The sequence below is a fragment of the Paenibacillus tuaregi genome (assembly GCF_900086655.1).
Lineage (GTDB): Bacteria > Bacillota > Bacilli > Paenibacillales > Paenibacillaceae > Fontibacillus > Fontibacillus tuaregi.
The window spans coordinates 170,996-286,338 of the sequence record NZ_LT575476.1 but is presented as its reverse complement, the minus strand read 5'-3'; the positions used below and the strand labels follow the sequence as shown (position 1 = coordinate 286,338).

Below are 115,343 nucleotides of genomic sequence, written 5' to 3'. Positions count from 1 at the left end.
TAAAGGTATAAGCTGTGCTTGCCGCAAGACCGCTGATGGTTGCGGAAGTTCCTGTTACCGTCAAAGCAACGGAGGAACCTTGGTATACATCGTAACCTGTAACTCCCACGTTGTCGGTTGAAGCTGTCCAGGTCAAGGATACGCTGGAAGAGGTTGATCCGCTAACCGCCAGATTGGTTGGAGCCGTTGGCGCCTGGGTATCCCCGGTACCTGTGGAAGCGGTCTTAGCCGTAATTTGATTGCTTGCGGCAGACAGATTGCCTGCGGCATCCTTTGCCTTCACCGTGTACGTATACGTAGTGTTCGCACTAAGTCCTGTATTGGTATAAGTTAAAGTAGTTCCGTTCACACTGCCGACGAGCGTGCTTCCCTGATATACATTGTATCCGGTCACACCTACATTGTCCGAGGAAGCTGACCACGACAATGTAATGCTCGAGGTCGTTGCTCCTGTTGCCTGCAGATTGGATGGCGCCGTTGGCGCCTGAGTGTCCTGGTTACCGCCAGGAACAAGCTGCCACAGGGCAGGGACATTCGGCGGCTCCCATCCGATCAAGGATGTGTGCGGCTGAATATCCTTGTAGGTGCTTCCGCCGTAGGTGACGGTATCATTCAAGGCATACGACACATTAGGCGCCCAGGCTCCCCGGTCAGCAGCCGAAGCCATTGACGGAATCAGCCCAAGGAACATGGTTGCAACGACCATAAGCGACATCGACTTACGCGTTCGTCCCAGCAATCTTTTCTTCATAAAATCCCTCCTAGATTTGTGTGATGGGTCCTGCCACGATTCCGGTAAGTGGATCACCTCCCTCAAGGATTAACGGCTCTTCAAGCAAGCCAGATAAAGTGTAAAAAAAACCGAAGAAATGCAAGCATACCCTATAGCTGCCGTTGGCAGCGCTTACAAATCTGTCGGTTTTTTACAATATAGCATCGAATCTAGCAGATCTGTAGGGCTAAATTCTTATAATAAGGGCTAAAATTCTATTATTCTATCCCTTACAGTGATACGCTCCCATACGTAGAAAGATTAAAGAAAAAAACGGGTTGTCCCTCAGATCACTTTCGTGACCTTGGGACAGCCCATTCTAATTTTGCTAATCAGCTTTGTTTATTGTCTGCTCCGGTCCCCGTCCTCCAGCATATCGAGCAGCAGACCGGCGAGCGGAGCAGGGAACTGCGCGTTTTGCGCCGCCGTCAGGAAGAGGCCGACATCCTTCTGCGGAATTTTGCTTTGGGAAACGGTTGCTGACTTCTCGGCGATCATTTTGCCATAGCTTTGATAGATTGGAGCGGTAAACAGAGTGCTCGTAAGCATGTTGACCGCCGCTTTGGGATCGACCCCACCGCGCTCGGCCATTCCTAGTGCTTCCTCCAGCGAGCGTGCGGCGGAGACGATCAGGAAGTTACCGATCAACTTGACGAGCACGGCCGTACCGGCTTCTTCGCCGAAGTCAAAGATCCCTCTGGCTCCCATCGCCTCCAGCACTGGCCGTACTCGCTCCTTCGCTTCCTGCGGTCCCGCTACGGGAATCCACAACTGCTTGGCAATGGCCGCCTCAGGCCGCCCAAAGATGGGCGCCTCAACATATATAGAGCCGTGCCGCGCGTGCAAATCCGCTAGCTTCCTGCCCATATCCGGCGACACTGTACTCATCGACACATGAATGCCGCCCGGCCCCAATCTCTCCAGGAAACCCTCGCTCCTGACGACGTCTTCCAATGCTTCATCGTCCCATACCAAGGTGACGACGATGCCTCCGGCCGTCACGGTGTCAGCCGGACTATCCGCCTGCAACGCCCCCTGGGCAACGACCGGCTCCGCTTTGCCTGCGGTGCGATTGTATACGGTCAGCGCATAACCGGCTTGGAGCAGATTGGCTGCGATGGGTAACCCCAGCTGGCCGAGTCCGATAAAACCAATTTTTCCTCTCATGAATATAACCTCCTTCTGGTTTTAAAACATGACGTTTACGTCATGTTTTAAGCAAAAAAAATTAGTCACGATCATTGGCCTCGAGCCACTGCTCGAAGCGTTCGATATGAGACTGTAGTTCAGCGCGGAACTGCCCAAGCGCTTCGAGCTTCTCGTCTGTGTCAGCCATATGCCGGCGCAGCAGTCCGAGCACCTTCCGCTTCGGCTGTACTCCGCTTGGGTCCGTGAAGTAGAGCTCGATAACGTCCCGAATCTCTTCGAGGCTTAAACCCAGTTTTTTCAACTGATCGATCTTCCGCAGACGGGCGACCGTTTCTTCCGTATAGTAGTGATGACCGTTGCCCTCACGCTCGCCTGAAGGAAGCAGTCCGATGCTCTCGTAGTAGCGCACCGTGCGCTGGGTAACCCTTGCCCGCTCTGTCAACTCGCCGATGCGCATGCGGTCCATGATCAATCATTCCTTCCAAGATAAAACATAACGTTAACGTCACGTTTTCATGATATCACTTTGATTGAGCGATGTAAAGACACCTGAATTTCGCTCTACTTGTAAATCAGCCAGTCTATGCCTCCCAAGCAAACTCGCCCGACCCCCACCAAAAAACTTGCCGTTACATATGGTAAGGTTCACCGCGAATGATCTTGAACTATTCTGCTCAGTTAGCCTAATGGCGTAATTTTTCATTTAGATCTAACACTTTATTTTCTCAGTCTACAACTTAATTTTCTCGGCCTATTACTTTATTTTCTTCTAACACCTATACTTATGAGCAAATGCAGTCCTAACCCGTTAAGGCAAAATTCAGATGCTCTATAATAGCAAACAAGATCAGGCCAAGAAGGTCTGATCTTGTTGTGTTCTTTTAAGCTTCTATGACTTGAATGTACGGATTTTGCCATCATCATGAGCTCTTGAACAGACTACACGGAGTGAAACTCGAGTACCTGGCACCGTCCGTCCATCAATAGGCGAGGTTTAGCCCAACCGCCCATTGGCTCAGCTGTGAGCTAGAAGCCCAATCACCAGTGCAGCCAGCCCAACTATAGCGATCACCAGTTCCATCATGGCAAGCGATTTTTTGGCTAGACGGACCGCAGTCAAATTTACAGCGCTATGCAGCGGGATGAGTACGAACACAAGCCAAGGATTAGCGGCTGCAAGCAGCGTACAACCAATATGGAAGGCGCTTGCGGAGATCCTCTCCACGATCCCCCACACCGGACTGGCATTAACGGTTCCCTGGGCTTCAAGCATAGCCTTGGCCTGCAGCGCCTTCTCATCCGTCCGTTTCGCAAGCGAGGCGATCGCCACAACTTGAACCATCGTATACAGAACCTCAACGGCGGCCCAACCCTGACCTATCGATAGCGCCCATGAGAATCCTGATCCTGTAAGAAGAAGCAGGCCTAGACGGACACCTTCCTCCAGCGGGCCGGAGGAACCTACAACGATCTGCTGCGCCTTCTCCTTCGGCAGCCTCATTGCGACCGCACTTACCGGACCGCGCAGCATTAAAGCGATAATCCATCCTAGGGCGCCCAAACCGAAGGCTGCCCAGACCAACGGGGTTCCTGAATAATGGAACACCACCCAGAACAGAACCGGTACAAGCACATATACCGGAAGCAGCGGAAGGGTTTTTTTCACCTGCAATTCCAAAGTATCGTTCTGCGTATTAAGGTTGGTTGTCGTCATTAGTATCTTCCCCCGTCTTCTGTTGCTGATTTTCAGCTCGCCCCGGAATAATAATGGTGGACATCATTCTTCTGCGCCGGCCACGGCCCGGCACCCTGCCCGAATACCGTGCCATCTGCGCCCGGATATCCTGAAGCATCTGCACATACTCCTCATCAGTAAGGTAGAACTGCGTCTGCCGGAAGGATACCCCGTCCTGAATCAAGTTGTATTCCGGCTGCTGCAGATAGTCACCGAAGTCGGCGATCAAGCTTGCCGTGAACTTCATGAACATCTGCATATGCTCTTCAGACGCTGCCTGGGTCACATCCTCGGGCGTGCTGTCGGCCCCACCCTTAGCAAGCGAATATACCTTCTCGACCGTACCCCTGATCTGATTCTGCTCCACCACTTCAATCAGCTTGGCTTCCCGAAGCTTGTTCAAATGGCGGTACATCGTAGCCTGCGGCACATCGGACAGCATCTCGGTGAGCTGCTGCGTTGTCATCTGTTTCCCTGTAATCAATGTCTGGATAATCCGCATCCGGATAGGATGCATGATAAGATCCATTTTGGAATTTCCCACGCTAAACTGCTCCTTTATTATTATCATTATCAATAATGATAATAATAAACCACGGCATTGTCAATGCCGTTTCTTACAAGAATACATCTCTTACATTGTTTAAAATTCTTATCCCAGGACAGCGCGCTAACCCGCTTCACCCTCATCTTTGCCCGGGGTTACTGGTACGTTTAGAAACCTCTCTCCTTCAGCCGGTATTCCTTCGGGGATATGCCTAAATGAGCACGGAATACACGGTGAAAATAAGAATAGCTGGAGAAGCCGCAGGTCTCCGCAATATGCTCCAGCGTCATATCGCTGTATTTCATGCGTTCTGCGGCCGCGTTAAGCCGGATCTGCGTCGCATAACCGATCATGGTCATTCCGTAATAATCCTTGAACAGCCGGACTGACCGGGAGAGACTTAACCCCGCGTACCGGGCCGCTTCCTCCAGCTTGAAGGTCACCGTGGCATGCTCCTCGATGAACCTCTTCAACCGGAGTGCGGCAAATACCGTCCGGCTGGAGTGTGTGTTCTCGGCGATGGCGCGGTCAAAATACAAACACAACCCCCGCAGGAGATAATCCATAATCTCCACATTCTCCTCGAGCGGACCCCGCCGCTTCTCGATAATCAGATTCTGCCACAGCCGAAGCAGCTTCTCATCCACCCCAACCGCGCTCACCACAGGTCTTTCCTTACGCCCCCACCAGCTGTCAATCCAATCCCCTTCACAAAAAACATAATAATCCCCGCTGGACACCCTCCCATCTATCTCGGATTCCTTCACTTCCAGATCATATTCATCCCCCGGCTTCAGCAGGATTAAATCGCCTGCCTGAACGTGGTACTCCTGTCCCCGGCAGATCACTCTACAAGAGCCCTCCGTCTGAAGGCGGAACAAATAGTTGGTGAGCCCGCTGCGGCTGTTCTGGGTAAATGGCCTCGAATGATAGGAATAATCACATATCAGCAAGCTGGTTTCCATAAGATCCCTACCCCACTTCACGAAAATATAATCAAATAGTTCAGGTTCTGAGTAGATTGTGTATGTTCATTTTAGCTTATATTCATGTATTCTGGTATCAGATAAGGCACTTATTATATTCCATAAGGATGAGGTGTTGAAATTGAGTAAACCAGGTATTGGACTGCAGTTGTATACGCTTCGTGAAGAGACAGCCAAGGACTTTCGCGGCACACTTCGCAAGGTAGCGGAGCTTGGTTATGAAGGTGTTGAATTTGCAGGTTATGGGGATCTGTCCGCAGAAGAAATGAAAGCGCTCTTAGATGAGCTTGGACTCAAGGCCATCAGCAGCCATGTGCCGCTGCAGGCGATGAAGGACAATCTCCAGCAGGAAATTGACTACCTGAAGACCATTGGAGCCAAATACATGATCTGTCCTTATCTTGCCCCGGAAGACCGGCCAAAGGGTGAAGGCTGGCGGGAACTGTTCTCTTTTCTCCAGGAAGCCGGTACGGAGGTCCGCAAGCAAGGGCTGGTCTTCGGTTATCACAACCATGATTTCGAATTCCAGGACCATGTCGGCGAGCTAACGGCATTCGATGCGCTGTTCTCGGACACAACACCGGAGGCGGTTCAAGTAGAGCTTGACGTATGCTGGGTGCAATTCGCAGGCCAGGACCCGCTTGCCTATATCAAGAAATACGCCGGACGGCTGCCGCTGCTCCATCTGAAGGATTTCAGCAAGGATGAGCAGGGCCACATGGTCACTCTGGAGCTTGGAAAAGGCTCGGTGGATCTTCCCGCTGTGACTGAAGCTGCCATAGAGGCCGGGGTAGAGTGGTTAATCGTTGAGCAGGACTTCTGCCAGAATCCGCCCCTCACCAGTGTTGAGAACAGCCTGAACTGGCTTAAAGATCATCATTTGAAGGTATAGATATAGAGACATTAATTTATCATCTGAATGAAAAAGGAGACTTCTGTCCAATGAGTAAAATTAGAGTGGCTGTCATTGGCTGCGGCGCAATCGCCCAGCGCCGGCATATTCCTGAGTACGCTGCAAATGCGCAGGCGGAGCTGGTGGCTTATGCCGATCCCCGGATCGAGCGGGCCCGGGAAATGGCGGAGATTTACGGCGGCAAGGCTTATGCCAGCTACGAGGAGCTTCTTGCCAATGAGAAGATCGACGCGGTAAGCATTTGTACGCCGAACTACTTGCATGCGCCAATGGCGGTGGCTTTTGCGGAGGCTGGAGTGCACGTATTGGTTGAGAAGCCTATGGCTACGACTGAAGAGGAAGGCAAACAGATGATCGAGGCTGCCCGCAAGAACGGGGTGTATCTAATGGTCGGCCACAACCAGCGCCTTATGCCTCCGCATGTGAAAGCGAAGGAAATTCTCGATTCCGGCAGACTTGGGAAGGTATTGACCTTCCGCACTTCCTTCGGTCATCCCGGGCCGGAGGCCTGGAGTGTGGACGGCCGCGACAGCTGGTTCTTCGAGAAAGATCAGGCTATTCTTGGAGCGATGGGAGATCTCGGGGTGCACAAGTCCGATTTCATCCGTTATTTGCTGAATGACGAGGTAGCTGAGGTTGCCGCCTTCATCGGCACACTGCACAAGGAAGACACGGCTGTGGACGACAATGCCACCTGCTTGCTGCGTATGAAGAGCGGTGCCATTGGGACGTTAGTGGCCAGCTGGACCCAGTACCAGGGTGGAGACAACAGCACGGTTCTCTGGTGTGAGAACGGTGTGGTTAAGATCGGCACAGTGAGTGGAGACGAGGTCATTGTGGAGTTGACTAACGGCACGGTAGAGACCTACAAGGTCGGGGCGATGGCAACCAATGAGAAACAGGTGCCGAGTGGTGTGATCGATGCTTTTGTGGAGTCTATCCTCAATCAGACTCCGCCGAGCATCTCCGGGGAAGAAGGCCTTCGTTCGCTGCAGGTCATTCTGGCAGCGTTCGAATCCCAAGCTACCGGGCAGATTGTAAAGCTGCAGCCTTAATAACTTAATAGGGTAATCTGATTAAGCAAACACAAACCAAGCATAGAGGGGCCGTCTTATAGGGACGGCCCCTGATTTTGTTTAGGAGTTGGGTTTATGTTGGAAAGCTCCGGTATTTTTGTTATCTCATCTGTAAAAATACTAATTTACACGCGGTATTTGCGATTCATAATATCCTTAACTGTGTCCGTGATTCCCTGCTCAAAGGGGGTTGCCGGAATCGGCCCTACCAGACTCTCATACTTCTTACCGCTAAGAACAAGCGGCTTCTCGGTCAGATAGAGCATTTCTACAATTTCTTTGAACACGGGTATGAACAATCCGAGGATGGACAGTGAGACTCTGCCCAGAGCAATGACAGGCTTCTTCTGTCCGCTGGCCCGCTGGGCAATCTCCACAATTTTACGTCCTGAAATCACTCCACCCCCCGGAATGTGCCAGTTCTGGCCGTAGGCTTCCTCCCGTTCAGCGAGCTCTACTATCATTTTTGCCGCGTCAGGCAGATAGACATACTCCCTTGGAATACGCATATTTCCGATGAATGCCGCAGGCTTCCCGGCAGCAATCGCCTCCAGGGTGCTGCCTAAATAAGAAGCCTCGTTCGCGGTCGGCCCATAATAGTCCGGCAGCCTGACGATCATCCCTTTTACCTGGTTCCAACGCGGATCAAAGAACATCTTCTCGAATGCAAGCTTGGTTTTTCCTTTCCGGGTGTGGGGACGCTTGGGATGATTCTCATCAATAGGGTGATCCGTCGTCCTTCTTCCATAGGGATATATTCCGTCCACCGCAACCACTTTAATCTTGAGCTGGTTAGCTGCCCCCATAACTGCCTCCCCCAGAGGGAGAAGCTGTGTCGTCATTTGGTTATACGGAATGGATGCCGCATGAAAGATCACATCAGCCCCCTTGGCTGCACGAATGATGCTTGCGGAATCAAACACATTTCCCTCAGCCATAGAGAGAAGCGCCGGGTTTCCCAATTCCTCCGCCATGGCCCGAAGCTTAGGGAGTGACCTTCCGAAGATCACTGTCTCGACCCCCCGCTTAATTAGTTCCGCTGTAATCACTTTTCCTGTTCCTCCAGTAGCTCCTAGAACAACCGCCTTCTTTAACATAAAAAACCTCTCCTTTATCATTAGTTTGTATTTATTAATTGGTTTATTATTGATTGATCAATAATATGTTCAGCAAACACGTTCAACCGCACAGTCATCGCTGCTCCTTCTAAAGCGTAATGAAAAGCACATGATACTTTAAACATGAGTGAACTAGATAGACTGACAGACCAGATAGATAGGTAGATGGTTGCCTTGTAGTTGCTTTGTTGACTGCTTGATTGATTGGTTTGTTCGTTGCTTTGTTGGCTGCTTTGTTGATCGCTTGATTGGTTGCTTGTTGCTAGAAAGAGATTTATTATTGATTGATCAATCACAATTTGAAATAAGCCATACAGGCTTACTTATCCATAGCCATAAGCTCCGGTAAGGATAAGGACATGGAGATATTACACAGCATTCCCCTCGCCAGGAATAACAGGGTCCGCTCCTCAGGGCGATCCAGATCGGCCTGCTTAAAAGCGCTAAGAACCATCTCCCGCACATCTGAAAATCCTTTTCGCATAACCTGCACCACGACCTCTTCTTGAATGGTCTGTGCCTGCATTTGCAGCAATATTTCACTCTTGTTCGATTCCATGATCTGCGCGTATGCCTCAATCAGCTCCTTCTCCAGCTGCTCCCGGCTTGCTCTGCCAATCACACTACGGAAGGCATCAAGGACGCGGGTCCATGAGACCTCAAGCGCTTCGACCAGAAGAGCCTCCTTGGTCGCGAAGAATCGAAACACATAAGGCTGCGATATTTGGGCGCGCTGAGCCACCTGGGCTGTCGTTGCCCGATAATATCCCACCTCGGCAAATACTTCAATGGCTGCTGAAACGATATCGTTCTTACGGTTGGCTGAGGCGGCTGAATTTCTGGGCATAATCCCTCTCCTTTGCTTCATTGTACAGAATTTATTCTGTAATTGATCAATCACTAATCATAATTTACATCACTTCCACTTTTATTTCAACCCCTTATTTGAAATTAATACGCTTATAGAAGTTGAATTAAAGAAAAGTCAGAGCCTAGGCAAAAAGGTGAAATGATTCTAGAGAAGTGCAGCGTTCACCTTTGTGAACAGATCTCACCTGTATTGAACTTGTTAAATCAAAAAATCCGTGCACAACAGTAATCGGACGAGCCATTTCACGAGGATGCCTTCATCTATACAATCATGTGTTCAACTGATTTAAAACCACAAAAGCCCGGATTATACCGGGCTTCTCGCGGCCTACCATTGTCACATCTTCAATTTCTTGATGTTAATGATATACATATTTTTCAGTGGGTAGCTTCCCCCGGAATATTTCCGCGCGCCGGATTCGAAGTTCGTATACAGCTGGCTGCCGAAGAGGGCAATTCCTTCAGACATCGGCGGCATCGTCAGGGAGCTGGTCTTCTTGCCCCAGGCTCCCCGGGTATAGATCAGCAGCTGGCTGGAATTGTTGCGTCCACAGGATTGGCTGTAGATCGCCCGGTCCTTCGTGATAGCCATGCCCTGGATGCGATCAGGAGTCACCCATGAGAAGGAAGCCTTCGGCTTCGCATCCAGTTCATCCTTGCTGTTCAGTCTGTAAGCGTACACCCGTCCCTTAGGGCCGGCATCACACATTTTTTTGCCAATATCTTCACCGTCCATGTATTCCCCTACCCACAAAAATCCTTCGGCATAGGTCGCATAGGAGGCCTTGTGGCTTAAGGCATAACGTTTCATAACCACATTGCTGTAATCCTTCTTGCTGGACAATGTGCTTAGCGGAATCTTGTAGACACTTTTCCCCGAAGCGATCCACAGATTGCTCTTACTCACGGCAAGTCCCCCGGCGTGCCCCGTATGCTTCTTCGTGCTCGATTCATAGAGATACAGGGTTTTAATCCGCTTCTTGGTTGTTGTGCTTGTAATGGCGATAGATGTGGCCGTGCCTCCACTTCCACCCCAGTAATGTGACGTAATAACCCAATTCTTGCCGGGTACAACCGCAAGCCCTTGGGGCACCCACTCCTTATTCCCGGACAATCCCGGGATAACTGGCCCCTGCACAGATACCTTCTTGAAGGAACTGTATTTGTCAGCGGCGTCCACGGCACCAGGCTTCCAGCCTCCAAGCACCCCCAACATCAGGACCACACCTAACAAGCTGGCCACACTTTGTCTTATCCATTTCTTAGTTGTCAACAAGTCCTCTCCCCTTTCATTACTATATTTAAGCGGAAGAGGCGCCATTTAAACAGCACATAAGGAACTATGTGCAAGGAGCTGTGTGTAAGGAACTATAGAAACAAATGGCTTGGGACAGACTCATGTAACGGTACCCTTATCATGCAAGAAGCCCTTAGTTTAATCCAACTAAACTACATGGCTTAAAGCTGTATCATTTCGCTTGAACAGCTTCCAATCCGAGGGCCAGCGCCCCAGCCAGACCTGCCTTACTGCCCAATCCAGGCGGCACAATATAAGTATCGATCTGCTTGAGGATTGTGTCTGAGCTTACATAACCGTTCAGATTACGCTGGACTTCGCTTCGGATCATCTTGAACAGATGTGCCTGCTGCATAACGCCCCCGCCCAGAATGACCTTCTTCGGTGAGAGCATCAGAATGGTGCTTGTCACCGCTTGTGCGATATAGTAGGCCTCCATCTCCCAGGCAGGATGGCCTTCTGCCAGCTCATGGCCTTTGACCTTCCAGCGCGCTTCCAGTGCCGGTCCAGCCGCCATTCCCTCTAAGCAATCTCCATGAAATGGGCAATGTCCCGCAAAAGTATCCTTAGGGTGCCGTCTTACCAGGACATGTCCTCCTTCCGGATGGACCAGTCCATGCACCAGCCTGCCTTCAGCATATACGCCAACCCCTACGCCGGTGCCGATCGTATAGTAGACGCAGCTGTCAAGGCCCTTGGCGGCCCCCCACTTCGCCTCAGCTAAAGCTGCCGCATTCACATCCGTGTCCCAGCCATAGGGAACAGCAAACTCCCGCTTGAGTCTCCCGATAAAATCATAATTTGCCCAGCCCGGCTTCGGGGTTGTTGTAACATATCCATAAGTTGAGCTGGCCGGATCAATATCAATCGGCCCGAAGGAACCGACCCCTATCGCCTTCACCTGCTTGTCTTGAAAATAAGAGATCGCCTGCTCCAGAGTCTCCTCCGGGTGCCTGGTCGGGAAACTTACGCTATCTTCAATAATGCCTTCTTCACTGCCAACTCCGCATACAAATTTCGTGCCGCCGGCTTCAATTGCTCCTATACGCATCCTATCTGCCTCCTCTTTGAACTCTTCCCCTATTGTACTAGCTCCCGCTCCTTCTGTACAAAGAACGAATAGAAACAGACTGCCCTATCAGGCAGTCTATCCCCTTCCTTACTCTGCTGCTATTAGCTCCGGAAAGACAGCGTGCTGACCTCAAGTGTGTGAAGCTTTAGGCTGTCATCTGCGGCAAACAATCCGAGTCCCTGCGCCTCCGCGTCCGGGAAGACCAGATCCGTGATCACGGCCTGACCACCACCGGCGAATACCTCAACAGAGGAACGGTCCACATAAATCAAGATGTCCAGCCGGCCATTCACGGGATCAACCTTAGCGATATGGCGGCCTGCGAAGTCCTCATGAAATTTGGACTGGCCTGACCGGGTCCGATCCACATACAATCCACCCAGCTCGGGGTCATACCCGACGAGGGTCATCTGTTCAGCTGAAGAACGCACTTTGAAACCCCACTCTTCCTTGGCTTCAATCTCCGCTGAGATCACATAGCTTTCCAGTTGAAGCCCGGACAATGCAGCCTGCGCCTCGCGGACCGAAGCCTGATGAAGAGAAACGACCGGGCTCAGGAACTGCTTCAGTTCACGGATTGGCCGCTGAACAAGGGTAACCTTCCCCACTCTTGTCTCCAGTGCAAGTTCCCTGACCAGCGTCATCGCACCTCTCCAGTTCTCCAGCGGTGTAATGTTCGCATATCTCCAGTTGCTCATCCAGCCGATGAAGAGACGACGGCCATCCTCATGCGGAATATCGGACCAGCAGACTCCCGCATAATTATCCCTGCCTTGATCCAGCCACCGGATTTCAGCAGAGTCCTCGTCCGCAGTGAATGTTCTGCCATCGAATTCCCCCGTAAAGTACTGGGTGCGGGAGCCTTCGCGGATTCCATCCTCATTGCCGATGCTCACGAGCATAACCCACTTCGTCCGGGATGGTTCACCATCCACAGCCAGAGGGAACAAGTCCGGACATTCCCAGACCCCATCGTGATAACCGATGCCTTGACCGAATTCACTCACAAAGGTCCAGTCCTTCAAGTTCGGAGAGTTGTACAGGCATACCGTCTGTCCGCAGGCCAGGATCATCACCCATTGCTCAGATGGCTCATGCCAGAACACTTTAGGGTCTCGGAAATCCGGGTATTTCTCATCGGCCAGAACCGGATTCCCGGCATACTTGGTCCACGTTCTTCCCGAATCCGTGCTGTAGGCCAGACTCTGGCGCTGCCGAGCCTGATCCGTACCCGGTATCACATCATGATGGGTGAAGATAGCCACAAGTCCAGGCTTGCCACCGAACAGGCCGGAGGTATCCTTCCAGTCCACGACCGCGCTACCGGAGAAGATCATCCCGTGTTCATCCGGCGCAAGTGCGACAGGCTGCTCTTCCCAGGTGACCAAATCCCGGCTGATCGCATGTCCCCAGTGCATCGGGCCCCAGGTCGTTCCCTGGGGGTAATGCTGGTAGAACAAATGGTATTCTCCTTCGAAATAGACCATGCCATTCGGGTCATTCATCCAGCCCTTCTGCGGAGAGAAGTGATAGGCCGGCCGGTAATTTTCTGTCGTACTTATGTTCATTTAATTGCACCTCTTGGGAAGTTTAGTTTATTTCTTGCTTCTGTCATACCCGGATTGCTTGATTTGCAGCCATTCCTTGAGGCCTAGACGATCCAGCTCCTTCAGGTATTCCGGCCACTCCTCTTCCACCTTGCCGTTCTGGTACCATTCCGTCCGCTTTCTCAGCACATAAGCAAACATGTCGGTCTCAATTGTCGTCAGACGGTCAAGCTCATCAAGGGAGTGGAACACTTTAGGCATGTTGTTCTCGGCCTGCATGTGGGGAACCATAACCTTCTTAAGAATATCAAGTCTCCATGCGGCGTCATCCGGCTTCGTAGTGACCTTGCCATAATACTCATCCAGGATGGCCAGCGGTCCGCCAATACTGGTCTTCTGCCGGACTTCCACAGGAGCCGAGCCTTTCAGCGGAAGATGCTTCAGCATGTTCTTGGATTTATCAAATTCAAAAATGTTCTGCTGTTTGGTATCGCCATAAGTTCCCCAGTTATCCTGGACCGATTGCAGCGGATCATAGAGCTGATCCACCCATTTGGCCGTAGCTTCAAGCTGCTTGTTAGCGCTCGTGATCACCATTTTGCCCCGGTCAAAGCCCATTCCATTCGTTCTGGCCACATTCACATGCCCATCTGGCCCTGCAAGAGGTGGCATCACATCATACTTGTCATTCATGCCCGTAATGTTGGACTTATCCCATGTGAAATAAAGACCATAACGGTTGTCCTTGCCTTTAGCCAAATAAGTATTCCAGTCCTGCTGGGACGATTCAATATCAATCAGGCCATTCTGATAGAGGTCATGGATGTATTTCACCGCTTCTTTGTAACCATTCTCCGCCGGGGTAAATACGACCTTGCCTTCATTCGTCACAACCGCATGGTCGCCATTCTCGCCGAGTCCGAAGGAGCCGTACAAGAAAGCCAAGTCTTCTCCGCCCGGCTTGTCGATGAACGACAGCGGGATCTCATCCGCCTTCCCGTTCCCATTCGGGTCCTTCGTCTTGAAGGCAATCAGGACCTGCTTCAGCTCCTCTGTGGTGGTTGGCATTTTCAGCCCCAGCTTCTTCAGCCACTCCACATTAATCCATGGAAGATCGTCCACCGCCTGGATCGCTTCCTTCCCTGTTCCAAGCTCCTCAATCCACGGGAAGGAATAAATATGTCCGTCTGGAGCTGTAATCAGCGATTTATATTCGGGCGCCTCCTGAAGCACCTTCTTCAGATTCGGCATATATTTCTCAATCAAATCTTCAAGCGGGATAATCACGCCGTCCTTGCCCAGCTTGAGAAGGTCATAATCCGTATATCCGGCATCAAACACCGCATCCGGCAGATCACCGCTGGCGATCGCCAAATTTCTTTTCTCTATAAATACATCATTCGTATAGTTCTTCCAGTTAATATGGACACCGGTCTTCTCTTCCAGACGCTTGTTAATCAGCTTCTCATTCGGGTCTGCCGGAGCGAGCGCCGAGCTCTGCGTCAGGAAATTCAGCGTGACCTTGCCATTATTCGCACCAGATGCCCCTCCTTCCCCTGTCGAAGTACCGCTGCCGCTGCAGCCGGACAAGAGCAGCAGAGATGCAAGAACGGATACGGATACGGTTTTTACATTTTTCATACTATGACCTCCATGTATATATAAGGTAAAAGACTCTTAAAGCCATAAACCTAGACCACCCATTATTTCAATGAACCTACCATGACCCCTTTCTCGAAATATTTCTGGAAGAATGGATACATCACCAGCAGCGGGAGGCTTGAGATTACAATAGACGAATACTTGATCATTTCAGAGAGACGCTTCAGCTCCGCCATGGCCAATTGGTCGCCAATCATGCCTGAAGCAGCCTGATTCTGAATCAAGATCGATCTAAGCACCAGCTGCAGCGGGTGCAGATTCGGGTTATCCAAATAAATCATGGCATCAAAGTAAGAATTCCATTGGGCTACGAAGGCATATAAAGCGATAACGAAAATAATCGGTTTGGACAGCGGAAGCACGATTTTGAAAAAAATCAGCATATCCGTAGCCCCATCCACGTTTGCCGCCTCCTTCAGCTCTTTAGGGACTCCCTGAAAGAAGGTTCTTGCCAGGATGATATCCCATACATTCACTGCCGCAGGGACCAGAATCGCCCATACGGTGTTCAGCATGCCCAGGTTCTTAACGAGCAGGTAAGTAGGAACAAGCCCTCCCCCGAAGAACATCGTAATTACGAACAGGGTCATGAAGAACTTCCGGCCAACCATCTCTTTCACGGACAGGGCGTAACCCGCACAGACAGAGACCGTTACAGTAATGAGCGCAAAGCATACCGAATAGAATACCGCGTTGCCAAACCCCCGGAGCATTGCCGGGTTGGTCAGGATCATTTTGTAGCCTTCCACACTCCAGTCAGACACATGAAAGGAGATTCCTTTATTCAGGAGCACGGTTGGATTCATAAAAGATGCAAGGACCACGTATACCAGGGGCACCACGATGATCAGCACAGCCAGACAAAGCAGAATATAATTAATGGCTATAATGACGCGGTCAAGCCGGGAGTGCTTGATAAGCATAAGACAGCTCCTTCCTTAATAAAGTCCCTCTCCTTCATTAAGTCTCTTGACAATGAAGTTGACGGTGACGAGCAGGATGACATTGATCACGGAGTTGAACAGGCCAACCGCCGCGGAATAAGCATAGTTGCCGGACTGCAAACCTATTTTGTATACATAGGTAGGCAGGATTTCAGATGTCGGCAGATTCAGAGAGGTCTGCATAAGATAGGCCTTCTCGAATCCGATGGACATGATGCCGCCTGCCGCAAGGATGAAGACGATAGCCATGATCGGCTTGATCGTCGGCAGGTCAATATGGCGGATACGCTGCAGAAGGTTGGCCCCATCCAGGCTGGCCGCGTTGTGCAGCTCCGGGTCCACGTTAGCCAGAGCGGCCACGTAGATAATGGAAGCCCAGCCCGCCCCCTGCCAGATGCCGGACAGAATATACACCCACCTGAAGTATTCAGGTTCTGTCATGAACATGACGGGTTTGCCGGTAATTGAAGTGATCAAATGATTGATCGGTCCGGTTGGAGACAGGAACACGAACAGCATCCCCACAATGACAACAACCGATATGAAATTCGGTGCATACAGGACAAGCTGCACGTTCTTCTTGACGGCTGATTTGCGCAGTTGATTAAGCATTAAAGCTAGAATTATAGGTACCGGAAATCCAAGAACAAGCCCGTACAAGCTGAGCTTCAGCGTATTCAGCAGGAGCTGTTCAAAGTTGGGAGCACTCAGGAACTTCTCGAAGTATTTGAACCCCACCCAGTCGCTTCCCATAATCCCCTTGATCGGGCTAAAATCCTTAAACGCGATAATGGCCCCATACATCGGGACATACTTGAAGATCAGTGTAAGAATTAATGCCGGAGCCAGCAGCACATACAAGAAGTAATTCTTCCTTATGAAATCCAGCTTGTGGTGAATCGCCCTCCCCTTCTTCCTCTCCGGTCTAACCGTTCTTTTCTCAACTTCTACTGTGTTTTGCAATCCCCCTGCCTCCCATCTTCATCTAGAAGTTTACATTTGCATAAAAAGAAAGGGTTTTCATTTCGTTCTGCTTTTACAATTTACCAAATAAAGCGGCAATTCGTCAATACATTTTGTAAAATATTATTTTAACATTTGACCAAGATATTTTGTTCATAAATCGTTTAGTGTTTAAATTTCTATAGTTAAATCTCTAAATTATTTAGAAATCACCTTGATTTATAATATATTCAGAACATTTTCCTGTACATAAGGGTAAATCAATCAACCCACAAAAGTAAACATTTGTAAACTAAGATCATACTTTTGCGAAAATGCTGTTATTGTCATTATAATTTGTGCATTTGTAACATTTTGATTGCTATTTGAACTGAACTATAATACATTTAGCTTAGACCTCGTTATTAGTAAAGGTGGAAATCATAACTATGGGAAAAGAAAAGGTAACCATTCAACATATTGCGGATTCGCTCGGGATCTCCCGCAACACCGCATCCAAAGCACTTAATGGCAGCGACAGCATCCCTGCCGAAACCCGAAATAAAGTAATCAGAAAGGCCATAGAGCTGAAGTATAAGCAGTTTGCTTATGTGGAGTCGGACAACCTTCTTCCGAAGAATCCTGGCAACATCGCTCTCTTCACCTGCAATCTGCCGAACAGCTCTCACTTCGGTTCCTTCCTGATCAGCGGGCTGGAGAAAAGAATAAGCTCGGAAGGATACAACTTGTCCATCCACATCATCCGGGAGACAGAGCTCAGCACCCAATCGCTGCCTAATAATTTCGAGACCTCCAAGGTAGACGGGATTATCTGTATTGAAATGTTCGACAAAGCTTACAGTGAGCTTGTGACCAGCCTGGGGCTTCCAACGATCTTCATCGACTGTTCTTCGGATGTCTTATACCCGGAGCTCAAAGCAGACCTGCTGCTTATGGAGAACGAGCACAGCACCTACTATATCACACGCAAACTGATCGACAGCGGTCTAACCCGGATAGGCTTCGCTGGCGATTACGACCACTGCAAGAGCTTTAATGAGAGATGGGCAGGCTATCAGAAAGCATTAACGGAATCCGGGCTGCAGCCCGAATTGTCTTCTTGTATTGTGGGGGAAGACCGGTTATTCTCGGACAGCTGGGTAGCCGGTCAGATTGAACACATGAATGCCATGCCGGACGCATTTATATGTGCGAATGATTTCATTGCGGTTCAAGTGATGAAGGCTCTAAAGAGTAGAGGCGTACAAATTCCCGATGAGGTTCGGATCTGCGGGTTCGATGACGCACCGGAGTCACGGATTGTGGAGCCGCATCTTTCCACGGTGCATATCTACAACAATGAAATGGGTGTCACGGCTGCCGAGATGCTGTTATCCCGGGTGAAGAATCCGGCCCAGCCTTACCAAATCATTCATGTGCGGACAGAGCCGATATTCCGCGAATCCACAGGCAGCCTGATTGCCCGATAGATTACGGTGCATATAAGCACAATCAACCTGCAAGCATAAATAAAAGACACCCTTAAGGTGCCTTTTATTTGCATATAACAAAGCGCTTTCCCCGCCGGTACATAATTGATTGGCGCCTGCTGGGTAGTTACAAGGTCAACGGGATCTCCTTCACACCCCTGACCACCATCCCCGGGCGCCATTCCAGCTCATCCGGGTCCGCATTCAGCTTCAGATCAGGATAGCGGCGCAGCAGGCTGCCGATCGCAATTTCACCCTCAAGCCGGGCCAGCGGCGCTCCGAGGCACAGATGCACCCCTTTGCCAAAGGCGAGATGCGGGCTTTTCTCCCGGGTAATATCGAATTCATCCGCATGCTCAAATTGCCGCGGATCATGGTTAGCTGAATTTAGCGCAATAATGACCAGCTCGCCCTTCTTAAAGCTCTTCCCGCCGAATTCGAAATCCTCACTCGCCCAGCGTGAGGTGCTGAATTCGACCGGGCCATTAAATCGCAGAGACTCCTCTATGGCAGTATGAATCAGCTCTGGCTGGTTAACCAGCAGCTTCAGCTGGTCCGGATGCTCAAGCAGGGACAGAATGCTGTTCCCGATTAAATTCACCGTGGTCTCATGCCCGGCAATAATCAGCAGTGTAACTACGCCGTACAGCTCCTGCTCCGTCAGCTTGTCACCCTCTTCCTCGGCAGCAATGAGCTGACTGATCAGATCCTCACCCGGCTCCTCCCGGAGACGGCCGAACATCTCCCTCAAATATAAGATAAATTCATCCATATGCCGCTGCATCTCACTTGCGTACTCACCGCTTGAGCCTTCTATCAAGGTGGTTGACCACACCCGGAACTTGTCGCGGTCTTGGGTGGGAATCCCCAGCATTTCACATATCACGATAATGGGTAGAGGAAAAGCGAATTCATCGATTAGATTCACATGGTCCTTACCCTTCCAAGCGTCCAGAAGCTCATCTGTAATCTCTTGAATGCGTCCACGCATTCCCTCAATCATAGCTTGAGTGAACGATTTCTGCACCAGCCCCCGCAATCTCTTATGATCCGGGGGATCAGAGAACAGCATATTGGTGGTAAAGACACTCTGATGCTGCCCGGGATTACCTGTTATTTTGCCATAATCCTTGACCAGCCTCGGGTCCTTAAATGCCAGAACCGCATCTTCATACCTTGTAATCATCCAGCCCGTTCTCCCATCCGGGAACGCACACCGGTACACAGGGTCCATATCCCTAAGCTTTGTGTACAGCGGATAAGGATTCTTCGTAAAAGATTTGCTAAATAGATTCGTAAATAGAGAACTGTCCACGGCATCATGTGAATTCAACGTTCATTCTCCTTTCGAAATCCTTGGATGGCCAGATCTGGGCATTTTCCAGCACCTGGTATTTCAAGTATAGCGGCCGGGAGTAAGCGGATGCAAAAAAACTGCCCAGATAAGGACTAGTCCTCTGTCGTGATCATAAATAATTGCTTTACTCGAACCTCCAGCACTCTATATTAGCGCTCTTCTCCTACAATTTGTAACTTTTCAGCAATCTATCCCGTCGTTATATACAAATACTGTAAATAGGAGTGTGTTAAAATGAGTTGGATAAAAAAATTCACTGCCATTCTTGCAGCCGCCACGCTAATCACAACCCTTTCCATACATCCTGCTGAAGCCAGGAGCGCTTCGTCCTCAATCCCCAGCACCCCCGTAGTTCTCAAAATGAATGATTACTATGTAGCCTACACATATCCAAAGGCCCCCTATATCGACAAGCAGAACCGGCTGATTGTGCCTCTAAGATCGGTCAGCGACCTGCTGGGAGCTGAGGTGTCCTACGATAACATAACCAAGACCGCCACAGTCAAGCAGGGACAGGATAAGGTTGACATCATCATTGGCAGCAAAAAAGCGCTCGTCAATGGACAGCCTGTCATGATGGATACCGTGGCTGTGCTTGATCAGGGCTCCGCGCTGGTACCGGCGCGCATTCTGCTGGATACCTTCGGCTACAAGGCCGCTTCGGTGAACCATGTCATCACCCTGAAGGATGAGCGGCTCCTGGGGAGCGAGAAATTCAAAATCACGCTCGATGACGACAGGGAAGGGATTAGAAGAACCTCCGATTCTAACGCGTTCAAGCCGCTTCATATTTCCTTTTCTTCCGCAGTGAAGAACAATGTCACGAACTTCAGCTACTCGGTATCGGCCAAAAATATAACCGGAAAATCCGTTTCCGCAGGCCATGAGGATCTGCACTCCATTCTGATGTTCAAAGGGGTTACCGTCACAAGCGACTCCGACAACGAAGTAAAGGGAAGAAGGACCCGGCCTGCTGTCAAGAAGGACGCGGTTATTACAAGCAAGCTGAACAACCTCGCGGGAATGGGGCAGGACCTTGTCCCTCTTGAATATATTCTAATCGCAGGAAGGACTTTGAACTAAGTGCAGCTTCTGTCCAAAGAGCGCACGCAAAGACAGGAATTCGTAGAGCCCTGATGTTAAGATCAGCTACAAAGGAGGTGATGCGGTGTGGGTTGGCTGAATCGGATGAACCGTGCCATTGATATGATGGAGAAGAGGATGGAAGCCCCTTTTGATATTGGGGAAATCGCCAGAGCCGCATACTGTTCAGCTTTTCATTTCCAACGCATGTTCCATATGCTGACCGGGATGACTGTTGCGGAGTATACACGAAAAAGAAGATTGACCTTGGCCGCGCAGGAGTTAGCGAGTTCCGGTTCCAGGGTGGTCGATATTGCGCTAAAGTTCGGTTATGAATCCCCGGAATCCTTCTCCAAAGCATTCCGGAAGCTTCATGGCATTTCCCCCTCTGAAGCGCGTAGTCCTGGAGCCAGTCTCAAGGCCTTCCCCCGCATCTCCTTCCACTTATCACTGAAGGGAGATCAGGGAATGGAATACCGAATTGTGGAAAAACCCGAATTTAGCATTATAGGAAAGGTGGCTCAAGTCACAATCAAAAACGGGGAGAATTATCAGATTATCCCGAAATTGTGGGACACCTGGAACGCCGACGGTACCTCTGACAAGCTGCTTGCATTAGGGAAGGACAAGGACCTGCTCGGAGTCTGCCTTGATATGGAGCACCAACAGGAACAGTTCAATTATATGATCGCTGTGGAAGCCGCTGACACTCCGGTAGACAATGAATTTACGATAAGAACAATCCCCGCCTCTACCTGGGCAGTGTTCACTTCAGTTGGTTCGCTGCCTAATGCCATTCAAGACGTGCTCGGGCAGATCTTTCAGGACTGGTTCCCATCCACTGGTTATGAACACAGTGGCGGGCCCGAAATTGAAGTCTATCCTATCGGCGATATCAGATCAGATAGCTACCGTTGTGAGGTATGGATTCCTATTATCAAGAAATAACTGGAAGGCCGGTCCCGGGAGGGGCCGGCCTTTGCTTATCCATTTCCTGGCTGCGCTCCTCATCAATCTTGAGCTTTAGAGGCCGTATATTAACTCTCCCTGCGGCAGATGTTAATTCAATATGACATGATACACCTGATTAACGGGTTAGAGGCCTAAATATTCAAAAAGATGCCATTTACCTATTCTTCAGCCAAGGTGAAAAATCGCCGGCATTATGCTACAATACTTGAATTGTAATAGCTTAGGGAGGGTATTTGAATCACCATGCTCATAATAGGTATCGCCGGCGGCACCGGTTCAGGAAAATCCACGGTTGCCCGCTCTGTCATAGACCGCCTCGGATCAGGCAAAGTCACTTTTATATCTCAGGATAATTACTATAAGGACCATTCGTATCTGAGCATGCCTGAACGCGAAGCGATCAATTATGATCATCCGTTCGCCTTCGATAACGAGCTGCTTATCGAACATCTTGTTCTTCTCAAGAATGGGCAGTCGGCTAACGCCCCCGTTTACGATTTCACGGTTCACGCCCGCTCCATCACCGAAACGGTTGAGCTCAAGCCCAACAACATCGTCATTCTGGAGGGCCTGCATGTTCTCTCTGATGAGAAGCTGCGCGACCAGCTCGACATTAAGGTCTTTGTTGATACCGACCCCGATGTTCGCATCCTGCGGCGAGTTCTTCGGGATATTGAAGAACGGGGCAGAACGATTCAATCCATCCACCAGCAGTATCTGGCTACCGTGAAGCCGATGCACGAAGCATTCATCGAACCTTCCAAGAAATACGCCGATCTGATTATCCCCGAAGGCGGACAGAACGAAGTCGGCATTCAGCTTCTGTCAGTCTTAACCGAGAAATACCTCACCGGAGATCGGACCTGGGGGGACGCTTAGGGCTGGTTGGACAAGCTTGACGCAGTCCGTATAGCTTCAAGTCAGAAGGGACGTCCACACGGGTGTCCTTTTTTGGAACTATTTTTATTATGGTGAAGATCTAGCCTGGGCAGGGGGAGCTCACGATGAACATAGAGCCGGATGATTCAAAACAGGTTGTCCTGCAGGTTGGGGCAGCGTTAAAAAAGCTTCGGAAGGAAAGGCAGCTGAGTCTTGAAGATTTATCAGAGCTATCGGGTGTGAGCAGGCTTACACTCGGAAATATAGAACGCGGAGAGACCAATCCAACCATCGGCATGTTGTGGAAGATTTCGAGAAGTCTCTCGATCCCGCTGATGGCACTCTTCTCAAACGAAAACGGGGTGAATCTCTCCCGTGCTGGAAAGGGGCTTAGAATTCCCGGTGAGGGCGCCAAGTGGGTGATTGAACCGATATTTCAAAATGGAAATCATGAGATGGAGATGTACCGGTTCTATCTTCAGCCGAACAGCTCATATTATCCAGAGACCCATCACCATAATACTACGGAGTTTGTAACCGTAATGTCCGGTTCTATATCCATTCAAGTGAATAACGAGTCATACACCTTAAACCAATATGATTCTATCAGCTTTCCCGCAGACGGCACCCATTCCTATATCAATCACACCCATGAGGTTGTTGTTCTTCATATTATCCTGAAATACGGGCACTAACACCCCGTCCTAATCTCATGATTTACATACCTCCTCTATCCACCATATGGATAGGGGTTATTTACATTTACAGATAAATCCATAGACAAGCCCCGATTTATATAGTATATTTTTCTTTATGTTAATTTATGTATATCATAATATACATCATAATATTATGCACTAATCCTATTAAAGTGCGGGCAGGATGGAGGGAACAGCCTTGGAATCAACCGATCAAATAATTAACAATCCGGAAGCACCGTTAACTCAAGGCCTTCGTAAATCAGTTGGTTGGATCATGATTGTAGGGATCATTTTTGTAGCAACTAATTTAAGGGCTCCTTTAACCTCGGTCGGCCCGTTAGCAGGCCTTATAAGGGACAGCCTGCATATCTCCAATACATTAGCAGGTCTAATTACCACGCTGCCCCTGCTCGCTTTTGCGCTTTTCTCGCCTTTTGTGCCGGGATTGGGACGAAGATGGGGAATGGAACGGATGATTTTAATTTCCGTCACCTTCCTTACTCTGGGCATTATGATCCGCTGGCTGCCGGGTGCCCCCGCTTTATATGCCGGTACGGCTGTGCTCGGCTTGGCTATTTCTGTCTGCAATGTCCTGCTGCCCGCTTTTATCAAACGGGAATTCCCCACAAAAATTGGCTTATTGACGGGTGTGTATTCCATTTCCATGAACCTGTTTGGAGCCATTGCTTCAGGCATCAGTGTGCCGGTCGCCGTGGGATTAGGTCTAGGATGGCCAACCTCATTAGGCATTTGGGGTGTTCTAAGCTTGGCATCTATAATGGTCTGGTTGCCTCAATTGAAGCGCCGGGGCATCCCATCAGGAGCCGCTCCCCTTCAAGCGGATAACCAGGATGTAAGCCTGTGGCGCTCCCCGCTTGCCTGGCAGGTAACCTTGTTTATGGGCCTGCAGTCCACAGTGTTCTATGTGCTGATTGCATGGCTTCCCGAGATTTTGAAGCTGCAGGGAGTAGGCTCTGATCAATCGGGATGGCTGCTCTCTATCATGCAGTTGTCACTGCTTCCGTTCACCTTCGTTGTTCCCGTCCTCGCGGGCCGTATGTCCAGTCAGCGTCCACTGGTGATCATAATGTCGATCCTACTCCTGATGGGTACCCTAGGATTAGTCTATGGAAGTTCAAATCTTATTGTCTTGTGGATCATCTTACTGGGTATCGGCGGAGGATTTGCATTCAGTCTAGCCATGATGTTCTTTGGTCTGCGTACCCGGAGTGCGCATCAAGCCGCGGAACTATCCGGTATGGCCCAATCCTTCGGCTACCTGCTCGCCGCTGCGGGTCCAACCCTCTTCGGTTATTTACACGATGCAACCCAGAGCTGGACGATTCCGCTTCTCATCCTGGTGGGCGCATCGGTACTGCTCTTGATCGTGGGTCTGGGTGCGTCCAGAGACCGGTATATAGACTCTGCCAAGTAACCCTCTTCCGAATCCGTCACAATTAGATCTGCAGCCAGGAGGAGCTCTATATGATATGCTTCACAACCCGCTGTTCAAAAAGAGCCGCATTCCATAGCTGAATGCGGCTCTTCCTTTATGCTTGTCCTTCTTCTTCGGCTGTTTGCTCTACCTTGGTCTCCTTGACCTTGAACTGGTCCGCGTACGACTTCAGGCTGTCTGATAGACCAGCCAGCCGGCTTGAAACGGCGGACAACTCCTCTGCCGCCTTCTTCTGCTCTTCGGCGCTGGCTGCTACCTCTTCCGTCATCGCGGATGTCTCCTCCGTAGCCGAAGCAATGAAGCTGAGGTGCTGTTCAACCTCCTGGCGAATCGCATGCATGTCGGCTGTCCGGTTCGCCAAACGCTGAGCCAGCTCTTGAACCTCCGCCGAGATACGGCTGACCTGGCCGAACACTTCCAGACATCCTGCAATTTGCTGCTCCTGCTCCTGAACAGAGGCCAGATTCTCATCAAAGTGTTCACTCATCCGGTTCGTCTCATTCACGAAGGACTCCAGAATGGTATCGATCTCCTGGATGGATTCTTCAGATTGACGGGCCAGCTGACCCATTTCCCCGGCCACCACGGCAAAGCCCTTTCCGGCTTCTCCCGCCCTGGCTGCTTCAATCGAGGCATTTAAGGACAGGATCTGGGTCTGCTTTAAAATATTATGGATCTGCCCGCTAATAGACGAAGCCAGCTGGGACTGATCTGTCAGCGACTTGGACATCAGACGCAGCTCGCCGACACGGCCGGCATTCTCCCGGCCTTTTTCAAGCAAAAGCTCGTGCTCCCTTGTCACCTGAGTCTGTACTTCAGATAGCCTTTCTGAAGTATGGGCAAATTGATGGACGTATGTTCCAACCTCATCCATGATTTGTCCTAGGCTTTCCGAGCGCTTCACAGATAGTTCTGTTTCTTCTGCCTGATTCATCGACCCAATGGCAATCTCTTCGATAGCCCGTGACAGCTCCTCCGTCTGGCGCTGATTGCCAAGAGCGGTCTGAGCGATATTGGACGAGGATTCCTGCAGAGTTCCCGCCCCTTGCTGAATGCCAAGAACAATTCTGGTCAGCTGGGACACCATCCGGTTAATCAGTACACTGACATCCCCGAGTTGATCCCTTGTGTATCGTCTGGACACCACGTTCAGATTGCCATTAGCCACCTGGTCCAGGCTCAGCTTAATATCACGGACCTGTCTGAGAATTCCGTACAGCAGGGCTAGCATGACCACTACGGATACCGCCAACACGACTCCAAAGACAGGGATAACCGTCCGGTAAGAGCTGGCCAGCGTATCCGAGGTCACTTTACTTACCGCTTTAGCAGAAATATCAATGCCGAGATAACCGACAATCGTTCCGCTCGAGTCCTTGATTGGAGAGAAAGATGACAGTAACTCTCCCCATGTTGGATCATTCACCAACCCTGTGGTAACGACTTCACCCTTAAGAAGTCCGTCCTCCACCTTTTTATCCGAAAACACCATATCATCGCCATAAGCGCTGTATTCTTTATCATCCCAGCCTGCTCCGTCCACCGTATACATCCAGCCTTTGGAGGTCCGGTTGAACATGTACACATACAAGGCGCCGGATTGCAGACGCACCGTGTTAATCTCATTTCGCAGGCGCTTATAGTCGCTGCTTTGTTCTGAAGGACTTGCGTACAGTCTCTCGATGACATCGGATTGCTTGCCAAGATGGCCTGCCGTATTCACGACCAACTGCTGATTATTATGCTGCATCGTGGACAAAGAGGCGTTCTCACTTGATGTCTTGGTTGTCCATACGACCAGCCCCCCAATGACCAGCAGAGGAATCAGCATAATGGCATACAGCTTCAGCCTGAGATCGACTTTAAGTTCTCTTGTAGTTTTCAACATCCATCCCCCCTTTTGAAGTACTTAATATTTATCGAAATTAAAGGGAATGAAATGAAGAGCTTTCAGCGGTTTTACTGAAAGTTTCATAATTTGGAAAAAAGGAGAGAGTTGTTGAAGGGGATATGGTCTAACTAGAGATATTTACCCCCGAATATGACTCATGGAGGAAGTATGAATGACATAAGTTGAGATATAAGATTCGTAACCCGAGAACAAAGATATGAGAGGGATGATGTGTGTTGTTAAAAGGTTCAAAGTCACTCATGATGTTAGCTCTAGTGATGGTTTTGATTCTGAGCGCTTGCAGCGGAACGAAGGACACCCCAGCAGCCGCGGATAAGCCTGGAGAAACGAAAGCGGAACCGCCGAAGGATGAGCCGGTTACACTCCGTGTGTTCTCCACCTTTGGGGGAACGGATGCGGGACGAGCGGCTTTCCAGAAAGTCCTTGATCATTTTACAGCCAAACATCCTAACGTGACGATCGATAACGATGTCATGTCTGCGAACGATAATGGATTCCGCACCAAAGTGAACACGGATATGAACAGCGGCAATGAGCCTGATCTGTTGTTTTATTTTGTAGGGGCGGATGCTGAAGGGTTCGTGAAAGCCGGTAAGGTCATCCCGATGAACGAGCTGCTGGATGCCGATGCTGAATGGAAGAACGGCTTTAAGCCGGATGCGCTGAAGCTGGTCCAGCAAAAAGACGGCAATATTTATGCCATTCCATTAACCGGGTTCTATGAAGGGCTGTTCGTGAACAAAGCCATTTTCGAAAAGCACCAGCTCGAGCTTCCAACCGATTGGGCTAGGCTCAAAACCGCCGTTAAAACGCTGGCCTCCAAGGGAATTACCCCTATATCCGCGCCGTTTGACCAGTCCCATTATCTTATTGAGAACTCCATTCTCAGCGCTGCAGGACCAGAAGGGCACCACAAGGGACTTCTTAACGGCATAGATCCAAATTGGGGGAAAGGACTGGCCGGTCTAAAAGAGCTTTATGACTTGGGAGCGTTTCCAAAGGATGCGGCAACGATTGACCTGAATATGGCTATGAACTACTATTCCGAAGGCCTTAGCGCTATGATCATCGAAGGCTCTTGGGCGATTAACAGCATGTCTGAACAAGTCCGCAATACAACAACCGTTCTCCCATTCCCGGCCATTTCCGGTGGTGTCGGAAGCGGCAAAGACATTATTGGCGGTTTCAGTACAGGGTTCTATATGGCGAAAAAAACCTATGAGGATACGAAGAAGAAGGACGCGGCCGTTGCGCTGCTCAAGCATCTCACTTCCCCGGAGAGCATCAAGATCATTGCTGAATCCAACGGCGGTACACCGGCAGCCAATGTCGAGGTGACCGGCCTTCCTCAGGTGGCACTGGATGGATTCAAAATGGCAGCGGATGCCCCAACGATTAACGCACCGATTGATACACAGGTCAGCCAGGAGACCTTCACCACCATCCGTGAGAACATTCAGCCGGTATTAAAGGGCTCAAAGACACCAGAGCAGGCATTGGAAGAAGCGAAGAAGGTCGAAGAGAACAATAAGAAATAAGCCTGCTTCACGCCGCTCATAAGGTCCTTACGGGCGGCGTGATCATCTTCAATCCGCAAGTAAAATAAAGATCAAAGGTGATTGAATGAAGGGTGATAAGAAGTATATCTTTTTATTTTTGCTGCCGGCGGCGATCATGATGACCACGTTCGTGTACTACCCTTTCTTTAAAAGCTTTTACCTCAGCTTCTTCCGTACGACAGGCTTCTTTGACAAGAAATATGTGGGGTTAGATAACTACGAGCGGCTGTTCAGCGATGGCTTGCTTGGAGCCGCAACCCTGCACACCCTTGAAATTATGCTGTACGTGATTATTTTTCAGGTTGGCCTGGCCCTGGTTCTGGCTGTTATGGTCGACAGCATCAGATGGGGTAAAACCTTTTTCCGTACCGTATTCTTCTTCCCGATCGTGATCTCGGGCGCGGCGATTTCGCTCCTGTTTGTGTTAATTTATAACTTTCAATTTGGCCTGCTGAACGGAGCTCTCGAAAGTCTTGGATTCGACAAGGTGTTATGGCTCAGCGAGAACAGCGCCCTTAAATCGGTCGCAATCCCGACCGTCTGGCATTATGTGGGGTTCTACTTTATTTTGTTCCTGACCGCCATGTCGAAAATCCCTTCTGATTTCTATGAAGCGGCCAAGCTGGAGGGGATAACCGGGATTAAGAAGACTCTGTATCTTACGATTCCGCTGATTCTCAGCGATATTAAAGTCGTCTTAACCCTGGCCATAACCGGCACGCTAAAGGTGTTCGACTTTGTCTGGATTCTAACAAGAGGCCAGAATCAAACCGAGGTGCTTGGAACTTACATGTACAAGAAGGCATTGATTGATTTGAACTTCGGCTATGGCTCGACGATTGCCGTGTATATCGTTGCATTCGGTGTCATCTTGTCCATTGTGACTAACCGCCTGCTGAAGAAGGAAGAAATCACTTATTAAGCTGTTATAGGGGTGTAAGGGATGCAGCAAATCCAATCGGTTATACCTAGAAGACGGGCGACCCGCAGCACACGCTTCAATGGGGGGACTATCTTTACTTATATTTGTTTGTTCTTATGGTCGCTCACAACCATCTATCCATTATTTTGGCTCGTAAACAATTCATTTAAGCTATCGAGAGATGTGATGAACAACTCCTTTACTATCGCAATTTCTCCGGTTCTCACGAACTATACAACGGCTTTTGACCGGATTAATATCGGGAAAAGTTATGTGAATAGCTTGATCATGTCGGTCAGCACGGTACTGCTTGTCTTGATCATGGGAGGGCTTGCCGCCTATGTGATCGCCAGATTCCGCTTCCGCGGCAGATCTGTGCTCTACTCCATCCTGGTCGCCACGCTCCTGATCCCCTCCTTCTCCACAGTCGTTCCTGTATACGAGCTTCTCATCAAATGGGGCATTGTGAACACGTACTGGGGGCTTATCCTGCCGCATACCGCGTCAAATCTCACTTTTGCAATACTGGTCATTTCCGGTTATATGGCAACGATACCGAAGGATCTGGAGGATGCTGCATTTATGGATGGGTGCAATCGCCTGAACATGTTCTCGCGTGTATTCCTGCCAATCTCCAGGCCCGTATTTGCCTCTGCAAGTATTTTCGTATTCCTGTGGGCATATAATGACCTGTTCTCGGCGCTGATCTTTGTCAACAAGGATAGCGTGCGTCCTATTGTAGCTCTCCTTAGCGAAATTAGCTCACAGTATGGAACCGACTTTGGCCTTATGGCCAGCGCGGTATCGATCACCATTATTCCGATCCTTGTCGTCTATCTGTTCATTCAGCGGTATATTGAGAAAGGGCTAACCGAGGGTGCCATTAAGGGATAATGACACTCAGCAAGGTTCGTGGCTGACAGATTAGCTGTAATAAGTGCAGCTGATTGTGAAGAACACTGGCAATTAACTCGGCTGTAACGTTTACAAAGCTGGCTAATTTCATAAAAAGCCCCCTGGGAGGGGGCTTCTGAACACTCTATTATAAAGCTCTCTAAATTTTTAGCTTTCTCATATTAATCAAATACACATTCTTAAGCGGATAGGGACCACCCGCATATTTATGAGCCGCTGACTCGAAGCTCGTATACAGCCAGCTTCCTGAGAAAGCAATGCCCTCAGCCATCGGCGGCAGCTTCGCTGTGCCGATCAGCTTGGAAGGGGCAGCCTTCGAATACACGAGCAGCTTGCTCGGAACATCCCTGCCGCACGATTGGCTGTACACAATCTGGCTGCCGTTTACAGCGACGCCCTGAATCCGGTCGGGTGTAGACCGGCTGTAAGCAGGCACGGGCTTGGAGGACAGGTCATCGGAAGCATTCAGCTTATAACCGAAGATTCGCCCTTTTGGGCCGGAAGCACAGGTTGTTCTCCCGTTGTCCTTACCGTCCATATACTCTCCCACCCAGAGTACTCCACCCTCATAAGTGGCATAGGATGCCTTATGCTTCACTTCATATCCAGTCATGAACACCCAGCTGAAGTCCCTGCGGTCCATAAGAACACTTAAGGGAAGCTTATAGATTGTATAACCCGACACAATCCATAAATGCTCACGGCTCACCGCAACGCCCCCCACATTCCCGGTATGCGGCCGCAGAAACGACTCATACAGATAAAGGGTTTTGACCCGTTTATGTGTTTTCGTGTTCGTGATAACAATGCCTGAAGGCTGGTTAACCGTCTCCTTGCCTAAGTAGTGGGAGGTGATCATCCAATCCTTACCCGGAACAAGTGCCAGTCCCTGCGGCACCCATTCCCTGCCCTGCCCGATTCCCGGGACCAGCGGCCCCTTCACTGAGGCGGCCTGGAAATTGCTGATCTTGTCTGCCCCCTCTGCCTTGCCCATACTCACTTCTATGAACATACCGCAAGCCACCATGATAACCAGCCATCCCGCAAGCATCCGCTTCATACAACTCTTCACTGTCAAGCTCCTCTCCCTTTTCACGGATATATCCAGCCCACGGAACCGTTAACAAGACAATAACCAGACCCTTTCCCAACCAAACAGGTAGTTTTAGGAAGCAAATAAGGAGGGGCGATAATCGTGCGGCAAAAGAAAAAGACACCCGCCATGAAGACAGGTGTCTGATGAACTGGCATATCAAGAGTTTCTTACTCTATACATACCTTATTTGAGAATATCACCTTAGTGTTGGCCTAAGCCTGCCATTCGGGGCCACACCCCGTACTCCGCTCCATGTCGCGATGCACCTTGGCCGCTTACCTTCCGAGAATGATCAGCGCCAGAGTGGCCGCCCCCAGAAATAAGCACAATGGAGAGAACAGCACGGTATCCCACCGGGCAAATACACTTTCCTTATGAGCTTTAAAAAATCCTACCCACCGGAAATCCCCCACCGCCCGGGCGATAAACACTAAACCCACGAGCCATCCTCCTATCCGAAGCAGCACCGGCGGGTAAAGTACCGGCCGCACGGCACCAAGCTCCAGCACAAGCCAGGCCGCAATCGCCAGCAGCAGTGCTACCAGTAATGTGGCGGATTTCGAGGGACGAAACAGCGGCTTCCCACCCTGACTTGGAACTGCAGCAGTCATTCCATGGGCGCCTCCAAGCACCCAATAAACATGTATCGCGCTTAATAGAAACAGAATCAGACCGGTAATCCAACTCAGAACAGCTGCCATTGGCTTTCAGTCCCCTTTCACTCTAGGGTATTCATGGATAACGAACAGATCACTATCTCTGTGACCTAATATAGGAACCCGCTTCTCCCGTCAGCACTTAACCCTAATTGCCTACGGTGTAACATTCGCTAGTACTTCTCAGCTCACCTGCTGAACAGAAGGAAATGGCTCACCGATTTATTAATTACTCTGTAGTCCATTTATGCCCAGCTCATCTTCCCAGCTTCTCTTGCAGCTGTCCGAACAGTTCCTTCGTTCTGAGCGGGTCTTTCTCATTGTAGAATACATACGTATCCTTAAGTTTAATCCGAATATATGGAGGGTTCTCCCGGTAAACATACAGCCTTGCCTTGCCTATTCCCTTCAGATGGAAATATCCCCTTGCATGCTGTTCGGTAGCTTCCCCATTAGTTCTCGACCCGGTTGGCATATGTTCAACCAAATCCAGTTGCTCAACCTCCGAGAGATTGAAGTCGAAGGAATACAGAGGATAACTGATTTCAACCTCCCGGTCCGGCTTAATGCTTAACACCGGCGGATTCAACTCGGAGAGGATCATCATGAGAGACACACCAAGGACTACGACCGCCAGTAAACCAGCAGATCCCCATACGATGAGCTTGCCGGCTACAGTTGCTGTATTCACGGTGTCTCCTATCCCTACACGCTTGGTTACAAATACGCTCTTGTCATAAGGGTTATGATAGATGATTCCGTTAGCCCAGTATTCGTCGTCATCCGTTCGGATGACCTTACCGTCCTGAGATAGGACCTCTTCCTCCTGCTTTTGAATTCTACGGTAAACATAAACAAGCAGGCCAACAGGAACCAGGGTGGCCAGCACAATCAGCGTAATCCAGAAGCCCTCCATAGCTTCATTCGTATTGGCAAGCAGCAAGTAGATAAGCAGAAAATGTATATTCTCGGCGACAGCCAGAAGTATCCATAGATAGGACAAGGCTCTGCGTCTGGCCTGATTCAGAGCCAGATTCACCTCGCTGTTCTCACTATATACCTTGGCCTTCGTCCGACGGGAAAGGACCGAAATAAGCAGAAAAAGCCCGGTTATAACGATACCGCCGGATAATACACTCACAAGCTGAGTGTCCTTGCAAAGACCCACAAGCAGCAGGGCCGCCCCCATGGCAAAAGGGATGATGTACAGCCACAATGGCGCGGAGCGCTGATTCTTCAACCGGGTGGTGCGCAGATCGCCCAGTATAACCTTCTTCTCACCGACAAACCATTCATGTTTCCGTTTCAGAGCCAGGGTCTCCCGGAACGCACGGCGAAATGGAGCGCCCATAAGAAAGAAGAACAGGGAGAACCAAATAAAGAAATATAGGACCTGATAAAAAACCAGATTGAACATGAACACAAACGGTACAAGACCTGCAATCATCCAGATGCTGTTCCTGGCATACCGCTTGCCAAAGCTTGCCCGTACCGCTTCAATCTCGGGGCATTCCAAAGCATGAGGCGGCAGCGTAACAGCGAACAGCATGCCGTTCTTGTACTTGGCCTGCGGTTTATACGTCGCGGAGAAGGTGAGGAAGCTAATCAGCGCGCTCGATAGCAAGATTACAGTCAGCATTGAATATTCCTCCTATCCAGTACTTTAGGCTTGCCGATAAGTCATTCTCGAGAAAATTTGATCACACAAAGCTTGGAACCGGGATGGCTCAATCCCTTGGATTGCCGCCTGCGCAATAATTAATTGCAGCTGCTGCTCCAGCTCTGTAGAAGGCTCCGGGTCACTCCTTAGCGAAGCATTCACTTTGGCCCCGTGCCGGCGGTCAATCACAATATAACCTTCCTGCTTGAGCATCGAATACGCTTTGTTTACCGTCATCGTATTGATCCCCAGTTCATTCGCGAGCTGACGGACAGTCGGAAGCTTCTCATGCGGGGCCAATTCGCCTGTGGCAATACCGATGACAATCTGGTTGCGCAGCTGCTCGTACAAAGGCGTATCTCCATCCAGCTGCAATGAAATTACCATGTATTTATTCACCCCTATGTATTACCAGTTATTCCATTAAGTATTATGTATTATAATACAAATAATACTTAAAGTCGACTCCTCATACCAGCACACAGAGACATGAAAAGGATACCCTGGTGGGTATCCTTTTCATGTCTCTGTGCATTGAGTGAAGAGTAAGAGTGCTTACCGGCCCAGAATCCGCTGACACATGGTCATCACTATAAATTCATCAGATACACTTGGTTGAGCACTAATACCGTCTATTGAATCTCAACCATATTCACAAAAGGCAGCTGCTGGATCAGCGGAAGCAGCTGACCCGCATCAAAGGCCGCGGGCAGCCTTGCCGTGATTTCCATCATAATTTCGGACGTTCCGCTGAGCTTCTCTGTATGAAAATTCAGCAGGCTGATTCCCTTTTCCTCGAAAAGACCCCGGAGTTGCTCGATACCCTCCGGTTCATTCTGAATGCGGATACAGAGCTGCTCTGTCCGGGGCACGCCCAGCCAGCTCACCCGGCTGCTGTGAAGCAGCTTCTGCGCAATCAGGATCAGCAGCGTGACCCCGATGCCGACGATATACATCCGGGAGCCAATGGCCATGCCGATACCGGCTGTTGCCCATATCCCTGCTGCGGTAGTCAGCCCCTTCACGGTCTGCCGCTGAAGGAAGATCATACCCGCTCCGAGGAACCCGACGCCGCTGACAACCTGGGCCGCGATCCGGGAAGGATCAAGCGCTATGCCATCCTGCCCAAGCAGGTCCTGAAACCCGTACTTGGATACAATCATCATTAGCGAGGCCCCTATAGCCACCACAAAATGCGTGCGGATTCCGGCCTCCTTCATCCGGCTCTTGCGTTCGTACCCGATTAGCATTCCGCATAATCCGGCCAGCACAATCTGAATTAAAAAATCAAACTCCAAAGTGACTCACCTCCTGCCTCTAAGTTAGTTATTACCCAAAAGGGGAAGAGAAGAGGCTTGGAACAAGACAATCTATATAGACTTACACCATGTAGCGGTGGACACATACTATTGAGCATAACGAAGCAGCCTTACCCCAACTTAGCTTGGAATAAGGCTGCTGTCTAACTTTCACTTCATTCCGGCTGCAAAAATCAGAGTTCTCTGCTGCTTCGATACCGCAACCATAACAAATAGATAAACAACGCCACTAGTAGATTCGATGGCACTATCAATGGCTGCATAAGATTGCCAATAGGAAGCGAGAGTCTAGCAGGGCTTGCAAGATTCACTTGGTTGCAGTCTTGGCATTTCTCCGGATGGACTCCTCCGGGGACATGCCTACAATGCTGATCTCAGTCGGCACTTCATATTTCATCTGCTGCACGCATCCGGCATAAACACCTTTAAGAGTTATTTCATGTATGTTTTGACCAGCTCATAACACCGCTTCTTGGTCATTTCTGCTTGAGTTGCTGTGAATATAACCGGCTCTAACGTGCCGCCTTCAAATTCCTTACCCGCTTTCTCTGCTTCTTCATCTCTTTGTTTGATCCATCTGCGCTGCTCCGTCTTCAACTTGGCCATATCTTTCTTAGACAGCTGCTGTTTTAAAGCTCCATAAACCTCATTCAGCGCTTGATCCCAACGTTTGAACATTTCAGAGGAGGCTTCTCTCATCGAAGCTGTAGATCCCTCGTCAAACATTTTCTCCAGATCGGCCATACCCTTCTCTACCGCGTCCAGCTTCTTAAGATATTTCTGCTTGGTCTTGATAACGGATTTAGGCTTAGAGACAGCGGACACGACTTCGTGCCGGATGTCCCTACCCGGTTGATTTACCGCTTCAACAAGAATGGACCCGGTGTGGTCCGCATCGCCGGTTTGATTCGATGGATTCGTTTGGTCAGCATAGTTTGTTGAGTTTGTTGAGTTTGTTGAGCTCGTTGGGTTTGCTTGGTTTGTTGAGTTAGATGAGTTGATCTGACTCCCTTGGCTTGCCCCCTCTGTTGAGCCGCTTCCGCAGCCGGACAGCACGGTAAGGGTCAGCAAGGCAAGAATTAATGTTTTTTTCACATTCATCACCTGTGGTCTAAGTATTTTTCAGCTTTGTTCCTGATGGTTAGACGCGGTTTTCTCATGTAAAGTTTCACTTCTTTACCAATTATGTGAATTTTAAAAGACTGCAAGCGCCTGCCCAGATCAGGGCAAAAACTTACAGTCTAGAAGGACTTAGGATAGCGCGTTAATATGGATCTGCATGAAGATCAGCATCAGGCTTCGTCCGAACCCATCTGGTAAAAGCAACCTTTAGACCCGCGCTTGTAGGCGCGCAGAGGAATGGCCCGGCCTGCCAATCCACCTCGGCCAGGCGGCACACCCGAACCGTCTGCCATGGATGCTGCTCTGTCCGGGCTCTAATAATGACCGCATCCCGCATCCGCGAGGCCCGGATTGTAACTGTCTGTCCCGCCCAATCCGGCACCGGTGCCAGCGACCAATCCGAGAAGCCATCCGTAACAACGGCGCCTACATGCGGAACACCATCATTGATTTCAACGCCCGCCTTGATCCATTGTCCTGAGTGACTCCACAGCATCAGCCCGGCCTGATCATACAAATGATCAAATCCCTCCAGCTGAAAGCTCACTTCCACGGCATCCTCACCGTTCCACGGCCCCAGAAGCGAATGGCCATTATCATGCACAAAATCATACATCGTCTTCTGCCAATAATCGCTTCCTTCCGAGGCCTCAACCACTAAACTCCCATCCTTCTCAATATAGGAACGGGGTGTGTCCGACCATACGCCTTGTGACCAAGGTATCTGCTGAAACATGTCTTTTGCCTCCTTAATTATTAAAATGGTGTCTATCCTCATAGACCATCGGATTAGCTCCAGTTCCGTAACAGCTGATGGCCTTTTTCTATATTGCCACACTCGAATCTGTCAGTTCAAAATACCATTCCAGAAAGGAGTTAAAGCTTCTCCATTGTGGAATCAATTTACCGGCACAAAAATCCTCCATCTGCTGCCCCAATCCTAAAGCTACTACCTCGTCTGTATTCTTATTATAAAAAAAGCCGAACTCCCCTTCAAAATTATCCAGCGGAATATATTCCTCAGGCAGGTTTAAAACGTTATGAGTTCTCTCCATGCCAAGCCTATAATCCGAAGAATTGATCATAAACCAACCAATCTGATAGATTTCACGCCGTCTGCTAAAGAATGTCGGCCCATCCTCTGCATGCAAATAAAATGCGGCAAAATCTGAATGCAAATCGATGCCTAACTTGGTTAATGCGTGTTGATACTCTTCTTCGATGTCTTCAAACCACCAATTTTTGCTTTTGCAATAATTGACCACTTTTTCCGATAACATCTCAACTGCTCCCCGCTATAAAATAAACTATCCGAATGATTCCCCCTCAGTATATCACATCGCCTTTCCATATCATTCCATAAGGGTTATTATTCTATATTCTAGCATGCTGTTTCTATATATTGATTTCTGATTCAGATTGAAATACGATAACATTATAATGTTATAATGTATTTCTATCAATCTTAGATACAGGAGGACGTGATATGAAGCTTCGTTTCACAGGTGATACCGCCGAACTCTTGTCCGGTATACAGTCACTCTCGCATGATCTTGGCATAAGTCTGCAAGAGGACGGCCTGCCGGTTCGGGTTCAGCTGTCGGCGGGAGATCTGGAGGTTGGACGTGATCAAGATCAGGCCTACATTCGCTACGGACAGAAACACCAGTTCTTCCGCGGACTTGGCCTGCTGATTCAGCACAGCCAGGAGAGCAGCGTATTCCACATCCATGAGAAGCAGCAGTTCGATCAAGTTGGCCCGATGCTTGACCTGTCCCGAAATGCGGTGCTTACCGTGGACGGCTTCAAGTCCATGCTGAACAAGATGGCATTGATGGGCTTGAATACCGTCATGCTGTATATGGAAGATACTTATGAAATCGGGAACGAACCGTATTTCGGGTACATGCGGGGACAGTATACTGAGGCGGAGTTAAGAGAAATTGACGATTATGCCGACCAATTCGGGATAGAAGCCTTTCCAAGCATCCAGACGCTGGCCCACCTTGAAGAGTTCCTGAAATGGGAGCCCATCAAGCATTACCGGGACACCAAGGGCGCCCTGTTGGTTGGAAGTGAGGCGACGAATCTTCTGATCGACAACATGATCGAAGCTGCAAGCGCCCCGTTCCGCAGCCGCAAAATCCATATCGGCATGGATGAAGCCGAAGAGCTGGGCCGGGGCAAGTATCTGGATCTGAACGGATACGAGAGCCGGTTCGACATCATGGTCTCCCACCTGGGCCAGGTGCTGGCCGCCGTCCGCCGGCGCGGCTTGAAACCAATGATGTGGAGCGACATGTTCCTCAAGCTCGCTTCCGGTAACGGAGACGAATACTATGACAAGGACATCTCTATCCCGGAAGACATGGCCCACCGCATCCCGAAGGACGTGGATATGGTGTATTGGGATTACACCCATATGGAGCCGGAGGATTACGAGAAGGTCATCGCCAATCACCGGCCCCTGGGCTGCAACCTGGTATTCGCCGGGGCTGTGTGGATCTTCAATACTTTTGGCGTGAACTATGGCCTGTCCCTGAATGCCTCGGATGTGGCCCTGCAGGTGTGCAAGCAGGAAGGCATCCGCGAGGTCTACGCGACCATGTGGGGCGATGACGGTAATGAAGGAAATCCATTTGCGGCCCTGCTGGGACTGCAGCTGTATGCAGAGCATGCTTACTCCGAGCAGAAGCCAACCCAGGATCAGCTCGCCGAGCGGGTAAAGTTCTGTACCGGCATTGACATGGAAACCTTCCTGCAGCTTAAGGATCTGGATGAGGTTCCGGGTTCAGAGCCGAACAACAGCAAGCAGAGCAACCCTTCGAAGTTCCTCCTGTACCAGGATGTGCTTCTGGGACTGTTCGACAAACAAATTGAAGGGCTGGAGCTGAACAGCCACTATGCCGATCTGGAGCAGCGCATCCACAGCCGGCGTAATCCCGAAGCGGCGCTGGACTACTTATTTGAGATGCCGGAGAAGCTGGCAGCCGTACTCAAGCAGAAGAGCGAGTTCGGCATTGCACTTAAGCGGGCATATGATGCGAAGGATGCCGGGACACTTCGGGCCATGGCGGTGAACGGACTGCCTGCCATAGCCGAAACGGTGCGCGAGCTCCGGGCGGCACACCGCACACAGTGGCTGCGGATGTTCAAGCCTTTTGGCTGGGAAGTCATCGATATCCGCTACGGAGGGGTGCTTACCCGCCTGGATACCGCAGCTGTCCGAATCACGGACTATGTGGAAGGGCGCATCCCGCGCATTGAGGAGCTGGAGCAGGAACGACTGGTCTACAGCACGGCCAACCGCTTCAACCACAAAGGTGTGGGCTGGTGCAGCTACTATTACCGCATGGCCTCGCCGAACGTCTTCTACCATGTGCTGAATCCGTTCTGATTCTGAAGCAGCAGGAGTGCCGCTCGAGGACACATGAATTCAAAGAGCTGCCAGATGAACTGGCAGCTCTTTGAAATTGACATGTAACAAAAAGATGCACCCCCATGAATTTCCCCGATTACCTCATAGGCACCAGAGATTATTGTAAGGGTGCATCTTTGCGTCAAGAACCACAGTACCTTCTTGACCCCGGGCTAATCCACTTTAAATTTATCTAACAGATCTTGAAGCTCTTGCATCATCTTGCCCAGTGACTGTGCTGAGCTTGCCACCTCTTCCATGGACGCAAGCTGCTGCTCACTTGCAGCGGCAACATTCTGCGAACCATCCGAAGCTTCACCGGCGAGATGAGCCAGATCCTCAACGGTCGCGCTGATCTGCTGGGAGCTAGCCGACATTTGCTCGGCAACTGCCGAGACTTCCTGAATTTGAAGCACATTTTGCTGTATTTCCGTGAAAATGCCTGTAAAGGCGTGGCCTGCCTGCTCAACCCGGGCTGTACCTGATTTCACAGTCTGTACTCCGCTCTGAACGGACGCGGCGGCGTCAGCTGTTTCGCTTTGTATTTTCCCAATGATATCACGAACCTGCTCTGCGGATTGTCTGGACTGCTCAGCCAAGCTTCGAATCTCAGCAGCAACAACCGCGAACCCCCGGCCATGCTCTCCAGCACGGGCGGCTTCAATACTCGCGTTCAAGGACAGCAGATTCGTCTGGTTGCTGATGTCCGTAATAACTTTGATAATGTTCCCGATCTCCTCGGAGCGCCGGGACAACTTCTCCATAATGGCTGCCGTACCCGAAAACATATGATCCACCTGGTTCATTTCCTGAACGGCAAGCTGGATCGTATCATTACCCTTCTGGGCTCTCTCAGATGTATTTAAGGTCGTATCATGCAGAGAGGAAGAAGATTCCGCTATCCGCTGAATGCCGGCTGCCAGCTCCTCAAGTGCTCTTGCGTTCTCTTCCGTACTTCTCTGCTGGGCCGCTGCTCCCGCGGCTACCTGTTGAATTGTTAACGCAATCTCCTCGGATGTCCGGCTCGTCTGATCAGCACTGGAGGCCAGCTCCTCTGATATGGAAGCCACATGCAGCGCATGATCTCTAACTTCTTTAACCATGCCACTAAGCGTTGTACTGGTTTCGTTCATACTCGCCGTCATTCTTCCGAACTCGTCCTCTGATTTCACCTCAAGCCGGTGCGTAAAATCGCCTTGGGCCAATTGTTCCGCCATTTGGTTGACCCGCTTGGTCTGTGCCGCCAGATAGTTGGTGAACAACACAATGACGATAACAACCAATGCAATTCCCAAAAGACTTACGACCAGGACTTTAATGATCAAGGAATTGACCTTGGAGCTCATTTCTTTGTCAGGCAGCACCATCGCTAGGACCCAGTCCGTCTGTGCCAATCGCGCATAGTACACATGATTGCTTCCGTCTGCTCCTTTGTATACGGTATTTCCCTTTCCTTGTTCCAGCATGGATTTGGCTAAGCCTGCCAGCTCGGGGTCCTTATTGTCTTGAAGCTTTTGCTTCATGATCAGCTGCGTATCCGGACCAGCCAGATATGTGCCATCTTTATTGATCATAAAAGCCCAGCCAGTTTCACCTAATTTAGTGTTTTTAATAATATTCTGAATTGTATTTAAGCTGATATCACCTGTCGTAACTCCAATAAATTCGGCCTGATCATTAAATGTTGGCACTGATGCCGTCACCATCGTAGACTTGGTCTTGTCATCGTAATAAGGCGCGGAATAGGTAATGTCTTTGCTTTTCTCAGCAAGCTTGTACCAGTCTTTGGATGGATAATCATAAGAAGGATCACTGTAATCATGAATGACCGAAATGGCATCCCCCATATGATAAGCATAAGACGAGAAATATTTCGTATCCGGGTTGTAGGCATATGGCTTAAGATAGATTCCCACTCCAAATGTGTCTTTGTTCACGGCAAGGGTATTTTTAAGCAGGTGGTCATAATCTTCTAAAGTGAGCTTCTGATATTGGCTTTGCAAGCTTTTGGCTACGACTTCAGTAAGACTGCCGTGAGCCACCAACCCCTTCTCAATACTCTGTTCCGTTGTATGCAGCTGCCCATTCAGTTCTTTCTCTGTCTCCTCGGTCAGCAGCGAGCGGGCGCTTACAAAGACAATACCTGAAATGACAGAATTAATGATTATCAGGAAAGGCAAAACCAACAGCAGCGTTTTTACCCTAATGCTTTTAAGTCTCATCTATCAAACTCCCTTCAATAGTATTAATTTATATATCGACATATATCGACAAATTATTTACTTAATTAAAGTGTTAAATTATAGTAAAACAGCCGGATAAGTATACTATAACTACAACTAAAATAAGAAGGATGGTGGTGAGCATGTTTAACAGAATTATAAGCCGGGGGGCTGACCCAGGGGATTTCAGAAGCATCCTGCTGCTTGGGGCACGGGCTCTTTCTGCTATCACCTTGGGGAGGATTCCATCGGTAGAACGCATCAAACGGCGGCTCCAGGAAGAGGTAAACCAGCAGGCGATGTTGAAGCAGCGGGCCTGAACTAGACACCACACGAACACCAAAGAAGCCCGAAATCCCAGGATAGACTTGGGGGGCTTAAGCTGTGAGAATACTATTCCTAAAGAATGTGATGGAAGAAAGGCTTGATCCGGGTAGCTGCATAAGTTAGCTATGGGCTGCTGGGCGTTGAGAAGGTAAAAACATGATCCAAAAAAAATAAACAGGCGTAAGGAGAACTTAACAGCTGCATGGCTGCTTCCTCCTTACGCCTAGTTTTTATCGTACAGATTTAACTTTTCCAGCTATGGAAACGGTAAGTTTGTAAACCACATAGGTTAGGACGGCATAGACAATACCATAAAGGGCCCACGCATCCAGATTGGCTTTAAGCGTGGTTAGGTCGCTGGCAATAAATAAAAGCGGAAGTAATAAAGCTATCCCTAAGCCTGCGTAAATCTTCCCGCCAATTCGGGCTAGCAACAGTCCAATTACGATGGCAATTAACGGGCATACGATAAAAGTTGGTATAAGCGGATTAAGGCCTGATAACCAGAGATAAATCACTTTTAGCACCTTCAATACACGTTATTGAGGGAAGGTCTTCCCTTTCCCACTATACCCTCTCCCGAGCCAACAGTCACCACAATGCTAGTTGTATCCAGCTGCCTTTAAACCTGCTTGAACTCTATCCAATCCACCTGGATGCCCGGTTTGGTAAGGATCAGCTTCAGCTCATACAGGCCTGCTTCCAACTCCACTTTAATGAGCTTCATCGTAACCCATTTGCCTTCGGTTCCATTGGTCTGAACCGTTGTTACCAGCTGTCCGTTCAGGGTGACATTGCATGCACTCTGGGCAAGCTCTGTATCCGGGGACATGACATGGGCAAAAATCCGGTATATCCCCGGCTGCTCCACCTTCATGTAAGCCGGCCCGTCTGCGGCAAGCTTAATCTGTGCGCTTTCGGTCAGCGATTGGGACTGCCCAGGCGTTAGATCGGAATTCGCCGCGATGGAAGGAATGTTCCCTTCCAGCACTTGATCGCGGGAGAACACCGGCGCATGCATCAGGAACTCACAGATGTTCATCGCGCTGCGCTGCAGCTCGCCACGTGTTAAAGTGCCATTCGCCAGGGACTCTATTGTGTTGTCGCCCCAGACATTGGTCTCGGCCCCATAGTTGCTGACAACCATATACAGATCGTTCTGGGCACGGACCATCCAGTTCGTGTACTTGCGGTCGGCTGGTCCGCCATGAACAACATCGTTCATAATGGCCCACCAGTCGGTCATAACAATGCCCTTGAAGCCCCACTCCCCACGAAGGATTGTGGTGTTCAAATCATAGTTGGAGGCAGCCCAATGCCCGTTGACCGGATTATATGAGGTCATGATGGAATTGGCCCCGCCCTGCTTCACCGCGATCTCATAACCCTTGAGATAGATCTCACGCAGAGCGCGTTCTGACACCACCGCGTCCACCTTGCTGCGGTACTTCTCCTGATTGTTGCAGGCAAAATGCTTCAGTGTCGCATTCGATCCACCCCGCATAATTCCGCGTGTGCACGCCGTGGCGAACACTCCAGTTACCAGCGGGTCCTCCGAGAAGTACTCAAAGTTGCGGCCGTTCAGCGGACTGCGGCGGATATTCATCCCCGGTCCCAGCAGTGTATCAATCTGGTTGCGGAGCAGCTCCTGGCCTTCCATCACATACAGCTCCTCAACCAGTTCAGCATTCCACGTTGCGGCCAGCAGTGTGCCAATCGCCACCTGAGTCGCCTGGTCCCCGCTGTCCATCCGGATACCGGACGGACCATCCGCCGTACAGCCCACCGGAATACCGTAGCTGAGCAGGCTGTCACTGACCCCGCCGAATGCAGACGCCGTCCCCGGAGTGACGAGCGGGCTGCTCATGCCTTCCCCTCTGACAATTGCCGCCAAATCCTCGTCGCTGAGTTGGGCGATGAAGGTCTCCATGCTGATCTTTTGCTCCAGTACATCTCTTAAGGTATGTCCTTGGTTCCCGGTTTGTTCCAGCGCCTTTGGAAGGTTCTTCTCAATCCGCTCGGCCATGGACACCTTCTGTGTTGGCACTTCCTCATAAGTCATCTCATAGGAACCATCCTGCTTACGGGCACCCGGCTTCATCCGTGTGTAGCTCTCCGTCGGAGCCAACGCCTCCTGCAGCTGCTCCACAACCTTAAGCTCATCCACCACGTATCCGCTCTTGCCGTCCACGCGAATTTGTACAGCATTCTTCACGCTATTCCCTACATAAATGTTGTACGTGCCGGCCTCCAGCACATAAGCAGATGGATGTCCAGTGACCCCACCATCATCATAAGAGGCCATGGAATCAACAGGGAAACTGAGGATAAGACGCTCGGAATTCCCTATCGCAACCGGTTTCGATTTTTCGAAAGAAATTAGAGCTCTGGCCGGTTGACCCAGCTTGCCCTGCGGGGCCTCATAGTAGACCTGAACCACTTCTTTGCCTGCAAATGTATCCCCCACATTGGTCACAGTCACACCAATTTCCAGGTGGGCTTCTCCATCCTTAGTGACCAGCTTGGCTTCTTCCGGCTCTATCTTAAACTCCGTATAGGACAGACCATAACCAAACTCAAAGTGGACTTTATCCGGACAGAACGTCTCAAAATACCGGTACCCCACATAAATATCTTCCTGATACAGGTTCTGCAGCTCATTCCCATAGTTCCGGGTTGACGGGTAATCGTCGATGGAGTAAGCAATCGTATCCGTCAGCTTACCGCTAGGATTCACATCGCCAGCAAGCACATCGGCAATCGCATTGCCACCTTCCATACCCCCATGCCAAGCGTAAATCACACCTGCAATCGGGTGGACGTAGGATTCATCCAGCAGCCAGCTCATGTCGATGATATTCGAGACATTCAGCACTACGGCTGTCTGTTCAAAATGTGCCGCCACCTGCCGAAGCATCGCCTTCTCGTCTTCCGTTAACTGGTAGCTTCCCGGCTCATCCGCGTTATCCTGGTCCTCACCCGCTGTGCGGCCGATCACCACAATCGCTTTGGACGATTTCTTTCTTGCTGCCGCAACCAGCTCATCCGTCAGAGGCATTTCCTTCTGATGCCATGGCTCAGCCGCCCAGCCGCCACCACCGTTGTCGAACGGGTTCTGCTCAATCCACTGCTCATACACAGCAGCCAGCTCTTCATTGACCTGAATGCCTGGTTTGCTGCGAAGCCCGTCCAGCAGATTCGTGGTATAAGGTACATTAACACTACCACCGGACCCTGTACCAGAGCGGTAATAATTCACCTGGACCCTGCCAAAAACTGAAACGCTTTCGTTCTTCCGGATCGGAAGAACCCGTCCATCATTTTTCAGAAGCACTGCGCCTTCGGCTGCAACCTTCCTGCTGAAATCCGCAAATCCTTCTAATGGAACTCCAATTTGATGTGAGCTCAAATAATCTCCTCCTTGCAGTTGTGTGACTATATTATAGCAAACCTGGTGTAGAAAAAGATGGTAAATTCGTGACAAGGTTCGTCCAACCTGTCTGATTTTGACCATCCAAAAGAGAAACCCGCTTCAAGAGCGGGTCATTTTAATTAATTCTCAATTACTCAACGGGAATGCGCGGGCTGATTTCTTTTCCATTCTTATCCTCAGCAACGATCCAATATGCCTCTTTCTTGAAATCCAAGGGTTTATACCGATGGTAGGAGCGCTCTCCGGTAAGTTTCGATTCATAGAATTTATCCTCCTCGACTTTTCCATTTTTTGATACCAGTCTGATCCAAAATGATCCGAGTGTCGCTTTGCTCACATCGTAATAAAGCGTTGTCGTGACCGGTGAACTCACGACTTTGTTTATTATGACTGTACCTCCTCCACCTTTGATAGGCATGGACTTATTCATGGTATAGATAACCGTATCCCTCTTGATCTGCCCCATGGAAACACTGACATCAAACACCCATGGCTTATCTATTAAATCTTTCATGTCTTTCGCTCGGAAATCATAAGAAACCTTAATTTGAAGCCGGTCATCCTTGGGGAAATCAGGCAAAGAGTTTAGAGGGATATCTCCCGATATCGTGTAGACTCCATTGCCCTTCTCTCCAAACCCCTGGTTAAAAAAGGGATGCAGGATCTCCTCTCCATTAACGAAAATATTGGGAGTCAGGTAAAGCACCTCGTTCATGTTCGCCTTCCCTGTAGGCTCCAATGTAGCACTGATCAACAGACGGTCTGTATCAACCAACACTTCATTCAAGGTCAACTTGCCATATTTGTTCTCGGCAGTCTCACCAACGGCTGTCTTATAATTCGATAAATCTGGCGGATTATCGATATTGATAATACTTTCAATTAGCCGGGAGATCAGCGGCATTTTGGCAAGGGCCGTGCCGCCTAACGGGATAATTAGACTTACTGCTAAGATAACAGCACTTACCAGTCCGGCCCACTTTATCATCGACCGCGGTTTACGTTTAGGGAGCTTACGGAGCACGCGTTTCTCCCATCTTTTCCGCTCTACGTCCGTTAGCCTCTCTTCCTCATATGTCGATACATCCATTCGCACTTCGTTTAAATCTTCATAAAGGGACATCTACTACACCTCCTTATTTGAAATGAACAGCTGTCTCAGCTTCTTACGTCCGCGAGAAAGCTTGTTGTGAATCCTGGTCTCTTTAACCTTCATCTCTTCGGCCATTTCGCGAGAGGGTACGCCTTCCAAATAGTACTTTACGAAAACTGCCCGTTCCACTGGGGATAAGTGATCCAATACCTCGTCAACATCTTGATACAGTGACATCGGTTCCGCCTTATATAAATCATCCGTTATTTCTGTATGGGTAAATTGCTGCTGGTTTCTGACCATTTTGCGTTGATAGTCGATGGCACGGTATTTGGCAATTGCCGCAATCCACTGCTTGAGCGTATTCTTCTCAGGGTCAAATGAGTTGATATTCTGCCAGGCTGCCAGCAGCACATCATCCAGGCATTCTTCGTACTCCTGCTGGTTGAAGTGGACATAACGCCTGATAATGGCTGAGAGCAACCCTCCATAGGATTGAATAATAGAAGCGATTGCTTTCTCATCGCGGTTTCTGATTTGCTGCAGAATGTCATCTTCGGAATTTGTATTCAAGAAAAGCCTCCTTCCCTACTTTGTTCCCGGTATCTATAAAGTAATACGAGTAAAAAGGCTAAAACCTATCAGCAACAAACCCTTATTCAAAAGGCTGTTTCAAAGAGCTGTCCTCGAAAGAAGCTTAGTTGAACCATCAAACTTATTAACCCTAATATTCCAACCTTTATTGTTGATCCTAGAATATGCTCTCATATGTGCAAAAGCACCGACCCGCGTGGATCGGTGCATTGCCCTGATATGATGCAAATCTCTCACTGCGGTAACTACGTTTCCGCAGCTTTGTTTTTCCCCAACTAAAGACACTTCTGCCTCATCCTAATCCCATGCTTATTGTAGATAAGCTTTGGCCATCGCAAGTAATTCATCCTTGGTAACTCCCTTAGTGGCCTCAATATAATAATTAATGTGGAAATCACTATTAGGAATATTGTAAATAAACCGAACTCCCTTACTGCCACTTTCGTATTCAGAATACAGCATTTCGACACCGTCTACCGTAATTGTCTTGGCTGTTGGCTCCTCAGCAAGATGTATTCTTAACATGTTGTTCGTTCTTATTGGCTGAACAAGTATAGTCTGTCCTTCCCCTTTATACCTGGCAATCATACTCCAATTCTCTTTGGATACATCAAGCATTTTCATAGCATATTGCTGCTTCGAGTTCCGGGCTTCCTGCTCCAATTGATCTGTTAACGCAGCTTCTTCTTGATCCGAAAGCTGATTAGGATAATAACTCAAAGAACTTCCAACAAAATCGTATTTATCCTGAAGCTTATCAAAAGTACGTGCGCCAGATCCCTTCAACTCATTACGAAGCGAAGCTGAATCTGAAAACTCAAGCCTTGAACCCCTGACCACATGCAGTTCTCCTTCGGAATTATCTCCTGCCATATAAATTGCCGCTGCTTGGCCCGGCTTCAACAAGTCTTGTCCTAAACGGTTTGCTTTCAAGCTGCGCACTTGCTTTCCCTTCGTATTATTGGGAATCGCCGATTTCTCAAATTTCTTCTCTTCATAGACAACATCACCTTTGCTGTTAGTCAGTGTGCTCAGATGGGCAGCCGCAAAGGCCGATGAAGCTACCAGCAGCGATCCTATAATTACAAGAGTACTTATTTTATATTTAGCAAAAAATTTACCACGGTTATTCATCTTGTCTTCCTCCAATTGATTCATCACAGATTTAGTCACATCTATCCCAGGAACGTTGATATGATTAAATATGGTTTTGAGATCTTGATTGTTGTCGTGATCCATTCGACAGCCCTCCTGTAGTTTGAGCATGATACTTTCTAAATTTAGCAGCCGTGCGTTCGAACTTTTTGCGAAGACTGGTGCTATTTTGCCGCATAATTTCACCAATCTCTTGATAGCTCTTATCTTCCACGCAGCGCAGGATCAGCAAGCTACGTTCCTCAGGTGTTAGCTTGGACATTACCCGCAGAACATGCTCGTTGTAATAGTTATCCTCTATGACTTGATCCACATGTTGGTTATGTTCATCCCTTCGATACAGGAATGGAAGATACTTAACAAGCCTTCGCTTGCGAATGATGTCAACGCAGTTGTTAGAGGCTATGGTATACAACCAGGCTTCAAAAGGCTTTTCAAGCTTATATTTACTTAAGTGCCTGAATGCCTTAATAAAGACTTCCTGTGTACTATCCTCAGCTTCTGCATAATGTCCTAGCATATGGTAACAGTACAGAAAGATCTGTCTCTGGTATCGATGCATGAGCTTTTCAAACTGAGAAGTATCCCCGTTGAGGATGTCCGTGATAATTTGGTGTAGGTCAATCTCATCCATTTCCCCACTCCTTTCCTGGATAGTTCCCTTTAAATGATAGACAAAATCAGAAGTATCAGGTTTCATTAGGCGCCCGTTGAACCCTTTATATCCTTTACTACGTACGAGCCTAGTCCTAATGTGACAGTTGGAGAAAATAAAACTTCATTAAAAAAGACTACCCCGGGAGGGTAGTCTTCCTAGTAAAGCTATAATAACCTAGATAGAGGTATACGAAGGTTATACATTAGTCGATCAGCTGCTCATTGGCCGGATGATCCTGCGCTGGAACAAAAGCGCGAACGACCTGTACTGTTGCGGTATAGCTCTTCCCATTGTAGGTGGCCGTAATCCGGGTAGTACCTGCCCGGTGTCCAATAATGTTGCCTTCCGCATCGAACTCCGCAATCTCTGGATTCTCACTCTTGAATTCACAATCTTGGGTTACATTATGAACCTTGCCTTCCGCGTCTTTGAAGTAGGCTGCGGTATCAATCATAGTACCTGCAGAGAGGGAATACTCGTCTGATTCCAGATAAAATTCCCCTGTCCCTATAACCGGGCCCCCAGCAGCGGTCACTGTCAGGGCAAGAATGGCTTCATGCCCCTCATAGGCAGCTGTGATGCTCGTAGCTCCGGCTTTAACTCCTGTAATTTTCCCTTCCGCATTCACGGTAGCAATAGAAGGGTCCTGACTGGAGTAAACTACACCATTTGTCAGCTCTGAGGTGCTTCCATCGGCATACTGGCCAATAACCTTTACGGCTGCTGTCTCTCCGGCTTTAACCTGCTCTTCACTTCTCTCAAAAGCTAATCCGGTTAAATTATTGTTCTTCTTAGCTTTGATCTTGATAAGCTGTGTTTTGGATTTCTCCGCATCTCCAAGTGTTCCCGTTATAACGAAGCCCCCGTCTGGGGTATAAGTCCCTTGACCCACACCGTTAAGATCAGACCCAAATATGAATTTACTTCCTGCCTCACCGTTCCCATCCACTAGCTGCACCTCATGTTTGAGCTGCCGTGCACTTCCGGCCCCCTCATAAGTTCCTCCGATCAAGGCATACCCCTGACCAGTAGAGACCACCTGATTCAAGGATTCGTTAGGCGCGAAATCGTAAGTTTTCCCCCAGATGACTTCACCCTTTAAATCGGTCTTGATAAGCCGGGTCTGATTCTGCGCCACATCGTTTAACCTCTCGGCAATAATATAACCATGATCTCCAGAAGCAATCACCGAGGTCGCTCTGCTCTGGTCTCCATTTTTGTAATACTTAGTCCAGACCTTTTCTCCCTGATCGTTGATCTTAAGCGCAACCGAATAATCTCCTGGCCCGGAGAAATAAGGATCGACATTAACGCTCCCTACCGCAACATACCCGCCATCCTCAGCAGGGATAATATCACTCAAGGACTGACTTTCATCAAAATGGTATGTCTTAAGCCAAGTCTTATGCCCTTGGGCATCGGTCTTCAAGATATAGGCATCAGCTCCTGAAGCCCCGGCCCATCCACTGGCATAGCCAGTCGCCAGAAAGCCTCCATCTGAAGCTTCGACAACGGCATTTCCATATTGATGCTGGCCGCCTTCGTAAGCTACTTTCCATTCCACCTTACCTTGTGGACTTAACTTAATTAGAAAAACACTGGACATCCGGGCTATGTCTGTTGACCCGATCACAATATAACCACCATCTCTGGTCTGAACAGCTTTGCTGGCGCTGTTGGTCTCACTGTCCCCGTAAACAGCCTTTTGTTCCCATTCGACCTGACCTAAGGCATTGGTTTTAACGATGTATGCCTTGCTAACCCATGTCGGATAATAGCCTGATTCATCTAACTCAGTGATTTCACCTGCTGTAATATACCCACCATCCGAAGTAGGGCTTACCGACTTCCCCATTGAATTATCCCCGAACTCTTGGGTCCATTCAATTACCGGCTGGACCTCTGAACCGGCAGCTGCTGCAGGATTTCCCAGACCTGCCCCTACACTGAATGCAATGACGGCACTCGCTAGCAGACTCGTAACCTTGCGTGGAATTGACCGTAACAAAGACATTACTCCTCTCAAGCGTATAGTTGGATATGAAATATAAAGATATTCATATACACCAATTATTAGATAATTTTGGAATAATATCTATCCAACTATGAACTTAACTTTTGGAAATAAGTCGTTCAGGAGTAGTAAGAAATTTCAAATTTTGGTATGCAACTTTTGTCGGAGGATTACCCCTATGAACCCGTATGTATTGAGAAAAAGTGGAGCTAAGTCCACAGAGTCTTCGTTACATGCTGCTTTCACGGCAAAAAAAGAGACCTGGGTTCAATCAGCATCCAGGTCTCTCTTTTAAGATATAAGGAGTTAGTCTTTAAGCAGAGTCACATCTCTTATGAATACAAGTCAAGCTATGGGCCGCATATACTGCTAGACGGCTGTAGAAAAGCCCATGAACACGATACTCTTTTTATCCCAAGCTTACCTGCGCTTATTAGCGAACGAATACCGGCCCCACATCAGGAGATAAATCAAACATAAAAAGATCAGATAGTCATTCTGGAAAAACGCTTGATGTGTCAAATTAATCAAAAGCAGGTGGTAACCGAGCGTAAATAAAAACATCACTAAAATAAAGGTATGCATATTTCCGTTTGTTAGGTCTGATCTTGTTTTTATTCTAGCGGCAATATACAACACTGCACCTAGCAGAACCGCATAAACTATATATTTATAGTTTGTGTCTGGAAAGTAGGTCTCAATCGTCATAAATGCGCCTATAACGACCAGTCCCAGCAATAAAAATATCCACTTTTTATTTCCCATGACAATCTTCTCCCTTCTCATATGAGATTATCAGACAAGAAGAATAGCCCGAAATTAAAAAGTTAACACGTGCTCTCCGATAAAAGTTTGCTCCAAACCGTTAATTTTCAAGTTGATACGGCATCCCGCCCGGAAATGCAGCAAATGTGCTCCCGCCTACTCACCCACCTGAGCTAGCAGCCGCTCCACCTCACCAGTGTAGAACCGGTTGCCGTTGCGCTTATCAAACTTCCCGGCAGCATCGAAGGCCAGTTCAGTGTAAATCTCCGATAATCGCGACACATCGTTTGCCGCCCCGGACTCTGTAATATAAGCGGGCAGCCGCACATTGAACTTCACCTGCTCGCGGGCCAGCCGCTTGAACAAGACAGCCGCTGCACCATCAAAGACCATGCGGAACATCGGGCTTTCATGGTTATGCGTCAGTGGGGCAAACGACTCATAAACCTCAAGTCCCCGGAAGGGATCTGCATGGGTCAGATATATCATTTGCAACCCTGCGGCTTTGATGAAGTCGCGGTTGCCTTTAATCAGCCGGAAGCTCTCGCGTTCCAGCTTGGCTGCCTCATCCTGCCGTCCGGTACGATACAGCGGCATCAGCAGCTTGGGATAGGTGACATGTGGCACCTCAGCACAGGACATTCGGCCGCTCATGATCTTTTTCGCCTCAACCCGCGCCCGCTCATCATCACCCAACATGAAAAAATATTCAACAAGGGCATCCTGCTCACAGGCCTGGCAGTTGCTCAGCGAATCACGGTCAACCGGCCTCCACTTGTCCATATATTCCCCGGCCTTCTCAAGCTCTCCCGTCAATAGCGCCATTCGGAAACGATAGTAATCATACGTTCTCTCGGAATGACCGGCCTTCTTGATACGGAGCTTGAAATCCTCAAGCAAACTATGAATCTGCCCTAGCTGAATGTCCGGGAATGAAGGAAGATCATCGAGAATCCATTTGTAGGACCATAACAGGTTATGCAGATCATACTCGAACAGCTCAGGGTGTTTATCGTATTGACCTAACTGCCAGGAGAAAGCGACCAAGGCCTTCATAGGAAAACCGTTAAAAGAAGCGGTATTCACCAGCATGCTTCGCGCTTCATACCCCTGTTCGATATCCCCCGCCGCATCGGCGACCCGGATCGCCTGCTCCAGCAGAGCGATCTTGGCCGGAGAATCGGGCAAATCCATCGCTTCGTCCAGCAAATCTTCAAATTCAAGCTCCATACTCATTTGGTATCTCCTCCATTATTCATAGACAATCCCAGATCTATAAACCGCAAAATGCCTTCATTCAGCACCTGCATTTCCTTCCGGTTCAGCGGATAATGTCCCATCATCAGCGCATTCACGTACAGCATTTCGATCGCTGCCCTAAGAATCTCGAGATGATTGGAGCCAAAGATCCTCGCAATGACCTCATTGTCCAGATTCAAATACAGTGTGGAATAGACCTGCTCCTGATGAGAGGCGCCCAGACTGTTCAGAATCGACGACAGCTCCGTCGTGCTTACTTCTTCAGCAGCAATCAAGTTCCGCAAATCGGAGGATTCCTTCGACAGGGTGAACAGAGAAGGAAGTGCGGCAGGCTTGAACCGCTGAAGCTGAACCCGGCAGCGGAATGGCTGCAGCGCAATATCTCCCTCCCGGATCAGCTCATAATACGCTCTTCGTTCGTCCGCTGTAAGATCGATAAAGGAGAAGGAGACCTCCTCCGGCAGCAGCCGCTCGATCTTTCTCCCAGGATATAGTCTCTGCAGGCCCTCCAGCAGCCCAGCGTCGTATACATACCCCCCGTTGATCACCGGAAGCGATTGCGCCGCGGCGACATGCATAATCTGTCTGTATTCGTCCAGCGTCAACGTAAAATACAGCTCTTCATTCTCGTCCAGCAGTTCCCCAAGATCCCTGCGGCCATAACTGCTCTCGAAAGGCAGCCACCGGTGGATCATCCTGAAGAACGTCTCATCCTCCACTGCCAGCGCCTTCATCGACAAGGCGTGCAGCTGAATGATGCCCTTGAGCCGTTCGGGGTCCTGGTCTGCCAGGTTCATCAGTTCACGGCGCAGTGATTCTCCAAGCTCAGTCCGGACCGTCTCCAGCTTCTCATTCTCGTAGAAATGCTCCCGCGAAGCGGTTGGCTGAAGCTCATCCGTCCAGAGGATACATTTGACGAAAAAGGCCCAATCCGGAAGAATGTTCTCCGCCGATTCGGAGACGAGCATATACTTCAGATATACGCGGTGTGAGCGTTTGGCGCTCAGATTGACGGAGTAGGGCAGAATATAGGCAATTCCAGAGGTCCGGCCGGAGGATGAAGATAAAGGAATAAAATCATGAACCTGCTCCCCCAGCAGCTGCTCGCCAAATTTCAGAACTTCCTCCCGTCTTCCCCGGACAAGGGACAAGTTGTTCATCCAATCCGGATGCGGAATATTGATCGTTCTGCTAACTCCCTCCGACTCGAGTACAACGGGGTAAGGAAGGAGGGCGCCATAATCACCAAACCATTCTTCGAGATTGGCTGGATCGAAGTATAGCTCGCATCCCGGCTTGCACCGCAGATAGACTTTTGTGCCGTATGACAGCTCGTTCTCCAATTTACGTATACTGTATGTACCATCCGGCTTCCCCCGCCACTCCAGTGAAGGTCCTCCCTTGGCCGACCGGGTTAGGAGCACAATCTCGTCACTAACCATGAAGCAGGAGAGCAAGCCTATGCCGAACCGGCCGATAAACGAAGTCTCCCCTAGCAGCTGCCCGTCTTTCCGCTTGGACGACTGCCCGATCATCGCCAGGAACTCATGGACATCCTCCTCGGTAAGGCCTATCCCGTTATCCTCCATGGCCAGCGTTGCACCGTTTCCTGTTCCGATGACTTCCGCCCTCACCTGCCCTTGATAAGAGGAATCCCTCTCCCGCATGGCGGTAATGGCGTCAACGGCGTTCTGCAGCAGCTCCCGCAGGAACACCTTGGGACTGCTGTATAAATGATTGGATAATATATTAATCATACCGCTGAGATCAACTTGAAAACGAAATTCTTCCTGTGTATGTGAATTCATTAAGCTTCCTCCTTTTCCCATATGTTTATATAAATTTTACCATACTTATACCCCGAAGGAGAAAGAGACGGGCTCTCAGCGATGAAGAGACAAGAAATAGCCCTGCCCGTTCCAGGCTCCATCCGCCCTCCTCACCTCGGACTTTCCAGGTTCCTAACAGTTGACACCTGCATAGCTGCGGCACATACAATAAACGTGTTACAATTAATTGGTACAACTATCCAAACGGTGTGTCCGTTAAGATCAAAATCACGGGGGCATCTATTATAATCGGGAGTCTAATAGACTCGAAACCTCGCCATAGTATGAGAGGACCTACATGTTATTTATTATTTTGATGACCGGTGCCATCGTGAATGCCGCATTATGTGCTGCCTCAGGCGCCATTCTACTTATGGGAATTGTGTTCTTCCTGATTGGGCTGCCTGAATTCAAGCAGACCGGAAGAAGCAGAACCTGGGATATCATCAGACAATCCCTCCCTATCTTGTTCACACTGCTAGCCATCATTACGTACATGATTATCACCTACTGGTGTGCGCACACCGGAGGAACCTTGGCATTCTCCCGCTCAGCCCCGGCCAATGTGCAGCTGGGTCAAGCCAAGAAGCTCCTCACATTGGGATTCCTGCACGGCGTTTACAGTCTAATCACATTCAAATGGGTGCTGTCCGGCATCATCGGGAAGCTGGGTCTCGATAGGCGGCATATATGGGGGATTGCAGCTGGCGCTATCCTCACTGCCGCAGGCGGCGCCGCCGCTTGGCTGATGCTGGTGCCATGAACAGATTTATGATTAAGGCCCGTGATGTAGACGGCAAGGCAGACATATGAATCAAGACAGAAGCAGCTATATTCTATCTAAAAAAAGAGAGGGAGCATCTATGTTGTATTTCAGCGCCTGCCTCGAGCCCGGAATGGGAACCTATTATTTCGAGGTTGATCCAGACGGAATCGCCTTTAGACAAATGGTCATGGAAGAGGATGGGAGCCAAGTCGTCTCCAACCGGAAACACGAGCAGTTTCATTTCATGTTGGCCGAACATCCCATCGATGTCACCGATCCCTACTACGAGCCGATCCCTAAGAGCCTTTTTGAAGAGCTGTGGGCCCGTTCCCTCGAAACCACCTTGAAGGAATGGAACGAAGTTAAGCTGGCCCTGTCCATTGGCATGGAGGTGGAGGGGGAGATCGAAGCTTTTTTTCCACAAGGCACGTTGGTAAGTCTGTTTCAAGATCAGGCTGTAGGCTTGGCGGACACCGCTGCCCTGGACCAAGTCACTCCCCGGGAACGGATGTATCCTGGATATAAGCTCACTGCAACCGTGAAGGGCTATGACGAACTGAATCAGTGGGTGCTCCTGGATCATGTAAGTAAACATAACAAATAAATCTATATTCGGAGGCTTACCAATGGACCAAACATGGCTCGATCAATTAACGGAATGGCATGAAGCAGATGAACATCAGCGGATCGTTGACACCGTTCTTGCCGTTCCTGAGGAAGAACGGAATTATGAAGCCATCAGCCGGTTGGCAAGGGCTTATAACAATCTGGGTCTCTATGAGGAAGCTCTTGAACAATTTGCAAAAATAGCTGAAGCCGGACAGCAGGACCCGCTGTGGCACTACCGGGTAGGCTATGCCCTTTATTATTTGGGCAGGTATGAAGAGGCAGCGAAAGCCTTTGCCACCTCGGACAAGCTCGAACCCGGCGATCCGGATACCCAATGGCTGCTGCAGTCCAGTCTGCGGAAAGCAGAGAAGCAGCGGAAGCATGAGCAGCGAATAGCCGCCAGACGGGCAGCTGCGCTCACGAATCAGGTCGCCGACGAAGACAAGGTTCCTTTCTCAGGCATGTCCCTGAGCGACTTCTGGGAAGACAGCGATTATGCCAGGAAGGAATATGTTAGCGATCCACCAACGGATGAGTTGATCGCCTCAATAGAAGAAGAACTAGGCTATAAACTCCCGGCATCCTATATCGCCTTGATGAAGCAGCAGAACGGCGGAGTTCCGAAGAACACCTGCTTCCCAACCGAAGAAGCGACCTCCTGGGCCGAGGATCATATCGCTATAACGAGCATCATGGGCATTGGCCGGGAGAAAAGCTACTCCCTCTGCGGGGACACCGGCAGCCGGTTTATGATTGAAGATTGGGGCTATCCCGATATTGGGGTCGTCATCTGCGATTGCCCATCGGCTGGCCATGATGTGGTCATGCTGGACTACCGGGCCTGTGGTCCAGACGGAGAACCCGAAGTGATCCATGTGGACCAGGAGAGCGACTATGAGATCACCTTCCTGGCCGACAACTTTGAGGCTTTTATCAGAGGCCTGGTCAACGAGGAAGAATTCGATACCTCCGAAGAAGATAAAGAAGCGGATCTTCACAGGGTAGCGCACGGTAAGTTCTCCCCCTTACTGGAGGAACTGTGCGCCCGGGTCACGGAAGTGGATCAGCTCCCGCAAAAGATCCGCCACATCTGTACCCAGATCGTCGAAGAGAAAGGCCACTTCTCTTTCCATGCCGATCCGCTGTCCTATCTAATGTATGATGTGCAGTTCTGGCTTTATACAAAGTCCTACCCGGATACCGGACGCCAGCAATACCTAGATGTGTATAAGGACATGATTGCCTTTGGCGGTGAATTCGGCCAAGGCGGCTATGCACCCGCGTGGATAACCGACTGGCTGGATCAGCGTAAAAGCGAAGGACGCATCGTACAGGATCATGGGCGGCTCCGCTTCACGGATCAGGCCGTGACCGAGTTGATCCAGCAGTTGGAGAAGGCCTGACTTCGTTCAGGCGCCCTTCGATATTCTTCGGAGGGAGCCGGATACAAAGGAAGCCCACGTGATACGCGGGCTTTAGATTGCCAGGAAATCCTATCTTTTGAGGTAGGGCTTCTTTTTTCTTTTGCCAAAGAGGTTTGAGCTCTTAAAACTAGGGGGATCCCTTGCTTTATCAAGCTATCTAGAATGGTATCACTATCTTCTTCATGATAACTAGATGACTTCCATACAAGTTAGTAATTAGTAATTAGTAATTATGTTTCCAATCGTAAAGGGCTAAAATAACCGATGCTATAAAAGTCAGAAAATAGAATAGGCCGATTAACAATAAAATTATTACGATTAAGGTGAATCCTATTTTTTTTATCATTCTTTTCAAGAAATCCCTCTCCTATTTTACAGGAACTGGTATAACTTACTTTTTTAGAATGATAATTCAATGGGAGGTAATTGTCTATGGAGTCTCTGCTACAGTATTCCGTTGTTTCAGCCTTATCGCTTTCGGCTTCCTATAACCTATCCCCAAATCGCAAGCAGCTGCTCCAGCCCCTCCCTGAGCGGCGGCTGGGCTGCCCGGACCGCTCCGGCCAGCTTCTTCGGGTTTCCAAAGATCCGGCAGAGCACCAGTTCTATCTCATGGTCCTTCTTGCCCTTCAGCGCTTGGATCAGCGCCTCCGCAAGCTCCGGACGGTCGATAGTGATGTTCTTGACGTGCCTTCCTTCCTCATTGCCGCCAAGTAAGATCGACACAATCACAGGCATATGCTCCGCTTTAACGCCATGTGCCTCAATAAACGCCTCTGCATAACCGTCTTGCACCATTTGATGCTCGGTATCGACCAAATCCATATAACGGCAGACCAACGGGAAATAAGATTCACTGTACAAGCCAAGGCCCATAACGGCATAAGTGCCTGGCATGACTGATTTCTCGCTCGGCTCCACGTCTTCATACCACGCAAACTCCTCCATAACGGCATCCGCATATTCGGCAAGCTTAGGGTACAGATCAGGATAGCTCAGTGCATTGGCAAAAAACTGGTGCATCTTGGACTTCGCCAGCTTTTTGACAGGCAAGAAATGCTTCTGGCTGCTCTTCAGCTTCAATTGATAGCCTTTGGGGAACCCCTGCTGCAGCAAGCCGATGATATAATTCAGCGCCTCATCGTAAGCCTGCTCCTCTTCGGACAGGATGCGTATTTCAATCATCTTCGTCACATCATTGTTCTTGCCTTCCATCCGCTCCCCGCGGTAAGTGCTGACGAATTTCCCGCTGCCCGTGTTCAGATAAGCCTGAGCTTGGTCAGAGCCCAATTGAATCGCAAGCTCCAGGTATTTCTGCCGGGTATCCGGGTCGGAGGAGCCGACCTGCAGAGCCACATACAGGAAGAAATCCAGTTCCCCTGGATCTACAGCAGCGAGATCCGTCCCCGCCTTAATCACCCACTCCTGTCCATAACTTCCGGTAGGTTCAAAATACTGCGGCAGGAAATGCTCCTGCGCCCAGTGTTTAAATGCCGAAGTATATTGCCGGACCCACTCATCCCTGCGTTTAGGGAATTTACGCAGCTTGTCCGCCAGCTGGCGGATCAACGGGTCAATCTCCTGCTCCTCCTGCTTCATCAGGTCCGGATTAACCAAAAGATTGGCGAAGAAGAACAAATCATGGTCACCCGGCAGGACGGGCAGTTCAGACCATATCTTCGACTTTATAAATTGGTCCAGTGCCTTTCGAAGCTCAGCCAGTTTGGACTCATTTACCAATTGGCGGTGAAGTGTGAGCACAGACTGTTCCCGTTCGAATTCAAACACGATGTTAAACCGGTAATCGAAAAATTGGGGGCCGTATTCCTCCGAATGGAACAACTCATCCATACGCCCGCATAGTGCCGGGAAGAACTCTTCCGTGAGCTGTTCATCGGTCAATTCGACAATGTAAGAACCCGCCTCGATCTGATAGGAGCTGTCGCTCCAGGAGAATGGTTCATAAATGTCAATGTGGATTTTCCCTTGCGCCCAATTGAACTTGCCTTTTCTCCAGGCTACCCGCAGATAATCCTTCATTCCGGCCTGAAGTCTGCTCCGGTTCTTGACTTCACCTCTTTGATGTTCCCTGGCGTAAATCGACTTGATTTCATCCCATACCTCATCTAGAAAAGCTTCCACAGCCTGACTCAACAGCAACCCCTCCTAATCAGAAATGTTCATTCGAAAATCACATCCAGTTTCACACGAAGTATTTCTTAAGCTGCTGCCCAAACTCACCGTTATAATTAAATTTTCGGGGGAAGCTAGCTTTGTTGATACACCGTTGCAGTCAGCATATCCTCAATACACAGGAACATATAGAAAATGCCCTCCCCATCGCCGAAGTCGGCCCAGTCAACCTGGGCAATGAAGCGCATATGCTTGGCGCAGCAGGGACATTTCGGGTACTCTGCATCCTGAACCCAGCCCGGGTGGCCCCCAATTTGGGAGTCGTGCTGGGATAGAGCCCACTCTGCAGCATAGTACGGCGAGCGCGGCGCTGGCGACAGAGCCAAAGTCCCCCTCACCTCACCGATCCCCTCGCTGCTGTCCGCTGCCAGGTCAAAGGCCGGCAAATAATCCGGCTTCTGGTTATACCGGCTCCATATCGGTGCGCCAAGGCTATCCAACTCCATATACACGGTGCCGAAGCACCCGCAGCGCACACAGGTCTGAACCCGCAGGCGATCCTGCGGAAGGCTGAGATACGCCAAGGACGGGTGGGAAGTATCTACGTCCATCAGGAGGGTCAGCTTCCCACCACACCATGGACAAGCAGAGGCACTAGGGGTCAGGAACTGATCCCCTGATCCTGATCCTGATCCTGCTCCCACTCCCTCAGCATTAGTGTCCTTCAGCTCTTTCGTGATTTCTATCGCATAGTTCAGGTTGTGAACCAAATCGCGCCGCTCTCCGTCCGGGGTAAGTTCCCAACCCCCGTATAGAGCGTAACTCTCAGGAGCAGCATACAGCTGCTTCGTCCACTCCGGCGGACTTCTCCGCCATTTCCGAAACGCCTCGACCACCCGCGGATCCCCGATCCAGCCTAGGATCAGCAGGATATCATTGCGGTTCTCTTCATCCCAATCCACTTGTCTAAGCAGGCGGTCCCGCATTCCCGAAGGTGCGTCCTTGTACAATATAACGGGATAATATATCCCATGTTCCATAAGGTCCGGCAGGACCCCAGCAATGTTATCATTCCGGTAGCAAACCAGCGATAACAATATATTCTCGGCGGTGTCCTTGCCTCCTTCAGTCAAATGCTTCACGGCATACTCCTGCATTTTCACCGCCTGTTCGGCCGTTAGATCCAGGTACAGCTGCTCCCTGCTCAGCGGATATGGAACATATTGAACCAGCGGGTCATACGACGCCTTGGCATGCATGATTTTTAAGATTTCCACCGGGTCGGTGAGGCCCTCATATAAGTTCACCGTTCTGCGATGCTGTTCAATATAAGCCTGTCTCTTCTGACGCTCCTGCTCCTGATGGCAGGGCATGCAGTAGCCGCCTGTTTTGGCGGCGGTGGCGGGCAGGATGGTTGACTTGCAGCCTGCCGTTTCGCAAGGAATCCGTTCTGTCATCGTCGTGCCACCTCCGTTATTTCTACTTCCTGCGATAAGGCTCCAGGCTGGCTCTGAACATGCCTCTCACCTGGGACAAGGATGCAGGCACCGCCCGCTCCACTTCGTCCATTGAAGCAAAAGCAAACTCTTGCAGCCTCCGGCTTATATTAGAGCGGATATAATCATCACCCGTCTTGTGCTGCAGCAGCAGCCGCTCATACACCTCAAGCAGTGCCGGTTCCGGCACATTCGATAAAGCCTGTATGGCGATACGCTTCACCCCGATATCCGGGTCTTCCAGAGCCTTGGTGAAATAGGGAAGCGCATCCTCTTTGCTTGTTGATTTTCCAGCCTGATAGATAGCCTGTAAGCGAAACTCTGCAAGGGGATGGTTGAACAATGGCAGCATAAGCTGAAGCAGATCCACTCCGGCATCATCCAATATATAAGTCATAAAGCGGAATGCTTCTATATTCGTTTCGAGCGGAAGCAAGAGAACGATCTCCTCAGCAAAACGCTGATCTCCCTGCGGCATGTACCATCTAATGAGCTGAAGGGCGAACAGACGGGCATCGTTGTCTTTTCCGTTCAGCTTCTGCCGAAGCAGCGGCTCGGCCTGATCGAACCTCATCTTGGCCAGAACCTGCAGCGCCCACTGGCTTACTTCGCCAGATTCTTCACGACACTGTTCTTTCAAAAATGCGGCCATCTCATCGGTAATCTCCGGCAGTTTGAGCATGCCCTGCAGCGCCTCGATCCTAACATGTTTATCCGCCGTGGATGAATACAGGCTCTCTAATTCTCGTTCGTCGCCTCCCCGGCGTAAGCCGAACCAGGAGCTGTCATAGCTGGCAATCGTCTCATCGAGCCACCGTTCATACCAATCCAGGAAGTTCTGTTCATAGGTAAAAAAGGACCGGTAGCTGTCCAGATCCAAATAAACCACCTTCCCCCGGTGTTCCCCCGTAACAACCAGCATCGTCTCGTAGGTGCAGCCCTGCTCACCGATATTTAGCAAGCCTTGGAACATGCGGGCTTCGTATTGATCGTATTCCTCGTCACTCAAGGAGTCGAGATTGGTCTCGTGAAGCTCTGAGTGGCCTCCAGCCCCGCTCGGTCCCACCTTGGGGTGCAGGTGAGAAGGTTGTGCAAGCCCGTCAAGCTCCATAGACTGCTTCTTGCCGAGCGGATGGATGCCATAATACGGCCCGGCCCCACCGTTTCCAATCCCGGTTAGAAAAGCCGCATAATCTTCAGGCAGAACAACCCCATGTGTCTGCTCGAACTGCTGCAGCTCAGCTGGCTGAAGCGGTTGCTTCATCTTGTAGCGGTGTGATCTTGCCCCGAATACTTGATAATCCGGGTCGGCCTCAGCCGCCAGCTCGAGCTTCCGGCGAATCCGGTTTAGCTGTTCCTCATACATACATTCTTTTCCCCCTGCTCGCGTTCCCGAATTTAGCGTCCAAATATTTTTATGTATATAAAATGAACTTATGAAAGTTACCCTTTTGGGCGCTGCGATGCCGAGTGTTCTTACGACCACTGTTGTCCCCGAAATCCTTGAAATAGATATCAAAGTAGGGTATTTCGGAGACAAAGGCGGACGCTCCGCTTCTTCAGAATCACTCGGGATCGAAGCTTTCGCCCCTCCATGCACACTTGCGAACCGATTAGAAGCGCACGCTTGAAAATCGGTTAGACAAGTGCACAGAAGGCGATTTACTATGAAGCATAATTTACAATCACTGCTTCCCGCGTATTCTCATCGTAAGCGATCCACAACTCATCGCCAGTCTCCACCCCGTATACCGGTTCAATCGTCTGGCTGATGTGGTAAGTCGTTCCGTTTCTTTCCACTGTGATCTCAGCTAGCGGCCGTTCGCCAATTGTTCCAGTGAATCGTACCGAAGTCACTTTTGCGGCCCCCTGCTTGCCTTTATGCAGACGGGCTTCCCTCGCATAGTCATCTCGTCTCATCACGACCGGAATGACCACACCGGCTTGCACAGGAAGACCTTTCGGCACGAAGAGGCTGTTGACCTTGCGGATTCGCTGCGGCCCTTCGGTCATCATGATCTCTAGAATCATAAGCTGCCGTCCTGCAATCGAGACCGGGTATTCCTCCACCCTGAGCACTTCTCCCTGCATCGAGATCTGCTCCGAGCCTGCCAGGCCGTCACCGTTCCCATAGCTGTGAATTCTCGCCGTCCCTTGAATCAGCGCAAGGTTGGCCCGCTCTCCTACACGGTATTCAAAACCGGGAGGCTGCACGACCGGTACCGTATAGTCCCGGCCGTTCGCCGTAAAATGAAGCTGGAGCACTTGACTGCGTTTCACCTTGCCGCAAGGTTCGATACGCCGCAGCTCAGCATTTCTGATCACTTCCAGCTTCTGTGGTTCCCGGATATCCTCCTGCGTAACGAATACAGCTCTGTTCTTGCTCTTGTTGTAGCTGATTATCACCGGGTCCCCAACCTTGATGTCACTTAAGAAGGAGATCACCTTCTTGATCTCAACCTCTTTCATCTGTCCGTCGTCCTCAAACTGGACGGTAAACCTTACCTGCGGCTGGTTGTTCACTTGGAGGCCGGTCTCCTCCATCCGGACGATCGTCCCCGGAATCTGTTGCCCTTCCGCGATTTTTCGGGCTCTTGCTCTCATCAACAGGCGCGGAATCATACCTAGCCCGACGAACATAAACAATGGGATGACCAGCCATACCACCCAGTTGATGATCAGTGCGCCGCCCTGCTTCACATAGTTCCAGAAGCTCCTCCAGGAAATTCGGTCTCCGCCTTCCCCAGCCATCCAAAGTCCGACCTGCTTGTTCGTCACGATCTTGATGTCATGGTTCTTCATTTGGTAAGAACCGGCCCCTTGATCTTCATTCACGAAGTAAAGGTTCTCCTTATCCAATTCTTTATGAAAAGTCATGTTATCATTCTTCAGAGCCTCATACGAAAACTTGCTCAGGAACCCGGTGACATCTGTAAATTTACCGGTTTTCTGATTGAACACATAACCAAGGACAGTGCCCTTCAATTCATCTTCCGCTGTCGATCCGGCAATCAGCACCTCCTGGTCGTTCAGCAGGAAAACCCGGGATTGGTACACCGGCTTAGGCGTAGGCACCGCGGCTCCCCATCTCTTCTCATTGGCGTTATAGAACCTGGCTTTTCCAGGGTAATCGCCATCCGTTCGAATCAGCTTGGCATTGTCAAAGCCAAAATGCTTGGCAAATTGGGCTGCGGCCCGATCCTCCGCATCAAAGGTGTTCTCATCCTTATTCTTTATCAGCACGGAAGGCTTGTTGTTCTTATCCAGAATTCCGCTGACAAAAGCAACTCTATCATCTTTCAGGCTCACCTCAAAAATCGGGAGCGCCTTATCGTTCGTAAAGCTGCCGTGTACATCCGTCACCCGGACAGGTCTCGCCGGGAGATGACCCGGGGAACTTAGAAGAAGCTTTCCAACCTCCCCCCCTTTCACTTGGGCCATGTACAGAGCCGAGCCGATGGTCTCACCGGTAATAATCAATCTTCCACGCCATGAATACACACCCGAGCTCATCGAAGACGGAATATGAAGCGTACCCTGGGCTAGCTCATCCACCTCACCCGACGGGCGGAAATAATTGAGCTGAAGCCCCAAGCTGTTGTCATAGGTTGGTACGATGACACCTCCCTGCTGATAAGATACAGCACCAAGCTCCCCGTAAAAACTGGAGCGTATTGTAGTCTCTTTTAACAATGTCCCGGTGCTTGCGTCGAACAGATGCGCCCTATAATAGGCTCCATCTTTCTGATCGGAAATCCCTACCACCTTTCTCCCCTCATCCAGGAAATAGATCCCTTTCATGGACGCCAGGTGGTCATTGATATTCGTCATGTAGCGGCTGTAATCATTCCATACAAACCAGCTAAGCAGGATAGCCGGAACAAAGAACACCAGGTTTATGAGTGATATCGCACGTGTTTTCATCTGTCTTCCCCCCTTCCATACCTGCAGAGCTTGCCTTCCCAGCTTTAGCTCAGATCATGCCGCCTGCACAGATCATCATAAATAGTCCCCAAAATAGAACTCCACTTGTTCCCTGCACAGTCCATCCTCGCCCCGCCAGGTGGCCATTGACCTAAAATCTGTCCCCCGCCCGCGCTCTTTGCGGTAATCGTCCTGAGATTGCAGAAGTCCGGCATATCCCCAAATTTCCATCACGAAATCCCGCTCATATTGGTTGGAGGCGAACACATCCTTCCATCGTTTCTCGAGCTGCCTAGCTGCGTCTTTATCGCCGCAGGCTTCTACGGCCTCAAGCATCCTCTTCAAGATCTCCGTGTCCTCCCGGCTTATCTCGAAATCCTCTTCCCTGGCGAGAAACTCAAGATCCATCAAGCAATAAATCAGCCAATTTAAACGCACGCCTCCCCATTTCACCCGTTCAAAATTAAGCACGTTTAAGTCTTCATCGATATATTGTTCTTTTGCCATCAGTTGTCTGGCGGTGCAATCACCGCAAATCGTATAACTCAGCCCAGCGACCGGCTGTTGTACATAACTATGTATGGGTAAATGATGCGTCAGCGCGTAGCTGGACAAGGCACTCCGCCAATAGACCTTACGTGTTGACAAGCTGTGCAGGAATGCGCGTACCACCTTGTCTTTTGTGATACTCCGCTCGTGCAGCTCGCTCAGCCTCTGAACGCATTCGTCATGCGATATCGTCACCGGGTCGAACATGACTCCCTTGCTTTTGGCATATTGGAAATCCTCGTCCGAGCAAATGAAGCTCCCCTCCCGCCAGCGGCCGGAGCTCCAATGGGTGTTCATCAATATTTTCTTAGCCTTGGGGTCCATCATCATCGTCATCTGCCTCCTGTTCATTTCTGATCCTTAATCTACTTAAAACCTGAGATCAACCCTAAATCCTCATATCTCGCAAAAATCGCATACCCTATGTACCAAATCATAATTAACTCTATGTATGGGAAATCTATACAACTAGAAAACTATCAAATTTGAATTTCTAAATCACTACAATATGTGACCCAACTTTGCTGCAAACCGCATACGAATTACATGATAACCCTCTCCTTATCTTTATGTTATATTCTTTCACCCACATGCCTTTCCGCTAAATGTGCTTAAGCTAACCCGTTAGGCTCGATCGGCTTGCTAAGCCAGTGCTCATCGGTCTGCACATGGTTCTTCCGGACAAACTTGGCAACCGAGCGTTTGAAATCCTCATAAGGAAATTCGGAGGCCAGCCGGACCACATACCCCTCTTGCTCACCACCACACTTGGACTGCTTCGTATAACATGCCTTAGCGGCTTCCTCGCTCCATATCCCGCGGTATAGAATAGGAACATGCGGAATCCCCAGCTTCTCCGCCCACGCCGTGGTCTCATCCCAGGAGAGGCAAATATTTCGGTCATCCCATACCGAGAAAAGCATGTAATAACCAGGCAGAGACGTGTAGTGTAGTGAATGCTTGGCGTACACATTTTCCCCACACAGCCGATACCCTTCCGGAATCATATACCGGATCCCTCCATGCAGCGTCTTCACATAATGACGGGAAGAGTGGTCCTTACTGTCGAGCGACCTCGCGTGAATGAAGTCTTGATACATCGTTGTATTTTCCCCGTCCATTTTCTCGGTAATGACAATCTCTTTCCCGGCAAAATGGTCCGTATCCCGAAGTATCCGGTCATCGTCCGTATAACTTCTGGACCAAGGAAGATGCATCGTCTTTGGATATTTAACTTTCATAACTTAAATCACCTCTATTTGGCGTACGTGTCCGCTTCCGCGAAGAAATACAGCTCTGCCAACAGTTGATCGCCGAGCAAATGATAGATCTTGGATGCTCCGGCGTCTCCTCCATGCAGGATCTCCATGTGGAAGCTCACCATGTTCACCACATGTAAAATAAAATCGTCGCCGTACCCCAGCCCCTTCAGCACGTGGCAGGCTATTCCGGCGGAAACATGCTCATGTCCGAAATATGAATAATATCCCCGATTTGGCTTCCAGACCTTGCAGAATGGCTTGCCGGCATCATGAAACAGGGCCGCCAGCTGCATCTCAAGCAGATGCTCTCCTTCATAAAGGGCATTGATATAATCTAATACGGCATGTGTATGCTCAGACAAGGTTTTGGAATGATATGGATTCTCCTGGTCGTAGCCCAGCATCACATTGAAATAGGGAGACCTCTTCAGATAACCAAATAGCTGATCATGACCCGGCCTCTGTGCAAGAAGCTGCTCAAGTTCAGCCCGCTCCATTCCGGTGTTCGCTGGCGTATGCACGATATGGAGACTGTCAAAGCCTTCAGCAAGCACCGGAAACTCGAAGTTCTTGGTGTACTTCTCCAGCACCTTGTCTTCAATCTTCCGTTTTCTTGCCTGTACCCGCTCTCTGGCAATTTCATAGGGAGTTATACAGGCATGGCACTCCACGGACACATCCCTAAACCGCTTCAGAAATTGAATCCGCCGGTCCCGCGCAACGTTCGTGGCGTCAAAGACCACGTTTCTTCCGGAAGCCAAGGCCCGCTCAATCTCAGCAAAAGCTTCCTCAAAGATCCGGTACGTGTTCTTCTGCCGGGTTTCACTTCCGAACAGCCTCTCCCGTATGGCATCCGTCGCAACGAGAACCGCTCGTTCACGTTTACAAATTTCCTTCGCATAATGGCTCTTGCCGCTGCCCGGGATACCGGCCAGCATATGAATGGCACTCATCTTCATCACCTCCTTTCAGGTTCTACAGATAATATAACGATATAATATGAACTTACGAAGGTTACACTTCTCAGGCGCTGCAATGCCAAGTGTTCTTATGACCCCTGTTACAGAATCACTCGCCCTCTCCGCTCGGATCAGTAAATTCTAAAGTTCAATTTATATAGAGAGCCCCGGCCTAAACAAAAATCGGCGGACTAATGGATTAAACACATTAAATCGCCGATTCTTTAGAGTATAAGGCTTAGTTTGCTTGATTTCGCCAAATTTACGTGTCTTTCCCAAGCTGTCTCCAGCTTAAGTGTACTATTTATTGTTTTGGGGGAGCTTGGAAGGCCGAAGACATCCTCCGCTACCAGCTTAGAGGCTCCTGATTCTGCCACAGCATCCAGCGGTCCGTTTCCAGAATGGCCGCCGTTCCAATGCTGTACTCGCTCTTCTGGCCGCACTTCAAATCCAGTAAATGCAGCATGCCCCCGTACGTGCCGACGGCAAGCACCTTTTCATCCACCGTTAATGTCATGCCCGAGATCGTACTGCCTACAAAATAACGCCAGATCTCCTGACCCTTCCTGTCAATGAACCTAAGATAACCGTAAGCGTCACCAAGAATATAACCTTCCTGCAGAGATACTCCCGCATAAACACGCATTTCCTCGTTGGTCAGCAGCCACTCTTCCGGGCTGCCCCACTCTCTCTTTTGTGCGGCCTCCGCCAAAGGCACTTTAAAGGTCGCCCCGTTGTAAAAGTGGCACGCATTGAACCACACCTCACGGCTGTCCTCCGAGAAACGGGCAAAGTGCGGATAGCTTGAGGCTGGCTCGTAAGCATATACCGCTCCGCTCTGCAGGTCCTTCAATTGATGTTCACTGCTCTGCGAGCCGTAGGCCAGCCATCGGCCATCGGGGGATATGTCACCGTGTGCCATATCCACGATCGTATCCTCGCTCTCGTACTCTCTCAAGTCGGCAAGCTCAGGATGGAGCAGTTCAACCTCTACCTCACCCTCACCGCCGCCTAGCAGATAAATCCCGTATCCGCATACGAGCATCACCCTTCTGCCCCCGTCAACAGGAATCACCTCATCCATGTGCCTTTCTGGATGCTCCCCATCGGCCAGAGATTCCAAATCCGGGAGAGCCGCTTTAAGCCTGCCCTGAACATCCTTCCAGCGAAAAACAGCGACCTGCTCCCCTTCCGTATCGCCAGTCATACCTTTCACCACACGAATGCCTTGTTCATTCACAAGTGCCACATACGCGCCGTCCCGCGAGCTGCCGGCATAATTCGCTCCGGTAATTTCGGTCAGGTCCCCCGCGTGAGCCCTGTAGAGCGTTCCCCCTGGACTCCCGGAACCGGCGTGCACCAGTAAGCTGCCATCCTGTAAGAATGCCAGCGGTTTCACTGGCTGCAGCTTATCGGGAAATTCGGAGGTAATCGGCCAAGAAGCCGGCGGAATTTCCTCACGCAGCTTCTTCGTTTCCCCACATCGGTTAGCTTCGCGAATCATCTGCAAGATGTCCCCCGCAATGCTTCTGCGCTGATCCTCCTCCGGCGGCTTCAAATTCTCCGGCCATCCTGTTTCATTGCCGACGCGCACGTATTCATTAATATCAGATGCGTATCTAATCCCTTCAGCCCGCCAGCGTTCTGCAATTCCCTTATTCAACCAATCCATATATATGATTCTCCTTATATATCGCCACATTCTACATATCTCTTCATGATACACTGGAAAAGCCAGGAAGAGAAAGGTACAAAATATGCAGAAAAAAGGGGAGTAATGGAAGGCTAGTGAGCTCTCTGGGAGAATATTTTCCCATTTACAGGTAAGTATAAAGTCCTATACGAAGTTAACGATCCCGGTGAATCATATATTTCAATAAATGCTTCAGAAAAGCAATATTGCGTGGTATTCCCCTCAGCGCTTCCATAGCAAGACAGTAGTGTTCCCACATCTCTTTGGTCGCGCCTTCCAGACCGAGGATGGATACAAACGTGGAGTTGTTGTTCTCGGCATACCTTCCTCGCCAATGAGGTTTTTCCAGTGGAGCGTATCCCCTGCAAATCAAACAAATATCTTCAATTTAGGTCTTATAAAAACTGTATGTATCCAATTGCTTTAATGTCATATATTTGAGGTTTGTATGGAATATCCAAATCCTTCACCACTTCACGAATGCTTATGTATTCTTGGTTGACCAGCCGAACCCACGTCACCTACATCCTTAAGTAATACTTCTAAAGGTTTTGATAGCTAGGAGTAACAACAGATTGCTCTATAACACTAGCGGTTCGTTTCAACTAACTGAAACAACTATTCAAATGACAAAAACATACATAAAATTTGATTGTGGTGATCGTTGACAAATATGTGAATTTTTTCTCAAACTATTGATTTATTAGTAAGAAAGTGGAAAAATAACAAAAGAAAGGAGGTGGAAAAAGATGGAACAAATGAATAATGTTACACCGCAAAGTGGTTGGACTTGTTCTATTAGTTGTGCTGGACCCTGTTTCGTTGCTTGTGCAGCTGGAGTAGAAACAGGGCCAGCAGCGTTGGCTATTGTCACTGGCTCTTTCTTATACAATAGCTATGCTAATTAATGATTAATAAGGAAATTTAAGAGATTTAATATACTTATATTTTGTAGGAGGCATATAGAATTAGGAAACGAATCTTTTTGAGTCGGCTTGATTCTATATGCCCTCTTTATAAAGTACCTTAAGGGGGGATTATTATGAGTGACAGAGGGTTCTTCTTTACTACAAACAAAGGAAACTCATACTATTATGATGACGATACAAGCAATGTGAAGTTCCAAGGAAACTATGAAAAAAGTAATTTCATCTTTGGAAATTCACAGCTACAGGAGGCTTCGATTAATAGGAAAGAATTAGAGGATTATCTGGATGACAATAGTGGAAGTCAATTAATTCTTTTAACAACACAAGCCTGTAATATTAGATGTACCTACTGCGTATATTCAGGAAACTACGAAAACCAAAGAAGCCATAAAAGAGAATTCATGAGTGTGGAGACCGCTAAGAAGGCGGTTGATAAATATTTAAAAAATTTTAAACAAAGAAAATTTAAAAATCCTTTCGATAATCCACTCATTGCATTTTATGGAGGAGAACCTTTTCTTAATTATGAATTAATCAAAGAGGTAGTGAGTTTCACAAAAGAAAAATATCATAATAAAGTCCAATTTTCTACTACAACTAATGCTATATTACTTAATGATGAAAAAATACATTTTTTAGCCAAACATTCTTTTGCTCTATCGATCAGTTTAAACGGAGACAGAGATGAACATGACAGAATGAGAGTATTTAAAGATGGTTCAGGTACCTATGATATTGTAATGAGGAACTTAAGTAGAATTAGAGAGTTGTATCCAGATTATTTTAAAGAATACTGTCAATTATTAATAACTATAGATACAGGTTCAAATTTAATGAAACTAAGAGACTTTCTAAAAGAAAATCAAAGTATATTACCAAAAATCGCAAGAATATCGCAAGTTGGTACATCTTTTACAAATTGGTATGATCAATATTCAGCAGAAGAAAAGGAGGAGTTCATCAACTCGTTTAATAAACTAAAATCAGTTTATATTGATCAAGTTAGATCTCCGGATGGCATAGAAGCAGATGCTTTTCTGAAAATATTATTCAGTGTACCCATGTTCTCCATATTGAATCGTTCTAGGAATATACCCTTTCAAAGTAGACGCCCTGCTTTTCTGCCATATACCGGAGCGTGTGTACCAGGAGAGAAAATAGCAGTAGATACAAGTGGCAATCTTCATGTGTGCGAAAGAGTGAACCAAACTAGGTCTATTGGGGATGTTGATCATTGGTTAAAGATATCTTCAATAATGAGAATGATTGAGGACTATCAAAGAAATATAACGAAGGATTGTCCTAATTGTCCAGTTCATAGTCTTTGTGATATATGCTATGCAGGGGTATTGGACGGAGACGGAGAATTTGACAAATCTTATATGGAACCAAATTGTCAAAAAATTAGAACACATATTCAAAAACAGTTTGCTGAGATTTGGAGCCTTATGGAAGAGGGTATCTTGGCGGAAGAATTAATTCCAAACTTTTAACTCTTAATAGAAGGGGACTAATATGAAATTTCTTATATTAAAGTCTAATTGTGCAATCGTAGTGGGGAATAACGGCTCTTTCATTTACGATATAGCCAATAAGGACTATTATTCTCTTGATGTTCATCATACTGAAATTCTCAATAAAGTAAAAAAGGGGATGTGCATTGAAGAAATAAAGAATGAGTTTGACGTGAATGTGGTAAATGATTTTTTTAATAAGCTAATAGAAAGCAATCTTGCGGAGTTGGCAGACTATTATTATGTTGAGGAAGTAACCCGAATTGGACATGCTAGACCTGTTAGTAATATGCAACTTAATACCTGTTATATTGAGTTACCTTCCTCATGTGAGGTAAATTGTAAAAGTTGTCGAAGCTTAAAGCTATTTAGTTGCCTAACTTGTAGTTGTCCAACTGTAACAAGCCCTGAGTTAGATATGGAGTTTTATAGAAGCCTTCTATCTGATGTATTGAAAATGTCAGTACAAACATTAATTTTTCATGGTGGAGACCCATTAACTTTTGGAGATTCCATATTAGAACTTCTTCAATACACGAGAGAAAATGCACATGAAAATGTGCGTATAATTTTAAAAACTAATGGTCGGTTACTTGATACCAAGATGATCCACCATTTTATAAAATTTAAAATCAATCCGTTGTTTGTTTTAAGATGCACCAATGAGAATAACCACCAAATCAGTATGTTAGAAACGTCACCCGAAACTTTTCAGGTGTTCTTTGAAAATAAGCTTGAATATTTTTGTAATGTTGTAATGGATTCTCCAACACAGCTGGAGTCAGTTATTCAAAAACTCAAGAATTATAACTTTAGTAACATATCGACAAGTCTTTTAATTGATGAGAAAAGTAATCTGCAAACTTATGCGAGGGTACAATTTTCAGATAAACTTTCTTATAACTTTATGCTTAATAAAAACTTACATCCTTGCTTGATGGGTGTAATCGCCATAACTGCAGATAGAAAGGTAATTCCGTGCCCTTCAATGATTAAGCATCCATTATTAGATTTGGGAAAGTCTCATATTCTAGATTTATTTCAATATCCAGAAATATTAAATGAATTTTGGCGTTTTTCACTTGAAAAAATTGAAAGGTGCAAGGCCTGTAAAATACGATTCTCTTGTGTCGATTGCAGAGCTGTAGAGGAGTTACTAAGCAATGATTTATATAAGAAGGAAATTTGCTATCTTGGACATTCGAACTGAAGCTGATAAAATTCTTCCTTTGATGACCAATATAATTATTGTTTTTTTTGGAGTTTGATAATAATGTTACTTAATTATATGAATTTTATTTTCAAATACTTATTTGGCTCTAAGTTAATGTTAGTCAGCATTTTACTATTATCAATTTTAACCAGTATTATTAATCTGTTTACACCTTATGTAACCAGTTTGCTTTTTGACTCTGGCATTCTAGGCTCCAACATTTACCTAATTGTTAGTATATCTTTTTCCCTACTGTTTCTGAGCATAATTAAGTTTTTTATTAAGTATTTTGGTCAAATCCTACATGCTCAATTGTCTGTAAAATTCACTACATCTATCAAAAAAGATATGTATTCTCATCTGCTTCGTTTGCCAATGAGATATTTTGATAATAACCACAAAGGTTATCTGCTCTCAAGGATTGATGAGGTCGATGCTTTGTCAGTATTATTCTCTTCCGCCATCTTTGACTTTTTTGCAGCTTTAATAACTGCAGTGGGTGCGTTTTATTATATTTTCAATAAGAGCTGGATATTACTGATGATTTCACTTGCTTTTTTGCCAGTATTTTATTTTTTAACTTCAGCATCACTCAAAGGGATTTATACAAAATCTAGAGAATTATATGAAGTGAATGCAACTACAAAAGGGAAGTTGCAAGAATCAATTGAAGGTATACAGGAACTAAAGCAGCTCAATAACGAAGAAAGAACATTTAAAGACTTGACAAATCAGGTGAATAAATTAGCACGAAAAATCACTGAGCAAAGTAAATTTGCTGCTATGGGAACGGAAGGAGTATCTTTACTACTAAACATATCTCAAATTATCATTACTCTAACCATAGGGATACTTATAGTACGCAGACAGTTGTCTATTGGGGATTACGTAGCTCTAACTCAATATGTAATGCTGCTCTATGCTCCCGTACAGTTAATTGCGGGATTTAGCTTGACAATTCAACCTGGATTAGTAGCACTCGACAGAGTAAGCTCTATTTTGAAAATGGACACTGAAGAGAAAGAGATAGGAATTAAAATTGAAGAGCTAACATCTATTCAGTTTAAAGAAGTATCGTTCAAATACGAAGGAGCAACAGATTACGTTCTGAAAGGGATTAGTTTTACATTAGATAAAAATGAAATTTTAGCAATTCAAGGAGCTAACGGTTCTGGTAAATCGACGATAATTAAGATATTGCTAGGATTGTACAGAGAATATGATGGAATAATAGAAATAAACGGAATCAACTTTAAGGATATTAATATAGAATCTCTCAGAAAATGCATAGGAATTGTTTCGCAAAATGTCATTTTGTTCTCTGGTACACTTTTGGAAAATATAAAAATGGCTAATCCAAATATTAGCGTAGAGCATCTTAATAATCTTTTGGATATTTTTCAGGATAAAATGTTTAAGGATATAGATCCTTACTCGATGGTTTTAAATGAGAAAGCCAACAATCTCTCTGGAGGGCAAAAACAAAAAATCGCTTTATTAAGGGCATTTGCTAAAGATCCGGATATATTGATTTTTGATGAAGCCACTTCAAATTTGGATACGGAATCTAAAGCATTTTTGGAAGAAGCTATAAAAAAAATCTTTAACAATAAAATGTGCATTATCATATCTCATGAGGAAAATAATAACTCCATTGCGGATAGAATAGTGGAAATTGTGGATGGAGTGCTAATTGAAAGGAAATACAGTACTTCTTTATCCACGGGAAGTAGCTGATGAAATGCTTCGCAGGTAACTATGCGAATGATGGTGAGCTTTTGGATCGTTACAAAATAATAGGTTTAAAAGCCTCTACATTTAAATTGATTACTTGATACAAACATTTAGAGACTAGAACCATTTAGACTAATAATATCAATGTTAAAAAAGTACTCCTTTAAAAACAAAAGAGATTTATAAGACGTCTCTAGGTTTATATTTTCATTCTAAGGAAAAAATATCTGAGTAAAGGATGTTTATAGTTCTTTCTGTTGGAACAACTTAAAAAATGAAAGACACTATATTAAAACTAACTGCATAGAATAAAAAGAAGCACTCAAATCCAAAAGTTCAGTTTGAATATGCTGTTGATTCAATTACTGCCTGCTTTCAATGCACAAATAAATACCAAAGTTTTAATCGCCTAAATTTTTCCTGCAATATAATTACTTAATGACTTAGACAATTGTTGGCAAAAAGTTACTTTTCATATTTCCAAATAACAATTAGTAGTGATAAAATAAGGAAAAAGGTGGGATGAGCTATGAACTCCAAGTTGATTTTTATAATTGCAGTTGTGCTCTATGCTATAAGTATTACATATTCACTGATGACGGGATCCTCAATATGGCAACTTGCATCCGTCTTTGTAGTTTTATGGTGCTCGTATGTAATTATTAAAAAAAAACAAAAAAATAAGAGGTAATGCAAAAGGTGGTACTATCCCCTTAAGGTAGACAGTAAGAAAAGTGCTCATGTTAAAATGGGCTCATTTCTGTTTACCGGAGGGGATTTTTCGTATGCCAAGCAAAGAAGGGGTAAACATTGAATCGATATGGTTAAGAAACGAAGAAAGCCCCATCGGCTAGAGATTCCACATCCGAGAGAACCGTCTTAATCCTGCCCTGCACTCCCGGAACCGGCGTGCACCAGCAAGCTGCCATCCTGTAAGAATGCCAGCGGTTTCACTGGCTGCAGCTTATCGGGAAATTCGGAGGTAATCGGCCAAGAAGCCGGCGGAATTTCCTCACGCAGCTTCTTCGTTTCCCCACATCGGTTAGCTTCGCGAATCATCTGCAAGATGTCCCCCGCTATGCTTCTACGCTGGTCCTCTTCCGGCGGCTTCAAATCCTCCGGCCATCCTGTTTCATTGCCGACACGCACGTATTCATTAATATCAGATGCGTATCTAATCCCTTCAGCCCGCCAGCGTTCTGCAATTCCCTTATTCAACCAATCCATATATATGATTCTCCTTATATATCGCCACATTCTACATATCTCTTCATGATACACTGGAAAAGCCAGGAAGAGAAAGGTACAAAATATGCAGAAAAAAGGGGAGTAATGGAAGGCTAGTGAGCTCTCTGGGAGAATATTTTCCCATTTACAGGTAAGCATAAAGTCCTATACGAAGTTAACGATCCCGGTGAATCATATATTTCAATAAATGCTTCAGAAAAGCAATATTGCGTGGTATTCCCCTCAGCGCTTCCATAGCAAGACAGTAGTGCTCCCACATCTCTTTGGTCGCGCCTTCCGGACCGAGGATGGATACAAACGTGGAGTTGTTGTTCTCGGCATCCTTGCCCACGGGCTTTCCCAGCAGGTTCGCATCCCCCTCCAAATCAAGCAAATCATCCTTAATCTGAAAAGCAATGCCCGCATGATAGGCGAATTTCTTCAGACCCGCAATTTCCTCCTCCTTAGCCTCAGCAAGAATAGCAGGCATGACCAGAGAAGCCTCAAATGCTATGCCGGTTTTGTAAAAACTTATCGTATTCAACTGCTCCAAGGTTAACGCTTTTCCTCTGGAATTCAGGTCCATCATCTGTCCCATACAAAGGTCTTCTGCCTTCTGCGCCGAATACTGCATCAAGGCAAGCACGGTCTTGGCATTGAACTGATCAAGCGATGTTTGTTCCTGAATCGCCTTCTGAATCAGAAACAGGCCGGTTAATTCGGCCGTGGCGGTATCATTCACGAGATGCAGGGTCGGACGCCCTCTACGAAATAACGCGTTATCCTGGGACGGCAGATCGTCGAAAATCAAAGATGCCGTATGCATATACTCCATGGATCTCAACAGCGGCACGATTGCCGATCCATCCAGTCCATATTCGTTCACACCCATCACCCAAATCAATACAGGCCGCAGACGTTTCCCATCCCCTTCAAGGCTGTAATTAGCCGCATCAATAAGCGGCCCTTTCATCGGTGGCATCCCGTCATGCTTCGGTATCGGCAAGGTGCGGTTAATCTGATTCTGGGCCATCTTGACCGTCTCCAGGAAGTCCTCTTGTTCCTTCCGGTCGTTTCTCAGAGTGGCAATCACCTGGTCCCTAAGCAGCTTGTCGAAGAAATCCACGTGATCTGCCCTTCGAACCATCATCTGGATAAGACGATGAAATTCCGAATTTCGAGGAGTAAGCAAGTTCATGATTTCATGATATTTCTCAGTACCCATCCTGTCTTTAAATCGTTTCAGACCATTGATGGCGCGGTTTAGGATAACCTCACGGGTCTTGGCATCGGAATGGTACACGTTATGAATCAGATGCGAGATGACCGCCCAGTATAATTCAAAGGGATTTATCAGATCCACCCGCTGATCGTGGTATTTTAAATAGTAGGTATAGGGGGTTACCGCACCGTCTCTCATGTCGTCAAGCATATCCGCAAAATCATCTGCCAGTTGGTTATAGATGCCATAATAGAAGGTCCGATCCTCAAAGCCCTCATCTACAGGGGCACTGATTACGGAACGGGCAAGCAATCGGGAAGATGAGGATTTCAAAATGATCGGTATATAAAGCTCTTCATTCGAGTAGTTAGCATTCGTCAGATCCTTCTTGCGGTCCAGCTCCTGGGAATGAAAAAACACATAGGATTGCTCAAAAAATTTCTGCCTGGTCTCCGGCTTCTGATAGTCCTTAATATACTCAAAAGCATCCCTGAGTTCTGCATGGATGTATTGCATCATATCCACGTTATTTCCGGCCCACCCCTTATCTACTTCCGGTACAGACCCGGTAAGCAGTGTGGTGCGGATAACAAGGGAATATTGTTCTTTCTCTTGAGCGGTTAAGACCTGCGAATCCAGAAGATCGTCAATGAAAGGATAGGTAAGACCATAGGAATAGCCCAGCCTGATAGCTTCATCCAGCTGCCTTGAGCGTTCCTCAGGCGGCACTTGATCCCCCATTTCTTCAATGACATGCAGGACAACCCCCAGAATAATCTTCAGCAGCTTGCGTTGAGCTTGCTCGGCATCTAGCTCCTTCGGTAGGTTTGAGGATACAGTCTTAAGCTTGCTAATCAACCAGATTACGGTGGTCTCTATGCCTTCCCTCTGTGCCCAGCGGTAAGCCCCCGCCAAACTCATGTACTCTGGCTGGCCCCCCTGGTTTGCCATGGTGGAATGAACCAGGTGGCGTTTGATGTTAGCGACTAAACGCTTGATCCTGATCCGGGTATCAGGAGAATCCAAAACCTGGCCCAAATCCCTCATATAAATATAGGACACACTTCGATCCAGGTAATCATCCAAGCCCCCTGTCTTCTCAAGCCAACCTAGATATCTGTGGTAATCCCGGGGATCCGGTTTATTCCTTAAACGCGAGGCAACCGCCCATAAACGGGGAGATACATGGTCTCTTTTCCACAACTGGATATCTCTCATCAGGGTAGGCACATAATTCTTTTCCATGACCTGTGTATAAAGGAATGCAAAGTACTGAGCCGCCTTCTGCTCAGCCAACTGATAACCCTATCGACATGATCGATAAATTCGACATTCATTCGGTGTATGACCTCATTTTCTATTAGATGTAATACCTATATGCTATATGGGAATGGAGGTTTCTCCATGGGCAGGAATGATCGAATTCAAGTTCAACTAGGCATAATCATATTAAGTCTTAGTACGGGAAAGATTCTTCTTAGTTACGAAATTTTTATTGCAGGATATGACTCCCTGTTCAATACGTGCTCTTTTTGGCTATTGACATACATAATGAAGTCTTATAATAATAAAGCTTGCACTGTATCACTTATATTGTGAATTTTATTACAAGGAGTCGCCGACTATGTGGTTTGTATTTGCTTTATTAACAGCTTTAGCTTGGGGAGGTGCGGATCTCTTTTATAAAAAAGGCAGTGACAGTCATGACCGGTATAGTCATATTAAAATCGTCATTGTGGTGGGCCTCGTTATGGGAATTCACGCCACGGCTTATATGCTCATTCAGGGATTAAGCTTTAATCCCATCGACATGCTGCGCTACCTGCCCGTCTCCGCACTATATATCCTGTCGATGACCCTCGGTTATATTGGACTAAGGTATATGGAGCTGTCCATTGCATCTCCCGTACAGAATTCCTCAGGAGCCGTTACGGCCATTCTGCTCTTTATCTTCTTCACTCATGATCTGAGCCTCATTGAGATATTGGGTATAGCAATAATTACCTGCGGCGTTGTTGGCATTGCAGTCTTGGAAAAGAGAGCTGAGCATGAGGCGCTTCAGAATCATTCGACACAAATCGATAGAAAGTATCAAATCGGCTTCATGGCTATTACCTTTCCGATTCTGTACTGCCTGATCGATGGGCTCGGCACCTTCGCCGACGGCATCTATCTGGATGAACTGAACCTGATCAGCCAGGACGCCGCCCTGCTCGCTTATGAATTCACTTTTTTCATCTGCGCCGTACTGGCATATACATACCTCAAGTTTGTGAAAAAACAGCCGTTCAACCTTTTCCGGGAACGTGTCAAAGGTTATGCGGCCATCCTGGAAACCACGGGGCAATTCTTCTATGTGTTCGCCATGTCCAGCAATGCCATTATTGCAGCCCCTCTCATTGCCTCATATAGCATTTTCTCCGTCATACTATCCCGGATATTTCTCAAGGAACGGCTGAATGCCAAGCAATACGCCGTTGTGATGATCGTGATTGTGGGAATCGCTTTGCTAGGCCTCGCGGATGAGCTCTAGCAAACAGAAAGCCCGGCCATAACGGCCGGGCTTTCATTGCGGGAGCAGATTTTGGGATTACAAATTAAAGGTTGTCATAAAACGGTTGATCAAGGCTGCGGCTTCTGCACGGGATACGGCGCCCTTCGGATCAAGCTTGCCGTTGCCCTTGCCGGAGATCAGCTCATTGCTTACAGACCACTTCATGGCATCAATTGCCCAAGTGGAAATTTTGCCCGAGTCTGCGAACGGGGACAGGGATTGGTTAGCATTCATATTTAACTTGTTAGCCTTGGCATAATTGAAGAGGATCTGTACAAGCTGTTCCCGGGTAATTGGCTGATCGGGAGCAAACTGGCTGCGATTAACCCCTTGGACGATGTTATTCTGACTTGCCCAAGCTACCGCATCACGGTAATAAGCATTTGCATTTACATCCTGGAAGTGATGGGATGCTGCCCCTGCTTCAGGCTTACCTGCTAAACGGTGCATCACGGTGGCCAGCATCCCCCGGGTCATGGTGGTGTCTGGACTGAATTTATTGGCTGCTGTACCCGTGAACAATTCATGCTCTACAACATAGTTAATTGCTGAAGCTGCCCAATGATTCGAAATATCACTAAAAGTAACAGCAGGTTTCTGAGGCTGCTCAGGCTTTCCAGGCTGCTCTGGAAGCTTCTCGAAGGTCACCACAACTTGGTCCGAAGATTTCAGGCCTGTCAATTGAGTGAGTGCCCCTTTCGACACCCCGTTGACCGTAACATCCTTGACCTGGTAGCCCTTGTCAGGTGTAATGGTTACACTTCCATTTGAACCCGCCGTAACGGTTCCCCCGCCGCCTGGGACGGACACATTCGGCTTGTTGGAGCTGCCGATGCCTGGCGCACTGTTGTCTGACGGGCTGCTGCCGCCTGATGGACTATTGCCTGACGAGCCACCGCTCGGCGGGTAGGCTTTTACAATAAAGGTGTACGGCTTATCCATACTTTTACCTCCACGGGATACCGTTGCAGTTAACGTGACACGCATATCTCCTGTGCCAGCAGATGGACGGGTAACTACCGCTTTATCGTTATCAAGGCGAATAACATCCGTGTTGCTGCTCTTCCATTCAATCTTGGTTCCGTGAAGCCCTTCCGAAGGAAGAAGAATGTCGGAAGTCACGGCACTTGTATCCCCAAGGGTTGAAGTTATATTGGCAATTGTATCGTTCATGGCCTGCTCGTCACTGAGCGCTGCAACATTCACAAAGATCGGGTTGGAATAAAACCACAAGCCTGTATAGTTACGGTCATTAATATTATTGAAGCGTTCCTCGTTCTGCTCTGGCGTTACACTGCCGCTATAATCGAAGGACTTATCCTGCACAGGCTCGCCGTTAACGGTGTAGCCAGGTACGTCTGTACCCAAATTCGTACCCCGCAACCGGTAGTAGCGGTTAGTGTCCGCTGGCACCTTATACGAAACCGTATAATACCCTTCCGCATCGGGCTGTCCCCAGTCTTCCTGGGTAAAGCGTTTAATGACTTTTGTCGTATCATTGGTGGTATTACCGGCGTATTGGCTCTCATTGAGCTTCCCGGTCACTTCTCCAGAGATCAGATCGACATGGTCAACCTTGATATTATTCGTAACTGAAGTATCATGCGGGCTAATTGGCGCATAGTTGTTGTGCTCCGGGCTCTTGAAGCGGATGCTGATGGTTGTAAGATCCCCTTCGGTCACTTGCAGATTCCCACCCATTTCGGCCTGTTGGCCATTACCAGCAGCTTTAAAATCAAGCGCATTGATAAGATCGCCATATACGGCATAGGATTTACCTGAACGCATTCCCGCTACAACATCTTTAAAAGTATTGCCCTCGACCCATGTATAATTTCGTGAATACTCACTAGGCCAGTAGCCGCTTGAATAATTGCGGTTGCTGCTCACTTTAAAGTGGAAATCGGAATTCGTGAAGTTCCAGAAACGGCGCCCTTCACCGAGCAGAGCGTCCCACATGCCTCCGACCTTAGCCACCATAACGTCTGCGCCGCCGTATACATCGGCCAGTTCCGATCTGTTCTTACTGGCGGACATCTGGTTGCCCGGCAGCCCTTCCATGCCAAACACAATGCCCGGAGCAAGATCATTCATTTTGCGAATGTCCTCAATAGTGACTACACCTGAGCTGTCCCCATTGTGTCGGGACGGATGGTTAAGCAGCACGTAGCTCTCTGGATAATTCGTTTTGAGCCAATTAATGGCTTCAAGAGTTTTATTTTTATCGGGCTTCAATGTATTCTTATCTGGTCTAGGCCCCCACAGAGCCTCCTCATCTGAATGGAACACTCCTGGGGTAGTATCGTAGCTGTACAACCACTCGAATTGATGAATAGCCTCAATAGGTACTTCATCACTCTTGGAATCAATAATGCCCACAGAACCATGATCCAGACCCATCATGTCCCATTCAAAACCGGAATAAATGAACTTACCCAGGTATTTTCCAGCAGCTTGGAGCGCTTTAAGCTTGTCCTGCTGATCCTTGATCGCTTCCCAGCGTGCCGTCTTCTTGTCGTTTCCGTCCGGATCGCGCGGCGAGTCACGCAGATGGTCAGCTAACATGAGAAAATCAAAAGGATTGCCGTAAGTCAGGGATGTAACGGTCTCGGCAGGCTTCTTATCGAGGTCCTCCCGAAAGGCTGCATCGAGTACATTTTCCAGCTTCATAAAAGATTCGGAGGCATCACTCGATTGTATGGTGTGCGTGTGATATTCACCGGACATCCATTTTCCCGTTGAGTTGGTGGAAGGTATGCTTTCTGCAGCAGACACCGTCGCGGCACTCTGTGTAAGAATCAAAAAGGTAAACGAGGTACAAATGAAAGACTTCAGCTTGCTGTTCATCTAGTTACATTCCCCTTTAGATACATTTTGATAGAGTAAAGTATATAGATGAACTGTAAATTCACATGTAAGAAACTTGTCGAATTTTGTAAATATAATCTTTCTTGTATAAGAGAGAGATGCCGCTTGAGAGTGTTTTTATGCCTTTAGTAGAGGACTAGAGGGCAGTACAAATAAAAAACGACCGATGGACGTTCGGTCGCAATACTCGGACATAGTTATATTATAAGAGAGCCCCTGTAAAAGTTACTGCCCCGACTACGTTTGCAGAACCACTCGTGACTAGACCCATTAATGAGTAGGTTACACTGCCAGTTCCCGGGGTCAAATCGACGTGATCAATACTTGTTGAGCCAAAAGTGCCATTTCCGGCCCGTCCGTCATTTATGCTAAATATAATCGTTGCACCTCTCAAAATTTGAAATTGTAGGGAAGAGTCGCCTATAGTGTTCTGCCAGCCTATGATTCCTGTCAGCCAGACACGCCCTCCTGCTGGAATACTTGTTATTGTTATAGTTTTCAAAGTGGTAGCCGTACCGTTTAAAGCGATGGCTGAGCTTCCCGTAGTATTTGGTGTATTTTCTGAGACCTGAAATTGTTGAACTAATCCGTTGGCCCCTGTCACTCCTGTCACCCCGGCCGTTCCTGTTGCCCCGGTCGCTCCCGGTGGGTCCAATGCTCCTGGTGGATCTGACGCTCCCGTCACTCCGTTGACTCCCCCAGGACCTGATCCTTTTACAACCTTCTTAATCTTTAACTTACTAATACACCTCTTTGCTGTATGAAGATATAACAAAGAATTGGTAACTGCTTTTTTAGCATGCCTTATTCTTTTTCTCTTTACATAACTCTTCGCTTCTTCCAGCTCTTTTATCGCCGCATTTACTTTATAAATGCATATCCTCCGTGATCGTGCCTTCTTCATCCGACCCGCTTCCCAGCCCGGCGATTTCCAATCGTTCTCATGCTGCATAAGTTATGAAATTTATAGTTAAGACTAACGGTCACTCGTTCTATCTCATGCCTTGCACGTTTAAACCTGCCATGCCTTATTAAACATTTTACCTTGCGAAGCTGCACAATCGCTTTGTTTAAGGTGCGCATACGGTCCAGATTATTCATGTATCCACAACCTCCCATCTGAAATAAGAAATACTGCATTCCAAGCTGGTCCGCCGATTCAATAAACCAAAATTACCTTTTTAAAAATTCCATTATTGCCCTCTTGAGACCAATGTACGAAAACAATACTCTAAGCGAACACGGCATATAACTACTTCTAAAGAAGTTACCTTTCAGCTGCTCTTAATTCAACTGATCAGGGACGGGGAATCATATTACCTACATCAAGCAAAAACCCGGCCATACACGGCCGGGTTTCATTATTAAAAATCGTCTGATATATTCATTCGCTAAGATTACCCCATAGCCTTGCGGACATCATAATCCGTTAAATCGATGTCCAACTCCATGCTGAGCGCCAATTTAGCCATCTGTCCTCCGATAAAAGGCCCCATGGTCAGTCCCGAAGCTCCGAGTCCGTTCACTGCGAGGAGTCCTTCCCAGCCTGGAACAGCACCGATAACTGGCAGAAAATCGGCCGTAAATGGGCGGAAGCCCACCCTTATCTCCTGAAATGTGCTCTCCGCCAGACCAGGTGCCAACGGAAGGCCTTTGCTTAAAATCTCGTGCATACCGCCAGGCGTGATCCTCGTGTCGTAGCCGTCAACATCGTTCTCATGCGTGGCCCCAATGACAATCTTCCGCTGCGCAAAAGCGAGCAAATATTGATCGGAAGGCGGCATCACCACGGGCCAACCGCCCGTATCCTGCCCCATATCTGCCAGCTCCAGGTGCATGATCTGTGCTTTTTGATACCGCACCTGAAAATCTACGCCTAACGGCTTCAGCAGCTGTCCCGCCCAAGCTCCCGCACAGACGATAACTTTATCGGCCGGGTAGCCGCTTCCCCCGCACAGGGCGCCTGTTACACGGCCCGCCTGATACTCAAGCTGGGCGTCCCCATGCCTAAGCTCCGCCCCGTTCCTTTGTGCCGCTCGAAGCAAGGCATTCCGCAGGGCCCGGCCATCGACACGGGCAGCGCCACTGACATGAACGGAAGCATACTCTTCCGCCAATAGTGGGAACAGCTCTCGTGTGCCCTGTTCATCCAGCAAGCGGATCTCTCCAATTTCAGGCGCGTCTTCCAACCGCTTGTGCGCCCGTTCCTCCATTTTGCCGAGCTTATCGGGATCTGTGTGGATGCTGAGAGCCCCCACTCTGGCATAGCCGGTATCGGTTTCCCCTTCCCGTTCAAGCTCCTCAATTAACCGTGGATAATAGCGTGCTCCAGCCTTCGCAAGCCGGTACCAAGCCTGATTGCGCCTCTGTGACAGCCAAGGGCAGATGATGCCAGCCGCTGCATCCGTAGCCTGACCTTCATCCTGCCGGTCGATCACAAGAACGTCCGCTCCAAGCTTAGTCAGATGATAGGCGGTGGAGGCGCCAGCAATTCCGGCGCCAATAACAATTACTTTCATGATAATTTCAATCCTTCCTTCCATCGCTCTTCCCATTCTCTCACCATTATAACGGTATAGACTGGGCTAATGAAAAAAGCGAACTGGCTTATATCCTCCGAAAACTGTACAATCTGAAAATGAAATCTTGAATAAAGCGAGGATCACGTCCATGAAAGCATTACGATCTATTGTCTTACTGCTGCTGAGTATACTGATTCTGGCTGGCTGCGGGTTGACTGCAGAGAAGACACAGCCCTCCCACAATCCCACCAGCTTTGAGGCGGTGGCAAGCTACATCCGCGAGCACCACCAGCTGCCGGACAATTTTATCACCAAAAAAGAGGCAAGGCGCCTGGGCTACCCACAGTCCGGTAATCTGAACGAAGTTGCGCCTGGAAAGAGCATCGGAGGGGATGTGTTTCAGAACCGGGAAGGGAAGCTGCCCCGAAAAAAAGGGCGGACCTGGTATGAGGCGGATATCAATTATACAAAAGGGCCGCGGGGCAAGGACCGGATCGTGTTCTCAAGCGATGGCTTAATCTACAAGACGGAAGACCATTACGAAACGTATCAGCAAATGAAATAATGCTGAGGAGAAGTGGAGGAGTTCCTATGCACAGCATTACTTTGGATGGCAGCCAACTACATACCCGCGAAGAGCTGCATGCGGCTTTGAGAGAAGAGCTAGAACTGCCCAGTCATTATGGTAATAATCTGGACGCTTTGTGGGATTGCTTAACCGGGTGGGTGAACATGCCCGTAACCATCCGGTGGGTGCATTTTGAGGAAAGCGAGAAGAAGCTGGGGGAGTACAGCCAGCTTGTGCTTCAGCTTTTTAAAGATGCTGAAGAGGAAATTCCAGGCTTTCAATTGTTAGTTGAATAACAAGAAGACAAGAACCGCTCTTTCCACATGGGAAAGGGCGGTTCTTCGATGATGTGTATTAGAATCCCACAATTAATTTAGTCAGCTTTAATAGTTGTCTGATCTGGTCTTCATTGTGTTGTTCGGAATGCAGCATATGTTATGTTCCGGAAATTGTCGCTGAATCAGAACCGTTGAGCATGTGTATCATCTGCCCTAAGCTGCTCCGCCGGTTTATCTGCCACGAACCTTGACGGGCTTCACTTTAACCGGTGCCGAATCCGGGCTTGCCCCTAATCTGTTCTCCGCAGTCACAACATAGTAGTAGTGCTTGCCGTTCTCCAGACCTTTGTCCGTAAAGCCCGGTGTCCGCAGGTTCCATGCTATGGTTGTGTATGGACCGGCACTCTTCGCGGCCCGCTTCACGGTGTAACTCTCCGCTCCGCTTGTCTCGCTCCACTTGAGTGTAACCTGCCCATTGCCTGCGACTGCCTTCAGGCCGGTCGGAGCCGCCGGAGCTGTTTTCACCCCAAGATCGTAGGTTTTGATGTTTGGCAGCTCATCCAACGTAACCACGTACTCATGGTTGTAGACCTTCTTCAGATGATCAAGTGAATTCGCATTTCCATCGAAGGCTCCCCACGTCGTGAACCAGCTCCAGTCAGCATGATACACGGGCAGCAGGTCCGGGTCCGGAATGGCCCCGTTCTCCGTCATGGCCACAAGCTTGCGGTCTCTTCCAAGCGATATCAGCTGATCGTATTTGCCCATCTGTGGACTGTAATCCCCCGCAAGAGGATAGGAATCGTAGCTGACTATGTCCACCACATCGTCTCCCGGGTACCAATCCGGCGACATGGAATTCCATACCCAGATCAGGTTGTTCAGGTGATGATAATTGGTTAACCGGTCGTAAAGGATACGGTATAACTCCTTGCAGGGCTCTGCTCCCTTGGCCCCCCACCAGAACCAGCCTCCCTCCGCTTCGTGGAGCGGACGGAAGAGTACAGGAACATTCGCATCCTGCAGCCGCTTCAGCTGAACGGCTATCGCATCGATATCCCTGAGAAGCAATGTGTAGTCCTCAGAGTCCGGGTGATCCAGCGCATACTGAATGTCGAAGGTTGTGGAGTCGGTGTAGAATCCCCTCCACCACTCTTTACCAGGCTGATTGATCAGATCCTTCGGCGCGTTCCAATGCCATACGAAGCTTACGATCCCCCCTTGGCGGTCCCAATCTATCGCCTTTTCAATCTCGGTGGTCGCAGCGCCTAGCTCTACCCGGGATGGCGAGTAATCCATCAGATCAAATCCAACCATGGCCGGCTTCTTCCCTAGGTTGCTCTGTATCCATGCTACATTGGAGTAATCCTGCTGTCCTGACAAGATCTTCGAACCGTAGCTGTCAACCAAATAGCTCATGAGCGACTTCACCGCCGAAGAAGCCCCAGGATTGACTAAGGCTTTGGATACTTGATGAGCGGCCGGAGCAGCAGCCGGCTCAATGGCAAAGTAGTCGATTTCATACATGCCCCATCCCTTATCGAGCCGGATTGTATTTGTTCCTTTGTTCAGCAGTGCCTTGGTCACTGCCATCTCGGTAAAGCCTGTAGTTTGCTCAAAATCAACACTCCCCGCCGCTGTGCCGTTAACGAACAGATACGCTTGCTTGTATCCGTACGGAGAATGATAGCGGATCGTGATTTGATACAAACCGGCACTCGGAACCGACACGGCTACCGCTAAAGAATCTCCGTCATTGTCGAAGCTGGTTACATATCCGGTGCCGGAGTATCCCTGCGTATCTTTAGCTGCAGCTGTACCGGTTAAAGTACCGCTCTCTGCCTCGAAAATCCGTGAGCTCTTCGCTGATGCGGACATCGGAACGATCGCTAACAATAATGAAATAATGATTAACAGGACGCTTGTTCTCTTCAAAATTTTATTCCTCCCCTTTCATGGTTGGTCTCCCTACGAAGTACCAGTCTTTGCTGCTCCCTAACTTTTAGGCATAGGTTCAAATCCTCTTGTTTCGTCACACCACCTCCTTTATTGATACCGCTTTCATTTTTTCGCTTTTAAATTGTCTCCGGCCAACTTACCGAAAGATCAACCCGAACTGGTAAACCGGATTTAGGTTGGTCTTTAAGATAAACCTGGCGGCCTGCTGCCAGCCGAAGGCCGGTAACAAGCCGCCGTTGAAAATCTGTTTCTAGTCTCTGCTTGCCATGTCGATGATCATAGCCAAATAAACCGGCGCTGTTCTTGTTATGAACTTATTTCTCAGTTAGTGGACCACAGCTTGATCCGGTTTTGAATATGCTTCGTGTAAGCCTCTTCCATATCTTTAACTCCGGCCTTATCCAGCTCTGCCATGTACGCATCCCATATCTTGTCAAAGTTCTCTGGCTTGGCCATAACCGCCTCTGGAATACGCTTCCAAGTAATATCCTTCATCTTAGCACCCAGAATAACGGCAGGGTCGTCGTTAGGCAGAGACATCGTGTAAGCCGCTCCATAAGCTCTCGGCTTGAATTCTTCCTCTTTAGGGAACAGATCCTTCCAATGCTCCGCCTTATAGGCCTTCAAGGTTTCCTTCTCCGCCTTGTTGTAGGTTGCAGTCAGCATTTCCGGATAGTTGCGGGTGAAATAGTTGCCAGTCGAGTCCTTGATGCCATCGCCATAATGGACCATCATGTTCCAGTACAAGCCCATACCGGACTCTTTGGTGAACGCCGCATTGTCGTTGTCCATCCGCTCCTGCACAGCGGGAATGATCTTCCGCTTGCCATTCTCTACGGTGTAGTGCTTTCCTTCAATTCCCCAGTTGTTCAGGATCTGCCCTTCTTCTGATGCCAGGAAGTCAAGGAACTTGATCGCGCGTACCGGGTCCTTACACTTGCTGGAGATCGAGATTCCATACCCTCCGTCGAAGCCGGCCGGCCAAAAGCTCGTATCCTTATACTCCTTGCTCATTGTGACCGGATAGTGACCGTAGGTCTGGTCGAATTTGCCGGCCGCTTTCAGCGCATTCTGCCCGTCGCCATAGTCCCATTCCGGGTCTGCCAGGCCCAGCACCCTGCCTGAGGCTATCTTTGCCTTAAACTGGTCCGTCTTTTGCACGAAGCTCTCCGGATCAAGCAGACCCTCCGCATTCATGTGGTTCAGCCAGCGGAAGTAATCCTTTTCTTCCGGACGACGGAAATGGTAGGTAGCCTGGTGTGTATTCTGATCAATGTAGTATTCCCCGTCGTTGGGGCCCCCGGTTGTCAGGAATGCCGAGTTCGTCACCTGATACATATGCCAATCGTCTGCATTCAGGGACAAACCGATATTCTTGTTCCCGTTCTCGTCTGTCGGATGCTTGGTGATATAATCTTTAATCACTTTTTCATAATCCTGTACCGTGCGAATCTCCGGATATCCCGCTTCCTTAACAACACGGTGCTGGAGCTCGAAGCCTTCGTCAGCCTTGATCTTCTTCTCATCAACGGCGGACCATGTTGGGATGGCATAGATGGCCGGATCATCCAGACTGTACTTGGCCCGCACAATCTTATCGCCCAGCATTTTCTTGATGTTTGGCGCATGCTTGTCGATAAGATCCGTCAGATCGATGATGGCGCCAGCATCAACCAGCTTGCCGACATCCGCCTTGGCGGCGATCAGATCCGGATAATTGCCTGTTGCAGCAATTAATGAAATTTTCTGTACCGGGTCTCCCACAGCGAACTCAGCATCCAGGGTTACGCCGGTTTTTTGAGTGATAACCTTGCCGACTTCGTCCTTCATATTATTCCAATTCGTACTGGGGTCTTCGGAGAAATAAGTGAGTGTGATGGGCTCTAAGCTGTCCCCGTTACCACTTGCTGTATTGCCCTCGCCCGAGGATGAGCTGTCATTTCCCCCGCAGCCTGCAAGAGCGCCCACTAAAGTCAGTGACACAAGCAGTGCTGTAAACATCCTTTTTCGTCTAGATTTCATGAACATGCGACCTCCCCATATGAAAATGATTTGTATAATACAGGCGGTATACGTGGATACACCTGTCTGCACCCGTTTAACTCTTGACCGCACCCAGCGTCATGCCTTTAACGAAATATTTCTGCAGGAAAGGATACACGATAAGAATAGGCACTGTAACAATAATCGTGATGGCCATCTTCACCGATTCCGGCGAGACCTGTGCCATCCGCTGGGCCATATTGGCGGCGTCCTGGGAATTGGTTGCGCTTGTCGTGGTGCTTTGCAGAATTTTCATCAGCTCATATTGCAGGGTCGTCAACGATTCATTGGACCCATTGAACAGATAAGTGTCGAACCAGGAGTTCCACTGTCCCACTGCCAAGAACAGCGCCACGGTGGCAAGTGCCGGTTTACACAGAGGCAGAATGACGCGCCAGTAGATCGTAAAGTCATTTGCGCCATCCAGCTTAGCCGACTCTTGCAGGGCATAAGGCAGGCCGTCGATAAAGGAACGGATCACGAAGACGTTGAACGCGCTTACGAGTCCCGGCAGAATGTAAACGGCAAATGTATTAATTAGATTCAAATCCTTCATTAGGATGAACCCCGGAATCAAGCCCCCGGACACATACATCGTCACGGCAAGAAAGACGGAGATAAATCTTCTCGCTTGAAAGTCACTCCGTGCTAGCGTATAAGCCAGCATCGAGCCGCTGACTAGGCCCAGCACGGTGCCGATGATGGTCCGCAGAACAGAAATCTTAAATCCGGTGATCAGCCCCCCGTAGTTGAAAATCAATTCGTAATTTTTGAAGGTAAATTCCCTCGGCCAAATGGTAATTCCCCCTCTAACGGTATCCACCGAATCGTTAAAGGAAATCGCCAGCACGTTTAGGAACGGATAGATGGTTAGAACGGTCACCACCGTCATGGAAAGATACACAAATATCCCCAGGATGCGGTCTTGTGGTGATTTTGCTTTAAGCTTGCTTGTTAATCTGCCGACAGATTTGGTGCTTCTGACAGCCTCCATATCATCCTTCCTCCCTACATGATGCTTTCTTTGGTAAAACGCTTAAAAATTCCGTTAGCCGCAAACAACAGGATTAGGCTGATCACTGAATTGAAGATATTGATTGCCGTCCCGAAGGAGTAGCGCCCCATCCCAAGACCATAGTTAAGCGCATACAAATCAAGCACCTCAGAGTAGTCGATGACCATGTGATTGCCCAGCAGGAATTGCTTCTCAAAGCCAGTCCCAAGCAGATGTCCGATAGACATAATCAAGAGAACAATGATGGTTGAACGAATCCCCGGCAGCGTGATATGCCACATCTGTCTGAGCCGGCTGGCACCATCCACCCGCGCAGCTTCGTACAGCTCAGGGCCAATACCGGAGATGGCAGCCAGATAGATAATGGCATTCCAGCCTGTCTCCTTCCAGATGTCGGCACCGGTTACAATTCCCCAGAACCAATTCCCCTGGGCCATGAACTGGATCGGCCTATCAATAATGTGCAAGCCCATCAGGATATCGTTCACGACACCGCCGTCCGTCGAGAGCATCTTGGTGACAATGCCTGCCGCAACTACCCATGATACAAAATGCGGCAAATAAGATACGGTCTGTACGAATCGCTTCATAACCTGAATCCGGACCTCATTGAGCAGCAGAGCAAAAACAACCGGTATAATAAAACCGGCGACCAGGCCCATGAGGCTCATGGCAAGTGTGTTCCTGAGTACCTGATAGAAATGCCCATCCTGGAACAAGGTGCGGAAATGATCCAAGCCGACCCATTTCTGATCAAAGAAATTAACGCCCGGTCTATATTTCTGGAAGGCCATTGTCCAGCCCCACAGAGGCAAGTACTGGAAGACAAAGACCCAGAGAACAAACGGAATGGACATGAAGTACAGGTATTTCTGATTTTTAAATACCTTCCAGGCATTCTTCTTTTTCTCTTTGTAAGCGCCTTCCCTTTCTAGTGTTGCCGCTTTCATAATTCCTTCCCTCCCTTGAATTCCATCATAGATCAGAGAGAAGGCTCCGCCCATATCACGGATTTCGGAGAAAATCATCTAGAAATTATGGATTTTTATAATCCGATGGGGAGCGGCCCTCGTACCTTTTGAATTTGCTGTGAAAATAGTTCACGTTCGTGTAGCCGACACGCTCGGCCACTTCGTATACCTTCATCCCCTGACCCAGCAGCTCCTTGGCCTTCTCAATGCGGACTCTGTCCAGATAAGTGTTGAAGTACTCCCCGGTCTTGTTCTTGAACAGCTGCCCCAGATAGGCTGTGCTGTAGTTGAGCAGCCCGGCTAATGTGTCGAGTCTCAGGTTCTCGGCGTAATGCCTATGGATGAAGCTGATCATCTTCTTCAGCTCCTGCTCCTTGCCTCCCGGCCCGGCGTCCTCTGCCAGTGCAAGCAGGAAACGGTGGGTCTCTTCCAGGAGATCGTCCAGAACCTCATATTGGAGAATCCCGTTCAAGAAACGGGACACGGTCTCGGCTCCCATCAACTTCTTGTGTGAGCCTTCGGTCAGCTTATGAATGACCGCGTTGGTTAGAAAAAAGAAGGATTCCTTGACAACCTTCTCATCCTGTCCTTGTCTTAGGAAGAATGCTGCCGCCTCGTCCAAGAGTGGGCGTATCCCCGAATGGTTTCCAACATCCAGACTGTAATACAGGCGGAAGATGATCTGCTCCGTTATCTCTTCGGTGTCGCCGTCACTAGACAGCCAGTCTGGCTCTGGCAGAGGATAAGGATACACCGGAGGGTTTGGCCCCAGCAGCCGGTCCTTCTCACCGAAAAACGCCTGTTGAATCGATTCCTGAGCTTTTAAATAGGAATGGCAAATTTCTTCAGGCGAAGACACCACTCCTCCGGTAGCAGCTGTAAACCGCAGCCCGTTCGCCGAGCTCCGGAGCTCCCGGTACAGCTTCTCCCGCCGCTGCCTCCCGCGCAGTGGCTCCTGGAGAAGAAGGATAGCGTAGGGGGGACGGAGGATTACGGCCCCCCTGTACTCTCCTTCGATGAGCGGTCTCCACACCTCTGAAAGCCGGTACAGCGCATCAGCACGGCCTGCTTCGGGAACCTGCGGGGTAACGGCAATGACCTCATAGCTGCTCCACAACAGACCAGCTTCTTCAGCCATGCTTACCAGCTTGGCCGGTTCTATGGCTTTCTCCTGGGGATCAAGCAGCTGATGCAGCAGCCAACCCGGGTTCACCGCCTCTACGAATGGCTGCGCCCGCTTCATCCGCTCCTCTTCAATACGCTCACGCACCCGCTTTAAGTTGGCTGCCATTTCTTCCGTATCCACAGGTTTCAGAATATATCCTGTCACTCCGTACTTAATGGCCATCTTGGCATACTCGAAGTCGGCATATCCGCTAAGAATAATAAAGTGCATCTGATGGCCGGAGGTTGTCAGATTCCGAATCAACTCCAGCCCATCCATTAGCGGCATACGGATATCGACAATAGCGAGGTCCGGAGTTTCCTCCTTAATGACTTCCAAGGCTTCTTGTCCGTTGGCTGCCGTGGCTGTAACGGTAAACCCCAGCTGCTCCCACGGAATCAGAGTCTGAAGACCTTGACGAAGCTTAGGCTCGTCGTCCACAATAACTACCTTAATCAATTGGGCTCACCTCCTGGAATAACAAACATAATGCAAGCTCCGAAGCCAGGTTCACTCTCGATAACCAAGGCGCTTGATTCCCCGTAAAGCAAGACTAGCCGGTCGTTGACGTTCTGCAGACCGATGCTCTTGTCCTCATGCTGCTTAACAGGTGAGGCAAGCTCCTTCCGTACCTGGGCAAGACGGCCAGCCGGGAACCCTGTCCCGTTGTCACATACCCGGACCCGGACACCTTCCCGGATCTCTCTTACTTCCACCACAATGACACCACCTTCCGCCCGGTTATCCAGGCCATGGATGATCGCATTCTCCACCAAGGGTTGGATAATCATCGGCGGCACAGACAGCTCCTCCAGCTTCGTATCCGCCTCCAAGTGGTACTTCAAGCGGTCTTCGTACCGGAACTTCTGAATATCAAGATAACACCGCACCCGCTCAAGCTCCTCGCGCAGCGAAATCCTGCCGTTGCCCGCCTCCAGACTGCTGCGCAGCAGCTTGCTGAGCAGCCATACCGCCTCAGCAATATCATCCTGTCTGCGGATATGGGCCTCCATCCGGATCGATTCCAGCGAGTTGAACAGGAAATGGGGATTAATTTGACTTACCAGCATCTTGAACTTCATCTCATTCTGTCTTTGCTCCACCAGACTCTTCTGACGGTTCGTCTCCTGGACCTCATCTACCAGCTGGTTTACGTTTCTGACCAGCGCGTTAAACTGCCTGGACAGCACGCCGATTTCATCTTTTCCATCGATATGAAGAAACGTATCCCAGGAGCCTGCCCCCACCTTGGTCATATGCCGGCTCAGGCGGAGGAGCCTCTTGGACAGCAGCGATGCTGAGGCATAGATCAGCAGAACTGCAAATACAAGGCTGGCCGTGATCACGACGATGCCGAGCCGGATGACCTGATTGGCATCACGGGTAATCTCGGATACGGAAAAAATAGAAATAATGCGCAGCCCATTCCAGCTGTTCTGCGGATTCAGCCTGGCGATAACGACCTTGGACGCTTTGCCGCCCAGCAGTGTATCGTAACTTCCCTCCTGCCCGTTAAGTATGTTTTCATCAGCATGGATCTCTGAAAGATTCTTTCCGAACATGCCTGGTTCATTGGAAGCCACAATCCGGTTCTTCGTATCCACGATTAAAGTAGGGAACGATTCCTGGTCCAGAATGGAGCTAAGCGGCTGCTTGCTCACATTGATAACCAGCACCCCTTTTCGTCCCAAGGAATCCAATGAAAATGAACGAATCAGACTAAGATAGTCGGTACCGCTGCGTTCATCCTTAATCAAATTCCAGCCTGCGAGCCCCTTCTGCTCTATGGCCTCCTTGTACCAGCTCATGTTAGTGATCGTTGGGTCAGGCTGAATAAACTCCCAGTTGTTAAGTGCTCCCGGATTAACCGCATAGACGCGGATGCCGGAAATTTCTTTGTATAACTGGAGATAGTCGCGAATATCCGTGTAATCCCGGTACGTCTTCACGACCTCGGCATAGCTGCTGTACTTTTGACTGGCCACCCGCTTCATGCGGTTGTCGTTGGTTAGTCGGTAGGAGATATCCAGCGGTACGTTGATCAATTCTTCCATACGCTTCTGGACACGCTCCACATTGGTGGAGATTTGCTTAAAAGCGTCCTTAATCACAATCTCACGAAGCTTCCCGATGAGAAGCAGGCCGCAGAGCAGTAGGGGAAGTACGGCTGCTGAAATAAACGTAAATGCAAGCTTCTTCTTCATCTTCATGTCATTCATGATGCGGATAAAAAGCATGGTTGACCCTCCCCTGCCAAGTTTGCCTACTACATGCAAAATGCCCCTTTTTGAATAAAAGGGGCATAACTTTATCGATTGTTCAGGCATTACCTGTTCCTGGACTATACGTCAGTCACCTTTCAGGATGTTACCGCCCGGAGTCTGAACCATCCGCTCTCATAGTCTTTCTGTTGGTAGGCAAGGGTCAGACCTAACTGCATAAGTCTGTCTCCTCCGTGGATTGACGTTTCTCCGTTATTTCCAGGTTGAACTTCGTATTCAAGTTCCGGATTAAGTCCGTCAAGACGCAAGCTCCGCAGAGGCGCGTTCGGTACAGCCATCACTTGGAAATAGTAGACGACAGCCTCCTTCTGGTCTTCCGACACAAACATCCAGGACGACTCGTTCCCTTGGAAAGGACTCTTAAGCCGGTACAAGTCCCCCTTCTGAACTAAACCGCGAATCTCCTTATAGGCTGAGACTTGGCGTTTGACGATCTCTTTCTCTTCATCGGTAAATTTCGTCAGATCCAGTTCATATCCGAAGTTCCCGGACATAGCGACATCTCCCCGGAACTCCAGAGGTGTCATCCGTCCAACCTGATGGTTCGGAACAGCCGATACATGTGCCCCGATGGCGCTAACCGGATACACCAGGCTAGTGCCGTATTGAATCTTCAGCCGTTCCACCCCGTCGGTGTTATCGCTGGTCCAGGTCTGAGGCATGTAATACAGCATACCCGGATCAAAACGTCCGCCGCCGCTGGAACAGCTCTCGAACAGAATATGCGGGAATGCGGAGGTGATGCGCTCCAGCAGCTCATACAGTCCAAGGACATAGCGGTGGGCCGTCTCGGATTGGCGTTCCGGTGGCAGAGCGGCAGAACCGATCTCCGTCAGAGCACGGTTCATGTCCCATTTAACGTATGAGACCGGCACCGTTGTGAAGATGGCGGAAAGCGAGTCGAAAATATAATCGCGCACCTCCTGGCGGGTGTAATCGAGCACCAGCTGCCATCTGGCTTCACTGCGTCTTCTTCCCGGAACATGCAGGCACCAGTCCGGATTCTTCCGGTACAGCTCGCTGTCCGGTGAGATCATCTCAGGCTCGAACCAGAGACCGAACTTCAGGCCCTGCTCGTTAACGCGCTGGGCGACATCCGCCAGTCCGTCCGGCAGCTTCCGGCGGTCTTCATACCAATCGCCGAGCGACGAATTGTCGGAGTCCCGCTTGCCGAACCAGCCGTCATCCAGGACAAACAGCTCAATGCCAAGCCTTGCTCCTTCTTCCGCGATCGAGACCAGCTTGTCGGCGTCGAAGTTGAAATAAGTTGCCTCCCAGTTGTTGACCAGGATCGGCCGTTCCTCGTCCCGGAATTTCCCGCGGCAGAGCCGGGTCCGGTACAAGCGGTGATATGTACGCGACATGCCTCCAAGGCCTTGGCCAGAGTATACCATGACAGCCTCAGGTGTCTGGAAGCTCTCGCCAGGACTAAGCAGCCAAGCGAAGTCAAACGAGTTCAAGCCGATGCTTACCCGGGTGGAGCCGAATGAGTCCACTTCCGCTTCAGCTTCAAAGCTTCCGCTGTACACAAGGCTAAAGCCGTATGCCTCGCCATGGCTTTCCGTGGTCTCTGGAGTGACCAGAGCGGCAAAAGGGTTGAACTGATGGCTGCTCATGCCTCTTTTACTATCGATCCGGGTCTCACCTTGATGAATCGGCTTGCGGATAATGTTAGCTTCTCTAGCCCAGGCTCCCGTCAGATACATCATCTCTAAATCACTCTTGCCGGAGAAATCGACACTGGCGCTGAGGGCACGGCGAAGCCGGAGATTGTTGTCCCCCGCATTACTCAAACGGGCTGAACGGGTGATCACGTTTCGATCTGCAAAAATCGTGTAGCTAAGAATGACCTTCAAGCCTGAATAGGCATCCTTTAATTCAAGCTCCAGTGTCTCCGCTTCGGCATCATCCTCGGTATATACAGCCGGAAGCCCTGATAACGATGGCTTTCCCTTCAAAATCCGGTATCCTTCGTACTTCAGCTCCGTGATCCGGGTTCCATCTTCCAGTTCTGCCTGGTACGCCGGGTTACGGAAGTCCCCACTCCCGTACTGCGGATACTCTTGGGGCAGCCGGTCAAGTCCGGCCTTTGCCGGGGTATGAATCAACAGATCATCCATCTGCTCCCGGTGCTTCAGCCTGCCTCCCCAGTAGACATGCAGTGGATACCCGTCTACGATCTGAATCATATAACTCATGCCAGGCGACTGCAGATGAAACAGCCCGGTTTGCTCCTGAACAAACACGCCCATGAATATACATCCTCTCTCTTTAGAAGTGATCCTCTACGGACATTACTCTCTTAAAAATCACATAGAAGACTGCTTCTCCATAATATGGTTTAAAGCTTGATTCGATATGACAACGTAATGGTTGAGTCTTCGAAAACACTATATTATATTTTAAATACTGAGTACATGGCATGGTGCTCACTAAATATGGCACAATGCTAGATACGAGATAGAAGGGTAAGGGGAGACTTGCCGTGATTGAATATTTGCCGCGCAGCAAGCATCATTCGGAACTATATCTGACCCAATTTGGTGTGGAGAATTGCATACCTGGGCATTTTTATGGTCCGGCCGTAAGGGAGCATTATTTGCTGCATTATATTTTAGACGGGGAAGGCGTCTTCGAGGTGGGTGGAAGGAGGTATCATCTGAAAAAGGGACAGGGGTTTCTCATCTGCCCGGACATCATTACTTATTATCAGGCTGATGCTCTAAATCCTTGGTCTTATTGCTGGGTTGGATTTCATGGGACATTGGCTGAATGGCTCCTCAAGCAGGCCGGTCTTACGCAGGCATCCCCGATCCTGCACTATGATCGGGATGACATGATCTATCAATACCTGGAGTCGATGATCGAGTCGAAAGCTTATGTTAAGGCTCAAGAGACCAGACTGACCGGGCTGCTGTACATGCTGCTATCGCTGCTTGTGGAGTATGGCCCGGCAGTTCCCCCAAGTGAGAAGGAGAGCCGGGCGGAGATTTACGTGGAGAAGGTGACGGATTTTATCGAAATGAACTATGCCCAGAAAATTACGATTGAGGATATTGCCCATTTTATTGGACTAAATCGAAGTTACTTGGGCTCGTTGTTCAAACAACAGATGAATGCAAGCATTCAGGAATATCTGGTCCGCTACAGAATCAACAAAGCGTGCGAAATGATGGAGAATGCCGGGCTGTCGATCGGCGATATCTCCCGCTCGGTTGGTTATAACGATCCTCTTCTTTTCTCCAAAGTGTTCAAGAAGGTCAAGGGTATCTCACCTAAGCATTACCGGGCGGAGGTCCGCTTCCAGCTCCAAGCGGCTGAACCGCAGGGACAGACCCGGGATTGAAGTGAATTAACTGTGGTTACTACACTTACGGGAAACCGTTATTTCACCCGATAGTAGCCTCTGCAAAATTCAGATTTATTCGGTTTTATGAAATTGCTTGGCCCTAAGCTACAATTATGCATGATCAAGATTGTCATATTGGAGAACCCAATCTACATAATAGAAGGAGCGGATTTGCTGTGTTTGTACTACACCATGTGAAATATAAGGACATCCTTGATATCGACCATCTGGATATCCCCTCCGGACAGATTACCTGTATTGTCGGAGAGAGCGGGAGCGGCAAAACGACCCTGTTAAAGCTGCTAAATCACCTGATCAGCTGTGATGAAGGTGAGATATGGGTGAATGATGTCCCCATTTCCGAATGCGATCCTATTGAGCTGCGCCGAAACGTCGTTATGCTGACGCAGAGTCCTACCATTTTCAAAGGGTCCGTACGGGATAATTTGCAGATTGGGCTTGAATTCTCGGGTAAGCCTGCTGCCTCGGAGCATGATTTGCTTGAAGCACTGGAAAAGGTCCACCTGCGAAAAGAGCTGGATAAGGATGCCGAGTCTCTATCCGGGGGAGAGAAGCAGCGGCTGGCCTTAGCCAGAGTGCTGCTGATGGAACCCTCCGCCCTGCTGCTCGATGAACCCTCCTCGGCACTAGATGAGGATACTGCACAGTTTGTTATGGAGAAGCTGGCCGAATATGTCCGTCCCCGGCAGAAGACCATGATTATGGTCACGCACTCGAAGGATTTGGTTGCGGCCTTTGCCGATCATGTCATTGAGGTCAGTAAGGGCCAAGTTATTGCACGAGAGGCGGTGTAGCGGATGACCGGGAATGGAAGTATAGATCTGTCCTTTTGGCAGCTAGCTGCGGCCTATATCTTCATTGTTCTGCTGCTTATCATTGTAAAAATCAGAGGCATCGACCGGGAGAAGGAAATCCTCGTGTCCTCGGTACGCATGACCCTTCAGCTCATTCTTGTCGGGTATATCCTGGCATATGTGTTCAAGCACTCTCATCCCTTATACACGATTGGGATCACGGCCATTATGCTGATCTTCTCGGTATATAACATTTATAAGCGTACCAAGGCGCCATTATCCGGAGAGATGAAAAAGATCATCGCGGTCTCCATGGTGACAGGTACTGTCGCCAGTCTCGGTTATTTTATCCTTGTCGTCTTGTGTGTATCTCCCTGGTATGATCCGATGTACGTGATCCCCATCGCGGGGATGATCATCGGCAATGCAATGACGGGAATTTCACTTGGCGTAAATCACTTGCTTGACGGGATGAGCTCCAAGAGACACCTTGTGGAGGGGGCTCTTATCCTCGGTGCCACGCCCAAAGTGGCCTCCAAGCCGATCGTCAATCAAGCCTTCGACGCCGCCATGCTGCCTACGATTAATTCCATGGTGGGCATGGGCATCGTCTTCTTACCCGGCATGATGACCGGGCAAATCCTTGGAGGCGCCTCCCCTGTTGTCGCGATCGAGTATCAAATCGCCATCATGCTGGGGATTGTGGGCAGTGTATCGCTGAGCGTAATCCTGTTCGTGCAACTGGGGTACCGGACGTTTTTTAATTCGAGAAGTCAGATGAAGGGGTAGTACCTCACTCTCTCCCATCAGCAAGGGGAAGACTACCGATCTAATCACATTTATTTGAATTTCAACGTCATTAGATATGCAACAAACAAAATACAACAACCTGTTATAAATGGAGCAAACATATGAGCATCAAATAGTAACCCGGCAAGAATGGGGCCGATGATATTGCCTAAACTCATGTAGGCATTATTCATCCCCGCCACATACCCTTGTTCGTTTCCGGCCAGCTTCGATAGTTGGGTATTAAGAGCTGGGCGGAGTATAGCTGTAGCAAAGAAAATACCGGAGGTGATCAGGAAGATACTCCAGAAATCCTTAACAAAAATAAGCACGATATAAGCACATGAGTTGATCAGAAGAGCGCCTTTGATCACCATTTTCTCACCAAACCTCTTAATTACTCTGGCCACCATCAATGCCTGCATGGCAACGCCAATAATAGCGCCTGTCGTCAGAATTATGGCAATACTTTGAGGTGAGAACTGAAACCTTTTCGTCACATACAAACCGAGAACCGACTCATAATTAGCTAGCCCAAAGGTCATCACCAGGACGAGAATAAAGAGGATGGCGTACTTGGATTTCAAGGATCTCGCATATTGCTTAACGAGTGACTCCTTCCGCGTAACCACTTCCCGTGCGGCTCTCATTTGCTCCTTCGACAGGCTTTCGGGCAGACATAACATTGAAAAGACGACTCCAACCACAGCCGCACCTGCCGCCACATAGAGTGGAACCCTCGTTCCATACCCTGCAAGAATCCCCCCAAGCCCAGGTCCAATCACAAATCCGAAGGACATGGCTGCGGCTAACAGGCTGTTCCCTTTGGCACGCTCCTCCGTTGTGGTGATATCAGCTACATAAGCCATCATTGGCGGCACAATCAAAGCTGCAGCCACTCCCTCCAGCAAACGGGATGTATACAGCATCCACAGCGCATCTCCGACAGCAAAGATAAATTTAGCAGCGGCAAAAACAATGACGCCCGTAACGATGAACACTTTTCTTCCATAACGGTCAGACTGCTGCCCGGTGATTGGGGATAATAGGAACTGTGTAACCCCATAGGCAGCTACTAACAGTCCCATCGACTGCCCGTTAGCTCCAAATTCCAGGATCAATTGTGGCAGAATGGGAGTAATCAAACCAACCCCGACCATAACAATGAATATATTGATCATGAGAATAGCGAGTATAATTTTTTTATTTGTTAATTTAAACATACTGATTCCTCCTTACTTTCTCGCAAAATAGCAGGAAACTTCAATGGTGTAAACGGCATTTTGTTCGCCATACAAAAAGCCCCCTTATCCATTTCTGGACAGGAGGCAGACAAGAACACAAACAAAAAGATACACGGCTCCCTTTAAAAAGGAGCCTGATCCTATTGTTGATATATAAAAGCCCGCACTAATCCTATCCAAAAAAATCGTAAGGTTACGATATTTCTTATATGGAACAGGATTAGTAGATCATTGGCTTAAGGTCACCCTTTCGGTTCTTATTCCTTACAACATATCATAAGGGGAAAGACTAAGTACCGGATAAAACTTTTATAGCGATTCTTTCTTGCTGGTATTCTTAATGTGATGAAGAGCCAATAAGTTGCTCGGCAATGCTTTTGGAAAGGGATAACGTATCAATTTCAGCAGGCATCGCATTGATATTAAGGGTTTGTACATAATCTCCGCCGCGAGTTCCACCTGCGAACGTTGCGAATCCTGGAAAGTTGCCGCCATGCCCCCAAATCGTAATACCATTCTTCAGCTTTGTTCCAAGGATCCCCAAGCCGTATTCACCTACTGGAATTTTCACCCCAGTTAACATCTGATCTAAAGTAGCTGGTTTTAATAGCTTGCCACTAAGTACAGCACGAAAGAATGTATTCAGATCATCCGCTGAGGAGATTATAGATCCCGCAGCAGATGCCCAAGAGGGATTCATTTCGGTTCTATCTATGAATTGTCCGTCGAGTATGAAGTATCCTCGAGCATGTTCACCTGGAATAAACGAGTAATCGTCGGGCACATAAGTGCTCGTTAGATTAAGGGGAGCTATGAAACGTTTCCTAATATGTTCCCCGTATGTTTCTCCAGTAGCCTTCTTAATAATCATCCCTGCCAGTACTGTATTCGTATTGGAATAAACCCATTTCTCTCCAGGCTTAGAGATTGCCTTCATGTTCAGCCCAGTACGAACTAATTCATCATCAGAAAAGGAATGTAACGGGTTTGGGAGTAACTTATCGAGAATATCCTTGTGTTCCGAATAGTCAGGAATGCCGCTTGTTTGGTTTAATAGTTGCCGAATCGTGATATGCTCCCCTTCATACTCAGTACCTTTAACAACATCAGGCAGCCATTTTTCTATCGTGTCATCCAGGCTCAGTTTTTGTTCATCAACAAGCTGAAGAATGACCACTGCAGTAAACGTCTTTGTTAGACTACCGATACGGAAAGTAAAGTTCGTCTTAACCGGATCAGTACCGTAAATGCTTGCTTCACCAGAAGCATATGACCATTTTGATCCTTTGTTTGAGGAAGCTACAATTACGCCCGGTATATTTTGATGGTTAGCAGCTTTATCGATAAGTCGCTTGGCTTTGGTCTGCGAATCTTGACTGTAAGTAGTAACGAGGGGATCCGTCTGCTTAGCAAAACCAGTTCCTGATAATGGCAGTAATAGAGTTGCGGCAATCATTGTCGATACAGTGAGCATAGAAATTTTGTTCATTTCGTTTCTCCTTTTGATTAAGTAATCGTCGTATTATTCATTCATTTGTGATGGAGTGACCTTTTTGATATAGAAAAAGATGTCAAATGTCTTGCCGAATGCAGCGTCTACAAACAAAGGTATTTGAGGTCCCAATGTTGTTACTCCGGCAAGTAGAGGACGGGTTTCATCTAACCAAGTTTTCACCGAACCGCTTGCTTTGCGCAAGTCTACAAAAAATTGATCATGTTTGACTTGTCCGACGGTATAGTTAATGCTTTTGGGGTCATCGACTTTAACCGTTCCATAAGGACCGAATTTGCCACTTTCATTAACAACGTTATATGAACCTGAATGGGTTGAAGTCCCGATGGATACGTATTTGTCACCGTAATGTTTAGCCAAATGTTGTCCTGACATCTCCGGATATACGAATGGAAGAATATTGGTTTTGGCTATATGTCCGTTATGACCCCATACCATGGTTTTCCCCCATTGTTCTTGTGTCCACTTCGCATTTTCATACATTGCAATATCATGTCTTAAGAAGAACTCCGGCGTTTGTTCAGCTGAAAACATATGAATAAATTGCTCGATAATACGGGCGCTATGCAGTGCCCATTCGTAAGCTTCTTTTTGCTTGCCGGCATTAGCTTTATTTTTTTCCAACAGCTCAATAATAGACCGGGCATTGGAAAGATGCTTTTCTTTCTCTTCTTTCGACAGTTTCTCAAAACTTTGCTCATCTTTTGTTGCGGGAATAAGCTCTTTCATTTTGTTATTTAATTGAGAAATCAAATTCGGATGATATTGCTCGATATAGTCCGAAATTTTGTTAAACACATGTTCATCTAATTTCTTTTGATCCATCCCGATTATACGTACTTTGTTGGGATGTTTGGGATCGGCATTGTAGTCACGAATCCATTCCAACATTTGCGTTATTTCTTTATTGTTAAACCAGGGGCTAAGAATTTTGCTTGGATGCCCTTTACCTGTAAGAACATATTGATCAAGCATCAATGCTTGCCCCCAGTTCTCTTCTAAGACAAGGTTTGTAAACCCCAATTCCGTAACCAAATACTGTACGATGCGGTGTTTCATCGTGAATATTTCATGCATGCCATGAGAAGCTTCGCCTAAACCAACAATAGGAGCAGATCCTATCATCTCTTTAAGTGGTTGTAAATCTTCCAAAGAAGCACCAGGCTCTGTTGTTGTTAATTTGCTTGCATTCTTCTCCAGCCACTGTAATGGAGTCTGTTTGTCCTTCACGGCAGTTTCAAGCTTAGATGCAGGCGTATTGCCCGCACTGGATGATGTTGATGGGTTTCCTACTGTGGAACAACCGGCCAAACTTATACATATTGTAGTAAGCGCCAACCTCGTTAATAATTTCTTGTTCATTTGTTTTCTTTCTCCTCCTCAGGGTTATTGTTTGACATTCAGTGCAAAGCGATTTGTCTCCCCGAGTATTGCAGTATAATTGTCATACTGCCAAGATGCCGTTATGTCACCATGCTGAATTACTGTCATATAACGGCTTATTGCCATTACTTTCTGGGGACGAACGACAGAAGCTTGTTCCTTGGATGAAAGCGCTACAAACGGCGGTAGAGGAGGCGGCGGGATCGGTCATTTTATCGGATAATGTCATACTGTCAAGATGATGTTGTGTCACCATGCTGCGTATTACTGCCATATGAACGGCTATACTGAGAGTTAATTAGAAAATAAGGGGCCACAACGAACCCGGCTGCCCCTAGAGTAAGCAGCACGATGATCCACCATCCTTCGTCTAAATAAAAAAACGGCCCTGACTTAACCAAGTCAGAGCCTGTTCCCCTTTATATACTCTCCTGCTTTAACGCATGGATAATGTTCTCCTTCTTCACTTTCGTGCTGGAATATAACATAGCCGAGCCAACCATGAGAAATACCGCGGCAATGGCAGTAAGGATGCTCATCCAAGGAAGGGCAAACTGGTAGCTGAATTTGTTCGCCCATGCCCTATAGATCATATACATGACGGCGATGCTGATAGGAAGCCCAAACAGCAGGGACTTCGCCCCATAGAAAATACTCTCGTAGTTCATCATTTTGGCAAAGCCCTTAGGCGTCATTCCAACCGATTTCAGCATGGCGAATTCCCGCTTTCGTAGGGAGATGCCCGTAGAAATTGTATTAAAAATATTCGCAATAGAAATCGCTGAGATTAACACGATAAATCCATAAGAAAAAACAGACAGTAAAAGAACTTTCTGTTCATCGTTTTTTCTCACTTGAAACACATTATAAACCTGCAGCCCCGCCTCTTTCATTTCTTCGATGTCCTGCTGTGTCTTCAAAGGCTCTGTGCTGTTCAGATAGAGATAGGTCTGTACGGGTTCCGCGCTTTTACCCTTTACCCACTGGTTCATAACTTGTTCCGAGACGATGAGATTTAACCCACCTACGCCTACTGGTTCCAATCCCATAGGAGCTTGATCGGTCAAAGCTGCAACGGTCACTTGGCCTGCACTCGTCTCTTCCCCTGTGTTCTCATCAGTTTCAACCAAGTCGAAGCTTTGGCCGACTTTTGCATGAATGGCCTTCGTTTGAACATACTTGCCTGTATTCATATCTTTATAATGAATCGTATCCAGCACGATGGCAGCGGGATGATTCGGGTCTATTAACTGCTTGTAATCAGCGCCGACCGCTTTGGCATAGGCTCGCAGATTCGCATCATTTAACGCATGGATCTTCATGTCGTAAGGATATTTCCCATTCTGAAGGTTACCCTGATCCTTCTTGACCGTCTCTTGCAATTCATCCGCAATGGAAGATTCCTCGACCAAAGCCTTCTTATAGAACTCGTGAATCTCGCTGTATTCGGTCACACCTTCAAAGGATGTAATCGACTGTAACAGCCGGTCGTCTATTCTTTTTCCATTTCCGTAGGCTACTTGAATATCGCAGTTGACACCTTCCCCCGAGAGATCCAGCGACTGCTTCAGACTGGATGTAAAGAAGGATACCGTCAGAAACAGGACGATGCTGATGACGAGCGAAAAGACCGTGGCATGATATCTCCGCTTGTTTCTTTTCAGATTCTTCAGACCGATCTCCCCTTCGATCCCGAAGAGCTTGCGAATGAGCTTTGATGTTCTTACCGCTTTGCCCGTAAGCTTTATATCATCGGTCTGGCGGATCGCATCCATGGCGGAGATCCTGGACGCTTTTACAGCGGGGAGATAGGTCGAAATGAAAATCGTCAGCATGGAAACCGCACAGGCAATCAAGACGGATATCGGTGTAATGATCATTGTCAGTTTTTCCGTAACCCCTAATGCCCCCTGGATCATGGAGTTAATGAATATAAAAGTAACCCCAGTCCCGGCAAGCCCGCATATTACCCCAATCGGAATGCTGATCAGGCCAATGACGACCCCTTCGAAGAACACCGAATTCCTCTTCTGCCTTCTCGTAGCCCCCACACTCGCAAGCATCCCTAAATGGCGGGAACGCTCCGAGACGGAGATCGCAAAAGCATTATAGATGAGCGATACTGAACCCACCATAATGACTACCATAATGATGGCCGATAGGGAGATCAGCGTGCTGTTCGTAGCCCCGCTTTTCGACACACCATAATAATGAAGCAAATCGTGATTAAACTCTACGGATTTGATGTTGTTCTGCTTAGCCAAGTTCTCCGCATGAGTGAACAAGGAACGGTTTACCTTACCCAGCTCAACTGCCGCATCGACCCGGTCGTTCGCCCCCATCATGTTCTCATCGGCATAACTAATAAGGGTGTAACCCGGGGCCCAAGCCGGTTCCCACACGGGACGTTTGATAAAGCCTACCACCGTGTACTGCCTTATCTTCTTATTCTGGAGGGTTTCGGTCAGTTTGTCGTCCGTCATACGCAGTGGTTGGGTCTGATTCAACGGTTGATTGCTGCCATCCTCAAATCGTTCCCCGACATTCAGGGTTAGACGATCCCCGATTTCATACTTTACTTTTGCGTTCGATGCAAGAGCTTCCGAGATAACAACTTCCTTGTCTGTCTGCGGAAGACGGCCCTTGCTTGGTACAACCCCAAATTGGGTGAAACCTTGGGTATTATACTCCTTGATGAACAAATACGGCCTGCTGCTGATTTGTCCCCCTTCAAAAGGGGCATAGCCAAGATCCCTAGAGACCGCAACCGTCCCGGTTGCCCCATCATTCTGGATCGCTGCAAGCTGCCCCTTGTTTACATCTCTATACAGAACGTGCCAGTCCCCGTTCTCGATCATGGTCTGCCTTTTCATCAAATCCAAAAAAGAAAACCCTAGCGTTGAAACGGCCGTCACCATGGCAACCGAAATGATAACACCTATGATCGTTACAAGCGTTCGCTTCTTATTCTGCTTCAAATGCCGAATCGTTAGCTTATTGACAATATTCATGGACGGATCACCTCGTCTTTGGCAATCCTTCCGTCTTCAATAGAGATGATCCTGTCGGCTTGCAAAGCGATCCGTTCGTCGTGTGTAATCACGATCAGCGTCTGTTGAAAGGTTTTGTTCAGCATTTTCAACAGGTCGATGATCTCTTTGCTATTCTTGCTGTCCAAATTCCCGGTTGGCTCGTCCGCCAGCATGATTGCAGGGCTGCCAATAACCGCTCTCCCGATTGAGACCCTTTGCTGCTGCCCGCCGGATAATTGATTAGGCAGATGCCTCAAACGGTGCTGCAAATTCAAAGTCTTCACCAGATTGTCCAGCAGCTGCTTATCTACCTTTTGTTTATCCAGCAAGAGCGGCAGCGTAATATTCTCTTCCACCGTCAGGACGGGAATCAAGTTATAGAATTGGTAGATCAGCCCGATCTGTCTGCGCCGGAAGATCGCCAGCTGTGTTTCGTCCGTGTCATACATGTCCGTATCCTCTACGAAGACTTTGCCGCCAGTCGGCCGGTCCACACCTCCCAGCATGTGGAGAAGCGTCGATTTCCCCGATCCGGACGGGCCAATAATCGCAACGAACTCGCCCTTTTGGACCGAAAAGGAAACACCGTCAAGCGCCTTCACCGCGGATTCGCCTGTGCCGTATATTTTAGACAGATGCTCAATTCTTAAAATCTCCATAGCCATACCTCCTAACAGTTCTGTGAGCATTACTTCTGATTCGACTTCACACAAAACTCACTTCGGAAGATCAGGCTCTCCCTAAATGCTTAATTCCAGATATATACCATCTCTCTAAAGCCAACATCCCATAGGGTTTCATTCCCCTCAATGGTGATCGTAAGCTCCTTGGCCTAGGAGAGGTAAATTGAGCTCATAGCTGGCTCTTGGCGCTGGCCTTCTGCAGATATAGAAAAGAACTCTTCTCCATCAACGGTAATCCTGATGCTGCCACGCAGTTCCTTTCCATCGGGAATTCCATAATTCAAGAAAAAATATACTTCCTCCTTATTGTCTAACGAATATGTATACGTTTTCTTGTTTTTACCTTCGGTGCTGTATACATTATATTTGGGTTTCACGTCTTGACCGCCAATCTTAAGACTGGACGGTTTAGTTGCTGTTGCTATACTTCCAGCACTATCCTTCAATTCGTTGATCGCCACAAAAGGGCCCATGTCTTTGGTGAACACTTGGTCAAGCACTCCGAAGACCCCCCACACCCCAAGCATCAAGACCATACCGGAAATGCCCGTTGCAGCGATATTTCTCCAGATATTTTGGGTACGAAAGCCAAGCTTGTACGCCCCGAATCCGATGGCTGCGCCTATTGAGTTCTGTATGACGTCGTTCATGTCGAAGCTGCCGAGGAAAGTTAGGGCCTGAATGGTCTCAATCACGAGAATGGACAAAATGAACAAGGCCATAAAGCGAACAAAGTTAGTCCGATATAATAGCGGAATCAATATGCCAAAAGGAATGAAGGCTGCGATGTTCCCGAGTCCCACCAAATCCATCACCGTAGGATGTAGAAGATCAGATAGGCTTGGCATCCTGAAGAAATCCTCCGGTAAAAAAATAAAGGTGTACTCCTTGATTAGACCTGCCTTACCTACTCTGCCGAAAGCGAAAAACAAAAAATAAAGAATAAAGAGGGTGTAGAATATCGTGATAGTGAAAATAGTTTTTCGTTGCTGCTTTGAATCCATCGTCTTACCTCCATCGTTCATCTGATGAATATCATTTTATATGTCTAAAATGACTCTCAGGTGACTATGAAGGTGACAGTTTAGTCACTTATGGTTGGTTAAATCACTTGTTTATACAGCTTAATCCGAAACTCCGTGCCCTGCTGGCTGTCGCTCGTTACATCGATCACACCGTTCTGGCTGGCAATAATGCTGTGGGCCATGGCAAGACCAATCCCAATGCTCCCCTCGCCAGCATTCTTCCCTCTATAGAAACGTTTGAAAATATACGGCAAGTCCTCCTTGGGAATGCCTTTTCCGTTATCGGTGATCACAATTTCTGTAAACAGTGCATTTTCTGAAAAAGAAATGTTGATACTCCCGCCTTGATCCGTGTGCTCCACGGCGTTTTTCAAAATATTGATGATAGCTTCTGCCGTCCAATTGAAGTCGCCCACAAAAGAGACATGGTCATCACCCTGAATCGAAACCGTCTGTTCCTTAATATCCATCGGAATAAGAACCGGCTCTAATGCCTTCTGGATAAGCCTTTTCACCGAAATTTGATCCTGTTTGAACTGGATGGTCTGTGCGTCGATTTTGGAGAGCTTTAGTAAAGAAGAGACGAGCCAATCAATCCGCTCCAACTGGATACGGATATTGTGGGTGAACTCTGATCTTTTGGCTGGCGGCAGATCAGGGCTGCTTAACAAATCCGCCATGACCGTCATCGAGGTAAGCGGTGTTTTGAGCTGATGAGAGATGTCGGAAATGGCATCGGTCAGTTTCATTTTATCCCGCTGTAGAAGCGACCGCTGCTCCGATAGCATGAGTGTCATTTTATAAATATCATTCTTCAGAATGCTAAGCTCGCCTTCCTGATTATCACGAACGTCCAGGGAATAGTTGCCGCTGCTAACCTGACGTAAATAGGCGGAGAGCTTCTCCAGCTCGCGATATCTCCAACCCGTGAATACCAGAATGCTGCCCCCAAACAGCATGGATACAACGAAGACAAATATCGCCGCGACGGACGAAAAGAAGGCAGCAGCTGCGGCCGCCGTTATACCGATCGAGCCCATGACGGCCAACAAAATTTGAATCTCCCGATTACGCAGCATCTAATCCCCCACCTTATATCCCAAACCCCGTACGGTCCTGATTATCGCCGGCTGCTGCGGATCATCCTCTAACTTCTCTCTCAGCCGTTTAATATACACGGTTAGTGTATTGTCGTTCACGAAATCACCGGCCACATCCCAAATCTGCTCCAGAAGCTGATTTCTTGATAGAACCTGTCCAATATGGTTGGCAAAAATCAGCAATAAGCGGTACTCTAACGCGGTCAACGATACTTCAGCCCCGTTCTTATACACTTTACCTTCCAGCGTATTAATGCGGACATTGTGCAAATCAATGAATGGTTTGGACTGTGACGGCTTATGGTATCTCCGCAGGACAGATTTGATCCGCGAGAGAAGCTCACGAATACGGAAAGGCTTCGTAATGTAATCGTCGGCCCCCATATCCAGCCCCATAACCACATTGACCTCATCATCGATTGCCGTTAAGAAAATGACCGGAATATCACTCCGCTCTTTGACCATTCTGCACAAATCATAACCGCTCCCATCCGGAAGCGATAAATCAAACAAACATAAAGCGAGTTGATCTAGTTCGTCATCCAGCACCTTTCTAGCAGAAGCAGCATCATAACAAAGGACGGTGGAAAATTGATCCTGCTGCAGCGAATATTCCAGACCAGACGCGATCGTTCGATCATCTTCGACTAATAAAATCTTCATCTCAGTCACCCTAACTGTTGTTTTAAGAATAATTAATATATAAATAAAATGAACTTATGAAGGTACCCTTATAGAGCGCTGCGATGCCAAGTGTTCTTTAAGGCCACTGTTGTCTCCGAAATGCTTGAACTAGATATCCAAGTAGAGGCATTTCGGGGACAAAGGTGGACGCTCCGCTTCTTCAGAATCACTCGGGATCGAAGCTGAGATTGTTAATTTTTTAAAGTTCATTTTATATAAATTGAATTACAAGTAAGACAGCCGTGTGAAATGTTCTTCCGATCGCTGTTGTTCCCAGACTTCTTGAATTGAATTTATAAGGTAGAAGTCCAGTCACAAAGGCGAACGCTTTGCTTCTCCATAATCATTTCACACTATTGCCTATTGGCAATTCTAAAATTCACCGTATCTAATCTGTATCTAATCTTGAACTTAAAAATCGAACGTCTTCCCTATACGGTAACGATCATATTAATCAACTGCTGCTCGATTCCCGTAATTTTATGATTTTTTCTGTAACAAATATATTTTTCAATTTCACAGTAGCTGAATCCGGTCTCTCTATACTTACCGATCCCTAACTTGCCCATATCGGCCTCCGGCAGCAGCGTTACCCCCATACCCAGCTGACACATCGTAATCATCGAATCCAAAGCGGCTATTTCCACATAATCAGACCTGGATATATTATGGTCTTCGAGTAACTGGTCGATGATCTTCTTGTAATAACAGTTCTGAGAGGAAATAATCAGATTCTCACACTCTAAAATTTCCTGAAGAGGTCTCTCCGCATGCTTGCCAACCAAGACCAATTTTTCGGTGCCATATTTCCTGTAATGGAGGGCTGCATGGTCCATTTTTCCAACCAGAAAACCAATGTCGATCACCCCGCTTGCAAGATCCTCCTCAATCTTGGTCGTACTTCCTGTTCGAATGGTCATCTTCAAATCCTTGTATTTCTGATACAAGTTCCGCATGGCCTGATCGAAATGGTTTGGATGTTTACTCCCCATGAGTCCAAGCTTCAGCACCGGACTTTCCTCACTCATCAACGTACGGGTCTCTTCCCACATGGAGATGATCTTCTTGAACTGGGCATAGAGCTTCTCCCCGTCCCCGTTCAACTCCATCCCTCTGGGTCTCCGGTAGAATAGCTCTTTATTGAATTCATGTTCGATTTTTTTAATTTTGGCGGTCATGTTCGATTGCAGCTGATGCAGCTCCTTCGCAGCCAAGGAGATACTCTGATGCTCGGCCACCGCGACAAAAGCTCTCATATTTTCAATATCCATGACCTCATTCTTCTCCCATCTTAAATATTGATATGTGTATCAAATTTAAACATTTTTAATGATATATATTACGTATTATACTGCTGTTGAGAAAATAAGGGGAGGGACTGTTATGAGTGAACAACGTCTAAAAGTAGGCATTATCGGAGGGTCCTTGCGCAACCGGTGGGCCAGTTCCACACATATTCCGGCTTTGCTTCAAAGCCGACATCACCAAATCACCGCCGTTGCCACAACCAAGTTGACCTCCGCCCAGGAAGCCGCTCAAGAAATTGGCGCTGTGGAGGCCTATGATGATTATTCCAAGATGCTGGAGTCCGATCAGGTCGATATGGTTATTGTCAGTGTAAAAGCTCCGTATCACAAACAGATCGTACTGGACACCATCCAGGCCCAGAAACATGTTTACTGCGAATGGCCGCTGGCTGCAAATCTTGAGGAAGTCCATTCGATTATGGAAGAACTCCGGCATTCGCCAATCCGGCATGTGATTGGTCTGCAGTCTCGGCAATCCGAAGAAGTGCAGCTTGTGAAGCAAATGATAGATAACCAAGAGTTCGGAAAGATTCTATCGGTCCATATGAAGGTGTCTACACAGGCTAAGGGCAACTGGGTGGATCAGGGCAGCAGTTATATTTTAGATAACAAGAATGGGGCAACCCTGCTCAGCATCAACGGAGGACATGCCTTGGACATTGTAACGTTCATCTTTGGACAGTTCACCGAAGTTCAAGCAAGCCATCATACCCATTATACCGAAGCCCGCATCATAGAGAGTGACGCCAAAATCGAGAAGAACACCGCGGATCAGTACCTGATCCAGGGCAAGCTTAATGCCAACATACCGATCGCCGTGCATCTGCAGGGAGGAGCCTACCCTCAATTTCTATTGGAAATTCAAGGAGAACACGGAGTCATTCGATTGGGCCAGAATCAATCCATCGGACACCCTCAGTATGGACGACTGCATGTATCGGTGGCTAAGTATGATTCCCCCCAATCCATCGCCACCAGCCAGCCTGATGACTTCATCGTGGTCAAGGAGGATCAGGAAAAGTCCCCTTTTACCAACGTGTTTCGGGCACATCAATCTTTTGCGAAGGATATCCTGACGGGTACAGCTGGTACGCCTGATTTTTATAGTGCTTCGGCGCTGCATCGGTTGATCGATACTATTGAGATTTCAGCGCGGACGGGGGAGAAGGTGAGGATGACTGGGGGGAGCGAACTTGGGATAAATGAAGCTTGAGGATATACAAGTAAGCCAGCTATTATGGCTGGCTTACTATCCCGAGTGCCCGACGACTTGTTTAAAAACAACAATTGGCACCCCATATTAACCAACCATCTTTAACCCAATAACAGCAAAGATAATTCCCAAGATAGAGCCGATACGAAGCCAGCTTTTTGATTCCTTAAAAAAGATCATTCCAACAATGGCAGCTCCCACTGACCCAATCCCCGTCCAAACCGCATAAGCTGTCGCCAGCGGGATGGTCTCCATAGCTCTGATTAGCAGCTGGAAGCTGAGGACGAACCCGCCTATAAGAATGATATTATTAGTCCAATTATAATCCTTTGCTACGCGTTTAATGCCGATTACCCCGACAATCTCCAACAGACCCGCCGCAATAAGCAACATCCAGTCCATCAAGCCTCACTTCCTTTTCCCGACAATTTCAATGCAATGATGCAGGCTAACAACAATAAAATGAAAGCAATCCTCTCTAGGCTAATCGCTCCGCCAGACAGCAAGACTTCCATCATCGTCGTGCCCAAAGTTCCGATTCCTGTAAATACGGCATATACCGTTCCAACCGGCAATGTTCTGGTTGCCCGAACAATTAACTCAAAGCTTGCCAACACGGCGCCAAGAACGATAAGGCCAGGAATGGCCTCATATTTGAACCCGCTTGCCCACACGATCTCCAGCAGTCCCCCCAAGAGCACATAAGCCCATGCTCTCGGCTCGCTTACCTGCTTATACGATTTAGCTGTCATTGCCGTCCCCCTCCTCTAAATGGCTTAAATAATAATCAACAATTTGCTCGATATGATCCATCACATCGGTATCCATTCCGTACACCTTCGCTTCCGTCCCTTCTTCAGGGCGGATCAATGACCAATACCTGTCAATGAGCTGCTCGTCTTGCTGGAACCATTCCATGGATATCTCCAGGATTTCCTCCGCAAGCTTCTGAGAAATGATAGAAGAAGGAGGCTCATGCATATTCTCCTTAACCTTTCGAATCAGCCTCGCCCATTCCATGCTTCGGGGATCGTTCAAGCTGAGGTTCGGCAAGTTTTTAATAATTTCAATTTCGTGCTCTGAAAAGTGCTGGGCAAGAAATGTCTCTCTAATTTCAGAGGGGGATTGGAGCGCCTTAATAAAAAGAAAGATATCCTCCGATTCGATCTCCCCCTTCATTTCCAAGGCATAGCTTGCGATTTGCAGCAGCTTCTCCAGCTCATCCAGGCGATTCTTTTCTTTCCTAACTGCCGCCAGCTCAAAATCCAGATAATCCTTCCAGCGGTGCCCCTGCTGCGAATCTTTCCCTGCGGACAACATTTCCTTGATGGTTGCTAGTGTAAAACCGAGCTCCTTCAATGCAGCTATATGCTGGAGCACTTTGATCTCCTCATTGGAATAGTACCGGTAGCCCGATTCAACTACCTTTGCAGGTTTCAATAAACCGATCTCGTCATAATATCTCAGTGTTCGAATAGAAATGTTGGTCTTCTTGGACAATGCACCAATGCTGTACATCATGGCCTCACCTCTCAACAACAGTATATAGTCTCCAGTTAACGTGAGAGTCAAGTCTTTTGAGGATGGATTTGCAGGGAGACGGAGGGCAAAAATCCACAGCCAGATGAGGCTGCGGATTATGTAATCGATACGTTGTTTCAACTATGGTAAAATCAGGGAGTCATAATCAACATAAGGAGAACCTATGAACAATCCGATCCATATACTCGTTGCCGAAGACGACAACGACATCAGCCAATTGCTGTGCAGTATCATTAAAAAAAGCGGGTATATTCCGCAGCCCGCCTTCTCAGGTACGGAAGCCCTGCT

At 48.4% G+C, this 115,343-nt stretch carries 92 protein-coding genes and 2 pseudogenes (2 of these 94 running past the window's edge); 28 read left to right on the top strand and 66 right to left on the bottom strand.

The genetic code is table 11. The features are described from left to right. From BN6628_RS01675 to BN6628_RS01650, 6 genes are all read right to left on the bottom strand, one after another. A protein-coding gene (locus BN6628_RS01675; protein ID WP_068613354.1) for a fibronectin type III domain-containing protein crosses the window boundary here: on the bottom strand, positions 1–751 show its start. The gene continues 986 nt to the left of window position 1, outside the view; only the first 751 of its 1,737 coding nucleotides appear in the window; it begins with the start codon at positions 749–751; its stop codon lies beyond the left edge, outside the window. A 363-nt stretch (positions 752–1,114) separates the two neighbouring features. Continuing rightward, positions 1,115–1,939 carry an NAD(P)-dependent oxidoreductase gene (locus BN6628_RS01670; RefSeq protein WP_082926745.1) on the bottom strand — a complete coding sequence of 275 codons (825 nt, stop codon included), beginning with the start codon at positions 1,937–1,939 and terminating at the stop codon, positions 1,115–1,117. Between the two features lie 61 nt (positions 1,940–2,000). Further along, positions 2,001–2,378, bottom strand: a complete 378-nt coding sequence (locus tag BN6628_RS01665) for a MerR family transcriptional regulator (protein WP_262363161.1) — start codon at positions 2,376–2,378, stop codon at positions 2,001–2,003. A gap of 558 nt (positions 2,379–2,936) precedes the next feature. Further along, entirely contained in the window at positions 2,937–3,635 is a 699-nt protein-coding gene (locus BN6628_RS01660; RefSeq protein ID WP_068613350.1) for a hypothetical protein, read from the bottom strand. Next, positions 3,616–4,200, bottom strand: coding sequence for a helix-turn-helix domain-containing protein (locus BN6628_RS01655; RefSeq protein ID WP_089153521.1), 585 nt, complete (start codon positions 4,198–4,200; stop codon positions 3,616–3,618). Before BN6628_RS01655 ends, BN6628_RS01660 begins: the two co-directional genes overlap by 20 nt. Positions 4,201–4,370: 170 nt before the next feature. Then, complete coding sequence (locus BN6628_RS01650; RefSeq protein ID WP_068613342.1) at positions 4,371–5,168, bottom strand: helix-turn-helix transcriptional regulator; 798 nt, start codon at positions 5,166–5,168, stop codon at positions 4,371–4,373. A 142-nt stretch (positions 5,169–5,310) separates the two neighbouring features. On the opposite strand from BN6628_RS01650, the gene BN6628_RS01645 reads away from it, so the two are divergent. Together BN6628_RS01645 and BN6628_RS01640 are read left to right on the top strand one after the other, a co-directional pair. Continuing rightward, entirely contained in the window at positions 5,311–6,081 is a 771-nt protein-coding gene (locus BN6628_RS01645; protein ID WP_068613339.1) for a sugar phosphate isomerase/epimerase family protein, read from the top strand. Positions 6,082–6,131: 50 nt separating this feature from the next. After that, entirely contained in the window at positions 6,132–7,157 is a 1,026-nt protein-coding gene (locus BN6628_RS01640; protein ID WP_068613336.1) for a Gfo/Idh/MocA family protein, read from the top strand. A gap of 146 nt (positions 7,158–7,303) precedes the next feature. Here BN6628_RS01640 and BN6628_RS01635 read toward each other — a convergent pair whose 3' ends face one another. From BN6628_RS01635 to BN6628_RS01600, 8 genes are all read right to left on the bottom strand, one after another. Then, positions 7,304–8,275, bottom strand: a complete 972-nt coding sequence (locus tag BN6628_RS01635; RefSeq protein ID WP_068613333.1) for an NAD-dependent epimerase/dehydratase family protein — start codon at positions 8,273–8,275, stop codon at positions 7,304–7,306. Positions 8,276–8,615: 340 nt separating this feature from the next. Then, positions 8,616–9,143, bottom strand: a complete 528-nt coding sequence (locus BN6628_RS01630) for a TetR/AcrR family transcriptional regulator (RefSeq protein WP_068613330.1) — start codon at positions 9,141–9,143, stop codon at positions 8,616–8,618. A gap of 360 nt (positions 9,144–9,503) precedes the next feature. Further along, positions 9,504–10,439 (bottom strand): hypothetical protein, encoded by a 936-nt coding sequence (locus BN6628_RS01625; RefSeq protein WP_235847550.1) that lies wholly within the window; start codon positions 10,437–10,439, stop codon positions 9,504–9,506. A 196-nt stretch (positions 10,440–10,635) separates the two neighbouring features. Further along, on the bottom strand, positions 10,636–11,514 hold the full coding sequence (locus BN6628_RS01620) for an ROK family protein (RefSeq protein WP_068613325.1): 879 nt from the start codon (positions 11,512–11,514) through the stop codon (positions 10,636–10,638). A 122-nt stretch (positions 11,515–11,636) separates the two neighbouring features. Further along, positions 11,637–13,103, bottom strand: a complete 1,467-nt coding sequence (locus tag BN6628_RS01615) for a glycoside hydrolase family 32 protein (RefSeq protein ID WP_068613321.1) — start codon at positions 13,101–13,103, stop codon at positions 11,637–11,639. A gap of 27 nt (positions 13,104–13,130) precedes the next feature. Then, positions 13,131–14,723, bottom strand: a complete 1,593-nt coding sequence (locus tag BN6628_RS01610) for an ABC transporter substrate-binding protein (protein WP_068613318.1) — start codon at positions 14,721–14,723, stop codon at positions 13,131–13,133. Positions 14,724–14,785: 62 nt separating this feature from the next. Further along, positions 14,786–15,667, bottom strand: coding sequence for a carbohydrate ABC transporter permease (locus tag BN6628_RS01605; RefSeq protein ID WP_068613317.1), 882 nt, complete (start codon positions 15,665–15,667; stop codon positions 14,786–14,788). Between the two features lie 15 nt (positions 15,668–15,682). After that, complete coding sequence (locus BN6628_RS01600) at positions 15,683–16,588, bottom strand: ABC transporter permease (protein WP_068621847.1); 906 nt, start codon at positions 16,586–16,588, stop codon at positions 15,683–15,685. Between the two features lie 491 nt (positions 16,589–17,079). Here BN6628_RS01600 and BN6628_RS01595 point away from each other — a divergent pair, with 491 nt between their 5' ends. Beyond that, positions 17,080–18,120: a LacI family DNA-binding transcriptional regulator gene (locus BN6628_RS01595; protein WP_068613310.1), complete on the top strand. Its 1,041-nt coding sequence runs from the start codon at positions 17,080–17,082 to the stop codon at positions 18,118–18,120. A 127-nt stretch (positions 18,121–18,247) separates the two neighbouring features. Here the strand turns inward: BN6628_RS01595 and BN6628_RS01590 are convergent, their stop codons facing one another. Next, positions 18,248–19,453: a cytochrome P450 family protein gene (locus BN6628_RS01590; RefSeq protein ID WP_068613307.1), complete on the bottom strand. Its 1,206-nt coding sequence runs from the start codon at positions 19,451–19,453 to the stop codon at positions 18,248–18,250. 258 nt (positions 19,454–19,711) lie between these two features. Here BN6628_RS01590 and BN6628_RS01585 point away from each other — a divergent pair, with 258 nt between their 5' ends. The 5 genes from BN6628_RS01585 to BN6628_RS01565 all read left to right on the top strand — a co-directional run bounded on the left by BN6628_RS01585 (position 19,712) and on the right by BN6628_RS01565 (position 24,547). Next, a complete protein-coding gene (locus tag BN6628_RS01585) occupies positions 19,712–20,560 on the top strand; it encodes a stalk domain-containing protein (RefSeq protein ID WP_068613304.1) in 849 nt (282 codons plus the stop codon). Between the two features lie 87 nt (positions 20,561–20,647). Further along, positions 20,648–21,508, top strand: coding sequence for an AraC family transcriptional regulator (locus BN6628_RS01580; protein WP_187386099.1), 861 nt, complete (start codon positions 20,648–20,650; stop codon positions 21,506–21,508). Between the two features lie 267 nt (positions 21,509–21,775). Further along, the gene (gene udk, locus BN6628_RS01575) at positions 21,776–22,411 is read left to right on the top strand and encodes a uridine kinase (RefSeq protein WP_068613301.1); all 636 of its coding nucleotides are present in this window, start codon (positions 21,776–21,778) and stop codon (positions 22,409–22,411) included. 125 nt (positions 22,412–22,536) lie between these two features. Continuing rightward, positions 22,537–23,106 carry a helix-turn-helix domain-containing protein gene (locus tag BN6628_RS01570; protein ID WP_068613298.1) on the top strand — a complete coding sequence of 190 codons (570 nt, stop codon included), beginning with the start codon at positions 22,537–22,539 and terminating at the stop codon, positions 23,104–23,106. 202 nt (positions 23,107–23,308) lie between these two features. Then, a complete protein-coding gene (locus BN6628_RS01565; RefSeq protein ID WP_068613296.1) occupies positions 23,309–24,547 on the top strand; it encodes a CynX/NimT family MFS transporter in 1,239 nt (412 codons plus the stop codon). A gap of 115 nt (positions 24,548–24,662) precedes the next feature. Here BN6628_RS01565 and BN6628_RS01560 read toward each other — a convergent pair whose 3' ends face one another. Then, complete coding sequence (locus BN6628_RS01560) at positions 24,663–26,456, bottom strand: methyl-accepting chemotaxis protein (RefSeq protein ID WP_235847549.1); 1,794 nt, start codon at positions 26,454–26,456, stop codon at positions 24,663–24,665. 239 nt (positions 26,457–26,695) lie between these two features. Between BN6628_RS01560 and BN6628_RS01555 the strand changes: the two genes are divergently transcribed. From BN6628_RS01555 to BN6628_RS01545, 3 genes are all read left to right on the top strand, one after another. After that, positions 26,696–28,018, top strand: a complete 1,323-nt coding sequence (locus tag BN6628_RS01555) for an ABC transporter substrate-binding protein (protein WP_068621841.1) — start codon at positions 26,696–26,698, stop codon at positions 28,016–28,018. An 85-nt stretch (positions 28,019–28,103) separates the two neighbouring features. Continuing rightward, a complete protein-coding gene (locus tag BN6628_RS01550; RefSeq protein ID WP_068613289.1) occupies positions 28,104–28,961 on the top strand; it encodes a carbohydrate ABC transporter permease in 858 nt (285 codons plus the stop codon). A 21-nt stretch (positions 28,962–28,982) separates the two neighbouring features. Beyond that, positions 28,983–29,855 carry a carbohydrate ABC transporter permease gene (locus tag BN6628_RS01545; protein WP_068613287.1) on the top strand — a complete coding sequence of 291 codons (873 nt, stop codon included), beginning with the start codon at positions 28,983–28,985 and terminating at the stop codon, positions 29,853–29,855. 160 nt (positions 29,856–30,015) lie between these two features. Here BN6628_RS01545 and BN6628_RS01540 read toward each other — a convergent pair whose 3' ends face one another. The 8 genes from BN6628_RS01540 to BN6628_RS01505 all read right to left on the bottom strand — a co-directional run bounded on the left by BN6628_RS01540 (position 30,016) and on the right by BN6628_RS01505 (position 37,009). Then, on the bottom strand, positions 30,016–30,948 hold the full coding sequence (locus BN6628_RS01540; protein WP_148449251.1) for a hypothetical protein: 933 nt from the start codon (positions 30,946–30,948) through the stop codon (positions 30,016–30,018). Positions 30,949–31,247: 299 nt separating this feature from the next. Next, positions 31,248–31,673 carry a DUF3995 domain-containing protein gene (locus BN6628_RS01535; protein ID WP_068613281.1) on the bottom strand — a complete coding sequence of 142 codons (426 nt, stop codon included), beginning with the start codon at positions 31,671–31,673 and terminating at the stop codon, positions 31,248–31,250. A gap of 211 nt (positions 31,674–31,884) precedes the next feature. Beyond that, entirely contained in the window at positions 31,885–33,267 is a 1,383-nt protein-coding gene (locus BN6628_RS01530) for a DUF5808 domain-containing protein (RefSeq protein ID WP_068613278.1), read from the bottom strand. A gap of 24 nt (positions 33,268–33,291) precedes the next feature. Further along, positions 33,292–33,675, bottom strand: a complete 384-nt coding sequence (locus tag BN6628_RS01525) for a GntR family transcriptional regulator (RefSeq protein ID WP_068613276.1) — start codon at positions 33,673–33,675, stop codon at positions 33,292–33,294. A gap of 245 nt (positions 33,676–33,920) precedes the next feature. Then, complete coding sequence (locus tag BN6628_RS01520) at positions 33,921–34,586, bottom strand: MgtC/SapB family protein (RefSeq protein WP_068613273.1); 666 nt, start codon at positions 34,584–34,586, stop codon at positions 33,921–33,923. A 453-nt stretch (positions 34,587–35,039) separates the two neighbouring features. Further along, on the bottom strand, positions 35,040–35,702 hold the full coding sequence (locus BN6628_RS01515) for a lysozyme inhibitor LprI family protein (protein ID WP_068613271.1): 663 nt from the start codon (positions 35,700–35,702) through the stop codon (positions 35,040–35,042). Positions 35,703–35,871: 169 nt separating this feature from the next. Next, entirely contained in the window at positions 35,872–36,465 is a 594-nt protein-coding gene (locus tag BN6628_RS01510) for a DUF1349 domain-containing protein (protein WP_068613270.1), read from the bottom strand. Positions 36,466–36,553: 88 nt separating this feature from the next. Further along, positions 36,554–37,009 carry a hypothetical protein gene (locus BN6628_RS01505; RefSeq protein ID WP_068613268.1) on the bottom strand — a complete coding sequence of 152 codons (456 nt, stop codon included), beginning with the start codon at positions 37,007–37,009 and terminating at the stop codon, positions 36,554–36,556. Between the two features lie 206 nt (positions 37,010–37,215). On the opposite strand from BN6628_RS01505, the gene BN6628_RS01500 reads away from it, so the two are divergent. Further along, positions 37,216–39,126 carry a beta-N-acetylhexosaminidase gene (locus tag BN6628_RS01500; RefSeq protein ID WP_068613266.1) on the top strand — a complete coding sequence of 637 codons (1,911 nt, stop codon included), beginning with the start codon at positions 37,216–37,218 and terminating at the stop codon, positions 39,124–39,126. A gap of 194 nt (positions 39,127–39,320) precedes the next feature. Here the strand turns inward: BN6628_RS01500 and BN6628_RS01495 are convergent, their stop codons facing one another. After that, positions 39,321–41,369, bottom strand: a complete 2,049-nt coding sequence (locus BN6628_RS01495) for a methyl-accepting chemotaxis protein (protein ID WP_068613264.1) — start codon at positions 41,367–41,369, stop codon at positions 39,321–39,323. A 143-nt stretch (positions 41,370–41,512) separates the two neighbouring features. Between BN6628_RS01495 and BN6628_RS25990 the strand changes: the two genes are divergently transcribed. After that, entirely contained in the window at positions 41,513–41,689 is a 177-nt protein-coding gene (locus BN6628_RS25990; RefSeq protein WP_157692448.1) for a hypothetical protein, read from the top strand. A 629-nt stretch (positions 41,690–42,318) separates the two neighbouring features. Here BN6628_RS25990 and BN6628_RS01485 read toward each other — a convergent pair. The 9 genes from BN6628_RS01485 to BN6628_RS01445 form a co-directional block, all read right to left on the bottom strand. Then, complete coding sequence (locus tag BN6628_RS01485; RefSeq protein WP_068613260.1) at positions 42,319–45,105, bottom strand: glycoside hydrolase family 3 C-terminal domain-containing protein; 2,787 nt, start codon at positions 45,103–45,105, stop codon at positions 42,319–42,321. A gap of 154 nt (positions 45,106–45,259) precedes the next feature. Beyond that, on the bottom strand, positions 45,260–46,252 hold the full coding sequence (locus tag BN6628_RS01480; RefSeq protein WP_068613258.1) for a DUF4179 domain-containing protein: 993 nt from the start codon (positions 46,250–46,252) through the stop codon (positions 45,260–45,262). Between the two features lie 3 nt (positions 46,253–46,255). Further along, positions 46,256–46,795 carry a sigma-70 family RNA polymerase sigma factor gene (locus BN6628_RS01475; protein ID WP_068613256.1) on the bottom strand — a complete coding sequence of 180 codons (540 nt, stop codon included), beginning with the start codon at positions 46,793–46,795 and terminating at the stop codon, positions 46,256–46,258. Positions 46,796–47,125: 330 nt separating this feature from the next. Further along, positions 47,126–48,055, bottom strand: a complete 930-nt coding sequence (locus tag BN6628_RS01470) for a hypothetical protein (protein WP_068613253.1) — start codon at positions 48,053–48,055, stop codon at positions 47,126–47,128. Further along, the gene (locus tag BN6628_RS01465; protein WP_068613249.1) at positions 48,015–48,605 is read right to left on the bottom strand and encodes an RNA polymerase sigma factor; all 591 of its coding nucleotides are present in this window, start codon (positions 48,603–48,605) and stop codon (positions 48,015–48,017) included. Before BN6628_RS01465 ends, BN6628_RS01470 begins: the two co-directional genes overlap by 41 nt. 226 nt (positions 48,606–48,831) lie before the next feature. Then, entirely contained in the window at positions 48,832–50,637 is a 1,806-nt protein-coding gene (locus BN6628_RS01460) for an Ig-like domain-containing protein (RefSeq protein WP_068613246.1), read from the bottom strand. A gap of 426 nt (positions 50,638–51,063) precedes the next feature. Beyond that, complete coding sequence (locus BN6628_RS01455; protein WP_068613243.1) at positions 51,064–51,408, bottom strand: hypothetical protein; 345 nt, start codon at positions 51,406–51,408, stop codon at positions 51,064–51,066. A 156-nt stretch (positions 51,409–51,564) separates the two neighbouring features. Continuing rightward, entirely contained in the window at positions 51,565–52,644 is a 1,080-nt protein-coding gene (locus BN6628_RS01450) for a hypothetical protein (protein WP_082926741.1), read from the bottom strand. Then, positions 52,641–54,476 (bottom strand): HSP90 family protein, encoded by a 1,836-nt coding sequence (locus tag BN6628_RS01445; RefSeq protein WP_068613240.1) that lies wholly within the window; start codon positions 54,474–54,476, stop codon positions 52,641–52,643. Before BN6628_RS01445 ends, BN6628_RS01450 begins: the two co-directional genes overlap by 4 nt. 319 nt (positions 54,477–54,795) lie before the next feature. Here BN6628_RS01445 and BN6628_RS01440 point away from each other — a divergent pair, with 319 nt between their 5' ends. The 3 genes from BN6628_RS01440 to BN6628_RS01430 all read left to right on the top strand — a co-directional run bounded on the left by BN6628_RS01440 (position 54,796) and on the right by BN6628_RS01430 (position 57,275). Continuing rightward, positions 54,796–55,260, top strand: a complete 465-nt coding sequence (locus BN6628_RS01440) for a hypothetical protein (RefSeq protein WP_068613238.1) — start codon at positions 54,796–54,798, stop codon at positions 55,258–55,260. Positions 55,261–55,360: 100 nt separating this feature from the next. After that, on the top strand, positions 55,361–55,867 hold the full coding sequence (locus BN6628_RS01435) for a hypothetical protein (protein ID WP_068613236.1): 507 nt from the start codon (positions 55,361–55,363) through the stop codon (positions 55,865–55,867). Positions 55,868–55,889: 22 nt separating this feature from the next. Beyond that, positions 55,890–57,275, top strand: coding sequence for an SMI1/KNR4 family protein (locus BN6628_RS01430; RefSeq protein WP_068613234.1), 1,386 nt, complete (start codon positions 55,890–55,892; stop codon positions 57,273–57,275). 513 nt (positions 57,276–57,788) lie between these two features. Here BN6628_RS01430 and BN6628_RS01425 read toward each other — a convergent pair. From BN6628_RS01425 to BN6628_RS01390, 8 genes are all read right to left on the bottom strand, one after another. Beyond that, on the bottom strand, positions 57,789–59,450 hold the full coding sequence (locus BN6628_RS01425; RefSeq protein WP_068613232.1) for a DUF6138 family protein: 1,662 nt from the start codon (positions 59,448–59,450) through the stop codon (positions 57,789–57,791). 113 nt (positions 59,451–59,563) lie between these two features. Further along, positions 59,564–60,886, bottom strand: coding sequence for a DUF1963 domain-containing protein (locus tag BN6628_RS01420; protein WP_068613230.1), 1,323 nt, complete (start codon positions 60,884–60,886; stop codon positions 59,564–59,566). Positions 60,887–60,908: 22 nt separating this feature from the next. Continuing rightward, a complete protein-coding gene (locus tag BN6628_RS01415; RefSeq protein ID WP_068613228.1) occupies positions 60,909–62,291 on the bottom strand; it encodes a HEAT repeat domain-containing protein in 1,383 nt (460 codons plus the stop codon). 299 nt (positions 62,292–62,590) lie between these two features. After that, the gene (locus BN6628_RS01410; RefSeq protein WP_068613225.1) at positions 62,591–64,849 is read right to left on the bottom strand and encodes a hypothetical protein; all 2,259 of its coding nucleotides are present in this window, start codon (positions 64,847–64,849) and stop codon (positions 62,591–62,593) included. A gap of 75 nt (positions 64,850–64,924) precedes the next feature. Then, a complete protein-coding gene (locus tag BN6628_RS01405) occupies positions 64,925–65,722 on the bottom strand; it encodes a hypothetical protein (RefSeq protein WP_068621832.1) in 798 nt (265 codons plus the stop codon). Between the two features lie 287 nt (positions 65,723–66,009). Next, entirely contained in the window at positions 66,010–66,639 is a 630-nt protein-coding gene (locus BN6628_RS01400) for an RNA ligase family protein (RefSeq protein ID WP_068613224.1), read from the bottom strand. 14 nt (positions 66,640–66,653) lie between these two features. After that, a complete protein-coding gene (locus BN6628_RS01395) occupies positions 66,654–67,613 on the bottom strand; it encodes an AAA family ATPase (protein WP_068613223.1) in 960 nt (319 codons plus the stop codon). Positions 67,614–67,965: 352 nt separating this feature from the next. Then, positions 67,966–69,291 (bottom strand): PQQ-binding-like beta-propeller repeat protein, encoded by a 1,326-nt coding sequence (locus BN6628_RS01390; RefSeq protein ID WP_068613221.1) that lies wholly within the window; start codon positions 69,289–69,291, stop codon positions 67,966–67,968. A gap of 770 nt (positions 69,292–70,061) precedes the next feature. On the opposite strand from BN6628_RS01390, the gene BN6628_RS25985 reads away from it, so the two are divergent. From BN6628_RS25985 to BN6628_RS01375, 4 genes are all read left to right on the top strand, one after another. Continuing rightward, positions 70,062–70,220 (top strand): hypothetical protein, encoded by a 159-nt coding sequence (locus BN6628_RS25985; protein WP_157692447.1) that lies wholly within the window; start codon positions 70,062–70,064, stop codon positions 70,218–70,220. A gap of 134 nt (positions 70,221–70,354) precedes the next feature. Then, positions 70,355–71,734 carry a radical SAM protein gene (locus BN6628_RS01385; RefSeq protein ID WP_082926740.1) on the top strand — a complete coding sequence of 460 codons (1,380 nt, stop codon included), beginning with the start codon at positions 70,355–70,357 and terminating at the stop codon, positions 71,732–71,734. 22 nt (positions 71,735–71,756) lie between these two features. Further along, complete coding sequence (locus tag BN6628_RS01380) at positions 71,757–72,965, top strand: 4Fe-4S cluster-binding domain-containing protein (RefSeq protein WP_068613219.1); 1,209 nt, start codon at positions 71,757–71,759, stop codon at positions 72,963–72,965. Positions 72,966–73,028: 63 nt separating this feature from the next. Then, entirely contained in the window at positions 73,029–74,705 is a 1,677-nt protein-coding gene (locus BN6628_RS01375) for an ABC transporter ATP-binding protein (protein ID WP_068613217.1), read from the top strand. 876 nt (positions 74,706–75,581) lie between these two features. Here BN6628_RS01375 and BN6628_RS01370 read toward each other — a convergent pair. Beyond that, positions 75,582–75,929: a hypothetical protein gene (locus BN6628_RS01370; RefSeq protein ID WP_068613214.1), complete on the bottom strand. Its 348-nt coding sequence runs from the start codon at positions 75,927–75,929 to the stop codon at positions 75,582–75,584. A 175-nt stretch (positions 75,930–76,104) separates the two neighbouring features. Then, positions 76,105–78,497: pseudogene (locus BN6628_RS01365) on the bottom strand (polyprenyl synthetase family protein). 278 nt (positions 78,498–78,775) lie between these two features. Here BN6628_RS01365 and BN6628_RS01355 point away from each other — a divergent pair. Continuing rightward, positions 78,776–79,684: an EamA family transporter gene (locus BN6628_RS01355; protein ID WP_068613209.1), complete on the top strand. Its 909-nt coding sequence runs from the start codon at positions 78,776–78,778 to the stop codon at positions 79,682–79,684. 57 nt (positions 79,685–79,741) lie between these two features. On the opposite strand, the gene BN6628_RS01350 is transcribed toward BN6628_RS01355, so the two are convergent. The 3 genes from BN6628_RS01350 to BN6628_RS01335 all read right to left on the bottom strand — a co-directional run bounded on the left by BN6628_RS01350 (position 79,742) and on the right by BN6628_RS01335 (position 85,095). Then, a complete protein-coding gene (locus BN6628_RS01350; RefSeq protein ID WP_068613208.1) occupies positions 79,742–82,552 on the bottom strand; it encodes an S-layer homology domain-containing protein in 2,811 nt (936 codons plus the stop codon). Positions 82,553–82,775: 223 nt separating this feature from the next. Continuing rightward, on the bottom strand, positions 82,776–83,477 hold the full coding sequence (locus BN6628_RS01345; protein ID WP_068613207.1) for a hypothetical protein: 702 nt from the start codon (positions 83,475–83,477) through the stop codon (positions 82,776–82,778). A gap of 493 nt (positions 83,478–83,970) precedes the next feature. Then, positions 83,971–85,095: an NAD(P)/FAD-dependent oxidoreductase gene (locus tag BN6628_RS01335; RefSeq protein ID WP_068621828.1), complete on the bottom strand. Its 1,125-nt coding sequence runs from the start codon at positions 85,093–85,095 to the stop codon at positions 83,971–83,973. Positions 85,096–85,243: 148 nt separating this feature from the next. On the opposite strand from BN6628_RS01335, the gene BN6628_RS01330 reads away from it, so the two are divergent. Then, positions 85,244–85,660, top strand: coding sequence for a ribonuclease domain-containing protein (locus BN6628_RS01330; RefSeq protein WP_068613200.1), 417 nt, complete (start codon positions 85,244–85,246; stop codon positions 85,658–85,660). Between the two features lie 26 nt (positions 85,661–85,686). Beyond that, complete coding sequence (locus BN6628_RS01325) at positions 85,687–85,959, top strand: barstar family protein (protein WP_068613197.1); 273 nt, start codon at positions 85,687–85,689, stop codon at positions 85,957–85,959. A 213-nt stretch (positions 85,960–86,172) separates the two neighbouring features. On the opposite strand, the gene BN6628_RS01320 is transcribed toward BN6628_RS01325, so the two are convergent. The 7 genes from BN6628_RS01320 to BN6628_RS01290 all read right to left on the bottom strand — a co-directional run bounded on the left by BN6628_RS01320 (position 86,173) and on the right by BN6628_RS01290 (position 97,628). Next, on the bottom strand, positions 86,173–87,876 hold the full coding sequence (locus BN6628_RS01320; RefSeq protein ID WP_068613191.1) for a glycosyl hydrolase: 1,704 nt from the start codon (positions 87,874–87,876) through the stop codon (positions 86,173–86,175). A gap of 345 nt (positions 87,877–88,221) precedes the next feature. After that, a complete protein-coding gene (locus tag BN6628_RS01315; RefSeq protein ID WP_068613181.1) occupies positions 88,222–89,922 on the bottom strand; it encodes an ABC transporter substrate-binding protein in 1,701 nt (566 codons plus the stop codon). Between the two features lie 76 nt (positions 89,923–89,998). Continuing rightward, entirely contained in the window at positions 89,999–90,937 is a 939-nt protein-coding gene (locus BN6628_RS01310; RefSeq protein ID WP_068613179.1) for a carbohydrate ABC transporter permease, read from the bottom strand. A 14-nt stretch (positions 90,938–90,951) separates the two neighbouring features. Beyond that, complete coding sequence (locus BN6628_RS01305; RefSeq protein WP_068613176.1) at positions 90,952–91,908, bottom strand: ABC transporter permease; 957 nt, start codon at positions 91,906–91,908, stop codon at positions 90,952–90,954. Positions 91,909–91,993: 85 nt separating this feature from the next. Continuing rightward, entirely contained in the window at positions 91,994–93,553 is a 1,560-nt protein-coding gene (locus BN6628_RS01300) for a response regulator transcription factor (RefSeq protein ID WP_068613173.1), read from the bottom strand. After that, on the bottom strand, positions 93,550–95,331 hold the full coding sequence (locus BN6628_RS01295) for a sensor histidine kinase (protein ID WP_068613170.1): 1,782 nt from the start codon (positions 95,329–95,331) through the stop codon (positions 93,550–93,552). Before BN6628_RS01295 ends, BN6628_RS01300 begins: the two co-directional genes overlap by 4 nt. A gap of 122 nt (positions 95,332–95,453) precedes the next feature. Further along, on the bottom strand, positions 95,454–97,628 hold the full coding sequence (locus BN6628_RS01290; RefSeq protein WP_068613167.1) for an alpha-galactosidase: 2,175 nt from the start codon (positions 97,626–97,628) through the stop codon (positions 95,454–95,456). 233 nt (positions 97,629–97,861) lie between these two features. Between BN6628_RS01290 and BN6628_RS01285 the strand changes: the two genes are divergently transcribed. From BN6628_RS01285 to BN6628_RS01275, 3 genes are all read left to right on the top strand, one after another. Next, positions 97,862–98,722, top strand: a complete 861-nt coding sequence (locus tag BN6628_RS01285) for an AraC family transcriptional regulator (RefSeq protein ID WP_068613164.1) — start codon at positions 97,862–97,864, stop codon at positions 98,720–98,722. Between the two features lie 179 nt (positions 98,723–98,901). Beyond that, positions 98,902–99,540 carry an ABC transporter ATP-binding protein gene (locus BN6628_RS01280; protein WP_068613162.1) on the top strand — a complete coding sequence of 213 codons (639 nt, stop codon included), beginning with the start codon at positions 98,902–98,904 and terminating at the stop codon, positions 99,538–99,540. Positions 99,541–99,543: 3 nt separating this feature from the next. Then, a complete protein-coding gene (locus tag BN6628_RS01275) occupies positions 99,544–100,329 on the top strand; it encodes an ABC transporter permease (RefSeq protein ID WP_068613160.1) in 786 nt (261 codons plus the stop codon). A 50-nt stretch (positions 100,330–100,379) separates the two neighbouring features. On the opposite strand, the gene BN6628_RS01270 is transcribed toward BN6628_RS01275, so the two are convergent. The 9 genes and pseudogenes from BN6628_RS01270 to BN6628_RS01230 form a co-directional block, all read right to left on the bottom strand. Then, positions 100,380–101,552 carry an MFS transporter gene (locus BN6628_RS01270; protein WP_068613157.1) on the bottom strand — a complete coding sequence of 391 codons (1,173 nt, stop codon included), beginning with the start codon at positions 101,550–101,552 and terminating at the stop codon, positions 100,380–100,382. 358 nt (positions 101,553–101,910) lie between these two features. Next, a complete protein-coding gene (locus BN6628_RS01265) occupies positions 101,911–103,062 on the bottom strand; it encodes a serine hydrolase domain-containing protein (RefSeq protein WP_068613148.1) in 1,152 nt (383 codons plus the stop codon). 33 nt (positions 103,063–103,095) lie between these two features. Continuing rightward, positions 103,096–104,448 (bottom strand): erythromycin esterase family protein, encoded by a 1,353-nt coding sequence (locus tag BN6628_RS01260; protein WP_068613145.1) that lies wholly within the window; start codon positions 104,446–104,448, stop codon positions 103,096–103,098. 440 nt (positions 104,449–104,888) lie between these two features. Beyond that, positions 104,889–107,480 (bottom strand): FtsX-like permease family protein, encoded by a 2,592-nt coding sequence (locus BN6628_RS01255; protein WP_068613141.1) that lies wholly within the window; start codon positions 107,478–107,480, stop codon positions 104,889–104,891. Continuing rightward, positions 107,477–108,160 carry an ABC transporter ATP-binding protein gene (locus BN6628_RS01250; RefSeq protein WP_068613138.1) on the bottom strand — a complete coding sequence of 228 codons (684 nt, stop codon included), beginning with the start codon at positions 108,158–108,160 and terminating at the stop codon, positions 107,477–107,479. The genes BN6628_RS01255 and BN6628_RS01250 overlap by 4 nt, the downstream gene beginning before the upstream one ends. A gap of 89 nt (positions 108,161–108,249) precedes the next feature. Next, positions 108,250–109,188, bottom strand: a pseudogene (locus tag BN6628_RS01245) (VanZ family protein). Between the two features lie 98 nt (positions 109,189–109,286). Then, positions 109,287–110,288, bottom strand: a complete 1,002-nt coding sequence (locus BN6628_RS01240) for a sensor histidine kinase (RefSeq protein ID WP_068613134.1) — start codon at positions 110,286–110,288, stop codon at positions 109,287–109,289. After that, complete coding sequence (locus tag BN6628_RS01235) at positions 110,289–110,972, bottom strand: response regulator transcription factor (protein WP_068613130.1); 684 nt, start codon at positions 110,970–110,972, stop codon at positions 110,289–110,291. A gap of 452 nt (positions 110,973–111,424) precedes the next feature. Continuing rightward, positions 111,425–112,264: a LysR family transcriptional regulator gene (locus BN6628_RS01230; protein WP_068613127.1), complete on the bottom strand. Its 840-nt coding sequence runs from the start codon at positions 112,262–112,264 to the stop codon at positions 111,425–111,427. A gap of 112 nt (positions 112,265–112,376) precedes the next feature. On the opposite strand from BN6628_RS01230, the gene BN6628_RS01225 reads away from it, so the two are divergent. After that, positions 112,377–113,513, top strand: a complete 1,137-nt coding sequence (locus tag BN6628_RS01225) for a Gfo/Idh/MocA family protein (RefSeq protein WP_068613126.1) — start codon at positions 112,377–112,379, stop codon at positions 113,511–113,513. An 87-nt stretch (positions 113,514–113,600) separates the two neighbouring features. Here BN6628_RS01225 and BN6628_RS01220 read toward each other — a convergent pair whose 3' ends face one another. Genes BN6628_RS01220 through BN6628_RS01210 form a run of 3 tightly spaced genes read right to left on the bottom strand, consistent with a single transcriptional unit; the run spans position 113,601 to position 115,034 of the window. Continuing rightward, positions 113,601–113,915, bottom strand: a complete 315-nt coding sequence (locus tag BN6628_RS01220) for a DMT family transporter (protein ID WP_068613125.1) — start codon at positions 113,913–113,915, stop codon at positions 113,601–113,603. Continuing rightward, on the bottom strand, positions 113,915–114,265 hold the full coding sequence (locus BN6628_RS01215; protein WP_068613124.1) for a DMT family transporter: 351 nt from the start codon (positions 114,263–114,265) through the stop codon (positions 113,915–113,917). Before BN6628_RS01215 ends, BN6628_RS01220 begins: the two co-directional genes overlap by 1 nt. Continuing rightward, complete coding sequence (locus tag BN6628_RS01210; protein WP_235847547.1) at positions 114,255–115,034, bottom strand: MerR family transcriptional regulator; 780 nt, start codon at positions 115,032–115,034, stop codon at positions 114,255–114,257. The genes BN6628_RS01215 and BN6628_RS01210 overlap by 11 nt, the downstream gene beginning before the upstream one ends. 184 nt (positions 115,035–115,218) lie before the next feature. Here BN6628_RS01210 and BN6628_RS01205 point away from each other — a divergent pair, with 184 nt between their 5' ends. Continuing rightward, positions 115,219–115,343: the 5' portion of a response regulator transcription factor gene (locus BN6628_RS01205; RefSeq protein WP_068613121.1), read on the top strand. 568 nt of this gene lie beyond the right edge of the window; only the first 125 of its 693 coding nucleotides appear in the window; its start codon is at positions 115,219–115,221; its stop codon lies off the right edge, out of view.

Excerpts from the sequence above, each read along its gene's own strand:
- BN6628_RS01400 (WP_068613224.1), bottom strand. The coding sequence starts at position 66,639 with ATGAAAGTTAAATATCCAAAGACGATGCATCTTCCTTGGTCCAGAAGT.
- BN6628_RS01605 (WP_068613317.1), bottom strand. The coding sequence starts at position 15,667 with ATGCTTATCAAGCACTCCCGGCTTGACCGCGTCATTATAGCCATTAAT.
- BN6628_RS01295 (WP_068613170.1), bottom strand. The coding sequence starts at position 95,331 with ATGCTTTTTATCCGCATCATGAATGACATGAAGATGAAGAAGAAGCTT.
- udk (WP_068613301.1), top strand. The coding sequence starts at position 21,776 with ATGCTCATAATAGGTATCGCCGGCGGCACCGGTTCAGGAAAATCCACG.
- BN6628_RS01375 (WP_068613217.1), top strand. The coding sequence starts at position 73,029 with ATGTTACTTAATTATATGAATTTTATTTTCAAATACTTATTTGGCTCT.
- BN6628_RS01315 (WP_068613181.1), bottom strand. The coding sequence starts at position 89,922 with ATGAAATCTAGACGAAAAAGGATGTTTACAGCACTGCTTGTGTCACTG.
- BN6628_RS01445 (WP_068613240.1), bottom strand. The coding sequence starts at position 54,476 with ATGAATTCACATACACAGGAAGAATTTCGTTTTCAAGTTGATCTCAGC.
- BN6628_RS01620 (WP_068613325.1), bottom strand. The coding sequence starts at position 11,514 with ATGCGTATAGGAGCAATTGAAGCCGGCGGCACGAAATTTGTATGCGGA.
- BN6628_RS01235 (WP_068613130.1), bottom strand. The coding sequence starts at position 110,972 with ATGAAGATTTTATTAGTCGAAGATGATCGAACGATCGCGTCTGGTCTG.
- BN6628_RS01330 (WP_068613200.1), top strand. The coding sequence starts at position 85,244 with ATGAAAGCATTACGATCTATTGTCTTACTGCTGCTGAGTATACTGATT.
- BN6628_RS01455 (WP_068613243.1), bottom strand. The coding sequence starts at position 51,408 with ATGGGAAATAAAAAGTGGATATTTTTATTGCTGGGACTGGTCGTTATA.
- BN6628_RS01240 (WP_068613134.1), bottom strand. The coding sequence starts at position 110,288 with ATGCTGCGTAATCGGGAGATTCAAATTTTGTTGGCCGTCATGGGCTCG.
- BN6628_RS01435 (WP_068613236.1), top strand. The coding sequence starts at position 55,361 with ATGTTGTATTTCAGCGCCTGCCTCGAGCCCGGAATGGGAACCTATTAT.
- BN6628_RS01370 (WP_068613214.1), bottom strand. The coding sequence starts at position 75,929 with ATGGATTGGTTGAATAAGGGAATTGCAGAACGCTGGCGGGCTGAAGGG.
- BN6628_RS01350 (WP_068613208.1), bottom strand. The coding sequence starts at position 82,552 with ATGAACAGCAAGCTGAAGTCTTTCATTTGTACCTCGTTTACCTTTTTG.
- BN6628_RS01510 (WP_068613270.1), bottom strand. The coding sequence starts at position 36,465 with ATGTTTCAGCAGATACCTTGGTCACAAGGCGTATGGTCGGACACACCC.
- BN6628_RS01640 (WP_068613336.1), top strand. The coding sequence starts at position 6,132 with ATGAGTAAAATTAGAGTGGCTGTCATTGGCTGCGGCGCAATCGCCCAG.
- BN6628_RS01630 (WP_068613330.1), bottom strand. The coding sequence starts at position 9,143 with ATGCCCAGAAATTCAGCCGCCTCAGCCAACCGTAAGAACGATATCGTT.
- BN6628_RS01615 (WP_068613321.1), bottom strand. The coding sequence starts at position 13,103 with ATGAACATAAGTACGACAGAAAATTACCGGCCGGCCTATCACTTCTCT.
- BN6628_RS01495 (WP_068613264.1), bottom strand. The coding sequence starts at position 41,369 with ATGAGACTTAAAAGCATTAGGGTAAAAACGCTGCTGTTGGTTTTGCCT.
- BN6628_RS01310 (WP_068613179.1), bottom strand. The coding sequence starts at position 90,937 with ATGGAGGCTGTCAGAAGCACCAAATCTGTCGGCAGATTAACAAGCAAG.
- BN6628_RS01480 (WP_068613258.1), bottom strand. The coding sequence starts at position 46,252 with ATGTCCCTTTATGAAGATTTAAACGAAGTGCGAATGGATGTATCGACA.
- BN6628_RS01585 (WP_068613304.1), top strand. The coding sequence starts at position 19,712 with ATGAGTTGGATAAAAAAATTCACTGCCATTCTTGCAGCCGCCACGCTA.
- BN6628_RS01410 (WP_068613225.1), bottom strand. The coding sequence starts at position 64,849 with ATGAAAACACGTGCGATATCACTCATAAACCTGGTGTTCTTTGTTCCG.
- BN6628_RS01535 (WP_068613281.1), bottom strand. The coding sequence starts at position 31,673 with ATGGCAGCTGTTCTGAGTTGGATTACCGGTCTGATTCTGTTTCTATTA.
- BN6628_RS01560 (WP_235847549.1), bottom strand. The coding sequence starts at position 26,456 with ATGTTGAAAACTACAAGAGAACTTAAAGTCGATCTCAGGCTGAAGCTG.
- BN6628_RS01530 (WP_068613278.1), bottom strand. The coding sequence starts at position 33,267 with ATGCTGACTGTAATCTTGCTATCGAGCGCGCTGATTAGCTTCCTCACC.
- BN6628_RS25985 (WP_157692447.1), top strand. The coding sequence starts at position 70,062 with ATGGAACAAATGAATAATGTTACACCGCAAAGTGGTTGGACTTGTTCT.
- BN6628_RS01670 (WP_082926745.1), bottom strand. The coding sequence starts at position 1,939 with ATGAGAGGAAAAATTGGTTTTATCGGACTCGGCCAGCTGGGGTTACCC.
- BN6628_RS01225 (WP_068613126.1), top strand. The coding sequence starts at position 112,377 with ATGAGTGAACAACGTCTAAAAGTAGGCATTATCGGAGGGTCCTTGCGC.
- BN6628_RS01650 (WP_068613342.1), bottom strand. The coding sequence starts at position 5,168 with ATGGAAACCAGCTTGCTGATATGTGATTATTCCTATCATTCGAGGCCA.
- BN6628_RS01420 (WP_068613230.1), bottom strand. The coding sequence starts at position 60,886 with ATGACAGAACGGATTCCTTGCGAAACGGCAGGCTGCAAGTCAACCATC.
- BN6628_RS01270 (WP_068613157.1), bottom strand. The coding sequence starts at position 101,552 with ATGTTTAAATTAACAAATAAAAAAATTATACTCGCTATTCTCATGATC.
- BN6628_RS01265 (WP_068613148.1), bottom strand. The coding sequence starts at position 103,062 with ATGAACAAAATTTCTATGCTCACTGTATCGACAATGATTGCCGCAACT.
- BN6628_RS01470 (WP_068613253.1), bottom strand. The coding sequence starts at position 48,055 with ATGGATCACGACAACAATCAAGATCTCAAAACCATATTTAATCATATC.
- BN6628_RS01255 (WP_068613141.1), bottom strand. The coding sequence starts at position 107,480 with ATGAATATTGTCAATAAGCTAACGATTCGGCATTTGAAGCAGAATAAG.
- BN6628_RS01465 (WP_068613249.1), bottom strand. The coding sequence starts at position 48,605 with ATGGATGAGATTGACCTACACCAAATTATCACGGACATCCTCAACGGG.
- BN6628_RS01525 (WP_068613276.1), bottom strand. The coding sequence starts at position 33,675 with ATGGTAATTTCATTGCAGCTGGATGGAGATACGCCTTTGTACGAGCAG.
- BN6628_RS01230 (WP_068613127.1), bottom strand. The coding sequence starts at position 112,264 with ATGGATATTGAAAATATGAGAGCTTTTGTCGCGGTGGCCGAGCATCAG.
- BN6628_RS01440 (WP_068613238.1), top strand. The coding sequence starts at position 54,796 with ATGTTATTTATTATTTTGATGACCGGTGCCATCGTGAATGCCGCATTA.
- BN6628_RS01290 (WP_068613167.1), bottom strand. The coding sequence starts at position 97,628 with ATGGGCGTGTTTGTTCAGGAGCAAACCGGGCTGTTTCATCTGCAGTCG.
- BN6628_RS01570 (WP_068613298.1), top strand. The coding sequence starts at position 22,537 with ATGAACATAGAGCCGGATGATTCAAAACAGGTTGTCCTGCAGGTTGGG.
- BN6628_RS01395 (WP_068613223.1), bottom strand. The coding sequence starts at position 67,613 with ATGAGTGCCATTCATATGCTGGCCGGTATCCCGGGCAGCGGCAAGAGC.
- BN6628_RS01385 (WP_082926740.1), top strand. The coding sequence starts at position 70,355 with ATGAGTGACAGAGGGTTCTTCTTTACTACAAACAAAGGAAACTCATAC.
- BN6628_RS01505 (WP_068613268.1), bottom strand. The coding sequence starts at position 37,009 with ATGTTATCGGAAAAAGTGGTCAATTATTGCAAAAGCAAAAATTGGTGG.
- BN6628_RS01415 (WP_068613228.1), bottom strand. The coding sequence starts at position 62,291 with ATGTATGAGGAACAGCTAAACCGGATTCGCCGGAAGCTCGAGCTGGCG.
- BN6628_RS01665 (WP_262363161.1), bottom strand. The coding sequence starts at position 2,378 with ATGCGCATCGGCGAGTTGACAGAGCGGGCAAGGGTTACCCAGCGCACG.
- BN6628_RS01450 (WP_082926741.1), bottom strand. The coding sequence starts at position 52,644 with ATGAGTATGGAGCTTGAATTTGAAGATTTGCTGGACGAAGCGATGGAT.
- BN6628_RS01545 (WP_068613287.1), top strand. The coding sequence starts at position 28,983 with ATGCAGCAAATCCAATCGGTTATACCTAGAAGACGGGCGACCCGCAGC.
- BN6628_RS01355 (WP_068613209.1), top strand. The coding sequence starts at position 78,776 with ATGTGGTTTGTATTTGCTTTATTAACAGCTTTAGCTTGGGGAGGTGCG.
- BN6628_RS01250 (WP_068613138.1), bottom strand. The coding sequence starts at position 108,160 with ATGGAGATTTTAAGAATTGAGCATCTGTCTAAAATATACGGCACAGGC.
- BN6628_RS01215 (WP_068613124.1), bottom strand. The coding sequence starts at position 114,265 with ATGACAGCTAAATCGTATAAGCAGGTAAGCGAGCCGAGAGCATGGGCT.
- BN6628_RS01635 (WP_068613333.1), bottom strand. The coding sequence starts at position 8,275 with ATGTTAAAGAAGGCGGTTGTTCTAGGAGCTACTGGAGGAACAGGAAAA.
- BN6628_RS01390 (WP_068613221.1), bottom strand. The coding sequence starts at position 69,291 with ATGGATTGGTTGAATAAGGGAATTGCAGAACGCTGGCGGGCTGAAGGG.
- BN6628_RS01595 (WP_068613310.1), top strand. The coding sequence starts at position 17,080 with ATGGGAAAAGAAAAGGTAACCATTCAACATATTGCGGATTCGCTCGGG.
- BN6628_RS01325 (WP_068613197.1), top strand. The coding sequence starts at position 85,687 with ATGCACAGCATTACTTTGGATGGCAGCCAACTACATACCCGCGAAGAG.
- BN6628_RS01610 (WP_068613318.1), bottom strand. The coding sequence starts at position 14,723 with ATGAAAAATGTAAAAACCGTATCCGTATCCGTTCTTGCATCTCTGCTG.
- BN6628_RS01380 (WP_068613219.1), top strand. The coding sequence starts at position 71,757 with ATGAAATTTCTTATATTAAAGTCTAATTGTGCAATCGTAGTGGGGAAT.
- BN6628_RS01405 (WP_068621832.1), bottom strand. The coding sequence starts at position 65,722 with ATGGACCCCAAGGCTAAGAAAATATTGATGAACACCCATTGGAGCTCC.
- BN6628_RS01275 (WP_068613160.1), top strand. The coding sequence starts at position 99,544 with ATGACCGGGAATGGAAGTATAGATCTGTCCTTTTGGCAGCTAGCTGCG.
- BN6628_RS01430 (WP_068613234.1), top strand. The coding sequence starts at position 55,890 with ATGGACCAAACATGGCTCGATCAATTAACGGAATGGCATGAAGCAGAT.
- BN6628_RS25990 (WP_157692448.1), top strand. The coding sequence starts at position 41,513 with ATGTTTAACAGAATTATAAGCCGGGGGGCTGACCCAGGGGATTTCAGA.
- BN6628_RS01500 (WP_068613266.1), top strand. The coding sequence starts at position 37,216 with ATGAAGCTTCGTTTCACAGGTGATACCGCCGAACTCTTGTCCGGTATA.
- BN6628_RS01660 (WP_068613350.1), bottom strand. The coding sequence starts at position 3,635 with ATGACGACAACCAACCTTAATACGCAGAACGATACTTTGGAATTGCAG.
- BN6628_RS01305 (WP_068613176.1), bottom strand. The coding sequence starts at position 91,908 with ATGAAAGCGGCAACACTAGAAAGGGAAGGCGCTTACAAAGAGAAAAAG.
- BN6628_RS01210 (WP_235847547.1), bottom strand. The coding sequence starts at position 115,034 with ATGATGTACAGCATTGGTGCATTGTCCAAGAAGACCAACATTTCTATT.
- BN6628_RS01260 (WP_068613145.1), bottom strand. The coding sequence starts at position 104,448 with ATGAACAAGAAATTATTAACGAGGTTGGCGCTTACTACAATATGTATA.
- BN6628_RS01220 (WP_068613125.1), bottom strand. The coding sequence starts at position 113,915 with ATGGACTGGATGTTGCTTATTGCGGCGGGTCTGTTGGAGATTGTCGGG.
- BN6628_RS01345 (WP_068613207.1), bottom strand. The coding sequence starts at position 83,477 with ATGAAGAAGGCACGATCACGGAGGATATGCATTTATAAAGTAAATGCG.
- BN6628_RS01550 (WP_068613289.1), top strand. The coding sequence starts at position 28,104 with ATGAAGGGTGATAAGAAGTATATCTTTTTATTTTTGCTGCCGGCGGCG.